Raw genomic sequence first — 115,343 nt, forward strand, 5'->3', positions numbered from 1 at the left:
ACGCTGTCGGCCAGTTCGGCGCTGACCACGATGTGGGCGATGGCGCTGTCGGCGAGCATGTAGGCGCGGCGCTCGGCCGGGTAGGTCGGGTCGACGGGGACGTAGGCGCCACCGGCTTTCAGGACGGCGAGCATGGCGACAATGGCGGCGTTGCCGCGGGCGAACAGGATGCCGACCGGCACCCCAGGGCCGATGCCGGCGGCGACCAGTCGATGGGCCAATTGCGTGGCGCAGGCGTCGAGGCGGCTGTAGCTGAGGTCACCGTGCTGGTCGCTCAGGGCGATGGCGTTCGGTTGCTGGCGAACCTGGCGGGCAATCAATTCCACCAGTGTCACCGGTTCGATGGACGGCACGTCCGCGCCGGTGCCGATCAACCGGGATTGCAGCGCACCACCGAGGGGCAACTGCGCCCAGGTCCGTTGCGGTTCGGCCAGTGCGCCTTGCAACAGTTGCAGCCATTGCTCGGCGAGGCAGCCGGCGGCTTCGGCGCTGAGGGCATGGCGGTCGTAGACCAGTTGCGCGTGCAGGCTATCGGGCAATTGGCGCACGTTCAGGCACGCTTTCAGCGGGTTCATCACCGCGCTGGCATGACGCTCCTGGGCATCGCCCGAGCGCCAGGCAAAGGCGTATCCGCCGTTGAGGGTGCCGGTGTAGTAGTCCTGCCAGCCAACCGCCCGTTCCAGGGTGGCGGCCACTTGCGTGCTTTGCTCCAACAAGGTCGCCTGGGCGTCCAGTTCGATGCTCACGGGCAGGCACTGCTCGAACAGGCCCAGGGTGTTTTCCAGTTCCGCACCGCGACTTTCGTGGATCAGGGTGAGTGGCACCTGTTGCTGGCCGGCCAATCGTCCCAGTACCGCGGCCCATGCCGCCAGCAGCAAATCCGGGGTCAGGGCTGGGTGGCGAGCGAGGTCGGTCGGCAGTGTCAGGTCCAATCGGGTCGGCGCGAAGCCGCCTTCGAGGGTCGTTTCGAGGGGCAGTTGCAAGGTGGCCTGTTCGGTTTCGCCCGAGGGTTGCCAGAAGCTCACGCCCGGATGGTCCGGCGCGTCTTCAACCAGGCTCCAGCGCCACTCGGCGTAGTCGGCGTACTGCAAGGTGTCGGCCAGGTCCGTGGCGGTGTCATGCAGCAATGCGGCGGCCAGCCATTTCAGGCTGGCGAGGTCGAAATGGGTGCTGGCCGCGGCCAGGTCCAGGACCGATTGTTCATCGTCCAGACGCACCAAGGTCACGCACAAAGGGCTTGTCCAGTCGCGAGGCTGGCTGGCGAATTGAGCCAGGGCGGCGTCCTGGTCGGCGCGGCTGTGTTGGCGCAGGTCCTGGACGCTCACCGCCAGCACAGCGGTTTCGTCGATCACCTGCACCGGATGGCGCAGGCCAGGCACGGGCATCAGGCGCGTGCGCAGGATTTCGCTGCCGTCCACCAGCGCCTGTAGGCGGTTGTTCAGCGTATCGACGTCCAGCGGTTGCGACAGCGACCATTGCAAATGGCAACTGAATGGGTGCTGCGTCGCGCCGTTGATGTGGGGGTAGACCGATGCCTGTTGCGGGGAAATACGAAAACCTTGAAGTCCGCTCATGTTCATCTCGACTGGAAAAGGGCTTGAGCCTGGATCACCGCACCGACGCCGGGGCTTGCTGGACATAGGTCGGGCAAGCCTCCTGCGAACGACGGGTGGACCCGTTGAATGTCAGACGGCAACGTCGCTCGACAGCAAGGCTTCAGCCATGCCGGTCATGATGGCGCGCTTGCCAGTGAAGGGTTCGCGACCGTGCACGGCGAGCATGTTGTCGATGAACAACACGTCCCCCTGTTGCCAACTGAACCGCACCAGCGAGTCGAGGTAGGCCGCGCGTAGCGACTCCAGGACCTGTGGCTCGATCGGTTCGCCATCGCCATAAAAAGTGTTGGTGGGCAGGTCGAGGTCGTTGAAGTTGCTTTGCAGCGAATCGCGGATTCGCCCGGGCAAGGTGCTGATGTGGAAGAACGTGGCGTGGTTGAACCAGACCTCTTCGCCGGTGCGCGGATGGCGCACCACGGCCGGTCCGCGTTGGCGGGTGCGCAGGCGATTGTTGTCTTTCCATTCCACTTCGATGCCGACGCTGGCGCAGTAGGCTTCCACTTCGCCGCGGTCTTCGGACTGGAACACGGTCTGCCATGGCAGGCCGAAACCGTCGCCATAGTTGCGCACGTACAGCACGCCTTTTTCCCGGAACCGCGCTTCGATCTGCGGGCTGATCCTGGCTTTCACGGCACGGGTCGAGCCGATGGGCGTTTCACCGCCGGTCTCGGACGGCAATTGGCAGTAGAAGAACAGCCGCAGCGGGAAGCGTGGAGAGTAGGAGTGTTCGTTGTGGGGGAAAATCATCTGGTCGGCCGGGTAGTCGGTCGAGGTGTAGATGTTGCCGCCAACCCGAGTCCGGGGCGAGGCGCGGAACATGTATTCCAGCGCCCCGGGGGAAAGGGCGGCGATCACTTGGTCGAACTGCTCGACGGACGCGACGTTGAAACCGCGGAACAGCAGGGCGCCGTACTCCAGCAGTTTCTTTTCCAGCGACTCGCGTTCCCGGGCGGCCCAAGCCACCAGGTCGACGCCACTGACCGCCGGCTCGATCACCAGGGGCAGGGCGTGATCCGGGCTGAGCAGGCGCTCGGTGACCAGTTGTTGTTCCGAGACGTTCATGGCTTTGCGACGCACGGCGCCAAGGGCGCGGGGCGATGGGGGCACGATAGACATAACAGCATCCGACTCGGTTAAAGGGACAAGGAGCGACGTTTGGCTTGCATCATCTGGCTGCGACCGGCCAGGGCCTGGGACTGTTGCCGCTCACGGGCAAAGGCCTGGTCCCAGCCGTCGATGCGCTCGGCCAGCGTCGGCAGCGGCTCGTCCAGCAGGCTGGGGAGTTGCTCCAGCAGGCACGTCCACAGGTGTTGCAGGCGCAGGGCACGGCCTTGGTCGAAGTATTCGCCGCGATACTTGAGCGTCGCGGCGAGGCCTTCGTGGCCGTGCACCAGGTCGAGCACCAGGTGGAAATCCCCCGGAGCCTGGGCCACGTCCAGTGCGGACAACTGCGCGCCGGCGATGGCGGTCGGGGTCACCCGTGACGGTTGATAGTTGAGCTTGACCTGGAACAGCGGCGAGTGACCGGACCGGCGTTGCGGCGCGAGGGCCGAGACCACCAGGTCGAAAGGCAGGCCCTGATGGGCATAGGCCAGGCGCGCTTCATCGCGCACCCGCCCGAGGAAACCGGCCAGGGTCGCTTCGCCACGTACATCGCAACGCAGGGTCAACTGGTTGACGAAGAAACCGATGACGTCGTTGTGCTCGGCCAGTGGCCGGCCGCTGACATCGGTGCCCAGCAAGAATTGCGCTTGGCCACCCAGTTGCTTGAGCACCAGTTGGTAACTGGCGATCAGCAGCATGAACAAGGTCATGCCTTGTTCTCGGGCCAGCGTTGCCAAATGCTCGCAGCGGGCCTGGGGCACGTTGAAGTCCAGGCTGTGTTCGCCAGGGGCCTGGCCGTTGCCGCCCAGTTCCAAGGTCTGGGGCATGCCGGCCAGGTGTCCGCGCCAGAAATCCTGCTCGCTGGCGATCCGCTGTTCGCTCCAGTGCCGGGCTTCCCACTGGGCGAAATCGAGGTATTGCCCCGGGAGCGCGGCGTCTGTCGAGCCTGCCAGTTCCGCCAGCAGCACTTGCGCTGAACGTCCGTCGAAGGCGATGTGGTGCAGGGTCAGCAGCAGGTCATGCTGTTGCTCATGTCGGCTGAGCAACTGTGCCCGCAGCAGCGGGCCGGCTTGCAGATCGACAGGGGTGGCGTGTTCATGGGCCAGGCGCTCGCTCAGCGTCTGTTGTTGCTGCGCTTCATTCTGTTCGCGTAAGTCGTGATGGACCAGCGCGACCGCCGTGGCCGGCAATACCTGTTGCTGCGGGCCCTCGACACCGTCGCGGTACACCGTGCGCAACACGCCGTGCCGCGCCACCAGCGCGTTCAAGCGCAGGGCCAGCGCCTCGATGTCCAGTGGACCTTGCAGGCGCAGGTGCAGTACCAGGTTGTGGCGGGTGTCGTCCGGGTTCAGTTGGCGCAGGAACCACAGTCGGCGCTGGGCGAACGATTGATGCCCCTGGCTGAGGTTAGCCCGCGCGGTCGAAGCCTCGGCCGTCGGCGCCGGTTCATTCAGAAAGTTTTGCAGGGCCAGCGCCCATTGCCCCAGGGTGGTTTGCCCAAACAAGTCCTGGGTGTCGAGGTTCCAGCCCAGGTCCTTGTGCAGGCGCGCGGCGAAGTCGGCCACGCCAATGGAGTCCAGGCCTTGGCCGATCAGGCTGAGGTCGAAGTCGGCGGAAAAATACGGATTGACCGCGTGCAGCGTCTGCTCCAGCCATCGGCGGCAGGCGGCCTGGGCCTGTTGCGGCGTTTCGCTCGCCAGGTGCTTGAGCTGGGCAAGGTCCAGGACCTCGCCATTCGAAGCCAGCGTTGCACCGCTCTGGGCGATGATGCTCAACGTGCCCGCGGCCAGTTGCTTGCGCGCGCCTTGACGGGCGATCTTGCCGCTGGTGGTCATCGGGATGGTGCCGGCTTGCACTAGCACGATTTGGTCGATGCCGCAGTCGGCGGCTTCACGCACGGCGTTTTGCATCGACGCGAACAGCGCCGGGTGATGCGCCGGGTCGACGAACTTGCGTTGCGGCTCGGCGACGATCACCAACTTCTCGCGGCCCAACGCCGGGTCCATTTCCGAGAAGGCGGCAATGCGTCCGGTGCGGATGCCCGGCTCGGCATCGGTAATGGCGAATTCGATGTCGTGTGGGTAGAGGTTGCGCCCATTGAGAATCAGCAGGTCCTTGAGCCGTCCGCAGATCACGACCTGGCCTTCGTGCATGAAACCCAGGTCGCCGGAGCGCAGGTAATGCTCCGACGAACCGACAATTTGGGCTTCAAAGGCTTCGCGAGTGGCCTCGGGATTCTTCCAGTAGGATTCGGCGTTGCTCGGCCCCCTGAGCCAGACTTCGCCGATGCGATCGGCGGCGCATTGCTCGAAGGTGTGCGGGTTGACGATGGCGATGCTGTGCAAGGCTTGCGGGTAACCGCAGGCGACGAATTCCACGGCGGCGGCATCGGCCGCCGCCAGTGCCACGCGACCGCTCTCCAGCACGGCTTTGTCCAGGCGCAGCACCACCGGCAGCGCGTCGGCCGGCGTGGCGCTGACGCACAGGGTGGCTTCGGCCTGGCCATAACCGGGGCTGATGGCCAACGGGTTGAGACCACAGGCGGCAAAACGTTGGGCGAAAGCCTCCAGGGTGCCGGGGTGGATCGGTTCGGCGCCGTTGATGGCGTGTTTCCAGGCGCTCAGGTCGAGTTGCGCGATCAGGTTGTCGCTGACCACGCGGTTGCACAGGGCATAGGCGAAGTTGGGGGCGAAACTGGCGGTGGCGCGGTAGCGACTCAACGCCTGCAGCCAGGTCGACGGTGCATTGACGAAGGTCTGGGACGCCATCAGGTAGCATGGCATGCCGCTGTAGAGCGGGGCCAGCATCCCGCCGATCAGACCCATGTCGTGGTACAGCGGCAGCCAGTTGACCATGGCGCCGTGTTCGTCGAAATCGTAGGCCTGGCGCATCAGCTCGACGTTGGCGATCAGGTTGCGCTGACGCACCTCGACGCCTTTCGGCGAGCCGGTGGAACCCGAGGTGTATTGCAGGAAGGCCACGGTCGAACCGTCGATGGTCGGACGTTGCCATTGGCTGGCCGGTGGTGTGCCCAGGTCCTGGACGGTCAGCACATCGACCCGGCCTTCCACCAGTTCCAGCAAGCCTTCGCAATACTCCGTCGGGGCGAGAATCAGCGCCGGCTCGGCATCCACCACCACGTTACGGACGCGGTCGAGGTGACGCGGTTTGCGCGACGGCGGTGGAAACAACGGCACGGCAATCAGCCCTGCATAGAGGCAGGCACAGAAGGCGCGGGCGTAGTCGAGGCTGCTGGGCAGCATCAACAGCACGCGATCACCCGGGGCATAACGCGCTTGCAGCGCGGCCGCCAGGGAACGGGATTGTTCGTGCAGTTGGGCAAAGGTCAGGGTTTCGCCGATCTCTACGCCGTCCGGCAGAAAATGCAGGGCGGCACGCTGAGGGAAGTGCTGGGCGTTGGTTTCCAGCACGTCGATCCAGTGTTCGAAAGAAAACATGTGCAATTCACGCCATGGCCACGATGACTTTGCGGTCACCGGTGAAAGGATTGCGACCGTGTGCCACCAGTCGGTTGTCGAGCATCAGGATATCGCCGGGCTGCCAGGGAAAACTGACGGCAGTCTCGCGGTAGACCTCGCGCACGGTGTCGAGCAGGTCGTCGGCAATCGGCGAGCCGTCGCCGAAATAGACATGGCGCGGCAGGTTCTCTTCACCCACCGCCGCCAGCAGGCTGGCGCGTACGCTCGGTTCGATGGCCGAGACATGGAACAGGTGCGCCTGGTTGAACCAGACCCATTCGCCGGTCTCGGGATGCTGTTGCACGGCGGCGCAACGCTGGCGGGTGCGCAGGTCGCCATCGGCTTTCCATTCCCACTCGATGTCGTTGTCCTGGCAGTAGCGTTCGACTTGGGCACGGTCCTGGGTGTTGAAGACTTTTTCCCAAGGCAGGTCCAGGGCGCCGCTGTAGTTGCGGACATAAAGCAGCTCGCGGCTGGCGAACAGCTCGCGGATCTCGGCAGGCATGCGCTGGTAGATCAGGCGGCTGTCGGCAATCGGGGTCTCGCCGCCGGTTTTACTGGCCTTGATGCAGTGGAACCAGATGCGTGAAGGCCAGGGGCGGGTGTAGGCCTGCTCGTTGTGCAAGGGGATGAATTGATGGGCCGGGTATTCGGTGGAGCTATAGACCCCGGCGAAGACTTTGCTGCGCGGTGTGGAACCGAATTCGTAACTGGCCAGCGGCGCGCCGAAGCTGGCGGCGAAGCGCTTGAAGTCGATGGGGGTGGCAACGGTGAAACCGCGAAACAACACGCCGCCAACGGTGGTCAGGACCTGGGCCACGCGGTCGCGAATCGAGGCGTCCAGGTCGTGGATCGACTGTCCCGGTACCCCTTGCACCAGCACGGGTAGCGATTGGGCGCTTGCATCCGTGGGCGCCATTGAAAAAAGCTCGGAACGCCCGTTCAGGTGTTCGATTGAGGTCATCCTTGTGCATCCTCTTATAGCGTCTTCGACCAGTCACAAGACCTTGAAAGCAGGGCAGCGGTCAGTGTTGTAGGACTCGTCTGTAATGTATGTAAGGCAATACAAGACGCCATACTAGGTACAAATGAGAGGGATTATCAATACTATTTATTTAATTTTTTTTTTGGATTAGACTCCGCTCCGCTGGCGCCAAACAGCCTTCGGCCAGCTCAAAAAAACCTAAAAATATCTGTCGCAGGGGAGCGGGGCGTGAATTTCAAAAAGAACACAATTGCGTTGGCTGTAGGGTCGGCCATCGGCCTGAGCAACGGCGCTTGGGCGGCTGAAGAAGCCGGCAAGATGGAGATCGCTCCAATCACCGTGACCGGTGAAAAGATCGACCGCACCCTCGAAAAGACCCAATCCAGCGTCGTGGTCGTCACCGACAAGAACCTGCGTGAGCACGGCGACAAGGACCTGGTGGATGTGTTTGCCCGTACGCCCGGCGTCTATACCCAGGCCGGCAACGAGAACTGGGGTATCCGTGGCGTGCCAGTATCTGGTTTTGACGACCAGGGCCCGGCGGCCCTCAACGGCGCGGTGTCGGTGTACGTCGACGGTGCCGTGCAGCCGAACCGCGCGCTGACCCTCAGCCCGGTCCCGCTCTGGGATGCCGAGCAGGTCGAGGTTTTCCTCGGCCCGCAATCCACCACCCAAGGTCGTAACTCCCTGGCCGGCGCGGTGGTGATCCGCACCAAGAACCCAACCTTCGAACCGAGCTTCTCGGCCCAGACCAACGTGGGTAACTACGGTGAGCACGGCGCCGCCGTGGCCGGTGGCGGGGCCATCGTCGATGATAAGATCGCCGGGCGTATCGCCGTGGACTATGGCGAAGGTGACGGCTACATCCGCAACACCACGCTCGATAAAGACGCCAACCCGCGTCGCACCAGCAACGTCCGCGGCAAATTGTTGATCCTGCCCAATGACGACACCGATGTCCTGTTGACCTACGCCCACAGCGAACATCGCCAGGGTGACCGCTCGACGATGCGCGGCGCCGATGGCAAGCCGAGCTATTACGACATCGCGTCCAATACCGAGGCCTTCGACAACCTCAAGCAAGACACTTTCAGCGCCAAGGTGGATTACCGCCTGAACGATACCTGGTCGTTGACGAGCATGACCGCCAATACCAGTACGGACTACAGCAACCGTCTGGACTTTGACCAGAATGCGGTGGACAACGAGGTCGTTCTGCGTAAGCAAGACGGCAACCTGTTCAGTCAGGAGCTGCGTCTGAATTACGACTCGGATACGGTGAAGAGTTTCGTCGGTGCCTACTATGGCCACAACACCAACAACTTCCACGACCGGTTGTTGTTCGATGACGTTCTGGTTCGTACCGTCAAAGGTGACACCAAGATTGAAAACAAGGCGGTGTTCGGTGAAGTCAACTGGACGTTCGCGCCGCGCTGGACGTTGATCACCGGCCTGCGTTACGACTATGAGACGAACGATACCGACATCGAGGAAGACGGCCGCTTCGTTCCCGAGAAAATCAAAAAATCGTTTGATGCCGTGCTGCCGAAACTCGGCATCGACTACGAATTGGCAACCGACCAGTACCTCGGTTTCATGGTGCAGAAAGGCTATCGCGGTGGCGGTGTCAACCTGCGCTCCGGTAGCGGCCACCAGGCCTACGACCCGGAATACACCACCAACTACGAGCTGTCCTATCGTGGTTCGTTCTTCGACAAGACCCTGCGTACCCGCGCCAACCTGTATTACACGGATTGGAAAGATCAGCAGGTCAGCGTGCGCCAAGCCGGTAGCAACGTCATTGATATTTACAACGCTGGTCGCAGTGACATCAAGGGCTTGGAAGTCTTCGTCGAAAAAGACATCACCGAACAGCTGACCCTGAATGTCGGTGGCGCTATTACCGATAGCAAATACAAGGATTTCGTTTCTGACAGTGGTCAGGACAGGAGTGGCGAGGCGTTCCTCTACGCGCCTAAATACAAGGCCTCGGTGGGTGGTGTCTATCGCTTCGACGATCGCCTGATCTTCGGCACGGACATTGTCTATCAGAGCACCGCGCCTTCGGAGTACGAGTTCGACGCAAACGGCAAAGTCACGGGTGAACGTAAGAGCGACGCCTATGTGCTGGTGAACTTCAACACCGAATACAAAGTCACCAAGAACGTCGCGGTGTCTGCCTACGTGAAGAACGCGTTCGACAAGGAATACGTCACCAACAACCGCAACGACGACATCATCGACGTTGGCGCACCGCGCACGGTGGGGATGATCCTGCGCTACGACATGTAAACCCATGGGCGCGGGGAGGCAATCTCCCCGCGCCTGTCCTGCAATCTATCGGATGTTTGTTTCCAGGCTGTTCGCTCCCTTCCAAACCCAGCCTCCATGGAGGAAATCATGAGTGCTTTTTCGAATGTCACAGCAGGTGGCGCGCAACAGCTACGCCTGTTGCACACCGGTCTGTCGAGCCCTTACTGCCTTGACTCGACGCCGCTGCTGGAGCGTCAGCAACAGCAGGAGTCCAACGCCCGCAGTTACCCGCGACGCATTCCCCTGGTGCTTGAAAGGGCCCATGGCATTTATGTGCAAGACAGCCGGGGGCAAGTGTTCGTCGATTGCCTGGCCGGTGCCGGAACCCTGGCGCTGGGGCACAACCACCCGGTGATCGTCGAAGCCATCACCCAGGTCATGGCGGCCGGTGTGCCGATGCACACCCTCGACCTCATGACGCCTGTGAAGGACGCATTCGTCCAAGAAATTTTCGCGTGCCTGCCCAGCGAGTTCGCTCGCCACGCACGCATTCAGTTCTGCGGCCCAAGTGGGGCCGATGCGGTCGAGGCCGCGCTCAAGTTGACCCGTACCGCCACCGGGCGACATTCGGTCCTGGCGTTTGAAGGGGCCTATCACGGGATGACCCTGGGGACGCTGGCCATCAGCGGCAACCTGTCGCCGAAAAATGCCCTCGGCGCATTGATGCCAGGGGTGCAGCGCCTGCCGTTCCCTCACGATTATCGTTGCCCGTTCGGGGTGGCCGGCGATCAAGCGGTCACGTTGAACGTTCGTTACCTCGAACATTTGCTCAATGACCCGGAAAGCGGGGTGACCGCACCCGCGGCGATGATCCTTGAGCCAATCCAGGGCGAGGGCGGGGTGATTGCCGCGCCGGACCGTTGGCTGCAGGAGCTGCGTCGGTTGACCCAGGCCCACGGCATTCCGCTGATCGTCGACGAGATCCAGTGCGGCATTGCCCGCAGCGGGCGGATGTTCGGCTTCGAGCAATCGGGGATCACGCCGGATGTCATCACCCTGTCCAAAGCCATCGGTGGCGGGCTGCCGCTGTCGGTGATGGTCTATCACGAGTCGCTGGACGTCTGGCAGCCGGGTGCCCACGCGGGCACGTTCCGTGGCAATCAGTTGGCAATGGCGGCGGGTACCGCGACCTTGCGTTTCATTCGTGATCAAGGCTTGGTCCAGCACGCTGAAACGATGGGCGCTCACCTGCAAAAACACTTGCAGGCACTGCAAAGTGAGTTCGCCTGGATCGGCGATGTGCGTGGGCGCGGCCTGATGCTCGGCATGGAAATCGTCGACCCGCAAGGTACTCCAGACGTACAGGGTCATCCGCCGGTGGACACGGTCCGGGCCAAGGCTTTCCAGCAGGCGTGCCTGAAGCACGGGTTGATCGTCGAGCTGGGCGGCCGTCACGGCGCGACCGTGCGCTTCCTGCCGCCGTTGATCATCACCGAGCAGGAAATCGATTTTGTGGCGCAAATCCTGTTCCAGGCTGCGAGCACGATCAACGAGCGTCCCGCCGGCTGATCATCCGGTTCGGGCCAGCGTCCGGTTTGGACGCTGGCCCGGCCCGACGTGTACTCAGTAGTCCCAGAAGGCCGCTACCCAGCGAAACGCGTCTCCGTTGACCGCCACGCGGCCAACGGAGGGGAACGGTAGGTGAGTAGCGACTAGCAGCTCGCCGGATGCCGCCGCTTCTTGCATGAGGCGGACCCGAACGCGAACCGATTCTTCAGGGTCATGTTCAAAACCGTTCTGCCAATCGGGATGGTCGAAGGCGACCGGGAACAAGGCATCGCCGGCGAACGTCAAGCGCTCCTCGCCGGACGTTACGTGGACCACACTGTGCCCTGGGGTATGGCCGCCGGTGCGCTTGACCACCACACCCGGGGCGACCTCGTAGATTTCCTCGAAGGTGTGCAGTTTGTCGTGGTAGTCGTGCATGAATTGCGTGGCGGTAGCGCGCAGTACGTCCGGTACCGGCGAGGGCATGGAGGTGAGGGAGAAATCCGGTTCGGCCCAGAACGCCACCTCGGTCGCGGCCACGTGGATCCGCAGGTCGGGACGCAGCCGGCTCTTCACCTCATCGACCAGCAGCCCGCCAATGTGGTCCATGTGCATGTGGGTAATCACCACGTCGGTCACCGACTCCAGGTCGATACCGGCGGCGGCCAGGCGCTTGGGAAACTGCCCGGCGCGCGGGAAGCCGGGGAATTGGCCGCCGAGCCCGGCATCGACGAGGATAGTCTGCTCGCCGCTGCGCACCACCAGCACGTTCAGCGCCCAATCGAAGGCGTCCGGGCCCAGGAACATGTCCTTGAACCAGGCCGCGCGGGCGGCTGGATCGGCATTGGTGGACATCGTCGAGGTCGGCAGCGGCAGTACCCCATCGCTGACCACCAGCACGTCGATCTCGCCAATCTTCAGGGCGTAGCGCGAAGGGACCAACTCCTCGTACGAGGTCACGTGCAAGCTCATGGTTGAATCCGGATGCATTCCATCCTGGGCGGCAGGGGCGTTCAAATGCGTGGTCATGGTCGTTCTCCGATGGCTTGGGTCAAGGCTTGGGCGAGCACCGCCTCTCTCGGCATGAGAAAGGGGTGTCGCTGGAGAATGAGTCTGCATCCCGTCGAACCGCGCTCGATACCATACGTGGGTATGTTGCGCAGGCGCTTTAGCGTGATTGACCCCAGCAAAAGGTATGGGCATCCAGTTTGCCGGGGTGAGGGCGGCACAGGCGCTATGGATGCAAACTGACCCGCCACCATCGCGAGCAGGCTCGCTCCCACATTCACTCTTCAGTGCATACAAATTTGATGTCCACCACAGATCCCCTGTGGGAGCGAGCTTATGCGGGGTCGTTCCAGCGCTTGAACCACCAGCGCAGCCGGGAGATGGGTTTGCCATCGGCGTCCAGTGGCCGGCCGTCGTCGGCGTAGGCCTGGGCCGGTTCCAGCAGTTGGCCGTTGAGGTAGCGGGCTTCGACCGCCAGATTGCCGTTGGGGTGCAGGCGGCGATAGCGGCCATCGCGCACGCCGTCGCGATAGACCTCCGCTTCAGCCAGTTGCCCGTCGGGGAAGTAGTTGTTCGCCTCACCGTGCAACAACCCACGGCGATACGTGGCCTGGCGTTGCAAGCCGCCTTCGGCTGCGTAAAAGCTCGCCACGCCTTGCAACTTTCCCTTTACGAACGGCAAGACCGCCGAGACCTTGCCATTCGGGTGATACAGGGTGCTGGTGCCTTGCAGTTCACCTTGGCTGTAGTTGAGCTTCGCTTGCGGGCGTTGGGCTTCTTCGATCTGCAGCGGGCCGTCGAGCCGGCCATCGACCAGTTGCCCGTCCAGCCGGCTGTCGCCGCGTTCCAGGTCCAGTCTTTTCGTGGTCATCGTTGCGTTCCCATCAGTTGACCTTCACCAGGCCACCCTTGATGGTCAGCATGCCGCCGCCGTCCACGGTCTGTTCGGCGGCCGCCTTGTTCACCAGGCTGATGCCGGCGTCGTTGGTGAGGGTGGTGCCAGCCTTGTTTTCCAATGACGTCCCGGCCTGGTTGCTCAGGGCCGTGCCGGCTTTCTGGCTGATGGAGGTGCTGGCCTCGGCCGCCAGGTCCGCGCCGCTCTTGATGGCGAAGCTGCCGCCGCTTTGCAAGGTCAGGGTGCCGCTGACCTTGATGGTCAGGTTGCCGTCCACGGTCAGGCTGTAGTTGCCGGTGACCTTCTGGTCGTAGTTGCCACCGGTGCTGTGGGTCTGGTCCGAGCCCACGGTGACGGTGCGGGTGTCCTTCACGTCGAGGCTGTCGCTGCCGGTCTGGATGGTCACGCTGCGCTTGCCCTTCTCCAGGGTGACGGTTTCGTCGCCGTCCTTCACCGTGCGGGTGCGGGCGTTCTGCACCGTGAGGGTCTCGTCGTGGCCGACGGTGGCAGTGGTGTCGTTGAGCACGTTGATGTTGAAGTCTTTCTGAGCCTGGAGAAACACCTCTTCGGCGTCCTTCTTGTCTTCGAAGCGCAGCTCGTTGAAACCGCCGCCGCCCTTGGACGAGTTGGTCTTGATCCCGGATTGGGTCTGGTTCGCCGGCAGCGCATAGGGCAGGGCATTGGCGCCGTTGTACACGCAACCGGTGACCAGGGGCCGATCCGGGTCGCCGTCGATGAAGGTCACGATGACTTCCTGGCCGATGCGCGGCACGAACTGCATGCCGAAGCCCTTGCCGCTCCAGGGCAAGACCACACGCACCCAGCAGGAGGAGGTCTCGTCGTTCTTGCCGGTGCGGTCCCAGGGGAACTGCAATTTGATCCGGCCGTATTCATCGGTCCAGATTTCTTCGCCGGCCTTGCCCACCACCACGGCCGTCTGGGTGTGCATGCGCGGTTTTGGCGTGATGCGGGCCGGTCGATAAGCCGTGGCCTTGGGGATCGCTTCGAAGCGGTTGCGATAGCTGTCGTGGCTGGCTTCATGGCTGACCGACGTCACCACCCAATCGATATTCAACGTCGTGTCTTCATGGCCGGCGAGGGTGAACCAATACCCCGGCACCAGCCAGCGGCAATCGCTTTCGCCAACGAAACGTTTTTCCTGGCTGCGCAGGCCGTCCACCCGCTGTTTGGTCAGCGCGTCGCCCTGGGCCTTGGCGGTGTAGCTGCCTGGGTGTTCGTACATTGAACTTGGCCCGGCCACGGCTTCGGCCTGGCTGAAGAGCGAGGTGGTCGGCGTGGTGAACTCATAATCGGTGGCCTGGTAAACCCCGGCCACCGCTTGCAGGCACACCTGCCCTGAACGGATGCCGTGCAGTTCCCGCTCGCCCAGTTTTTGCCCGAGATAATTCACCGTCGGCCCGTTGGGGATGGGCGTGAAGGCATCGTTGCTGTCGGCCAGTACCAGCGTGTGCTTGCCGGCTTCATGGCTGAAGAACCAGAAAATCCCGTCTTCTTCCAGCAGGCGCGAGACGAAGGCCAGGTCGGTTTCGCCGTATTGCACGCAGTACTCGCGAGGGGTGTAGCTACCGGTGAGCTTGAGTTGGAAGTCGGTGAAACCGTGGGCCTTGAAAATCGTCGTGACGATATCCGACGTGGCGAGGTTCTGGAACACGCGGTTGTTGCTGGCCAGGCTCAGCCACCAGAGCCAGGGGCGGAGCAAAAGTTGATAGCGCTCGGCGGTGGCATCGGCGGGAAGTTGGCGGATTTCGGCGACCAGCCAATCCAGGGGGCGCAGCAAGGCGTCCTTGTGCAGCGTCGTGGTGACATGGCTGGCGACGGCCGTGGTGAGGTCCAGCGAGGCGCCGTCGTTGATGCCGGTGAGGATATGCGAGCCCAAGGCATTGAGGCGTTCTTCGCCGGACAGTGCCTCAGGGTACAGCGCCGACAGCGAGCTGGCACTGAGGGAAAGGGTGGTGTTGCTGTCGGTGGAGCGGGGCATCAAGCGTCCTCGGCAGGGCGTGAAAAACGGCGACCGTTGTCGTTCAGCTCGTCACATCGAAAAGGATGGGGCGATGATCGGGGCCGGACATATCGAACACATGGGCAAGTCCGGAGATGTCGACCGGCACGACCTTCACGTCCACCGATGCCAGCACCCAGTCGAGAATGCCGCCCTTGCTCTGGGTCTGCTGGCCGTTCCAGCACTCATAGGCAAGCCCCGCCGTATCGAGCTGCCCTACGTTTTGATAATCCAGGTTCAGGTCACCTGTCGCGACCCATTTCCCGCCCAGGGCTGTGCAGGATTTCAGTTGGCTCTTGGTCACGCCGTTCTGGCCAGACTTGAAGTGCGCAAGGAACACGTAGCCGGTATAGCCCTTCACACCGTTGGCCTCCACCGCAATCAGGTCCCGGTTCAGGGTAAACAGACTGCCTTGGCTGATCACTTGCAATTGCTCAAAGCTTTTGACCATGACGATGTAGGCGTTCGAGTAGCCGCCCGTAAACGCATAGACACTGTAATTCTTATAGATGGCCGCCAGGTTCGAGCGGTAGTTGTCGATTTGTGCCGAATGTATTTCACACAAGAACACGATGTCCGCATCCCAGTAGTTACTGGAGCAGCAGTTGTAGAGAAAGATGTCTACTTGGGTTTGCTTTTCCAGGGTGGAAGACTTGCCGTTTTTTTCAACGTTGAAGCTACCGATTCGCATGAGCCTGCTCCTTACTCAAGTACCCACTCCGCCAACTTCCCCGTCACCTGCGTCATCAACACATTCTCGACATCCCGTGCCCCCGCCGCGCTGCACTTGGCCAACACAGCCTTGACGATTCCCGCATCGAATTCGAACTGCTTGCCCGTCGCCGCCTTATAGCGCCCGCGCAATTTCTCCAACTTCGCCAACACAATCCCTTCCAGCGTCGCTTCATCCAGCGGCCGGTACGCCACCACCGTCATGCGCGCCAAAAACGCCGGGCGAAACGCTTGCAGCAGCACCTTGTGCAAGGCTTCGTTGAAGGCGTCGCTGCCCAGTTGCGCCACTGGCGTGTCCAAAAGCAGTTCGGCGCCGACGTTGCTGGTGGCGAGCATCACGGTGTTCTTGAAATCCACCACCAGGCCGGTGCCGTCTTCCATCAGGCCTTTGTCGAAAACGTTGTAGAAAGCTTCGAGCACGTCCGGGTGGGCCTTCTCGATTTCATCCAGCAACACCACGGAATAGGGTTTGCGCCGCACCGCTTCGGTGAGCACGCCGCCGCTGCCGTAGCCGACGTAGCCGGGCGGGGCGCCTTTGAGTTGGCTGACGGTGTGGGCTTCCTGATACTCCGAGAGGTTGATGCTGATCAGGTTGCGCTCACCGCCGTACAAGGCATCGGCCAGGGCGTAGGCGGTTTCGGTCTTGCCCACGCCAGTGGGGCCCACCAGCAGGAACACGCCGACCGGTTTCTGCGGGTCGGTAAGGCCGGCGCGGTAGGCTTGCAGGCGTTGGGCGATGGTGTTCAGCGCCGTGCCCTGGCCCATGACTCGCTGGCCCATGCGCTGGCCGAGGGTGCGCACGGCATGGGCTTCATCGGCGAGCATCTTGCCCACCGGGATACCGGTCCATCCGGCGATCACGGCGGCGACGGTCTTGCTGTCCACCTGTTCGGGCACCAGCGGATCGTCCTGGCGAATGGCATCCAGGCCCGCCTCCAGGCGCAGCAGTTCGGCGGCCAGGTGATCAATGCGATTATCGATCTCGGTGTCGGCTTTTTCACTGTCGGCGCGTTCGCTCAGGGTGAGCAGTTCACGCCGGGTGTCGAGTAGTTCGCGCACGGCTTCGCGCTCTTCGCCCCAGCGGATTTCCAGCTCGCGGATGGCCTGCACGTTGCTGGTCGATTCGCTTTCCAGCAAGGTGATGCGCTCGCGATGATCCAGACCGGTGGCCTGTTCCCGGCGCAGGCGTTCGACTTCATCCTTGAGGCTGTTCTGCCGGTGGCGCAGGCTTTCCAGCGGCGGCGGCACGTCGTGCTGGCCGAGGGCAACCCGGGCGCAGGCGGTGTCGAGCACGCTGATGGCCTTGTCCGGCAACTGGCGCCCGGAGATGTAGCGGTGGGACAGCTTCACCGCCTCGTGGATGGCCGCGTCGAGCACTTGCACGCCGTGGTGCTGTTCCAGTTTGCTCGCTACGCCCCGGAGCATTTCCACGGCGGTGAGTTCGTCCGGCTCCTCGACTTGAACCAGTTGGAAGCGGCGGGCCAGGGCCGGGTCTTTCTCGAAGTATTTCTTGTATTCCAGCCAGGTGGTGGCGGCCAGGGTGCGCAGTTCGCCCCGGGCCAGGGCTGGCTTGAGCAGATTGGCCGCGTCGCTGCCGCCCTCCGCACCGCCGGCGCCGATCAGCGTGTGGGCTTCATCGATGAACAGGATAATCGGCTTTTCGGCGCTGCGTACCGCGTCGATCACGCCCTTGAGGCGCTGCTCGAACTCGCCCTTGACCCCGGCGCCGGCCTGCAACAGGCCCAGGTCGAGTACGCGCAGGGTGACTTCCTGCAACGACGGCGGCACATCCCCGGCGGCGATGCGCAGGGCCAGGCCTTCCACCACGGCGGTCTTGCCGACCCCCGGCGCGCCCACCAGGATCGGGTTGTTCTGCCGGCGCCTGAGGAGGATGTCGATGCACTGGCGGATTTCGCCGTCGCGGCCGACGATGGGGTCGATGCGGCCGTTGCGGGCGTCGGCGGTCAGGTCCTGGGTGTACTGGTCCAGCACCGGGTCCTGTTTCTGGGGGACCTCGCCGGGTTTGGCCGTGCGCACGCCACCGACATGTTCACGGGAGCTTTCGGTCCATTCCAATAGATGGGCGCGCAGGGCATCGCGGGGAATACGCAGCAACGACGAGGCGCTGTTGAGCAACAGGCTGCGGCGCTCGTCACGGTCCAGCAGGGCCAGCAGCAACAGCCCCGAGCGGATGCTGTCCAGGCCCAGCACACTGGCCTGGACCACGGCATCTTCCAGCAGGCCAATGGTTTGCGCCGACAGGGCGGGCGTACGGGTGCTGCCGGATTTGAACAGGTCCAGGGCCTTGTTGGTTTCGGCGGCCACCGCGTCACGTTCCAGGCCGAAGCGCGGCAGCAGGCAGGCGAAGTCACCGCCCTCGATGTCGAGCAACTCCAATAACAAGTGTTCGATTTCCACGTAATGGTGGCTGCGCTGCAGGCAGCGTTGTGCCGCCCGTTCCAGGGCGCGGCGGTTGTCCGGGTTGAGGCGTCCGATCAGGCTGGCCAGTTCCATTTCAGGCGATCTCCGGCTGGCGAAGGCGAGTTTCGATCCGTTGCACGGCGAGGGTTGGCTGGCGTTGCAGGCCACCGTTCCAGTTCAACCGTGGCGCGGCCTGACGGTCCAGTTGCAGTGGGCCGGCGCCGCGGATCAGCAGCGCCAGGGTGCAATCCAGGTCAGGGCCGAAATACAAGGCAAAAAGGCTGGCGAGCAACGGATGGGCTTCCCCGGTGGGCAGCAATCCACTGGCCTGGGCCGTGCTCAGCGGGCCGAGAGTCAGGCGCACGCCGGCATGTTCGTCCCAGACCCGAGTGCCGGCCACGGCGTTGCGACCCAGGCGCAGGTTGCGCCCACCCGGTTGCAAGCGGCTACGGCTGGCCGGCGGGATCTCACGCCAGCCACCTGCGTAGGCGCTCAGCTCCACGGGCAAGCCGAACTGTTCACGGACAATCGCCGCGAACCCCTCCAGGGAGCGCCGGCCATCGGCATACAGCGCGGTGCAGGCCAGGACCGCCGAGTCAGGTGCGGCCTGGCGTTCCTGCAAGGCCTTGGGCAACAGGCCGGTCAACGCGCGCAGTTGCGCGTGTACGGCGGACGCGCCGGGCGCCGTGAAACCGAGGGCGATGCGATGTTTGCGCATCACCTTGTACAGCAGGCTGAGCAGGCGATGCTGGAACAGGTCGAGGAATTCCGCCGGGGCATGGTCCTTCGCCCGCGCCCGTTGTTGCAGCCATTCCTGGTAGGCGTAGGGCAGCGGACCGTCCGGGCCACCGAGGCCGAAGATCGGTGTGGTCAACGTGGGCGGCAGGCCGGGTTCCTGGCCCAGGCTCTCCACTTCACTGGCGGCGAACAGCGGCGTCAACGGCCCACGCAGGCGCAAGGCTTCGGCATGCGGTGCGGTGCCGCTGCCCAGGGGTTCGGCCTGGGGATGTTCGCGTTCGAGCAACAGCAAGGCCTGGAGCCATTCGAAGCGTTGCGGGTCGCGCCGCAACCGTTCGCTCAGGTTCAGAGCACCAGGGGTTTGCCGGCTTGGGGTTGCCATGTCTTCACCTCCTTGTCGGACTGGACCAGCACGGTGCGCACGAAGCGATTGGCGGTGGCGTAAAGGGAAAAGAACTGCGCCAGCACCCCGGAGAACAGCACCGCGCTGCTGCCGACGAAGTGTTGCGGATCCAGTTGCAGGCGCACCTCCAGGCCGTTTCGCCAACCGCGCCAGGCGTCTTCGCCAACATGGGCGATGACCCGATCGCAGCCCAGTCCCGCAACCCCTCCGATCTGACGGTGAGCACTGGCCTCATCCCGCAGGTTGTGTAACTCGAGAATCTCGCGCAGTGCGTCGAGTGCCTGGGGGCCTTCGACCAGTGACAGATGGTTGAGGGTCAGTTGCGACACCAGCCGCCAGCGCGATTCACCGTCCAGGCGCGGCAGGCTTTGCGGGCTGGGTGGGTTGCGCAGGCGCGCCCAGGCCACCGGCCCCGGGCGCTCGAAACCCAGGGGCGTGCCGGCCGGCAGGCTTTGGGCCAGGTGGCGGTTGGTGCACAGCAGTTCGGCGGTGAGGCTGTAGTCGCGAGTGTCGGCCAGCGGGTCGAACTGGGTGTCCACCAGGCTGATCATCAAGTCGGTGCCCAGTCGGTTCGGGCTCATGCCGCTGACCCGGCGCGCATGCCAGTAGCAAGTTTGCTCGTTGCCATGCTGGCTGCCGTAATAGGCCGGCACTTTGCGCACACCCTGGCTGGAGATGGCGCGCATGCCCCGGATGCTGTGGATCTCGACGCTGTTTTCCCGATGACTGTCGGCCACCAGCCGGTACTCGCTACGGGTGCCGTCCGGGCGCAGCGGTTCGGACGTGCGGGGAAACAGGTTGATCACCGGCGTGCAGCCCAAGGCGATGTCGCTGGCCTGGAGCGGCAGGCGACTGCTGGGCGCGCGGTCGAATACGATGTACAGGTACAAGGACTGGCTGTCACTGGTGGCGCCGGCCAGGGGCAGGTCGAAGAAGCTGAATTTATCCGGAAAGGCAAAGTATTCGGCCAGCAGGCGCATGCCCGGGTGCACGCCGTCTTCGTCTGGCAGCAAGACCTGGTCGCTGGCGAAGCCGACGATCTGCGGCAGGCCAGCCAACGGTTCCGGCACGCTTCCCGGTGCGGCGGCCAAGACCTTGATGGCGTGAGCGCCCAGCAGATCGTACAGCCCGGCGTTGATCATCGGTGACGCCGCCAGGTGCACCCGCAGCGAGTCGATCCCCAGCGTTGACCACTGGCTTTCCCCCAGGCAACGCAATTCCAGGCGCAAGGCCGAGCGGGCCTGGACCACGCCGGTCAATGCCTGGGCTTCATCGCTGCCCAGCAGCAATGCTTCGCTGACCTGTACCGGCCACAAATGGACAGCGGCGGTGGTGCGAAAGTGAATGCTCTGGCCTTTGTCGGTGGTGACGAACAGCGGCGTATCGCGGGGCAGCGGATAGCCCTCGTTCAAGTTGCCTTTGCTCGGGTCGGGTTCGAACTGCACGATGGCGCACGACGGCAAGGGCCGCATGGCCAGCGGGTAAAGCTGTTCGAGCAGGGCATCGCTGAATTCGGCGTAGTCGTCGTCCAGCCGCCGTTGCAAGCGCGCGGCCAGCAGGGCGAACCCTTCCAGCAGGCGCTCGACATGGGGGTCGGGGCACTCGCCGGGGGAGAGCTCCAGGCGCCGGGCGACCTTGGGATAACGCTCGGCGAACAGGTTCCCGGCATGACGCAACCAGGTCAGTTCGCGTTGGTAATAGTCCAGCAGTTGCGGGTCAATCGAGTCGCTCATGGCGCACCTCAAGGCCGTCGCCGGCGTGCTCGATGACAAAGGCCACGGGCCAGGCATGCACGTCGCCGCGCAGCTCGCCCGACAGCCGTATGCACAGCTGCTGCGGATGGCCCGGCACCGGGCAGACCTCGATCTCGCCCAGGTGCAGGCGCGGTTCGAAGTGGGTGATGGCCTGGCGGATTTCCCGGGTCAGTTGCCGCCGGTCATCGCTGCGTTGCTGTTGCAGCGCGGTCCAGTCGGCGATGCCGTAGTCGAGGATGCTCGGGGGTTCGGTCAGCGCCCGTGGGCCGCGACGGGTATTGAACAGGCGCGACAGCTCGGCATGCACCGAGTCTTGCAGCGCCCGTCGGTCAAACGCCCGCCCGGTATCGCCCGCCAGGCTGGCCAGGCGTTCGAACAGGGGCGGGCGCAGCCCGAAGCCAGCCATGGGCACGGCTTCCTTACTTGGTCATTTTGTTGGCGGCCAAGTCCCAGGTCGTGCCGGCCGTGCCTTCCTTGGTGCCGTCGTCTTTCTGTGCGGTGAGCTCCCATTTGATCTTGGTGAAATTCAGCGACAGGGTTTCCACGGGTTTACCGCCGGTGCCGCCGCTGACACTGACGTTGGACAGCACGACATTGGTCAGGGTATAGACGATGAAGGGCATGATCTGGCCGCTGCCTTCGGCGGCGTTGCGGCCGATGGTGACGACGGCTTGCGGGATGGGCTTGCCGGCGCAGCAATATTCGTTGAGCGACGGGGTGGAGCTGTCGATGAATTTGGTCAGGGTGAATTCGCCGATGTGGGGCCGGCCGGAGGTGCGCTCCGAGTTGCTGACGTCGTTGGTGACCTGCATGGCCACGTTATGGCTGTAGGACATGACCTCGATCTTGTCCGTGAAACCCTCCAGCAGGCTGTCGCCCTTGATGTCGCCGCCGAGGTCGAGAATGATTGCATCCATTGTGTGGAACTCCTGAAGAAGACGAATGAGGCAGTGCCCGATACCGATGAATTAACCTGTGGCCAATGCGCTTGCTGTGGCTAGAAAGCTTTTTGTGGCCGGAGCGCTTTTTGTGGCAATGGAGCTTTTGTGGCTGGAGCGCTTTTTGTGGCAATGGAGCTTTTGTGGCGAGGGAGCTTGCTCCCGCTGGGGCGCGAAGCGGCCCTGTTTTTTGGGACTGCTGCGCCCGAAGCGTCGGACCGGTCCAGCGGGAGCAAGCTCCCTCGCCACAAAAAGCTCTCCAACCACATAGCCACACAGTCACACAGCCATACAGTCACGCCGTGGTCAGGCAGCTACCGGTGGTGGCAACGTCGCCACCAAACGGATCGAGGCGGTCAACTCCTCCAATTGGAAGTGCGGCCGCAGGAACACCGTGGCCTTGTAGGCGCCAGGCTTGCCGGCCACCTCGGTGACGTCCACCCGGGCTTCGCGCAACGGATACTGCGCCTTGATCTCTTGCGGCGCGTTGTCGTTGATCAGCACGTAGTCGGCGATCCAGTTGTTGAGGTAGGTCTGTACGTTGTCGCGGGTCATGAAGCTGCCGACCTTGTCGCGCATGATCACCTTCAGGTAATGGGCGAAACGCGAAGCCGCGAGCACATACGGCAACATCGCCGAGATCCGCGCGTTGGCGTTGGCCTCGTTGGTGTTGTAGACCTTGGCCTTGTTGGTGGTCTGGCCGCCAAAGAACACCGCCACGTCGCTGTTTTTCTTGTGGCACAGGGAGATGAATCCCAGGTCATTGAGTTCTTTTTCACGGCGGTCGGTGATCGCCACTTCGGTCGGGCATTTGAGCGACAGGTCGCCGGAACTGGTGCGGAAGGTATGGGCCGGCAAGCCTTCGACTGCGCCCCCGCCCTCGGCCCCGCGAATCGCCGCGCACCAGCCATATTTGGCGAAGGCTTCGGTGATGCGTTGCGCCAGCGTCCAGGCGGCGTTGCCCCACAAGTATTTGCTGTGGTCGGTGCCGTTGACGTCTTCGACGTAGTTGATGCCTTCCACCGGCAAGGTGTCCGGGCCGTAGGGCAGGCGCAGCAGGAAGTGCGGCAGCACCAGGGACACGTAGCGCGAGTCTTCGCTTTCGCGGAAGGCGCGCCACTTGATCAGTTCCTGGCTCTCGAAGATCTTCGACAGGTCCCGTGGGATCGCCAGTTCGGTGAAGCTGGTCATGTCGAACAACCGCGGACTGGCGGCGGCAATGAACGGGGCGTGCGCGGCGGCGGCGACGTTCGAGAGTTTTTCCAGCAGGCCGATGTCCTGCGGATGCCGGCCAAAGGTGTAGTCACCCACCAGCAGGCTGAACGGGTGGCCGCCGAAGGTGCCGTATTCTTCTTCGTAGATTTTCTTGAACAGCGCGCTCTGGTCGAATTCGACGGCTTTTTCCAGGTCGTTCTGCAGTTCTTTCTGGGTGACGTTGAGCAGGCGCAATTTCAGCCGGGTGCTGGTTTCGGTGTTCTGCACCAGCAGGTGCAGGCCGCGCCAGGAGGCTTCGAGTTTCTGCAGTTCGGGGTGGTGCAGCACTTCGTTGAGCTGGGCGCTGATCAACTGGTCGATCTGGCTGATGCGGTCGTTGATCATCGCCACGGTGTCCTTGTCGATGGCCATGCCTTCGTCGAGGACCTGGGTGGCGAATTCGGCCAGCATGTCGCGGGCGTAGTCTTGCTGGCTGTCGTCGTGGGCCATGCGGCCTTCGGCGATGATCTTGTCCAGCAGGGACAGGGTCTGGGTCGTGCTCTCGCTGGTTTGAGCGCTGGATGAAGCAGGCATGGCTTTATCTCCCTTGAATGAGGCGCGCGATCAGGCCTGTGGCTCGGCCGGGGCAGGGTCATCGTTGGCGGCGACGGTCGGCAGCTCTGGCGTCGTGTCCTGGGGCCGGGCCGATTTGATCTCCTGCAGGCCTTCGGTGTTGGCGATCACGTCACGCAGCAATTTGTCCAGGTCGTCGTTGCCGTCGAGCTTGGTCAGCAAGTCCCGCAGGCGTTGGCGCGCTTCGAACAAACGGCGCAACGGCGTGACCTGCTCCACGACCTTGACCGGGTCGAAGTCGTCGATGTGACGGAAGTTGAGCTCGATGTTGAGCTTGCTGTCGTCGCCGCTGAGGGTGTTGTTCACCTGCAGCGTGGCGCGGGGGGAGATGGAGGCGAGCACCTCGTTGAAATTGTCCCGATCGATTTCCGTGAAACGCCGCTCGTTGAGCTTGGGCAGCGGGTCCAACGGCTTGCCCGAGAGGTCGGCCAGAATGCCGACGACCAGTGGCAATTCTTTTTTCTCGATGGCGTTGCCAATTTCCACGTCGTAGGTGATCTGGACGCGGGGAGGGCGGACTCTGTCGAGCTTGTGCTGGGTACTTTCTGCCATGGCGGCCGACTCCGATGCATGTGTGGGAGCAATGCATCGGGAGTCCCGCTCATCGCATTCCCTTGCTGATCCGCAGGTTGCAAATGGGCGGCAGAAAACCTGTCATTCCCTTGACGAACCTGGTCCATTCAACCGTGTGGGTCGAACTATCCAAGACGCTAGAACAGGTCTATAAAAAAGCAAGCAAAAACAATTTTTGACCGCTGAGAAAAGGAAGATTCATTTTGCGTGGGTTTTTTTATGGATTTTTTTTGAGCCTGGCACTCTCCGGTTGCTCGCTCTTCGCCCCCAGTGTCGACCTCGACAGCTTGACCCTGGACGTCGCTTCCGGCGCCAACGACGACACGCCGATCGCGGTGGATTTCATCGCGGTGAACGACCCGGACCTGCTCAAGCAGCTGTCGGGCATCACCGCCAGCCAATGGTTCGCCGAGCGCGAACAGTTCCAGCGCGACTATCGTCAACTCATGTCGGTGTGGGGGCTGGAGTTGGTTCCGGGGCAGTTCATCGACCGTCAACCCTTCCCGTTGGAGGGCCGGCGCGCCGCTGGACTTTTGGTCTTCGCCAGCTATAACACTCCCGGAGCCCACCGGCTTCGGCTGGACGATCAGCGCAAGGCCTGGCTGAAGTTCGACAGTCGCGAGATGACCCTGGTCAACGATGGCCAGCGCGATGACAGCCAGCCTTGAGTGAACCGCGGGCCGCCTTGCGCGGCGACATTGGAATGTCGAAGGGAGTCGTATGAGTCTGGTACCTGACGCGGTGTGCTGGCATGAGGGCATGCAATTGCTGCCCCAGCATTTTCAATTGCAGGGGTTGCGCGCCGAGGCCTTGGCTGCGCATTTCGCCGGGGCTTGCAACCCTTGGTTCTGGGGCGTCAGCCAGTTGGAAGTCGACCCGTCGGCCCTCAGCGCCGGCCAGGTTCGACTGCTGCAATTGCAAGGCACCTTGCCGGACGGTTTGCCGGTCAATCTGCAGGCGGGCGTCGGGCCGACCTTGGAGCTGGATATCAGCGAGGCCATCGATAAGACCGACGACGCCACCGTGACCGTTTACCTGGCTGTCAGCCCGTTGTGGCGCGCCGGCCAACTGCTGCCGCTCAAGGGGCGCATGCAATCGGTGGTCGGCGAAGCGCTGCCAGACCTCACGAGCGGCGAATTTCCCGAGTCAATCACCGTCTGGCGACCGAACCCGAGGCTGTGCACGCAACTGAGCAAGGCCGATTCGATCTGCCTGCCGCTGCTGCGCATCCGCAAGGAGGGCGGCGGTTTCTGGCGCGTGCCGTACACGCCGCCGACGCCGGTCCTGTTGCCGGAGTCGGTCCTCGGTCGGCGGGTCGCCGGGGTGTGCGCCAGGGCTCGGGAAAAATGCATGTTCCTCGCCGGTCGCTTGCGCCAGGCCCAGGCGGCTGGCAACCAGGACGACGCCATGGAAATCCGCCGGCAATTGACCGCCTTGTGGGCGCGCTTGCCGGAAGTCGAAGGGGCGTTGACCACCCGGGTGGCGACGCCCCAGGCACTCTACGGGCTGCTGCTGGGGCTGGCCGGGAGCTGGTCGGCCCTCGATCCGCTGGCAGGCGTCCCGGCCTTCGCGCCGCTGGATTTTCTCGAGTTGCAGCGTGGTTACGAGCCGCTGCTCGACTGGCTGGAAACCACCCTGGAGCTGGTCCGCGCCGGCTATCGCAGCCTGGCCTTCGAGCGCAACGAGCAGGTCTTCTCGATCCAATTGCCGGACGACCAACCGGATCAACGCTTGGTGATCGGCCTGCGCATGCCCAACGGCGCCAGCGAGCAAGCGGCGGCCGACTGGTTGCGCGGGGCGATCATCGCGTCGGCACGGCACGTCCCGCTGCTGAGCCGGCAACGCATGAGCGGTTTGCCCCACCAGGCCATGAGCCGCAACGAACAGGTGGCCTACAGCGTCGGCGACGACACCCGTCTGTTCGTGGTGGCCGCCAGCGGGCAATGGTTCGACGGGCAATTGCCGCTGCACATTGTGGCCCCGGCATCGGCCCAGGCCAGCAGCCCGTGGCAGGTGGTGTTGTTCGTGGCGCAAGCCGGTGAAAGTGCCTGATCGCAGAGGGGAGTCGTATGCCAGACGGAAGTGGCGGGGCGGTTCGGAGTCTGCATGAGGCGCCGCTGAGCAGCGCTTTTCGCCAGGCCTGGCTGAAGTGGTCCCAGGAATGGCAGGACTTGCCCAAGGACAGCGACCCTGCGGTGTTGGTCAATCGGGTGGTGGAGTTTTCCGGGCGCAGTGCCCAGCGTCTGTGGCGGGTAGCGTTCGCCACTGTCGGCGATGCGGCCACCGAGCAGGTCAAGGCGCTGGTCTATGCCTTCGTGGCGTTGGTGGACGAAACCCTGCTGTTCAGCCCCTGGCCTGGGCAATTGGCTTGGCAGCAGCACCCCCTCGAATCGCGCATGTACGCCAGTCGCCAGGCCGGCGAGCGCTTGCCGGCGGCGATCAAGAAATTGCTGGATGAGCAGATGCCCGGCACCCGGGACCTGGCGAATGTCTACCTGCAATGCCTGATCCTCGGGTTCCAGGGGCGATTGCGTGGCGAACCCGGCCAGCTTCAGCAGGCCAAATGGCGCGGGGCGCTGTTCACCTTCGCCTGGCAACACGAGGCCGATTATGTCGATGTCAGCCAGCGCCTGGCGCTGTCTTCGGCGGTGCCGCCGGTGCGGATGCCGGTGCAGCAGTCGTTGCCGGACGGCTTGCGGCTGGGGTTGGCGATCCTGGCGATGGTGTTGTTGCTCACCGGCCTGGGGCAGGTGTTCTGGCGTGACATTCGCCTGGAGCTCGAACCCGTGCTGCAACTGGGCGAGTCGGTGGTCCAGGAGCAGGACTCATGAGCCTGTTCAGTCTCGTTGCCCTGGTGTTGCTCGCCGTTGTCGTGATGCTGTTGATTGCGGCCCTGGTCTGGTGGCTGCGGACCCAGGGCGGGGCGGCGATCCGCAGTTTCTATGGGGCGGTGCGCCACATGGAGCAGGAGCAGGGCACTCGCGACCGCTATCAGATGCCGTGGCTGATGATGCTCGGCAACGAGACCGACGGTGCCCAGTTATGCGCCCAGTGGCGCTTGCAACCGACCGAGAAGGCGGCCTGGTTCGGGCGCTGGTTTTGCGATGCCGACGGCGCGGCCTTGGTGGTGCCCCAGGCGCTGTTTCTGCCCGATGAGGGCATGAACCGGCAACGGGGCAATTGGTGGCGCCTGCTCGGGCTGATGTTGCGCTTGCGCAGCAAGCGGCCATTGGATGCGGTGATCTGGACCGTGCCGTTCAGCACCCTCGATGACATCGAACACACCACCGAGCTGAGCCTCAAGGTCCGGCGCTGTTTCATCGACCTGTTGCAACGCTTCGGCCTCAGCCTGCCAGTGTATGTCGTGATCACCGGGATGGAAGAACTGCCCGGGTTCCAGGAACTGGTCAGCGCGCTGCCCGCCGAGGCGCGCGAGTCGATGCTGGGCTGGTCGTCGCCGTATTTGCCGGACGCGGCGTGGCAGTCGCAGTGGAGTGACCAGGCCCTGGACCAGGTCAACGCCGCGCTGTCGCAGTCGATCATCGAGATCGGTGCGCTGTCGGGGCAACTGAGTACCGATCTTTATGGCTTGCCGGAGCGTTTCGAAGGCTTGCGGCGGGCTTTGCAGATCCTGCTGGAGCCGGTATTCCAGGGCAATGCCCAAGGCGAGGCGCCGCGTTTTCGTGGGGTGTATTTCACCGCCAGCCAGGCACCTTCCCTCAGCAGCGACGGGTTCACCGCCTCTGACAACGCCCAGCGGCAAACCGTGTTCGCCCGGCAGTTGTGGTCGCGGCGATTGGTGGCCGAACGGGGCCTGGCCCAGCCGGTGCCACGGCTGTTGCGCTTGCGCCAACGCGGGCATCGGTGGGTCGCGGTGGTGGCAATGGTGGTAGGGCTGGTATGGCTGGGGAGCATGGTCTGGGTCTGGCACGATTCAGTGGAGGAAGCCGAGGGGCTGTCGCGGTTGATCCTCAGCGCCCATAAGAACCACCTCGTGGTTGACGCTGACGAGCCGCAACTGGAGCCGACCCGGCACAACGTGCAGAACTATTGGAACGTGTTGGAAAAAGCCCCGCGCTGGCGCTTCGTCTCGGTGGTCTTTCCGACTTCGTGGTTCTCTTCCGTGGACACGCAACTGGAGAATGGCTTGCGCCTGACCGCCCGGCATCATTGGATATTGCCGCTGCGGGACCTGCTCAACTCAGACCTGGAACAACTCAAGTCCATCCGTAACACCGAGCGGCGGGGCAACGTCGAGAGCGAAGACCCGGCGCAATGGCAGAGCTACGTGAAAGCCAAGGCGCTGGTGGACCTGGCGGTACGCCTGGAACAGCACAACCAACTGTTCAGCCAGGTGGTGAACGATCCCAAGGCGCCTCTGGACGAACTGGTGCAACTGAGCAACACCGCCTTGTCCCTGGGCCTCAATACCGGCACCTTGAGCCGCGCACATTTCTACAACCGGGTGCTGTTCGACGCCCAGAACAGCGACTTGAAAGGGCTGGATCTGAACGCTGCTCGCCCAGTGATCTCCGATAATTTCACCGGCCTGATGCAGCGCTGGCTGGACCACTACTTCCTGGCGGACAACTTCGTGCGCCAGGCCGGTTACCTCAAGCTGCACCTGCAACGGCTGGAGGCCGGCAGTGGCAACTCCTTGAGTGAGCTTGAAGACCTGATGGCGCTGATCGACGATTTACAGACGTTGGTCAGCTTGACCAATTCCGCCTGGGGGCGAGGCAAGGGCCAGGACCTGGTGCCCGGTTACAGCCAGATGCTCGACAAGGTCAGCCACAGCGCTTTGCTGGGGCCGGATATCGAACAGGACCTGGAGAGCCAGGCGGCGAAGTTGCAGCAGAGTTTTCGTGATCAGTGGATTGTCCAGACCGGTTCCCGGGACAACCTGTTGGTGCAACAGGGCAGCGGCCTGTTGGTCTTGCAAGACCATGTCACGGCGCTGGACGGTGCGGTGCAGGCACTGTTCAAGCGCGATTTCGTGGCGTTGGCGATGCAGAAGGATCCGTCGGACAGCAACCCCGATGCGATGGGCCAGGGCGATGGCAGCGATGATTTCAGCGTCGCCCTGAACTACTTCGCCAGCTACAAGAGCTATGCCAGTGAGGAGCTGCCGCGCATTCCGCCGGATTACCGTGACGCGCTGATGCAGGCCGCCGAAGGTGCCGCGGCACGGGCCATGTGGCTGAGCCTGGACGAAAGCGACGCGTCATTGCCCGGCATGGGCTTCAATGTGCAGACGGCCCAGGCCGTGGCACTGCAAAAAGCCTTCATGGATGTGCACCGCGGCGACCTGGCGATCCGCTTCCAGCGTCTGCTCAATCGCCGGGCCTTGGCGCAGATCAAGAGTGGCCTGGACGAAATCGATGCCCAGCCGCTGTTCAGCCAGCGGGCCGATATCCAACGCTGGGACGGTTCGAAGAACTTCGGCTTGCAGCTCTACGGTGCCAGCGATCCACAAGACTTGAAGCTGAGCCTGAGCCAGCAATTCGGCGTGATGCTGCAGGCCGCCGAGCAGCGAATGCCGGCCCTGGAATGGCTGATCGTCCAGCAGGACAACCTGTCGGCCCTGGAGCACGACCAGGTGGCGCGCTTCATGGCCCTCAACGACGAATTGCTCAAGTACAAGAACCAGAACCCGGCCAGCTCGGCGGCCCAGCTGGAGCAATTGGTGAGCCGCGACTTTATCGCCATGGACACCGCGTCCTGCGCGCAGATCTTGCAGACCGCCAGCCTGCCCAGCGGGCGCGGTGACCTGGCCCAGCGCACGATTGCCTTGCAGCAGGGCGCCCTGCAGCGCTGCCTGTACTTGCAGCAGGACCAGGCGGCGACCGCCTGGAATGACCTGGCCAACTATTTCAATCAATACCTGGCCGGGCGCTTTCCGTTTGCCCAGGATGTGCGGGCCAGCGATGCCGACCCGGCGCGGGTCCAACACTTGCTGGCGTTGATCGACTCACGCCTGCCCCTGGCCCAGGCCGGGTTGGCGTTGAGTCAGACGCCGGAGCGGCTCGCGGCCGAGGATTTCCTCAACCGTTTGAAACAGGCCGGTACTTGGCTCGGACCGCTGTTCGTACGGGACAAGAGCGGCATTCTTGGCGTGGAGATGGACGTGCGCTGGCGGACCGATCGTGATGAGGAGCGCGGCGCCGACCAAGTGATCGCCTGGGGCCTGAACGCCGGCAACCAGCAGATCCGCTACCCCGGCGGTGGCCAGCAGAACCTGCGGTGGATGGTGGGTCAGCCCGTGAGCCTGACCTTGCGCTGGGCCCGTAACGGTTACCAGCGTCCGGCCAACGACCCCTTGCAACCGAACCTGGTGGTGCGCGACCTGGAGGCGGGCTGGGAATACCAAGGGCCTTGGTCGTTGCTGCGGTTGATGCGCAACCAGGCGTCAGCCCAGCGCCAGCCGAACGTCGACTACACCGATTTTCCCCTGGCCCTGCAATTGCCAGTCACCGCCCAGACCCAGGCGCGCACGGCGGAGCGGACACTGATGTTCGTGCGCCTGTCGTTGATGAGCCAGGGCTCCAAGCTGCCGTTGTCGATCCCGCCGCTGCCGACGCGGGCCCCCCGTTCACCCTTCATGGCGACCTCATCGAGCCCCGCCATCGCCACCCGTGAGGAGGGCCTGTGAGCTTGCCGATATCGCCTTTGCCGGAACGGGTCACTCAGTTGCTTGAGCCGATCAGCGCCGAATCGCCCTGTGGCCAGGACCTGCGCTACGAACCGGAATACGATCAGTTGCGCGAGTTGCGTCGGGAGGACGACACCAGCCTGCCCACCGGCGTGTGGCAGTCTTCGATCAAGCGAGCCCTGTGGCCGGACCTGGAGCGGCTCGCGACCACGCTGTTGCTGGAGCGCAGCAAGGACCTGATGATCAGCGCCTGGCTGGGGGAGGCCTGGCTGCACATGGCCGGGCTGGAGGGATTGCCGGGCAGCCTGGCGCTGGTGGCGGGGCTGTGCGAGCGCTATCCGGAGCAGTTGCACCCCCAAGCTGACGAAGGCGACCAGTCGTGGCGGGTGATTCCGCTGGAGTGGCTGGCCCGTCGCTACAGCGAAGTGCTACTGACGCGGGTGCCATTGCTCGATGGCCGGGACCCGACGTTCGCCAGTTTCTGCCTGGACGACTGGCAACGCTTGCAGCGCCAGCAGGTATTGGTCAACGACAGCAAGAACGCCAAGGCCTCGGCGGAAGCGGCGCGCAACGATCACAAGAAACTCAGCGAACTGATTCGCGGCACACCCTTGTCGTTCTGGTTGCATCGCCAGGGCAGCCTGATGTTGAGCCTGCAGCACCTGCAACGGCTCGAAGCCTGGAGCGACGCTTATCTGGGCAACCTGGCGCCGGGTTACAAATCCTTGCAGGACGTGATGCAGGCGTTGCTGACATTGGTAGAGGAGTTCATCGCGATGCACCCACAGCAACCCACCGTCGTGCCGGTGCAAACGGCCCCAGCGGCTACGACACCGACATCCCAGCCACCGGCGGCAGTGGCCCAGGTTTTCCAGGAACCGGCCAATCGTGAAGAGGCCTATCGACAGTTGCTGGTGATCGCCGGTTACCTGGCCCGCACCGAGCCCCACAGCCCGGTGCCCTACCTGATCCGGCGCGGGGTGGAGTGGGGCAACAAGCCGCTGAGCGAGCTACTGGGTGAACTGATCAGTGCCGATGCCGAGTCCCGGCGGTTGTGGACCCTGCTAGGGGTGCTTTAAGGCTGCGGGTCGGGTAGCGGCACCGGCGTCAGCACCGGTTTGCCGGAAAAGAATGCGTTCAGGTTCTGGCCCACCAGCTCCACCGTGCCCCGCGTCGCTTCCGGCGACAGGCCAGCCACATGGGGAGTAAGCACGACGTTGGGCAGGTGTTTCAGCGCGTCTGGCACTTCGGGCTCGTGGTCGAACACGTCCAGGGCGGCTCCGGCGATCCGTCGATGTTCCAGGGCGTGGATCAGGTCGGTGGTGGCGACCACGCTGGCGCGAGCGATGTTCACCAGGAAACCATGGGGGCCCAGGGCATCAAGGGCCTGTTTGTTGATCAATTGCCGGGTGTCCAGGCCGCCGGGCGTGGCGACGATCAGAAAGTCCGAGACCCGGGCCAGTTCCGTGGGCGTGGCGCAGAAGGTGTACGGCACGTCGTTGCGCATCCGCCGATTGTGGTAGCTGACGTTCATGTCGAAGCCGAGGGCGGCCCGCTTGGCGATCGCCATGCCCACCGCGCCCAGGCCCAGCACACCCAGGCGCTTGCCGGCCAGGGAGGGGCGCATGACCTTGGCCCACTCGCCCCGGCGCACACTCGCGTCGGCCCGGGGAATGTCACGCACCAGCGCCAGCAGCAGCGCCATGGCATGGTCGGCCACCGACGACGCGTTGACCCCGGCGCCGTTGGTCACCACGAGGCCCCGGTTGCGTGCGGCCTGCAGGTCTACCTGCTCGTAGCCGGCGCCGATCACGCAGATGATCTGCAGGTTGGGCAGGGCGGCGATTTCTTCCGCCGTCAAACCCAGGGGGCCACGGGTCAGCACTGCGCTGAAGCGTTCACCGTGTTCGAAGATCGCGGTCTTGCGTTCGGCCGGCGTGGGCGCCAATTCCAAGTGGTAACCCTGCCGTTCGAGAATCGGCAGGTATTCATTGACGGTTTCAACCAGTACCAGAACGGTTGCGGTCATGCTGGGCTCCTGTGGGCGCTTTGTCGAACATCAGGTATTCAACCTGATTGTAGGAGTCGGGGGCAGGGGGAGCCTGGGCTTTTTGGATTCATTTTTGGATCCTCTTGTCTGTGGGAGCAAAGCTTGCTCGCGAGGCGATGGCACATCCAGCATGAATGTCGGCGGATCCTCCGCTATCGCGAGCAGGCTCGCTCCCGCAGGGAAGACAGGAAGACAGGAAGACAGGGAAATACGGGGACCATTTTTATGACAGCCATCTGATCCGCATAACCGCTCCTCAGCTAAGTCTTTGCTTCTGCTCGCTAATCCCGGACAATCGCGCCCCTGTTTCGGCCAGGGCGCTGCCTGTCGGGGTTTTCCGACTCGTCCTGGCCGGGTGCATGTGACCGGAAAGCGGAGATCCGACCGGATGAATGATCAGGCCAATAGCGTCGAAGAGCGCTTTGAAACGACAGTCCCAGCCACCCTCAGCCAATGGAGTCGCCAGGACACCACCTGGATGTTGGGTCTGTTTGGCACCGCCATCGGTGCAGGCACTCTGTTCTTACCGATCAACGCGGGCCTGGGCGGTTTTTGGCCGCTGCTGATCCTGGCGTTGCTGGCGTTCCCCATGACGTTTTATGCCCACCGGGGCCTGACCCGTTTCGTGTTGTCCGGTCGTGATGGCGCGGACATCACTGAGGTGGTTGAGGAGCATTTCGGTCTCAAGACCGGCGCGCTGATCACGCTTTTATACTTCTTTGCCATTTTCCCGATCCTGCTGATCTACAGCGTGGCGCTGACCAACACGGTGGGCAGTTTCCTGGAGCATCAGTTGCACATCCAGCCGCCTCCTCGGGTCGTGCTGTCCCTGGTGCTGATCCTGGGCCTGCTGGCGGTGGTCCGCTGCGGCGAGCAGGCGATCGTCAAGGCCATGAGCCTGATGGTCTATCCGTTCATCGTGGCGCTACTATTTCTTGCGGTGTTCCTGATTCCCCACTGGAACGGCGGCATCCTGACCACGGCGTTGACGCCGCCTGCACCGTCGGCGTTGTTGCATACCTTGTGGCTGGCAATCCCGGTGATGGTGTTCTCGTTCAACCATTCGCCGATCATCTCGGCGTTTGCGGTGGACCAGAAACGTCGCTATGGCGATAACGCCGAGGAGCGCAGTTCGCAGATCCTGTCGCGCGCCCATGTGCTGATGGTGGTGATGGTGTTGTTCTTCGTGTTCAGCTGCGTGCTGACCCTGACCCCGGCGCAACTGGCCGAGGCCAAGGCGCAGAACCTGTCGATCCTGTCGTACCTGGCCAACCACTTCAGCAACCCGACCATCGCCTTTGCCGCGCCGCTGATTGCGTTTGTTGCTATCTCCAAATCGTTCCTGGGGCACTACATCGGCGCCAGCGAAGGCCTCAAGGGCCTGATCGTCAAGAGCGGCCGCCGCCCGGCCCCCAAGACCCTGGACCGCCTCACCGCAGCGTTCATGCTGGTGGTGTGCTGGATCGTCGCCACCCTCAACCCGAGCATCCTGGGCATGATCGAAACCCTGGGCGGCCCGGTTATCGCGGCCATCCTGTTCCTGATGCCGATGTATGCCATCCGCAAAGTCCCGGCCATGGCCCGCTATCGCGGTCAGGCTTCGAATGTCTTCGTTACGTTGGTGGGTTTGGTGGCGATTACAGCGTTGGTTTACTCCCTCTTGGCGTAGGCGTTTCTTGTGGGGGGGATTTTTGAGGTTGGTGTATATCCGTTGCTGCGGTAACGGCTGCTTAGGGTTCCGCCCTGACGGCGGGTCACTTTTGAAAAGCCCGGAAGCCGGCCCAGTCAAAAGTAACCAAAACGCTCCTGCCCCACCACTCGGTGCCTCGCTAGGGCTCGGCATGCCCTCACTCCGGCATTGCTCCGTGGGCCCGCCGCGAAGGGCCATCCATGGCCCAGCGCGGCTATCCCGGCATCCATGCCGGGATGCCCACTCCACAATGCCTGCGTTCGGCCAGCGTGGTTTAACGGGGCGCCGAGATCAACGTCCACCGCGAGGCGGCCTAACAGCCGACCTGGTTCTTGGTGGGACCACGTTTCTCCTGTGGGAGCGGGCTTGCTCGCGAAGGCGGTGCCTCAGTCGGCGAAAATGTTGGATGTGCTGGCCTCATCGCGAGCGCTCCCACAGGTGATCTTGGGTGTTCATGAGTCTTGTGTTCACCGCAGGACCATTGTGGGAGCGAGCCTGCTCGCGATGGCGGTGGGTCAGTTTGCGGTGATGTTGAATGTGCCGGCCTCTTCGCGAGCAAGCCCGCTCCCACAGGTTTTTGCGGTGTACATGGATTTTGTGTCCGCTGAAGATTCATTGTGGGAGCTTGCTCGCGATAGCGGAGGCTCAGACACATAGATGCTGGCATGTATCCCGCTCTTGCTCTTGCTCTTGCTTTGGATCTTGATCTTGATCTCGACGCCCCGTTAAACCACGCTGGCCGAACGCAGGCATTGCATAGTGGGCACCTCGGCATGGATGCCGAGGTAGCCGCGCTGGGCCATGGATGGCCCTTCGCGGCGGCCCACGGAGCAATGCCGGAGTGAGGGCATGCCGAGCCTAAGCGAGGCACCGAGTGGTGGGGCAGAGCGTTTTTGGTTACTTTTGGCTGGTCCGGCTCCCGGCTCTTCCAAAAGCGACCCGCTGTAAGAGCGGAACCGCCAGCAGCCGTTACCGCAGAAAAGGATATGCACCCCAAAAAAGGCATTTCCCCTGAAATAGACAAGCCATAAAAAAACGCCGCCCCTCGCAAGAAGGGCGGCGTTTTTCGTAGGGCGTTTTAAGCGTTAGGCTTGAACGACCGGGATGTTGGCGTTTGCCGCCGCTTCACGGAACTCGGCGATCTGATCGAAGCTCAGGTAGCGGTACACGTCCGCTGCCATGCTGTCGATCTTGCCGGCGTATTCCATGTACTCCTCGACGGTCGGCAGGCGACCCAGGATCGACGCAACGGACGCCAGTTCGGCCGAAGCCAGGTAGACGTTCGCGCCGTCACCCAGACGGTTCGGGAAGTTACGGGTCGATGTCGACACCACGGTGGAGTTCGGCTCGACGCGTGCCTGGTTACCCATGCACAGCGAGCAGCCTGGCATTTCCATCCGGGCACCGGCCTTGCCGTAGATGCCGTAGTAGCCTTCTTCGGTGAGCTGGTGAGCGTCCATCTTGGTCGGTGGCGACAGCCACAGACGGGTTGGCAGCTGGCCCTTGACCTGCTCCAGCAGCTTACCGGCAGCGCGGAAGTGACCGATGTTGGTCATGCACGAACCGATGAACACTTCGTCGATCTTCTCGCCAGCAACGCTGGACAGCAGACGGGCGTCGTCCGGATCGTTCGGCGCGCAGAGCACAGGCTCGCTGATGTCGGCCAGGTCGATTTCGATGACTTCGGCGTATTCGGCGTCGGCATCGGCTTCCATCAGTTGCGGGTTGGCGATCCAGGCTTCCATCGCTTGGGCGCGACGTTCCAGGGTACGTGCATCACCGTAGCCTTCGCCGATCATCCAGCGCAGCAGGGTGATGTTCGATTGCAGGTACTCGGTGATCGACTCTTTCGACAGCTTGATGGTGCAACCGGCAGCCGAACGTTCGGCCGAGGCGTCGGACAGTTCGAAAGCCTGTTCCAGGGTCAAGCCTTCCAGGCCTTCGATTTCCAGGATGCGGCCGGAGAAGGCGTTTTTCTTGCCTTTCTTCTCGACGGTCAGCAGACCGTTCTGGATGGCGAAGTACGGAATGGCATGAACCAGGTCACGCAGGGTGATGCCAGGTTTCATTTTGCCTTTGAAGCGCACCAGGATCGATTCCGGCATGTCCAGCGGCATGACGCCGGTGGCAGCGGCGAACGCGACCAGGCCGGAACCGGCCGGGAACGAGATGCCCATCGGGAAACGGGTGTGGGAGTCACCGCCGGTACCCACGGTGTCTGGCAGCAGCATGCGGTTCAGCCACGAGTGGATGATGCCGTCGCCCGGACGCAGGGAAACGCCGCCGCGGGTCATGATGAAGTCAGGCAGGGTGTGGTGGGTGGTCACGTCGATCGGCTTCGGATAGGCCGCGGTGTGGCAGAAGGACTGCATCACCAGGTCAGCCGAGAAGCCCAGGCACGCCAGGTCTTTCAGTTCGTCACGGGTCATTGGACCGGTGGTGTCCTGGGAACCCACGGTGGTCATTTTCGGTTCGCAGTAGGTACCAGGGCGTACGCCTTGGCCTTCTGCCAGGCCGCAGGCCTTGCCAACCATCTTCTGCGCCAGGGTGAAACCCTTGGTGCTTTCAGCCGGTGCTTCAGGCTTCTTGAACAGGTCGAACGCTGGCAGGCCCAGTTCGGCGCGAGCCTTCTCGGTCAGGCCACGGCCAATGATCAGTGGGATACGGCCGCCAGCGCGGACTTCATCCAACAGCACCGGGGTCTTCATTTCGAAGGTGGTGATGACTTCGTCGGTACCGTGCTTGCAGACCTTGCCGGCATGGGGGTACAGGTCGATCACGTCGCCCATGTTCATGTTCGACACGTCGAACTCGATGGGCAGTGCGCCGGCATCTTCCATGGTGTTGTAGAAGATCGGAGCGATCTTGCTGCCGAAGCAGAAACCGCCAGCGCGCTTGTTCGGCACGTAAGGAATGTCGTCGCCGAAGAACCACAGCACCGAGTTGGTGGCCGATTTACGCGAGGAGCCGGTACCGACCACGTCGCCGACGTAGGCGATCGGGAAGCCTTGGCCGCGCATTTCTTCGATCTGCTTCATCGGGCCGGTCTTGCCTTGCTCGTCCGGAACGATGCCGTCACGGGCCATTTTCAGCATGGCCAGGGCGTGCAGCGGGATGTCCGGGCGGGACCAGGCGTCCGGGGCAGGGGACAGGTCGTCGGTGTTGGTTTCGCCGGTGACCTTGAACACGCGCAGGCTGATCTTGTCGGCCAGCACCGGGCGCTTCTTGAACCACTCGCCGTCAGCCCAGGATTGCAGCACGGCCTTGGCGTGGACGTTACCGTTCTTGGCTTTTTCAGCCACGTCGTGGAAGGCATCGAACATCAGCAGGGTGTGCTTGAGTTCTTCGGCGGCGACTGGCGCCAGCTCGGCGTCGTCCAGCAGCTCCACCAGGGTCACGATGTTGTAGCCGCCCTGCATGGTGCCGAGCAGTTCAACGGCACGCTTCTTGTCCAGCAGAGGGGATTGGGCCTGGCCCTTGGCCAGGGCGGACAGGAAACCGGCCTTGACGTAGGCGGCTTCGTCGACTCCAGGCGGAACGCGATTGGTGATCAGGTCAACGAGGAAAGCTTCTTCGCCAGCCGGAGGATTTTTCAGCAGCTCGATCAGGCCTGCGGTTTGTTCGGCGTTAAGCGGCTGGGGAACGATACCCAGGGCTGCACGCTCTTCGATATGTTTGCGGTAGGCTTCAAGCACAGTTATTACCCTCATCAGTGGTCCCAAATGGGTGTCCGGGACGCTCATCCAGAAACTCACGGCACTCATGCGCGTCAGGGGGCTTTTTGGGCCTCCACGCCAGAGTTGCCGGAGTTCCTCACAGAAGCTGCTTTCAAAGTTTTACGCCTGCAGAACGGGAGCTGATGAGGGTTGGCGTTGGGCTTTCCCCGCTGGAAAGACCCTTCGCCAACACCGCTCTGAAGGAACGACTGTGCTCGTGACGCTTTGAAAACAGCTTCTAACGGACATTGGCGCCTTAAAAGGCTGGCTGATTCTACGGGAAAAAAAAAATTAAAGGTAAGTTGGACCGGGAAGTTTGAGGGGTGATCAATCTTAGACAAAGGGCTAACATGCCGGCCTGTCCTGTTTTTGCGTGTGCGTTTCCTTATGCCCAACCAGCTCATCAAGACCCCTTGCGTCGGCCTTTGCTCCACTGTCTACGGTGACCTGGTGTGCCGTGGCTGCAAGCGGTTCCATCATGAAGTGATCCACTGGAACGGCTACAACGAGGAGGAAAAACGCGCGGTGTGGATGCGGCTCGAACAGCTGTTGGTGCAGGTGATGGTGGCCAAGTTGGAGGTTTTCGACCCCGGATTGCTGCGCCAGCAACTGGAATCACGCAAGATCCGCTTCGTGCCGCACCAGTCGCAATACTGCTGGGCCTATCAGTTGATCGCCCGGGGCGCGCGGGTGATCAATAACCTGGAAGCCTACGGCATGGTGTTGATGCCGGAATTTCGCGATTGGGAACTGCCGGACCTGCGCGATGCCATTGATCGGGAGTTTTTCCTTCTGTCCGAAGCCCATTACCAGCGTTACATCGCGCCGGGGTTCCTGAAGGATGCGATTGGCGGCTGACCACCAGCCATTTGTGCATAGGAGCTTTTGTGCCAGGGCGCTTTTGTGGCGAGGGAGCTTGCTCCCGCTGGGACGGTCCGACGCCTCGGGCGAAGCGGCCCTCGCTCTTGACCTGGAAAATTTCCTGGCCATGACAAATCCAGGCGTCTGCTGCGCAGCCGAGCGGGAGCAAGCTCCCTCGCCACAAAAGCAGGCTGGATCAGCCACAGCGTTCATGTCATTCCTTGACCGCCAACTCCACCAGATGATCCTCCACCTCCTGGGGCTTGAGCACCAGTACATCGCTTTCCAGCGTGTCGAGCACAGCCTCGGCGGTGTTGCCGATCAGCACCCCGGACAATCCCGAGCGGGCCACGGTGCCGATGACCGTCACCGCCGCCTGCAGCTTGCGCGCCATGTACGGAATCAAGACGTCCGCCGGGCCTTCTTCGATGTGCAGGTGCTGATCGTCGATGTCGAATTCGGCCTGGAACGCCCGGCATTGCTCGCGGTAGCGGGCCTCGATGGTTTCCTTGAGTTGGAACGTCGGGTCGGCGGACGAGAGCATCGGCGAGGGGTGGGCGCTGATGACATGCAGGTGCGCCTTGGCGAGGAGGGCGATGTCGTAGCCATGGTCGATGATGGTGGAATGCAGGTGGCGATGCTCGCCGTCGGCATTGCCCACATCGACGGCGGCGAGGATCACCTTGTCTTTCCAGGAACCGGCGGTTTTCACCAGCAGCACGGGGGTCGGGCAATGGCGTAGCAGTTTCCAGTCCGCCGGGGTCAGCAGGGCCTTTTTCAATGGGCTGTCGGGGAAATGCTGTTTGATCACCAACCCGCAACCTTCAGCCTGTTGCACGTCGATGATGGTTTCGTAGAGGCTTTCGTTCCAGGCCTGTTCGGTGGTGACGCTGTAGCCGTCGGCCAGCAATGCGCTCTTGAGCACGCCGAGCAGGCCGGCATGGTCATGTTTTCTGTCGCACACCAACAAGTGCAGGTGGGCCTGAGTCACCCCGGCGATCAGTTTGGCGCGCTTGAGCGCCAGGCTTTCCGCATGTTCGGGTTCGATGACCACCAGGATGCTGCGAATGGCTTGCATGATCGGCGTTCTCCTGAAATGAAAAGGCTGGCGTTGCTCAACTATAGTTCTTGTGGGGCAGTCTAGTGGTTGTGGGTGTGCCGTCGACTTGATGCATATCAACGGTGGTGGCTGGTGGTCTGGGGGCAGGCCGGTATAATCGGCGCCCTTCGCTCGACTACCTTTGCCCGTGAGCCCCATGAATCTTCCCGAAATCCACGAATTCCTTGGTTGCCGCACCCCCGATGCCTGGGTTCAGGCCGCGCTGGCCGACCAGGAAACGTTGCTGATCGACCACAAGAACTGCGAATTCAAGGCGGCCAGCACCGCCCTGAGCCTGATCGCCAAATACCATTCCCACGTCGACCTGATCAACCTGATGTCGCGCCTGGCCCGGGAAGAGCTGGTGCACCACGAGCAAGTCATGCGCCTGATGAAAAAGCGCAAGATCGGCTTGCGCCAGCTCTCCGCCGGCCGTTATGCCTCGGGGCTGCGCAAGGTGGTACGCAGCCACGAGCCGGTCAAGCTGGTAGACACCCTCGTCGTCGGCGCCTTCATCGAAGCCCGCAGTTGCGAGCGTTTCGAGGCCCTGGTGCCGCACCTGGACGAGGAGTTGGGCAAGTTCTACTTCGGTTTGCTGAAAAGCGAAGCGCGGCATTTCCAGGGGTACCTGAAACTGGCTTACCAGTATGGCGATGCCAAGGACATTGCCCAGGTGATCGACAAGGTCCGTGAGGCCGAGCGGGAACTGATCGAATCGCCGGATGTGGAATTTCGCTTCCACAGTGGTGTGCCTGCGCTTTAATGCGCAGGTGTTTCTACTGACCCCATCGTCGGAACGCCGCCCGGAGCAAGCTCGCTCCCACAGGGGAATTTGGGTAAGGCACCAATATATTTGCAACGCCACAGAACAGTGTGGGAGCGGGCTCGCTCGCGAATGCGTCAGGTCAGTTGAATGAATGCTGGCTGACCCACCGCCATCGCGAGCAAGCCCGCTCCCACAGGGGGTGGGTTTCCCAAATCCAGTGGGAGCGAGCTTGCTCCGGGCGGCGTTCCGACGATGAGGCCTTCTGCAGCGCTGCCTCTCAACCAGTCAAACCCAGGCGTTCATGCCATTGGGCAATGGACTCTTCGGGGTAGACCTCGAACTGCTGGTCGCCCTTATGCGCCTCGACCTCTACCCACGGAGCCCTGGACCCGAGCATCAAGTGGGTATGCTCCGGCGGTACCGGCAGCGGCGTGTCGATGGCTGAAGCGAACGGGTGCACCAGCTCCGGCCATTCGGGGCTGAACAGCCACAGCCCCGATCCACACAGGGAACAGAAATGCCGCTCGGCACTGCTGCGGTGGGCGCGCTTATCGCCGTCGTCCTTTAGCCGCGCATGGTAGATCGAGATGTGCTTGCGACCATGCACCTTCAGGCTTTGGGCATCGCCCCCCAGGTTGATCGCATAACCGCCGCCGCCCTGGGTCTTGCGGCAGATCGAGCAGTAGCAACGTTGGTATGGGTAGGGGTGGGCACAGGCGAGGCTGAACGACACGGCGCCGCAGTGGCAGGATCCTTCTAGCTGCATGGGAACCTCCAGTGGATTGGAAATGGCTCAGTACAGCCTAGACGGTTTGTGTCTTGACAGTTGAATTGAGGGGGCCATGCGACCGCCTTCGCGAGCAAGCCCGCTCCCACAGGGGATCTGTGTCGGTCATAGATTTTTGTCCGCTCTCGGTCAATGTGGGAGCGGGCTTGCTCGCGAAGGCGTCGGTACAGCCAACATCACTTTGGCACCCGCCACAAATACCACGCGGCCGCCGTCCGGTAAGGGCGCCAGGCCAGGCCTATCTCGATCATCTGCTTGCGGCTGGGCTGTTGCGCCAACCCCTTGAGCCGTCGATACCCCTCGCGCACGCCAAAGTCATCGGCCGGCAGGATGTCGGGCCGCTCCAGGCTGTAGATCAGCAGCATTTCCACGGTCCAGCGCCCGACGCCGCGCAGGCTGACCAGGCGTTCGATCAACCCTTCGTCTTCCATTGCCCGCGCCGTGGCGTAATCCGGTACCACCCCATCCAGGGCTGCTTGGGCGATACCCTGGATGGTTGCGATCTTGCTGGCGGAAAATCCACAACTGCGCAGTTGCGCAACGTCTGTCGCCAGGATCTGCGTGGGGGAGGGGAAGGTCTGCGCCGGGAACAACGCCAGCAGTCGACCCAGGATCGCATCGCCTGCCTTGGCGTGCAGTTGCTGGTAGGCAATCGCCCGGACCAAGGCTTCATAGGGATCCCGGGCCGGCTTGGGTTGCAGCAGGCAAGGACCGATCGTCTCGACGTGCCGTCGCCAGTCTTTGTCGAGATTGGCCAGGAAGGCGCTGGCGTCGTGGTAGGGCACGGGCATCAGGTATTCATTCTCCGGGGCGCTCAAAACGCCAGGGGCAGCGAAACCTGCACCGCGGCTTTTTCCAGCCGCAGCAGAAACGCCTTGCGCGGCTGGCCGCCACCATAGCCGGTCAACGAGCCATCCGCACCGATCACCCGGTGGCAGGGAATGACGATGGCCAGGCGATTCTGCCCGTTGGCCAAGCCCACGGCGCGGCTGGCACCCGGGCTGCCCAGGGCCGTGGCGATGCCGCCGTAGCTGCGGGTTTCGCCATAGGGAATTTTTTGCAGTTCGGTCCAGACTCGTATGGCGAATGCACTGCCGGGCATGTGCAGCGGGACGGTGAACGTCGTGAGTTTGCCGGCGAAATACTCGGCCAGTTCGGTTTCGATCTGTTGCAGGTGAGCGTTGTGCCCTGGCGCGACCGTGTAGCCGTAGCGTTGCTGCAGTTCTTCCAATTCCTTGGTCAGGGCCGGACGGTCGAGGAACTCCAGCAGCACCAGGCCCCGTCGTTCGGCCATGGCCAGCATCGGCCCCAATGGCGTGGTCAGGCGGGTGAACAACAAGGGTTCGCTGAGGGCCGCGCGGCCCGGCGTGATGTGGAAGGATTTGACGAAGGCGTCGCGAAACCCGCTCAACGATTCATAGCCGGAATCGAACGCTGCATTGTCGATGGAAGTGCCGTCCTTGATACCGCCCAAGGCAATGCCCAGGCGACGGGTGCGCAGGTAGGCGTGAAAAGTCATGCCGAAATGTTGTTTGAACCAGCGGCGCAGTTTCAGCGGTTCGACGCCTTGCTCCAGCAGCACTGCGTCGGTCCAGCGCAGGTCGGGTTCGGCGTCCACCGCCTTGAGCAGGGCTTGGATCCAGTCCGGCGCAATGGCCGCAGCGTCCAGCGGCTTGCAGCGCAGGCAGGCGCGGTAGCCGGCCGACATCGCTTCGTCGGCGTGGGCGAAGAACTCCACGTTCTCCGGTTTCGGCTTGCGCGCGGTGCAACTGGGGCGACAGAAGATGCCAGTGGTCTTGACCGCAGTGAAGAACACCCCCTCGTAGGCGGTGTCTCGTTCGAGCATGGCGCGGACCATCTCGGCATGGGGCGGGAGCAGCGAGTCGTGTAGGTTCATGGAGCAGAGCATAGAACCGTGTCCGGAACGACTCCACCGAAAAATCGACAGTGAATTTTCCGGTTGTTTGTCGGGTGGTCGCGAACAAAAATTGAACCTTCGAGTCTTAAAGGTTCACCCGCTGTTTTTGTCTTTCGGAGACATCATGTCCAAACATAAGAAATCCCTCATCGCCGTTGCTGTCTGTGCCTTGGCGTTCGGTGCCTCGGCCTTGTTGCCTGCCGACCTGTCGCCGATCGGTTCGAGCTACGCCGCGGGCAATGGCGGCGGCGGTGGCGGTGGCGGCGGCAATGGCGGTGGTGGCGGTCACGGCGGAGGAAACGGTGGTGGTAATGGCGGTGGCCACGCTGCTGGTATTGGCGGTGGCCAGGGCCATGACAAGTCGGGCGACGCCCGCGGCCTCGGCAAAGGATTGGCCAGCGACCACACCGGCACTCGTACCCGCACCCGGGACCATGGCGTGAGCGGCAAGCACACCGGTGCCACCCGCACCGACCGTACCAGCAAGGCGTCGTTGACGTCGACCATCGCCAAGGACCGTGATACGCGCGGCCTGACCAAGGCGTCGGCGATTTCCACTGCCACGCCAGGCACCCACAACACCAAGGGCCTGACCAACGCGACCAGCTCTTCGATCAAGAACGATCGCTGATCGCCCGAACAAGCCGCGATACCTGCAAGGTGTCGCGGCTTTTTTTCGTCTGTCAGTTACGCATGACCATCGCGTTCAATATTTCCAGAACACCGGGGTGAACAACACCAGCACCGTCAGGATCTCCAATCGCCCCAGCAGCATGCCGATGGTCAACAGCCATTTTGCTGCATCGGGCAGGGTCGAGAAGTTGCCGGCTGGTCCGATGATGTTGCCCAAGCCCGGGCCTACGTTGCACACCGCGGTGGCGGCGCCGGTCAGGGCGGTTGTCCAATCCAGGCCGATCAGCGCCAGGCCCAGGGCAATGGCGCCAATCGTGATGGTGAAGAAAAACGAAAAGGTCAGCAGCGAGCGGACGATTTCTTCGTCGATGGGATGGTTGTTGTATTTTTTCCGGATCACCGCCCGGGGGTGGATCAATTGCTTCAGGCTGCCCATCAGCAGTGCCCCGGCTACTTGAAAACGAAAGATTTTCAACCCGCCGGCCGTGGACCCCGAGCAACCACCCACGAACGTCAAGTAGAAGAACAGCAACAGGGCGAAACTGCCCCACAGCGTGTAGTCACCCAACGCCACGCCTGTGGTGGTGACGACAGAGGTGACATTGACGGCCACGATGCGAACCGCGTCCCACCAACCATGATCACTGTTCAGGCTCAGCCAGGTACCGACCACGAGCCAGGTAACAACCAAAAATCCAATGAAGCCCCGAACCTGCTGATCCTTGAGCAATGCGCGCCTGTTGCCCCGCAGTGTCGCGACATACAGCGTAAAGGGCAGCGATCCCGCCATCATGACAACGACTGATACCCAGTGAATGGCCGGTTGCGTCCAGTGCGCCAGGGAAGCGTCGGATGTAGAGAAACCGCCAGTGGAGATCAAGGACATCGCATGGTTGATCGCCTCGAAGGGGGTCATCCCGGCCAGCCACAGCGCCAGGGTCGAGAAGGCGGTCAACCCGACATAGATCCAAAGAATGTAGTTGGCCGCGACGTGAGAGCGCGGCGTGACTTTTTCCGACCAGTCCGATGATTCGGTCTGGAACAGCCGCATGCCGCCGACCCGCAGCAGCGGCAGGATTGCCACGGCCATGCCGATAAAGCCGATGCCGCCGAGCCAATGCAGCATTGAGCGCCAGATCAACAGGCCGGGAGACGAGGTATCCAACCCGGTGAGGATGGTCGAGCCGGTGGTCGTGATGCCCGACATCGTCTCGAAAAATGCATCGGTGTAACTGATGTGCTGGATGAATACCATCGGCAGGGCGGCGAAGGCGCAGACCACCACCCAACTGGCGGTGGTCAACAGGTACATTTCCCTGGGGCGCATGTGGACATGTTCCGGTCGTCCACGGGCGACCAGGGCGATACCACACACGAAGGTAATCAGGCTCGACCAAAGAAACGCCGACAAGTCATCGTTGCGCTCGTAAAACATCAGCGTGAACAGCGGGATCGCCATGCTGATCGCCAGGGTAATCAGGAAAATTCCGAGGATGAAACCGATGAGACGCAGAACCGCAATCGACATGAGAAACGCCTGCTCCATTGAGCCGCACAGTATCGATTTGGTTAATCGGCTACCGCGTAAAGTTTGCGTAAAAAAATAGACGGTGACGCTCGATGACAAGGCAGTTTTCTTCAATACCCCCGAAGCGGGCCCCTTTACCTTGGGGACTCGTTCCTGAACTGAAGAAGATATGTGATGAGCTTGATATTTTCCATGGCGACCTTTGCGCTGGTGGCTTCCATTACCCCGGGCCCGGTCAATATCGTCGCCCTCAGCTCCGGGGCCCGCTACGGGTTTCGGGCCACGTTGCGGCACGTGGCCGGCGCTACCCTCGGGTTTGTCCTGCTGCTGGTCTTGATGGGGTTGGGGTTGCATGAAGTGTTGCAGCGTTGGCCGGGGCTTACGCGCGTGGTGCAACTGGCGGGTGTGGCCTTCCTGCTGTTCATGGCCTGGAAACTGGCGATGGACAATGGCGAGCTGGGAGGGCGGGACGAGGGGCGTGCGCCGTCGATGCTCTACGGCGCGCTGATGCAGTGGCTCAACCCCAAGGCCTGGCTGGCCTGTGTGGCGGGAATGGGCGCATTCGTCGCCGATGGCGAGGTGCGGCTGGTGTGGCAGTTTGCGACGATCTACCTGGTGATCTGCTACCTCTCGGTGGGCTGCTGGGCCTACGCCGGGAGTTTCCTGCGCTCATGGCTGGGGAATCCGGCGACCATGCGCCTGTTCAACCGGGCCATGGCGGTGTTGTTGGTGGTGAGTGCGGTGTATCTGTTGTTGCCGTGAGCTGAAGTGGGCGGCAACCCTGGTTTTTAAGAAGCAAGTGCTGTTGTGGCTGCAATCCGCGCTTTAGAGGTGGGAACGCTGTTGTGGCGAGGGAGCTTGCTCCCGCTCGACTGCGCAGCAGTCGCCCGGAATCGAGGGCTACTGCGTAGCCCAGCGGGAGCAAGCTCCCTCGCCACAGAGATCCATTGGGCCCTCGGTCCAAACAAGCTGTTGATGGTGGTATCAGCCGCGATATTGCCCGGGCGTCGCCGCCAGGTGTTGCTTGAAGGCGCGCTGGAAATGCGCCTGGTCGGCAAACCCACAGTCCAGCGCTACGTCGGCGATCGGCTTGCCTTCGCGCAATTGGCGCCGGGCAAACTGGATCCGGCGGTTGACCAGGAAGGCGTGGGGCGTCATCCCGTAATGGCGCTTGAAGGCTCGGCTCAGGTAGGACGGCGACAGCTGCGCGGCGGTGCAGATGTCTTCGAGCTTCAAGGCTTCGCTGCAATGGTCATGGATAAATTGCGCCGCACGCATCAGCCCTGGATGACTGCCCCGGTCCGGACGGCCAGCAGGGTTGAGCCGTTGTTGCAGGTCCATGAAAAAAGCCTCGGCGGCGGCGTGCTTGCCGGCCGTGTCGAGTTGCTCGTCCACCAATTGCCCATACAACCGTCCCAACGCGGCAAACAGCTCTGCGTCGCGGCTGTGGGTAGTGGCGAACCCTTGGAAATCGAGGTTTTCGTCAAAGCCGATACGGCGCTGCAGATCCCTGAGCCACTGGGTGTCGACGTACAACATCACGTAGGACCAGGGCTGATCGTCGATTGGGTTGCAGGCATGGACGTCGCCGGGGTTCATCAGCACCACTGTGCCGCTTTCCACCTGGAAACTCGAGCGTTCGTGGAAATAGGTACTGCGCCCGGCGGTGATCGCGCCGATGGAGAAGTGATCATGGGAGTGACGCGAATAGCAGACCTTGCGCCCATCGTCGATGGCGCGGGCTTCGATGAAGGGCAGGGCCGCGTCGCGCCAGAAGCGTGGGGCGGCGTCAGGGTTGGCGTGCTTCATCGGTCAGCATCCTCGTCGTGAACCTGAGTGGCAGTGTATTAGCCCTGGCCGGCAAATGCCCGTTGGATTTGGCTGTTCGGCTTCAAGGGCCATGGTCCTGGACTAGACTCCAAGCAATCCCGCCAATGGAGTTTCCGATGCTTGCGCCAGGTAAACCGGACAACGAAGCCGTTCGCCTCAAGAATCTGCACTCGCTCAAACTGCTCGATACCGCACCCGAAGAGCGCTTTGATCGCCTGACCCGCCTTGCCCGACGCCTGTTTGACGTGCCCATCGCCCTGGTGTCGCTGGTGGACGCCAACCGGCAGTGGTTCAAGTCCAGCGCTGGCCTGGAGGCCAGCGAAACCTCGCGGGAAGTTTCGTTTTGCGGGCATGCGATTTTGCAGGATCAGATCCTGGAGATCTGCGATGCGGAACAGGACGAGCGCTTCCACGACAACCCACTGGTCACGGACGCGCCTGGGATTCGCTTCTACGCAGGGCATCCGCTGGGGTTGGAGGATGGCAGCAAGCTGGGCACGTTGTGCCTGCTCGACACCAAGCCGCGCCGGCTCAATGACGAGGAACGCGAACTGCTGCGTGACCTGGCGCGCATGGCCGAGCAGGAAATGGTCGCGGTGCAGATGGCGAGCATGGACGAGCTGACGCTGTTGTCCAATCGCCGCGGCTTCAGGACGCTGGCCCAGCATGCGTTGAGTGTGTGTGATCGCTTGTCGCGACCGGCGACGCTGCTGTTTTTCGACCTCAACGACTTCAAGCCGATCAATGATCGCTATGGACACGCCGAGGGTGACAGCGCGCTGAAAACCTTCGCCGACGTGCTGCGCATCGCCTTTCGCGAAAGTGATGTGATCGGTCGCTTGGGCGGTGATGAATTCGTGGCGCTGCTCACGGGTTCTTCCCATGTCGAGACAACGACGATCATGGCACGGCTCCAGGAAATCCTTCACGAGCGCAATGCGATGTTGCAGCGCGGCTATGACATTCGGTTCAGCGTCGGCCAGATCGAGTACGACGCCCAGCGCCATCGGTCGATCGATAACCTGCTGGCTGACGCGGATGCGGCGATGTATGCGCAGAAGCAGGCGCTGCGCAGCTAGCACAGGCTAATCCCTGTGGGAGCGGGCTTGCTCGCGAAGGCGTCGGTACATTCAATATCAATGCAAGCTGACCCACCGCTTTCGCGAGCAAGCCCGCTCCCACAGGTAACGCTGTTTACTTAAGGTCGTCGACAATCCGTGGCGAGGGAGCTTGCTCCCGCTGGGGCGCGAAGCGGCCCCAAAACCTGCCGAATGCGGAGCGTCAGACACACCGCACCCGCCGGTTCACGACTGCTTCGCAGCCGAGCGGGAGCAAGCTCCCTCGCCACGGGGCCATATCACCGACATACCGCCATCGCGAGCAAGCTCGTTCCCACAGGGAATGGCGGTGCAATCAGGCAATCGAATAAAAAACGCCGCTTGCCCTTTCCAGGACGAGCGGCGTTTTGTTAAGCGTGATGCGCGTGAAGATTACTCTTCGATATTACCCATGGCGGTGGTGTTGAAGCCGCCGTCCACGTACATGATTTCGCCGCTGATGCCCGACGCCAGGTCCGAGCACAGGAAGGCGCCGGCGTTGCCGACTTCTTCGATGGTGACGTTGCGACGCAGCGGGGTTTGCGCTTCGTTGGCGGCCAGCATCTTGCGGAAGTTCTTGATGCCGGAAGCGGCGAGGGTGCGGATCGGGCCTGCCGATACGCAGTTGACGCGGGTGCCGTCCGGGCCCAGGGAACCGGCCAGGTAGCGCACGCCAGCTTCCAGGGAAGCCTTGGCCATGCCCATGACGTTGTAGTTCGGCATGGTGCGCTCGGCCCCCAGGTACGAGAGGGTCAGCAGGCTGCCGTTGCGGCCTTTCATCATTTCGCGACCGGCCTTGGCCAGGGCCACGAAGCTGTAGGCGCTGATGTCGTGGGCGATGCGGAAACCTTCACGGGTGGTGGCTTCGGTGAAGTCGCCGTCCAGTTGGTCGCCCGGTGCGAAGCCCACGGAGTGCACGATGCAGTCCAGGCCGTCCCACTTCTTGCTCAGCTCTTGGAAGACCTTGGCGATTTCTTCATCGCTGGCCACGTCGCACGGGAAGCACAGCTCAGGGCTCGAGCCCCAGCCCTGTGCGAACTCTTCGACACGACCCTTGAGTTTGTCGTTCTGATAAGTGAAGGCAAGCTCAGCGCCCTCGCGATGCATGGCGGCGGCGATGCCGGATGCGATGGACAGCTTGCTGGCGACACCGACGATCAGTACGCGCTTACCGGCGAGAAAACCCATGTGTTGCTCCTCTTTTCAGGTTATTCGGCAGTTGTTGGGGCCAGGAAGGCGGCCTCCAGCAACTGCTGTGTATAGGGGTGCTGCGGCGCGGCGAATATGCTGCGGGCATCACCTTGTTCGACCACTTGGCCATGCTTGACCACCATCAGCTGGTGGCTCAGCGCTTTGACGACAGCCAGGTCATGGCTGATAAACAGGTACGTCAGGTTGTACTTGGTTTGCAACGACCGCAACAGCTCCACCACTTGGCGTTGCACGGTACGGTCCAGCGCCGACGTTGGTTCATCCAGCAGGATCAACGCCGGCTTGAGCACCAGGGCCCGGGCAATGGCGATACGCTGCCGTTGCCCTCCGGAAAATTCATGGGGGTAGCGGTTCCGGGTTTCCGGGTCCAGGCCTACCTCCTTCAATGCCGCGATTATCGCTTGTTCCTGTTCGGCTTCGGTGCCGATCTTGTGGATCCGCAGGCCTTCGCCGACGATCTGGCTGACGCACATCCGTGGGCTCAGGCTACCGAAGGGGTCCTGAAACACCACTTGCATCTCCCGGCGCAGCGGTCGGACTTGCTGCTGCGTCAGGTTGTCCAACGACTTGCCTTCGAAGCGGATCCCACCCTGGCTGCCGATCAACCGCAGGATTGCCAGCCCCAGGGTGGACTTGCCGGAGCCGCTTTCGCCGACGATGCCCAGGGTCTGGCCCTGGGGCAGGCTGAAGCGGATTCCGTCCACGGCCTTGATGTAGTCCACCGTGCGTTTGAACAGGCCTTTCTTGATCGGGAACCAGACTTTCAGGTCCTCTACCTGCAACAGCGGCGGGCCGACGACATTGTTCGCCGGGGTGCCGCTGGGTTCAGCGCCCAGCAGTTCCCGAGTGTACGGATGCTGCGGCGCGCGGAACAACTCTTCGCACGATGCCTGTTCGACGATGCAACCGCGCTGCATGACACATACGCGATGCGCAATTCTTCGCACCAGGTTCAAATCGTGGCTGATCAACAGCAGCGACATGCCCAAGCGCGCCTGCAATTCCTTGAGCAATTGGAGGATTTTCAGCTGGACGGTGACGTCCAGGGCGGTGGTCGGCTCGTCGGCGATCAGCAGTTCCGGCTCGTTGGCCAGGGCCATGGCGATCATCACCCGCTGGCGCTGGCCGCCGGACAACTCGTGGGGCAGGGCCTTGAGGCGCTTGTGGGGCTCGGGAATGCCGACCAGCTCCAGCAACTCAAGGGTCCGGCGGGTCGCGACCTTGCCGCTCAGGCCCTTGTGGATGCCGAGCACTTCATTGATCTGTTTTTCGATGGAGTGCAGCGGGTTGAGGGAGGTCATCGGCTCCTGGAAGATCATCGCGATCCGGTTGCCGCGGATATGGCGAATGGTTTTTTCCTTCAGCCCCAGTAAATCCTGGCCGGCGTACTGGATGGTCCCGGTGGGGTGATGGGCCAGGGGGTAGGGCAGCAAGCGCAGGATCGAGTGGGCGGTGACCGACTTGCCCGAGCCGCTTTCACCCACCAGGGCCAGGGTTTCGCCGCGCTGGATATCGAAACTCACGCCCTCGACCACGCGCTGGCGGCGTTCGCCGACAACGAACTCCACCGCCAGGTCGCGCACTTCGATCAGATTGTCCTGGTTCATATCACTTCCTCGGATCGAAGGCATCGCGAGCGGACTCGCCGATGAACACCAACAGGCTCAGCATCAGGGCCAGCACGGCGAACGCGCTGATGCCCAGCCATGGCGCCTGGAGGTTGGACTTGCCCTGGGCCACCAGTTCGCCCAGGGACGGCGCGCCCGGCGGCAGGCCAAAGCCGAGGAAATCCAGGGCGGTGAGGGTGCCGATGGCGCCGGTGAGGATGAACGGCATGAAGGTCATGGTCGAGACCATGGCGTTGGGCAAGATGTGGCGGAACATGATCGCGCCGTTCTGCATGCCCAGGGCCCGGGCGGCGCGCACGTATTCGAGGTTGCGCCCGCGCAGGAACTCGGCGCGGACCACGTCCACCAGGCTCATCCAGGAAAACAGCAGCATGATCCCCAGTAGCCACCAGAAATTGGGCTGCACGAAGCTGGCCAGGATGATCAACAGGTACAACACTGGCAGCCCGGACCAGATTTCCAGGAAGCGCTGGCCGGCCAGGTCCACCCAGCCGCCATAGAAGCCCTGCAGGGCGCCGGCGATCACGCCGATGATCGAGCTGAGCAGCGTCAGCGTCAGGGCGAACAGTACCGAAATGCGGAAGCCGTAGATGATCCGGGCGAGGACATCGCGGCCCTGGTCGTCGGTACCCAGCCAATTCATGGCAGAAGGGGGGGCCGGGGCCGGGACCTTCAGGTCGTAGTTGATGCTCTGGTAGCTGAACGGGATCGGCGCCCACAGCACCCAGGCGTCCTTGGCGGCCAGCAGTTCGCGGATATAGGGGCTCTTGTAGTTTGCTTCCAGGGGGAACTCGCCGCCGAACGTGGTTTCCGGGTAGCGCTTGAGGGCCGGGAAGTACCAGCCGTCGTCGTAATACACCACCAACGGCTTGTCGTTGGCGATCAGCTCGGCGCCCAGGCTCAGCCCGAACAGGACCAGGAACAGCCACAGCGACCACCAGCCACGCTTGTTGGCCTTGAACAATTCGAAGCGACGGCGATTGAGAGGGGACAGGTTCATCTCAATGCTCCCGGCTTTCGAAGTCGATGCGCGGATCGACAAAGGTGTAGGTCAGGTCGCCGATCAGTTTCACCACCAGCCCCAGCAAGGTGAAGATGAACAGGGTGCCGAACACCACCGGGTAGTCGCGGTTGATGGCCGCTTCGAAACTCATCAGGCCGAGGCCGTCGAGGGAGAAGATCACTTCCACCAGCAGCGAGCCGGTGAAAAAGATCCCGATGAATGCCGAAGGGAAACCGGCGATCACCAGCAGCATGGCGTTGCGGAAGACATGGCCGTAGAGCACTCGATGGCGGGTCAGGCCCTTGGCCTTGGCGGTGACCACGTATTGCTTGTTGATTTCGTCGAGGAAGCTGTTCTTGGTCAGCAGGGTCATGGTGGCGAAGTTGCCGATCACCAGGGCGGTCACGGGCAAGGCCAGGTGCCAGAAGTAATCGAGAATCTTGCCGCCCATGCTCAATTCGTCGAAGTTGTTTGAAGTCAGTCCGCGCAACGGGAACCAGTCGAAATAACTGCCGCCGGCAAATACCACGATCAGCAGGATGGCGAACAGGAACGACGGGATCGCGTAGCCGACGATGATTGCCGAGCTGGTCCACACGTCGAAATGGCTGCCATGGCGCGTGGCCTTGGCGATCCCCAGCGGGATCGACACCAGGTACATGATCAGCGTGCTCCACAGGCCGAGGGAGATGGACACTGGCATCTTTTCCTTGATCAAGTCGATGACCTTGGCGTCGCGGAAAAAACTGTCGCCGAAGTCCAGGCGGGCGTAATTCTTGATCATGATCCACAGGCGTTCGGGCGCCGGCTTGTCGAAGCCGTACATGCGTTCGATTTCCTTGACCAGCGCCGGGTCCAGGCCCTGGGCGCCGCGGTAGGAAGAACCGGCCACCGATACTTCGGCACCGCCGCCGGCGATGCGGCTGGTGGCGCCCTCGAAGCCCTCGAGCTTGGCGATCATCTGTTCAACCGGCCCGCCGGGCGCGGCTTGGATGATGACGAAGTTGATCAACAGAATGCCGAACAGGGTGGGAATGATCAGCAGCAGTCGCCGAAAAATATAAGCCAGCATCTTGTTACTCCACGCTCGCAGGGGCGGCGACTTGCTGCTCGATAACCTGCTTTTCTACTTCATCGGCCGGTTTGACCTCCGGCTTGACCCACCAGGTGGTGGTACCGATGTCGTAGGTCGGCGTGACTTTCGGGTGGCCGATGTGGTTCCAATAGGCCACGCGCCAGGTCTTGATGTGCCAGTTGGGGATCACGTAGTAGCCCCATTGCAGGACGCGGTCCAATGCCCGGGCATGGGCCACCAGGCTCTTGCGCGAATCGGCGTTGATCAATTGCTCCACCAACTGGTCAACGGCCGGGTCCTTCAAGCCCATGGTGTTGCGGCTGCCGGGCTTGTCGGCGGCGGCGGACATCCAGAACTCGCGCTGTTCATTACCTGGCGAGCTGGATTGCGGGAAGCTGCCCACCACCAGGTCGAAGTCCCGGGAGCGCACACGGTTGATGTACTGGGACACGTCCACGCGGCGAATCACCAGTTCGATGCCCAGGTCACTCAGGTTGCGCTTGAATGGCAACAAGACTCGCTCGAACTCGGTCTGGGCCAGCAGAAACTCCAGCACCACGGGCTTGCCTTGGGCATCGACCATCTTGTCGTCGACGATGCGCCATCCGGCCTCCTGCAGCAGGTGATAGGCCTTGCGTTGCTGGTCACGGATCATGCCGCTGCCGTCACACATCGAAGGCTGGAAGGCTTCGGTGAAGACCTGCTCGGGAATCTTGCCACGCAAGGGTTCGAGGATTTTCAGTTCGTCTTCGCCAGGCAGCCCGGTCGCCGCCATCTCCGAATTCTCGAAATAGCTGCGGGTGCGGGCGTAGGCGCCATGGAACAGCTGTTTGTTGGTCCACTCGAAGTCCAGCAGCAGGCTTAGGGCCTTGCGTACCCGTACGTCTTGGAAAACCGGGCGACGCAGGTTGTAGATAAAGCCCTGCATGCCGGTAGGGTTGCCGTTGGGGATCTGTTCCTTGACCAACCGACCTTCGGTCACCGCCGGAATGTTGTAGGCGTTGGCCCAGTTCTTGGCGGCCATTTCCAGCCAGTAATCGAACTGCCCCGCTTTCAACGCCTCCACGGCCACGGTGTTGTCGCGGTAATAGTCGGTGGTCAGCACGTCGAAATTGTAGAAGCCACGGTTGACTGGCAGGTCCTTGCCCCAATAGTCCTTCACGCGCTCATAGCGGATCGAGCGTCCGGCCTTCACTTCGGCGACCTTGTAGGGACCGCTGCCCAGAGGGATCTCAAGGTTGCCCTTGTTGAAATCTCGACTGGCCCACCAATGCTTGGGCAGGACGGGTAACTGTCCGAGGATCAATGGCAGCTCGCGATTATTGGTGTGCTTGAACTTGAAGAGGACCTTGAGCGGATCTTCGGCGATGACTTCGGCGACGTCGTTGTAATAGCCGCGGAACATCGGGGCGCCGTCCTTGGTCAGGGTCTGGAAGCTGAAGACGACGTCTTCTGCGCGTACCGGGTGGCCATCGTTGAAACGGGCTTCGGGGCGCAGGTAGAAGCGCACCCAGCCATTGTCCGGGGCTTTCTCGATTTTTTCGGCGATCAACCCGTATTCGGTGAACGGTTCGTCCAGGCCCTGCTTGGCCAAGGTGTCGTAGATCAGGCCGATGTCGTCGGCCGGTACGCCTTTGCTGATGAACGGGTTGAGGCTGTCGAAGCTGCCAAACCCGCCTTGGCGGAATATTCCACCCTTGGGCGCATCGGGGTTCACGTAGTCGAAATGCTTGAAATCCGCCGGGTACTTCGGCGGCTCGTTGTACAGCGTCAAGGCGTGCTGCGGCGCAGCGCAGGCCAGCCCGGCGAATAACAGGCAACTGGCCTGCAGGAGCAGGGCACGTAGAGGCTTCATTGATCTTTCTCCGAAGATTTCAGCCACCAGGCGCTCAGGCCCAGGGTGTAGGGCGGCGTGGTGACGAAGGCGAACCGGTTGCGGTACGCCAGGCGATGATAATTGAGATACCAGTTGGGAATGCAGTAATGCTGCCACAACAGCACGCGATCCAGGGCCTTGCCGGCGGCGACCTGTTCGTCGCGGGTCTGGGCGGCGAGCAGTTTTTCCAACAGGTGGTCGACCACCGGGTTGGCGATCCCGGCGTAGTTCTTGCTGCCCTTGACCCCGACCTGGCTGGAATGGAAGTACTGCCACTGCTCCAGCCCCGGGCTGAGGGTCTGGCCCAAGGTCAGCAGGATCATGTCGAAGTCGAACTGGTCCAGGCGCTGCTTGTACTGGGCTCGGTCCACCGTGCGCAGCCGTGCCTGGATGCCGATGCTGGCGAGGTTTTCGACGTAGGGCTGCAGGATGCGCTCCAGGTTCGGGTTCACCAGCAGGATTTCGAAGCTCAGGGGCTGGCTATCGGCGTTCAGCAGGCGCTGGCCGTTTAGGCTCCAACCGGCCTCCTTCAGGAGTCCCAATGCTTTGCGCAAGGTTTCCCGAGGGATGCCGCGCCCGTCGGTCTTGGGCAAGCTGAAGGGTTCGGTGAGCAGTTCAGGTGGCAGTTGTTCGCGGTACGGCTTGAGCAGTAGCCATTCATGACCCACCGGCAGGCCGGTGACGGAGAATTCGCTGTTGGGGTAGTAGCTGAGGGTGCGTTTGTAGGCGCCGCTGAACAGGGTGCGGTTGGTCCACTCGAAATCGAACATCAGCCCCAGGGCTTCACGTACCTTGATCTCGGCGAACGTGCCGCGCCGGGTGTTCATGAACAGGCCTTGGGTCTGGGTCGGGATCTGGTGGGGAATCTGCGCCTTGATCACGTTGCCGCGGTTGACCGCCGGGAATTGATAGCCGTTGGCCCAGTTCTTGGCCTGGTGCTCGATGTAGATGTCGAATTCACCGGCCTTGAAGGCTTCGAAGGCAACTTCGCTGTCACGGTAGAACTCCACATCCATGCGGTCGTAGTTGTACTTGCCGCGATTGACCGGCAGGTCCTTGCCCCAGTAGCTCTTGACCCGTTCGAACACCAGTTGGCGACCGGGTTGCACTTTGGTGATGCGATACGGCCCGCTGCCCAGGGGCGGCTCGAAGGTCGTCGCCTTGAAATCGCGGCCTTTCCAGTAATGCTGGGGCAACACCGGCAGCTCACCCAGGCGCAGGATCAGCAGCGGATTGCCCGCGCGCTTGAATACGAAGCGGATTTTCAGCGGATTGAGAATGTCGACCCGTAGCACTTCCTGCAGGTTGGTGCGGTATTGCGGGTGGCCGTCCTTGAGCAGCGTGCGGTAGGAGAACGCCACGTCATAAGCGGTGATGGGGGCGCCATCGTGGAACCGCGCCTCGGGGCGCAGGTTGAACACCACCCAACTGCGATCTTCGCTGTATTCCACCGACTGGGCGATCAGGCCATAGCTCGACGTCGGTTCATCACCGGACGGTGCGTACTGGCCGGTGCCGACCATCAGCGGTTCGTTCAGCTCATTGATGCCGTATTGCAGGAAATTGGGGGTGGAAACCGGGCTGCTGCCCTTGAATGTGTAGGGATTGAGCGTATCGAAGGTGCCGAATGCCATGACCCGCAAGACTCCGCCCTTGGGCGCTTGCGGGTTGACCCAGTCGAAGTGGGTGAACCTGGCCGGGTACTTGAGCGTGCCGAACTGTGCATAACCATGGCTTTCGCTGATGGTTGCGCTGGCGGGAGAGCTCAAGGCCAGGCTGATCAGGAGCAGGAGGAGGGGACGTATCAAGTCTGAGATCCGATCCAGGCGGCTTGGGCTTTTATGGCCTGTACAGTAACAGCTTGTATCGGCAGGAAAAAGGCGGGGTGCCAAAGCGTCTCGGATTACTCGAAACCGGCGCGAGAACGCTTTGTGGCGAGGGAGCTTGCTCCCGCTGGGTTGCGCAGCAACCCCAAAAGCCGTGACCCAATCCATCTGTCACACCGAGGTGCCAGATTCGGGTCTGCTGCGCAGCCCTGCGGGAGCAAGCTCCCTCGCCACAAAAGCTTCTCGGGCACAAACAGCCCCTTCAACCATCGATGGCTTAGTGCGGCGAGTAAACCGTCAGCATCTGCCCAGGCTTGAGCGCCTTGCCCATTCGCGGGTTCCAGCGCTTGAGGTGCTGCATTTCCACGTTGAAGCGCTTGGCGACCACGTACAGGGAATCGCCTTGCTTGACCTTGTACTGGGTTTGCTTCTTCTGGTTCTTGCTGTTGGCGGCCACCACGGTGCTGATGCGCTTGCCGGTGGTCTTGCTGGCCCTGGTGTCCTGCATCACCAAGGTCTGGCCGACCTTGAGCTTGTTGCCGCTGAGTTTGTTCCAGCGTTGCAGATCCTTGGTCTGGACCTTGTTGGCCTTGGCGATCTGGGCCAGGTTGTCGCCGCGCTTGACGCGGTAGGTGCGCCTGGCACCTTCCACTTCGCTGTCGTCGGCGGATTCGAAAACCGGCTTGAGCGAGCGCTGGCTGATCAACTCTTCCGGGCGCATGGTCGACAGGCTGGCAGTCAGCAACTGGGCCTTGGACGTCGGCACCAGCAAATGCTGGGGACCGTCGATGGTGGTGCGCTGCTTGAAGGCCGGGTTGAGCTGGAACAGCTCGTCTTCGTCGATGTTGGCCACCGCCGCGACCTTGGACAGGTCCATGCGCTGGTTGATCTCGACGACTTGGAAATAAGGTTCGTTGGCGATCGGGTTGAGGTTCACGCCGTAGGCGTCGGGCGAGAGCACCACCTGGGACAGCGCCAGCAACTTCGGCACATAGGCCTGGGTCTCGCTGGGCAGCGGCAGGTTCCAGTAATCGGTGGGCAAGCCCAGTTTCTCGTTGCGCTCGATGGCGCGGCTGACCGTGCCTTCCCCGGCGTTGTAGGCCGCCAGCGCCAGCAACCAGTCGCCGTTGAACATGTCATGCAGGCGAGTCAGGTAGTCCAGGGCGGCCGTGGTGGAGGCGGTGATGTCGCGACGTCCGTCGTAGAAGCGGGTCTGGCGCAGGTTGAAGTACCGCCCCGTGGAAGGGATGAACTGCCACAGGCCCACTGCGTGCGCCCGGGAATAGGCCATGGGGTTGTAGGCGCTCTCGATCACCGGCAGCAAGGCCAGCTCCAGCGGCATGTTGCGCTCTTCGAGGCGTTCGACGATGTAATGGATGTACAGGCTGCCGCGCTCACCGGCGTTTTCCATGACGGAAGGGTTGCTGGCGAACCACAGGCGCTGTTGCTCGATACGTGGGTTGACGCCGGCCGTCTCTTGCAGTTGGAAGCCCTGGCGCATGCGCTCCCAGACGTCCTGGGGCACTTGGGGAGTGGGTTTCTCGGTGAGCCATACCGGCTTCTGTTTAGCGCGAGCGGCGATCTTCGGGGTGTGCGCCGCATCGCTCTGCGGCAGCTGGCTCGTGCTCTGGCAGCCCGCCAAGGTGGCGGACACAGCCACCGCGATGGCTTGAGCCAAGCGGGTCAATGTGTCTGACTGGACGGACCTGCGTATAGATGACGACATTGGCTGGAAGTAAGTTCCGGGCAAAAATGTCGGCCGATTCTAGGAAGCGCACCCCAGCAGGTCAACCTTTCAGAATTTTTGTATCAATCGATAGCTGCCTTAGAACGTATCTTTCCAAGCCCTCAAGGCCGCAAAAACCTCACTCGGCGTCTGGTTTCGCTGGCCGTTCCGTTCGTCCGCTTTTTGTTTAACGGATGTTTCAGCGGTGCGCAGGAATGGATTGGTGAGTTTCTCCAGGGCCAGGGTCGAAGGCAGGGTGATGACGCCTTCGTCGCGCTGTCGTCTGACTTTTTCCAGGCGGGCGGCGATGTCCGGGTTGCCGGGTTCCACGGCAGCGGCGAACTTCAGGTTGCTGAGGGTATATTCATGGGTGCAGTAGACCAGCGTATCTTCAGGCAGGGCGGCGAGGCGACTGAGGGAGTGGTGCATTTGCGCAGGCGTGCCTTCGAAAAGTCGGCCGCAACCGGCGGCGAACAGGGTGTCGCCGCAGAAAAGCAGGCCATGGTGGTAGTAGGCAATGTGCCCCAGCGTGTGGCCAGGCACGGCATGGACATCGAAGTCCCAGCCCAGCACGTGGACCTTGTCGTTATCATTCAACGCATGGTCCCGCGCCGGGATGTTTTCGCTGGCCGGGCCGTAGACGGTGGCGTTCGTTGCCTTTTTCAGCGCCTGGACGCCGCCGACGTGATCATGGTGATGGTGGGTGATGAGGATGTCGCTCAGGACCCAACCCGGATGGCTGTCGAGCCAGGCCTGTACGGGCGCGGCATCCCCCGGGTCGACCACGACGCAGCGCTGGGTGGAGTGATCCTGTAACAACCAGATGTAGTTATCGGTGAACGCGGGCAGGGCACTGATCTGTATCATCGTGGAATTCGCCAAGCGGAAAACAAAGGCGCATCTTAGAACTTCCTGACGCGTTGGAGAATGCAATGACCGATGAAGCGTTCGCTCAGGCTGATCCTGACTGGCTGGCGTTGATCAGCGCCGCCCGTGAATGGCTGTCCGGCCCTGTGGGGCAATTTTTGCTGGATGAAGAACGGCGCATGCTCGAAGACGAGTTGGGCCGGTTCTTCGGCGGCTATCTGGTGCATTACGGGCCGTCGGCGCAAACGCCGCCGTCGGCGCCGCAGGTCCAGCGCAACGTTCGCCTGGGGGCACCGTTGCCCGGGGTGGAAATCGTCTGCGAAGAGCAGGCCTGGCCGCTGAGCGAGCATGCCGCCGACGTGGTGGTCATGCAGCACGGCCTGGATTTCTGCCTGTCACCCCACGGCTTGCTCCGCGAGGCCGCCAGCAGCGTCCGCCCCGGCGGACATCTACTGATCATCGGCATCAACCCCTGGAGCACCTGGGGGCTTCGTCACGTCTTTGCCCATGACGCCTTGCGCCAGGCCCGCTGCATCTCGGCGTCGAGGGTCGGCGACTGGCTCAACCTGCTGGGCTTCGCGCTGGAGAAACGCCGCTTCGGGTGCTATCGTCCGCCGCTTGCGTCACCCAAGTGGCAGGCACGCCTGGCCGGCTGGGAGCGCAAGGCTGGCGACTGGCAGCTGTCCGGCGGCGGTTTCTACCTGCTGGTGGCGCGCAAGATCGCGGTCGGGTTGCGCCCGGTACGTCAGGCGCGACGCGAGCCGATGGGCAAGCTGATTCCCTTGCCAATGGCCAAGGTCAATCGTCGCCACATCGAGCCGTAACCTTTTTCTGATGGTTCTTGCCGGCATTGGGCTGCGGGTTTTGTCGGGCCCGATGGGCGGGCCTTTGCATTTTTTCTGGATAGATTGGCATGAGCGATAGCGTAGAACTCTTCACTGATGGCGCCTGCAAGGGCAACCCCGGGCCGGGTGGCTGGGGCGCGTTGCTGGTGTGCAAGGGCGTGGAGAAGGAACTCTGGGGCGGCGAAGCCAATACCACCAACAATCGCATGGAGCTGATGGGCGCCATCCGTGGCCTGGAAGAGCTCAAGCGGCCTTGTGATGTGCTGCTGGTGACCGACTCGCAGTACGTTATGAAAGGCATCAACGAGTGGATGGCCAACTGGAAGAAACGCGGCTGGAAGACGGCGGCGAAGGAACCGGTGAAAAACGCCGACCTGTGGAAGTTGCTGGACGAGCAGGTAAACCGCCACAACGTCACCTGGAAATGGGTGCGTGGCCACATCGGCCACCACGGCAACGAACGGGCCGATCAGTTGGCCAATCGTGGGGTGGATGAGGTGCGGGGCTATAAGCAGGCTTGATAGAGGCGTTATCAGGATCTGGCAGCATGACACCTGTGGCGAGGGAGCTTGCTCCCGCTGGACCGGTCCGACGCCTCGGGCGAAGCAGGCCCCAGGGGCGGTCGCTGCGCAACCGAGCGGGAGCAAGCTCCCTCGCCACAAAAAGCGGTCCCGGGCTAATCCCACCTAATAGCGTGTTAAGATCCGCGCTTTTGCAAGACTGCCCGTTGAGAGCTGAACACTGATGGCCAACAGATCTGTAGTACTGGATACCGAAACCACCGGCATGCCGGTGACCGATGGTCACCGGATTATTGAAATCGGTTGTGTCGAGCTGATCGGCCGGCGCCTGACCGGTCGCCATTTCCACGTTTACCTGCAACCGGACCGCGAAAGTGACGAGGGCGCCATCGGCGTCCACGGCATCACCAACGAATTCCTGGTGGGCAAGCCGCGTTTCGCCGAAGTGGCCGATGAGTTCTTCGAATTCATCCAGGGCGCGCAGTTGATCATCCACAACGCGGCGTTCGACGTCGGGTTCATCAACAACGAATTCGCCCTGATGGGCCAGCACGACCGGGCCGACATTACCCAGCATTGCACTATCCTCGACACCCTGATGATGGCCCGGGAACGCCACCCTGGCCAGCGCAACAGCCTCGATGCCTTGTGCAAGCGCTACGGCGTCGACAACTCCGGCCGTGAACTGCACGGCGCCTTGCTCGACTCCGAGATCCTGGCCGACGTCTACCTGACCATGACCGGCGGCCAGACCAGCCTGTCCCTGGCCGGCAACGCCTCGGACGGCAATGGTACGGGCGAAGGCTCCGGCAACCAGGCCACGGAAATCCGTCGCTTGCCCGCCGACCGCCAGCCCTCGCGGATCATCCGCGCCAGCGAAAGCGACCTGGCCGAGCATGCCGCGCGTCTGGAAGCCATCGCCAAGTCCGCAGGTGCTCCGGCATTGTGGACACAATTGGTCGAGTCGCAGGCCGCCACGCACTGATGAAACCCTGTGAGTGCCATGCTGTTCATTCAAGGTAAGTAAAGAACCTGTGGCGAGGGAGCTTGCTCCCGCTGGGCTGCATAGCAGCCCCTTTTTGTGAGCGCTTCGCACTCAAGCGGGAGCAGCCTCCTTCGCCACATTGATTCAGCCAGCCTTAAATGAGCTACTGCATCCATCGTTCATTTCTCGCCACAATCGCCACGACCTTCTACCCTGAGGGAACGGGCAGGCTACGGATCCCGCTTGATGTGTGAAGATTTGAAAGACAAGGGCAATGGATGGCACCACGCCGTTGGTTGTCTCAAGGAATGAGGACCTTCCCCAGTATGCAACCGGTCATGAATCCCAAGCACCCCGGGTTGTCGGTGCGAGTCGTCGATGACGGCTTTGCCGCCTATATCTGGGGCAGTGACTTCAGTTTTGAAGTCAACGACTACGCGACGGCGCAGATCGGTCGTCCTGTCAGCCAATGGCCGGTGACGCCCATTGTTCCCTATCGCAAGTGCTATGGCATCGATCCCGAAGAGTTCAGCAGTTTCCGCAACGCTCCGGACAGCGAGATCTTCATGGCCTACCTCGATGACCAGCCGGTAGGGCACCTGGTGATCAGTACCAATTGGAACGGCTATGCCCACATCGACGAGTTGGCGGTGCACGCCCCGGCCCGTCGCCATGGGGTGGCCAAGGCGTTGCTCGACGTTGCCCAGTTCTGGAGCCGCAAGAAAAAACTGCCGGGCATCATGCTCGAGACCCAGAACAACAATCTGGGCGCCTGCCGGCTCTATGAACGATGCGGTTACGTGCTCGGTGGCATCGACCACCTGCGCTATCGCGGCATTGACCGGCATACCGCCGAAGTGGCGTTGTTCTGGTACCGGTTGTTCGACGACCCGCTGGGCATGTCGATCAGTGGCTCAGCAACGCCTCGGCTTGTTCCGTAACCCGCTCCAGCAGCGATTGCAGGGCGGGTGAAGAGGGTGCGCCGTTGAGGCTCAGGGCATAGAGGCCAATCGCGACGGCGGGCGATAGCGGGCAGACATCGAGACCGCCGCCCTTGGCGCCCGAGGCGGTGAACGGGTCGACGATGGCAAGGCCTTCGCCGGCCTCGACCATGGCGCGCATCATCTGATGGGTCTGGACGCGGATCTGGATCATCGGCGCCGGACGCAGCGCCGCCAACTTGTGCTCGAACGCAGGGCTCAGTGGGTCATGGCCATCCAGGCCCACCAACGGTTGGCCCGCCAGGTCCTGGATCGAAATGTATTTTTGCCGGGGTTGCAGCCAGCCGTGGGGCGCGAGCAATTGCAGTTTGCCCTGGGCGATCATCTGGCAACGGATGTCGGGATGTTCAGGGTCGTGCAGGCTCAGGCCCAGGTCGCTTTCACGCAACAGCAGACTGTGGACGATGTCACGGGTCGGTTGGCTGAGCAGGGTGCACGGCGCATCCGGATGGCGGCGGCGCAAGGCGGCGATGCTCTGGGGCAACAACTGCTGGGCCAGCGGCGGAGTGCAGATAATGCGCAAGGGCGGTGCCTGATGGTGTTTCAGGCTGCTGGCCAGGCGTTGCACCGGTTCGAGCGTGTCGTACACGCGCGTGATGCCGTCGCGCAGTTCGAGGGTTTCACGGGTGGCTTGCAAGCGCCCGCGCACGCTGGCAAACAGCATGAAGCCCAATTGGGCCTCGGCATCGCGCAGGATCGCCTCGACCTCCGCCACCGGCAGTTGCAGCCATTCGGCCGCCGTGCCGAGATGGCCGGTCTGCAACAGCGCCTGGATTACTTCGATGTGGCGTAAACGCATGCAAGAAATCCATGTTCGGCGGGTGAGCCATTGAGTGGCTGAATCCTAACCCAAGTCCGGGCATGACTTCTGCTCTAACGGTTATAGCGCTATCTGCGCTTCAGGTTCGCTGGTGAACGTTGCGGCTTCGCGTTTCAGTTCGATGCCTGACTGAACCAGGAGGAATCGGTCTTCGTCGAGTTTGCTGACGCGATCACCGATAGCCAGTTTATAAGTGACGACATCCTTGCCGCTACCGTCCGCAGACGGCTCCGATTCCTGGAACTCATGCACCGAATAGACGCGACCTTCGGCGTCCCGCGCATGAAATTGTCCGACAAGTACTGCTGCCATTGCTTAGAACCTCTGGAAATAGATCACTCGATTTGCGGTTCTGTAGACCTTGCCCAAGCGTGGTAAGTTTTCCTACATGAAAAAAATAGTCGAACCGGCCGGTTTTCGTCGCTCCACTGGTCCAATTGTCACGCCGATCATCTATAACTACAGGCTCCTTTGAGCCGACAGTCGAGAAGCCTCTCATGAGTAATGTCTACACCGTGGCCGTTTTGGTGGGCAGCCTGCGCAAGGCATCGATCAACCGCAAAGTCGCGCTGGCACTGGCTGACCTGGCGCCCGCCAACCTCAAGCTGAACATCGTCGAGATCGGCGAGTTGCCACTTTATAACGAAGACATTGATGTAACACCGCCGGCAGCCTACACCACATTCCGTCAGCAGGTGGGTGCGGCGGATGCTTTGTTGTTCGTCACGCCTGAATACAACCGCTCGGTGCCGGCGCCGTTGAAAAACGCCATCGACGTCGGCTCGCGTCCCTACGGCCAGAGTTGCCTGAGCGGCAAACCGGGCGCAGTGATCAGCGCTTCACCGGGCGCCATCGGTGGTTTCGGTGCAAACCATCATCTGCGCCAGTCGCTGGTGTTCCTTGACGTGCCCTGCATGCAGCAACCGGAAGCCTACCTGAGCGGCGCCGGAACAGCGTTTGACGAGGCGGGCAACCTGTCGGAGTCGGTACGGCCGTTCCTGCAGAAGTTCATCGATGCCTACGGCAAGTGGGTCGAGCAGCATAAGAAGGCTTGATACCCCGAGATTCCAGGTAAACCCTGTGGCGAGGGAGCTTGCTCCCGCTGGACTGCGAAGCAGGCCCCTTTCGGCGGTCGCTGCGCAACCGAGCGGGAGCAAGCTCCCTCGCCACAAATGTATCTGCATCGGCAATTCAATCCGCGCTTTACGGGCTATTCGAATTTTCCATATATTCGCCCCTCCGCACCTTCAGATCATCCTTCGTCATGTCCAATTCCCACAATCGCGTCGATGGCTTCAGTTCGAACGCCATGGCTGATTGTCCGCTGACACGTCGCTGCCGATGTTCTCCTTTCAATCCTCCTTCCAAGGCTGTTGTACATGCTGATCGCGTCGTTGATTTTCCTGCTGACCATTACGTTGGTGATCTGGCAGCCCAAGGGGCTTGGCGTCGGCTGGAGCGCGACGCTGGGCGCGCTGCTGGCCTTGTTGAGCGGGGTGGTGCAGGTCAGTGACATTCCCTTGGTCTGGCAGATCATCTGGAACGCCACCGGTACGTTTGTCGCGCTTATCATCATCAGCCTGCTGCTGGACGAGGCCGGGTTCTTCGCCTGGGCGGCCCTGCATGTGGCCCGTTGGGGAAAGGGCAGTGGGCGCAAGCTGTTTGCCTTCATGGTGCTGCTGGGGGCGCTGGTGTCGGCCTTGTTTGCCAATGACGGGGCGGCGCTGATCCTGACGCCCATCGTGATCTCGATGCTGCTGGCGTTGCGTTTCTCCCCGGCGGCGACGCTTGCATTCGTGATGGGGGCTGGTTTCATTGCCGACACCGCGAGCTTGCCACTGGTGGTATCGAACCTGGTGAACATCGTCTCGGCGGATTTCTTCGGCATTGGTTTCAACCGCTATGCGGCGGTCATGGTGCCGGTGAACCTGGTCAGCGTGGCGGCCAGCCTGGCGATTCTTATGTGGGTCTTTCGCCGCGACATCCCGCGGGACTACGACCCCGATCAACTGGACGACCCGGCGACGGCGATCCACGACAAGGCAACGTTCTACGCCGGTTGGGTGGTGTTGGTGATCCTGCTGCTGGGCTGTTTTGCGCTGGAGCCACTGGGGATGCCCATCAGTGCGATCTCGGCAGTCTGTGCTGCGTTGCTGCTGGGGGTCGCGGCCTATGGCCACAAGATTTCCACCCGCAAGGCGATGAAGGAAGCGCCCTGGCAGATCGTGATCTTCTCCCTCGGCATGTACCTGGTGGTCTATGGCTTGCGCAACGCCGGGCTGACCGGTTACCTGGCCCAGTGGCTCGACGGATTCGCCGAATATGGCGTGTGGGGCGCGGCGATGGGCACCGGCGTGCTGACGGCATTGCTGTCGTCGGTCATGAATAACTTGCCGACGGTGCTGATCGGTGCCTTGTCCATCGATGCCAGCCAGGCCACTGGGGTGGTGAAGGAAGCGATGATCTACGCCAACGTCATCGGCAGCGACCTGGGCCCGAAAATCACCCCGATCGGCAGCCTGGCGACGTTGCTGTGGCTGCATGTGCTGGCGCGCAAGAACATCCTGATCGGCTGGGGGTATTACTTCAAGGTCGGGATCGTGCTGACGGTGCCGGTGTTGCTGGTGACGTTGGCGGCTTTGGCTGTGCGGTTGTCCATCTAGACCGTAGCCCCTTCGCGAGCAGGCTCGCTCCCACAGGATTATGTGTAGATCATCCATTCCGTACACAACACAAATCCACTGTGGGAGCGAGCCTGCTCGCGAAGGGGCCCTGAAGGGCACTTCAAAACTCAGCCACTACCCGGCACATTCGGCCAAAGATCGGCCACCAGGAACACCCGCTCGGCTTCTTCCCATTCGCCCTCTGCGTTTTCGTTCAGGCGTACCATCAACTGCGCCGGCGCCATGGGATCCAGGGCCAATCGCCAGGCGTCCAATTGCGCGGTGCTCCAGGTCTGCTCGGCCGGATAATGCGCCGGGGCCAGCCAGGCGGCGCGGGGCAGGGGCTGCCAGCGGCCTGGCGGACGCTGGGCGATGAATCCGGCCCAATCCCGCTGGTGCAGCCAACGGCCACGCAAGTGCCTGGGGTGGGCGCCGCTCGGCGGTTCGGCCTCGCCCGGCCAGGGATAGAGCAGGTAGCCGCCGAGCCACAAGTGTGAGCGAAACGACTCGATCCCCAGCGTCGCCAGGGCCTCGCGGCTTTCCGGGCGGGCGGATATCGGCAGCTGGTGTTCGCGCAAGTGCGCCAGCTTGCGGTCGAGCCGGTCATGGCAGCCCGGGCCCAGCCATTGCGCGGCGTCCAGGCCGTTACCGTGCTGTGGGCCGAGGTACAACTTGATGGCCAGCTCCAGGTGGTGGATGCCGTCGCGATCGCGCAGCAGCAGGTCCAGTTCGCCCAGGGTATGGCCTTCGCGCCGGATCGGCAGGTTCGCGGCGATCAGTTCGATGCCCGGGGCATGTTGCGCGGCAAACTGCCACAGCCTCTCGTAGTACAGGCCCAGGCGCCGCGTCCGCCCTTGGGACAGGCAATGCAGCAGCGGGTAGCTGTCACGGTCCAGTTGCCGCAACCAGTGTTCGAGTCGCCCAGGCTCCTGTACCCAGTCGCTGCCAGCCAGCGGATGGCGCTGGGGCCAGGGCGTGTCGATGAGCATCGGCGGGGCGATGATCGCCCACGCGAGGTCACGCACTTCGGGATGGCGCAGGCGACGGGGCAGGTCCAGCAATTCAGGGAACAGGATCATCTTGCGAGCATAGCCGTTGCGCTGAAGGCTTAAAGGATTTTGTCTACGGCGCGCTTTCGCCCATAATCGTGTTTTCGCCCGCCGCAGACCTTCGCAGGAGCCTCATGGAGCAATTTCGTAATATCGGCATCATCGGTCGCCTGGGCAGTTCGCAGGTGTTGGACACCGTTCGCCGGCTCAAGCGTTTCCTCCTGGAGCGGCACCTGCACGTGATCCTCGAAGATACCATCGCCGAAGTGCTGCCGGGCCATGGCCTGCAGACCTCGTCGCGCAAGATGCTCGGCGAGGTGTGTGACATGGTGATCGTGGTGGGCGGCGACGGCAGCCTGCTGGGCGCCGCCCGGGCCCTGGCGCGACACAATATCCCGGTGCTGGGGATCAACCGCGGCAGCCTGGGGTTCCTCACCGATATCCGCCCTGACGAGCTGGAGATCAAGGTCGCCGAGGTGCTTGACGGCCACTACCTGGTGGAAAACCGCTTCCTGCTGCAAGCCGAAGTCCGTCGTCACGCCGAGGCCATCGGCCAGGGCGACGCCCTCAACGACGTGGTGCTGCACCCCGGCAAGTCCACTCGGATGATCGAATTCGAGCTGTACATCGACGGCCAGTTCGTCTGCAGCCAGAAGGCCGACGGCCTGATCGTCGCCACCCCCACCGGTTCCACCGCCTATGCGCTGTCGGCCGGCGGACCGATCATGCACCCCAAGCTCGACGCTATTGTGATTGTGCCCATGTACCCCCATACCTTGTCTGGGCGACCCATCGTGGTCGATGGCAACAGTGAGCTGAAAATCGTCGTGTCCAAGGATATGCAGATCTACCCACAAGTGTCCTGTGACGGCCAGAACCATTTCACCTGCGCGCCGGGTGACACCATCACCGTCAGCAAAAAAGCGCAGAAGCTGCGCCTGATCCATCCGCTGGATCACAATTACTACGAAGTCTGCCGGACCAAGCTCGGCTGGGGCAGTCGGTTGGGGGGTGGAGGCGACTGATGCTCGATCCTGCGCGCAGTTACGATTTGATCGGTGACGTGCACGGATGCGCCCTGACCCTGGAACACCTGCTGGACCGACTCGGTTACCAGAAGCAGGGCGGGGTCTGGCGGCATCCGTCGCGCATGGCCGTGTTCCTGGGGGATATCATCGACCGTGGCCCGCGGATTCGCGAGGCGCTGCACATCGTCCATGACATGGTCGTGGCCGGCCAGGCGCTGTGCATCATGGGCAACCACGAGTTCAACGCCCTGGGCTGGAGCACACCGGCATTGCCGGGCAGCGGCCAGCGCTACGTGCGCGAACACACCCCGCGCCATGCCCGCCTGCTCAACGAGACCCTGACCCAGTTCGAGCAGCATCCCGGCGACTGGCATGACTTTCTCAAATGGTTCTATGAGCTACCGTTGTTTGTCGACGCCGGTCGTTTCCGGGTCGTGCATGCCTGTTGGGATGCGGGCCTGATCGAACCGCTGCGGGGTTTGTTCCCGGACGGTTGTATCGACGAGCATTTTCTCCAGGCCTCGGCCGAGTCGGGCAGTTTCGCCTGCACGGTGTTCGATCGCTTGCTGCGCGGCACTGACATGCGCCTGCCCCACGGCCTGACACTGACCGGTGGCGATGGCCTGACCCGTTCGTTTTTCCGTACCAAGTTCTGGGAAGACAACCCGCAGACCTACGGCGACATCGTGTTCCAGCCCGACGCCTTGCCGGAGCCGGTCGCCCGCACGCCGCTGTCGCCGGACGAAAAAAACAACCTGCTGCGTTATGGCGTCGATGAGCCGCTGCTGTTCGTCGGCCACTATTGGCGCAGCGGCAAACCCGCGCCAATCCGCCCGAACCTGGCCTGCCTGGACTACAGTGCGGTGCTCTACGGCAAGCTGGTCGCTTATCGCCTCGACCAGGAAACCCGCCTGGATCCGCACAAGTTCGTCTGGGTCGATGTCGAACGGCCGGAGGTGGTGCAATGAGTGCTGTCGCGGTTTTGCGTCTGCCCCTGGCAGTGGACCTGAGCGGCTTCGTCAAGCTGCTGCAACGCATGCAGGTGCCCCATCGCGTCAGCGAAGAGGCGGGCGAGCAGGTGCTCTGGGTGCCGGACGAGATCAGTGAGGACGTGCGTTCGTTGTACGCGCGTTTTCCTGCTGGCGATCCCGATCAGCAACTGGAACTGCCGGACACCGCCAGCACGTCCCGGCGCGCGGGGTTCGTCCAGCAACTGGTTCGCAGCCCAGTGACGGCCGTGGTGCTGTTGCTGAGCCTGATCGTCAGCGCGGTCACCCTGCTGGGAGACAATCTAGAGACCCTGCGCTGGCTGACCTTCCTCGAGTTCCGCGTCGTTGGCGACTATATCCAGTTCACGCCATTGGCCGACAGCCTGGCGGCGGGGCAGTGGTGGCGCCTGGTGACGCCGATGCTGATCCACTTCGGTTTCCTGCACATCGCCATGAACGGCATGTGGTATTGGGAGCTGGGGCGGCGGATCGAAGCGCGCCAGGGTGGTATCAACTTATTAGGGCTGACATTGCTGTTCAGCCTTGTCTCCAATTTCGCCCAGTACTTTTTCAGCGGTGCGACTCTGTTCGGCGGATTGTCCGGGGTGTTGTACGGCCTGCTGGGCCATTGCTGGATCTACCAACTGCTCGCACCGAACCCGGCCTATCACTTGCCCCGCGGGGTGCTGGTGATGATGCTGGTGTGGTTGCTGCTGTGCCTGTCCGGGCTGGTTTCGCTGATCGGTTTTGGTGAGATCGCCAACGCGGCTCACGTCGGCGGGCTGCTCGTCGGCTGCTTCACTGGGTTATTGGGCGGGCTGTTCGCTCGCCGTAAAATGGCCCTTTGACCGGCGCCTGTGTCTTTTGAGAATGCGCGATTGCGCGGAGAACCCATGTCTTCCTTCAACGAAATGATCCAGAACATCACCCCCGACATCTACCGCAGCCTGAAGCTTGCCGTGGAAATCGGTAAATGGGCCGATGGCAACAAGCTCACCGCCGAGCAGCGCGAACTGTCCTTGCAGGCGATGATCGCCTGGGAAATCCAGAACCTGCCCGAAGAAGAGCGCACCGGCTACATGGGGCCGCAGGAGTGCCAGTCGAAAGCCACCGAAGTGCCGAATATCCTGTTCAAGTCGGACGCCATCCATTGATCGAGATTGGCCGCGGTGCAATCAGCAAGATGTCGGCGCGCCTTGACGGGCCGACTGTTCAATACGCCTTTCGCCTGGGCGAGGTCGAGGTGCCGGTCAATCCATTGATCGGCAGCACGATCCGCCTGGAATACCTCGGTGCGATCCACTGCACCCATTGCGGGCGCCGGACCAAGACCAGCTTCAGCCAGGGTTATTGCTACCCGTGCATGACCAAGCTGGCCCAGTGCGACCTGTGCATCATGAGCCCCGAGCGTTGCCATTTCGACGCCGGCACGTGCCGTGATCCGGCCTGGGGCGAGCAGTTCTGCATGACCGATCATGTGGTCTACCTGGCCAACTCCTCGGGCGTGAAAGTCGGCATCACCCGTGCCACCCAGTTGCCGACCCGCTGGCTCGACCAGGGCGCGAGCCAGGCGCTGCCGATCCTGCGCGTCGCCACCCGCCAGCAGTCGGGCTTCGTCGAAGACCTGTTTCGCAGCCAGGTAGCGGACAAGACCAACTGGCGCGCCTTGCTCAAGGGCGACGCGGCGGCGGTGGATTTGCCGGCGATCCGCGACGCGCTGTTCGACAGCTGCGCCCAGGGATTGCAGGGCTTGCAGGAACGATTCGGCCTGCAAGCGATCCAGACCATAGCGGACGTCGAACCCATCGAGATCCGTTATCCGGTGGAGCAATACCCGACCAAGATCGTCAGCTTCAACCTGGACAAGAACCCGATCGCCGAGGGCACGCTGCTGGGGATCAAGGGCCAGTACCTGATTTTCGACACCGGCGTGATCAACATTCGTAAATACACGGCCTACCAGCTCGCCGTGCATCAGTAGAAGGATTCGACCCATGCGCACCGAACAACCGAAGATGATTTACCTCAAGGATTATCAGGCCCCCGAGTACCTGATCGACGAAACACACCTGACCTTCGAGTTGTTCGAGGACCACAGCCTGGTCCATGCGCAACTGGTGATGCGCCGCAACCCCGAGCGCGGCGCCGGGCTGCCGCCGCTGGTGCTCGATGGCCAGCACCTGGAACTGGTCTCGCTCAAGCTCGACGATGCCGACCTGGGGCAGGGCGACTATCAGGTGGACGACAGTCACCTGACGTTGCAGCCCAAGGCCCAGGCCTTTACGCTCGACACCACCGTGCGGATCCACCCGGAAACCAACACCGCCCTGGAAGGCCTGTACAAGTCCGGCAGCATGTTCTGCACCCAGTGCGAGGCCGAAGGGTTCCGCAAGATCACTTATTACCTCGACCGCCCGGACGTGATGAGCAAGTTCACCACCACCGTGGTGGCCGAGCAGCACAGCTATCCGGTGCTGCTGTCCAACGGCAACCCGATTGCCAGCGGCCCCGGCGAAGACGGCCGGCACTGGGCGACCTGGGAAGACCCGTTCAAGAAACCGGCCTACCTGTTTGCCCTGGTGGCCGGTGACTTGTGGTGCGTCGAAGACACTTTCACCACCCTGAGCGAGCGCACCGTGGCGCTACGCATCTATGTCGAGCCGGAAAACATCGACAAGTGCCAGCACGCCATGACCAGCCTGAAGAAGTCGATGCGCTGGGACGAAGAGGTGTACGGGCGCGAGTACGACCTGGACATCTTCATGATCGTCGCGGTCAACGATTTCAACATGGGCGCCATGGAGAACAAGGGCCTCAACATCTTCAACTCCAGCGCCGTGCTGGCCCGCGCCGAAACCGCCACCGATGCCGCGCACCAACGGGTCGAAGCGATCGTTGCCCACGAGTATTTCCACAACTGGTCGGGCAACCGCGTGACCTGCCGCGACTGGTTCCAACTGTCGCTCAAGGAAGGCTTCACGGTGTTCCGCGACGCCGGGTTCTCGGCGGACATGAACTCGGCCACCGTCAAGCGTATCCAGGACGCGGCCTACCTGCGCACCCATCAGTTTGCCGAAGACGCCGGCCCGATGGCCCACCCGGTTCGCCCGGACAGCTTCATCGAGATCTCCAACTTCTACACCTTGACCGTGTACGAAAAGGGCTCGGAAGTGGTTGGCATGATCCACACGTTGCTGGGGCCTGAGGGCTTTCGCAAGGGCAGCGACCTGTACTTCGAGCGCCACGACGGCCAGGCCGTGACCTGTGACGATTTCATCAAGGCCATGGAAGATGCCAATGGCGTCGACCTGACCCAGTTCAAGCGCTGGTACAGCCAGGCCGGCACACCACGCCTGGCGGTGAGCGAGTCCTACGACGCCGCCGCCAAGACCTACAGCCTGACCTTCCGCCAGAGCTGTCCGCCGACCCCGGACAAGATGGAAAAACTGCCGTTCGTGATTCCCGTGGAGCTTGGCCTGCTGGACAGCCAGGGCGCCGAGATCCCGTTGCGCCTGGCCGGTGAAGCGGCGGCAAACGGTACGTCCCGGGTCATCTCGGTGACCGAGGCCGAGCAGACCTTCACCTTCGTCGATATCCCTGAACAACCGCTGCCTTCGTTGCTGCGTGGGTTCTCGGCGCCGGTGAAACTGAGCTTCCCGTACAACCGCGACCAGTTGATGTTCCTGATGCAACACGACAGCGACGGCTTCAACCGGTGGGATGCCGGCCAGCAGTTGTCGGTGCAGGTGTTGCAGGAACTGATCGCCCAGCATCAGCAGGGCGCCAGCCTGACGCTGGATCCGCGCCTGGTCAGTGCGCTGCGCAGCGTACTGTCGGACGAATCCCTGGACCAGGCCATGGTCGCGGAAATGCTCTCGCTGCCAAGCGAAGCCTACCTGACGGAAATCAGCGAAGTGGCCGACGTCGAGGCGATCCACGTCGCCCGTGAGTTCGCCCGCCAGCAGTTGGCCGAGAACCTGTTTGAAGGCCTGTGGCTGCGTTATGAAGCCAATCGCGACCTGTCGAAACGCACGCCATACATGGCCGAGGCCGAGCATTTCGCCCGCCGCGCGCTGCAAAATATTGCGTTGTCGTATCTGATGCTGACCGACAAGCCGGAAGTGCTGAGTGCGACCTTGGATCAATTCGACACCGCCGACAACATGACCGAGCGCCTGACTGCGCTGGCGGTGCTGGTCAACTCGCCATTCGAGACCGAGAAGGCCAAGGCACTGGAAGTGTTCGCGGAAAACTTCAAGGGCAATCCGTTGGTCATGGACCAGTGGTTCAGCGTCCAGGCCGGCAGCCCATTGCCGGGTGGGCTGGCGCGGGTCAAGGCGCTCATGGAGCACCCGGCGTTCAACATCAAGAACCCGAACAAGGTGCGGGCCCTGATCGGTGCGTTTGCCGGGCAGAACCTGATCAACTTCCACGCCGCTGACGGCTCGGGTTATCGCTTCCTGGCGGACCTGGTCATCCAGCTCAATGGCTTCAACCCGCAGATCGCCTCGCGACAACTGGCCCCGCTGACCCGCTGGCGCAAATACGACAGCGCCCGCCAGGCGCTAATGAAAGCCGAGCTGGAACGCATCCTCGCGTCCGGCGGGCTTTCCGCCGATGTGTTCGAGGTGGTGAGCAAGAGCTTGGCATAAACAGGTTTGGCGCTGCCTTTTGTGGCGAGGGAGCTTGCTCCCGCTGGCCTGCGAAGCAGGCCCGATCTTGATTCATTTCGCCAGAGAAGGCGTGCGAACCAAGATCAGGGAGTCCTTCGGCCTCCAGCGGGAGCAAGCTCCCTCGCCACATCCATCACCCTCACGAATGTCTTCTGATTCACCCTTGATCGATATCCCCCCGGTTAACAAAAGATAACGCGGCGTCGATTGTCAGACCTTTCGAAAGCCCGATAGGATAACGCCAGCTTCCGAAGTGGCTCTAGATTGCAGGTTTCAGGACTATGCTCCAAGACCGGCAACGTACCAAGCCATAACAATAATAATGGGGGAAAGGTCTATGAATGAGCCTGTCATGGCTGTGGGCCGCTGCCGGCCGCCGCTGCTGCGCAGAGTCGCGCTGCTGGCTTCGGCGCTGTCGCTGCTGGGCTCTGCGCTGTTGTCGGCGCCGGTGATGGCCGTTGCGGCGTCGACGTCCGATGTCATCTATTCCGTCGAATCGGCCAAGGCCAGCAAAACCCTGATGCTTGATGTGGCCCATGCCGGGCAGCGCCTGGTGGCGGTCGGTGATCGGGGGCACATTGTCTATTCCGATGACCAGGGCACTTCCTGGACTCAGGCCAAGGTGCCGACCCGCCAACTGCTCACCGCAGTCTTTTTCGTTGACGACAAGCACGGCTGGGCGGTGGGGCACGACGCGCAGATCCTCGCCAGTGTTGACGGCGGCAGCACCTGGACCAAGCAATTCGAAGACCTCACCCGTGAAGCGCCGCTGTTGGATGTCTGGTTCAAGGACGCCGGCAATGGTTTTGCCGTGGGTGCGTATGGCGCGTTGTACGAGACCACCGACGGCGGCAAGCACTGGGAAGACGCCAGCGACCGCCTCGAAAACGAAGACCAGTTCCACCTCAATGCGATCGCGGCCGTGAAAGACGCCGGGCTGTTCATTGTCGGCGAGGCCGGCAGCATGTTCCGCTCCGCCGACTGGGGCCAGACCTGGGAAAAGGTCGAAGGCCCGTACGAAGGCTCGCTGTTCGGTGTCATCGGTACCGCCCAACCTTCGACGCTGCTGGCCTACGGTTTGCGCGGCAACCTGTACCGTTCCACCGATTTTGGCGGCACCTGGGAGCAAGTCGAGCTCAAGGCCGCCCGTGGAACGCTGGAGTTCGGCCTGTCCGGCGCCACGTTGCTGGCGGACGGTTCCATCGTGATTGTCGGCAACGGCGGCAGCGTGGTGCGCAGCACCGATGATGGCGAGACCTTCAGCGTGTTCAACCGCCCGGACCGAATCTCCGTGGCGGCCGTCACGGCGGCAGGCAATGGCAACCTGATCCTGGCAGGGCAAGGCGGCGTGCGCGCCACCACGTCCACCGGCGCCGAACTGAGCAAATGAGTCAGGCCTGCGAGACGGGCATAAAAACAAGAAGGCGGACCCCATGAGCAGTCATCACCAAGACAAGGCAACGTTTCTCGAGCGCCTGATTTTCAACAACCGCCCGGCAGTAATCGTCATTTGCCTGCTGGTCAGCGTTTTCCTGTTCTGGCAGGCCACGCTGATCCGTCCCTCCACCAGTTTCGAAAAAATGATTCCCCTCGAGCATCCTTTTATCGAGAAGATGCTTGAGCACCGCAACGACCTGGCGAACCTGGGCAACACGGTGCGTATTTCCGTGGAAGCCACCAACGGCGATATTTTCTCCAAGGACTACATGGAGACCCTGCGCCAGATCCATGACGAGGTGTTCTACATCTCCGGTGTCGATCGTTCCGGGCTCAAGTCGTTGTGGAGCCCCAGCGTGCGTTGGACCGAAGTGACGGAGGAGGGCTTCGCCGGCGGCGAGGTGATCCCCCAGAGCTATAACGGCTCGGCCGACAGCCTCGACCTGTTGCGCAACAACGTGCTCAAGTCCGGCCAGGTCGGGCGCCTGGTGGCCAACGACTTCAAGTCGAGCATCATCGATATCCCATTGCTGGAGTCCTATCCCGACCCGCAGGACCAGGGCAAGTTGCTCGCCCTCGACTACCGCAAGTTCTCCCATGAGCTTGAAGAAAAGATTCGAAACAAGTTCGAAGCCCAGAACCCGAATGTGCAGATCCATATCGTCGGCTTCGCCAAGAAAGTCGGCGACTTGATCGACGGCCTGGTCATGGTGGTGCTGTTCTTCGGCGTGGCCTTCGTCATCACCTTGGTCCTGCTGTACTGGTTTACCAACTGCATGCGCAGCACCGTTGCGGTGCTGAGCACCACCCTGGTGGCGGTAGTCTGGCAGTTGGGGCTGATGCATGCGGCCGGCTTTGGCCTTGACCCGTACTCGATGCTGGTGCCGTTCCTGATCTTCGCTATCGGCATTTCCCATGGCGTGCAGAAGATCAACGGCATCGCCTTGCAGTCCAGCGAGGCGGACAATGCCCTGACGGCGGCGCGGCGTACCTTCCGCCAGTTGTTCCTGCCGGGGATGATCGCGATCCTGGCGGATGCCGTGGGCTTCATCACCTTGCTGATCATCGACATCGGCGTGATCCGTGAGCTGGCCATCGGCGCCTCCATCGGCGTGGCGGTGATCGTGTTCACCAACCTGATCCTGCTGCCGGTGGCGATCTCTTACGTCGGCATCAGTAAGCGGGCGGTCGAGCGCAGCAAGAAAGACGCGACCCGTGAACACCCGTTCTGGCGCCTGCTGTCGAGTTTCGCCAGCGCCAAGGTTGCGCCGGTGTCCATTGCCCTGGCGGTGATCGCCTTTGGCGGTGGCCTCTGGTACAGCCAGAACCTGAAGATCGGCGACCTGGACCAGGGCGCGCCGGAACTGCGTCCGGATTCGCGCTACAACCAGGACAACAATTTCATCATCAGCAACTATTCCACCAGTTCCGATGTGCTGGTGGTGATGGTCAAGACCAAGGCCGAAGGCTGCTCGCGCTATGAGGCCATGGCACCGATCGACGAGCTGATGTGGAAGATGCAGAACACCGAGGGGGTGCAGTCGGCGATTTCCCTGGTGACCGTGTCCAAGCAAATGATCAAGGGCATGAACGAGGGCAACCTGAAATGGGAAACCCTGTCGCGCAACCCTGACGTGCTGAACAACTCCATCGCCCGGGCCGATGGCCTGTACAACAACAGTTGCTCCCTGGCGCCGGTGCTGGTGTTCCTCAACGATCACAAGGCCGAGACCCTGGACCGCGCGGTGAAGGCGGTGCAGGATTTTGCCAAGGACAACAACCGCGAGGGCCTGGAGTTCATCCTGGCTGCCGGTAACGCCGGCATCGAGGCGGCCACCAACGAGGTGATCAAGGAGTCGGAACTGACCATCCTGATCCTGGTGTACATCTGCGTGGCGACCATGTGCATGATCACCTTCCGTTCCTGGGCGGCGACGCTGTGCATCGTGTTGCCGCTGGTGCTGACCTCGGTGCTGGGCAACGCATTGATGGCGTTCATGGGCATTGGCGTGAAGGTCGCGACCTTGCCAGTGGTGGCCCTGGGCGTGGGCATAGGCGTGGACTACGGCATCTACATCTACAGCCGCCTGGAAAGTTTCCTGCGGGCCGGCTTGCCGTTGCAGGAGGCTTACTACCAGACGCTGAAATCCACCGGTAAAGCCGTGTTGTTCACCGGCCTGTGCCTGGCGATTGGCGTGTGCACCTGGATCTTCTCGGCGATCAAGTTCCAGGCCGACATGGGGCTGATGTTGACGTTCATGTTGCTGTGGAACATGTTCGGCGCGCTGTGGCTGCTGCCGGCACTGGCGCGGTTCCTGATCAAGCCCGAGAAGCTGGCGGGGCAGAAGGGCAATTCATTGTTTGCCCATTGATGGATGGGCAGGACCTGCCCGGCACAGCCCTGGTGGCGACCCCATGTGGGAGCGAGGTTGCTCGCGATAGCGGTGTGACAGTCAATGAAGGTGTTGAATGTCCGTCCGCCATCGCGAGCAAGCTCGCTCCCACAGGCTTTTTGTCGCTCAGGTACTGATCATTCCTGCCTAAACACACCCTCTGTGGCGAGGGAGCTTGCTCCCGCTGGACTGCGAAGCAGGCCCCTCGGGCGGTCGCTGCGCAACCGAGCGGGAGCAAGCTCCCTCGCCACGATCACACCCGCTTGAAGTGAACCATCAGGGCGCCAACGGCAGAAACTTGTCGCGGGCCAAGGATTTGCCAATCTGCCCGCGATGCACGTTCACCACCGCATAGGGGCTGTCCGCCTTGGCGAGCAGCGAATGATAGTGCTCCCGACGCTGCTCCTTGGTCTTGAGATGGGCGACGCTGTAATCGGCTTTCAGTGTCCCGGCGGTTTCGTAGTGAAAGTGCGCGTACCAGAGGGGGAAGCCGTTACGGTCGTTGATCGCGTATTCCTGCAGGAAGTCCTTGCGAGTTCCTTTCAAGGCTTTGCGTTCGCCCAGTCGCGCAACTTGTATCAGGTTCTTTTCGAACAGGTAGCGAAGGTTGCCATCGGTGGGAGGCAGTTGCAGGCTCAGCTCGGTGCGCAGGGCGCTGCCCTTGGCCTTCAGGTGGGTGATGGCATCTGCCAGCTGTTTGACCAGCGCCTGTTCAGCGGCAGTCGCCGGTGTTTTCGACAACATCAGGGCGCGATCCAACTCCTCTGCCAGTTTTGCGAATCTACTCGCCTCGTTGTTCATGATCTCCTCGATTTCCTGAGGATGACGGCAACGTTTTTTGTAGCCTTCAGCCCGGCGCAAGCGTTCATCCAATTCATCGAGCAGTTTTTGCGCGTCAGCCTTGATTGCCTTGACCGGTCGAGTGCTTGGGGAGGGCGCTGGGCGGCGTACTTCGATGACATCCCAGACATCGTCATGACGCGAATAGGACGCCAGCACGGTGTCCTCGACCTGGGAGCGCAGCTCGACGACGTCGATCGGCATGCTCTCGTCGGCTGGTTTCAGATCACCGATCAGCACACCGTTTTTGCGGGTATTGATCACTTTTTTTCGAAGGCGCCCGGTAGCCGTTCCGGTGTGCTGGGGCGGTCGCTTGCGTGGGTTGGGCTCAGGCTTGACGGCGGCGGCCAGTTGGCGGGAAGCGTCCTGGTAGAGACTGTCGAGCACCTTCAGCAGCCGGTCGAAATGAAATTCGTCAATGTCGTCCGCGTAAAGCGTCTTTATGCCGTGCAAGGCGTCCAACGTCTTGCCGTATTGTTCGCTCAGGCTTTCCAGGACCTCCAACTGTTCCGACGGGGAGAGTTCATACAGGCCCAGGTCGGCGTGCGAGCGTACCTGTACGGCCACGGAACCAAGGATGCGCCGCAGGCTATCGGGCAAATCGCCGTTGGGGTTTTTGATCGCCAGCATAGGCAGTGTCGACAATTGCATGGCTTTTGATGCTAACGAATTCCTCTCATCCAACGGTCGGTCGCGGGTGAGGCGTTCGTATGCGCGAGCGCCTGCGGAATCCAGATTCAGTAGTTTTTCCAGGTATTCGTCTTTGAGGTCCAGCCAGTGAATCGAACGATCAAGGAGCTCACTCGAGCTATCGAGGAACTTCAGATAACCAGGCAAATTCGCGACCACAAGCTCTGTGGCAGCCTCAGCCGAGAATTGACGATTCGCAATGATCAAGGCTCTATGCTCGGCGTCAACGATCAGGAAGGCCTTGCGGGCGTTGTTGATCACATTCTCCATCAGCCCGCGGATGCTTGGGATGGGTAGGTCGATTCCCAACCGGGCGCGTTCCGGCGCGCTGTCCAGCAGTTTGAGGTAACCGTCAGTCTGCGCGTTGAGCAGGTCGTAAAACACCTTGCGTCTTGGCGCGCGCTGCTCCTCGGTATACGTGCTGTCTTGCTCGAGCCGGACCATGACCTGTTGGGCTACGTCCAGGGCCTTTTGCCGTTCGGCCTCCTGGGCCATGTGCGTCTTCAGTTCATTAACCAATTCGATTGTTCTTTCTACGTTGAGGCGCCGCTGTTCGGCCATTCGTCTGGGAGGCATTCCGCCGCGCAAGCGCAAACCCAAATCCAGCGACCAATGGCCCTGATTGTCCGATTGCAGCTGTGGTCCCCCTCCTGACGGGGCCCGGGGATCGACGATCGTTACACTGCCGTCCGATTCCGTGCTGACGCTATACAGGTTGCGGTCCACCAGGGCGTGCCATTTGTTGTCGATGACGTACAAGCCGGTAAACGGGCCATTTTCAATCGGTTCGGGCAGTGATGCGGGGCGTGGTACCTGCATGCGTCGCAACTGGGCCGACTGCTCCGGTGTCAGTCGATGACGGGCGCTGGCAAAGCTGAGGTCGAGCGTGCGGCTGGCGGCCACGGATTGTTCGCCGGGCAAGGCAATGGGGCCTTCCTGAATGTTCGGCAGTTCCGGCGCGGGCCATTGCTCGGCAAGGAGGCGCGGCGCGGGGGCACGCATTGCCTGGTCCCTGACTCGTACGGGCACGGCGGGGCGAGAGGGCACTGCGGCCGAGGGAAGCTGAGCCACGAGCATCACCAGGTTGACCAACAGGTCGACAGCGGCGAGTTCACGGGTCGCCGAGTCTTCACTGAGCAGCGCCGGGATGTCTTGGCTGGCGCTGGCCATCAGGCTCCATAGCCAGGCACTGGCCATGGCTGGGCCACGCAGTAACGGAAACAACAGGGTGTTGAACAGCAGGCTGCCGCCCTTGAGGTACACGGCCCAGCGGCTTTCGCTGTTGGACACTGCGGATCGGTCGGCCTGGGTCACCAGGGCCCGGGCATTGCAGCCGTAGAGGTACTGCATCAACTCGCCTTTATGCAGGTATTGCAGCAACTCATCATTGGCGCCGTCCATAGCCAGTGTCGCCGGAGCGGGTTTTTCAGGAGCACTGAATTCGTCGCCCTGGAAAAAACGCACGATGTGCGGTTCCAGGAAGCCACCATTGGCATAGACCGGGCGAGCGTCGTCGGACAGCCAGGTCAAGATGCTGTCCTGCAAATCCCCACCGCTGACGACAGCCTGCAACAGTGCTTCTCGGGTAGTGAACTCCGTCAACGCGGGCGCATACAAGGGGCGATACAAAAGGTGCGGCCCCGTGTTGATGTCTTGTGCTTCGACGATGAACATGTTGGTCACAAGGTCGGGGCGAGCCTGGGGCTTGCGCAGGAAAGCCAGGTGCCGAATGACCACGGGGCGGCCGTCCACCTGCCGACCCTCGGCGTCGGGCTGCAGCAGCGCCTCGATCAGTCGCAGCCCTTGGCGGGTCATGCCATTTTTTTGGTTGAGCATGTCCAGCAGCGCCTCAAGGGGCAACTGCGCCGGGATCTGCTCGGCAAACATACGTTGATATTCCTGCGCCTGGAGCGAATCGCCCAACAACTCCTGTTGCAGGTAGCGAGGGTATGTGGTGCCGATATCGACTTGCTCGATCAGCCCGTCCTTGCGAGTAATGAAGTCCAGCGTCAGCCATACAGGCAACGCCAGGCCCTGGCGATGGCTGAGCTGCACATGTCCACTGGGGCGTGCGACGAGATTGTCGATGGCCAGCCGAGTGAGGCTCATCGTTCGTTTCTCGCTGATGCCGGCCGTTCCGGGGAACCCTGCAGAGACGGTAAAAGTCAGTTCCACATCGTCGGGTTGGAAGTAGCTGGGGGGTGTCTTGGCCGGGCTGCTGTCGTTGGCCTTGTGCATCTGGGTGAGTAAAGCGTCGGTCGTGAATGCCTTGATGTCACTCAGATGGGTTCGGCCCTGATCGCGCTTCTTGACGCTGGCCAGCGCCAGACTGTAGCGCTGGAACCGGGTCTGGTCGACGAGGGAGGCCTTTTTCAACCAGTCGGGGAGCAGTGGCTTGAGTCGTGTCGAGGTTTCAGGCGTGAGGCGCGGTGCGTCGTCCAGATAACGGGCCGGGCCACTCAGCTCGTCATAGAGTGCGTCGAGGCTTTGCAGGCCAATACGCGAGGGCAATTGCACCGCCTTCAAGTCGGCCAGCTGCTGCTCCAGGATACTGGCGGCTTGGGTGTCGAACACATTGCCGCTGATCTCGTAGCGCCTGCAGGTGAGGGTATCGACCACGTAGCGGCTGGCGATCTGTTCACGCCAATGGTGATGGAAGGCTTCCATGGAAGCGAAGGACTGCACGGGGCTGCCAGGGTTGCAAAGCAGGATGATGAGCCCGTTAGGGGTGTAATGAAGCAAGAGGATATCGTTGCTCGGCAGGATCGTGCTGCTGGCGCCTTGGGTGAGCGTGCTTTCCAGGCTGTAGGCGTAGACGGGAGAGGTATTGCGGCTGAAACGTGCGGCACGGTCGGGCCAGCGGGCGATTTGATCCAGGGTTTCACGGGCCGGCTCAGTGAGGCCTGGCTGTTGCAGCGCGCGGATCTGCAACAGGTTATGGAGGGTGTCGCTGAGCCATTGCCAACGGCTGGCGGGCGTGGCGTGGGTGCTGATATCGGCGTTCCAATAACGGGTCAATGCGTCTTCCAGCACGATCGGTATACGCCAGGGCAACTCTAGCAATAGCTTTTCGAGGACCTTCATGTCCGGTTTCTGAGTGCCTGACCACAGACGCTGTGGAGGGACGTCGGAAAGATAACAGTCAAGGTTGCCCCGTGGACTGAGATCCAAGGGCGTACCGAAGGCCAGGTAATCGAGCACCAGCGGCATGAAGGGCTGAAAACTCCAGCTGCGGGCAGTTGCATCCGGTATGGCGAGGCGTGTCTTGGAGAGGTCGATAATCAGCGACGGGTACTGGGCCTTGATGGCCTGCTCAAGTGTTCGCTGCGCGATCCGCGCGAACGTTGGACGATCGGCGAATTGCCGACTGACATTTTGTGCAAGCGCAGAGAGGCTGTCGACTGGGGTGGGTGAGGTCATGAGAAATCCTTTTCCTGAACGCGTGGCCGTCGGAATGACGACCAGCGTCGAGTGTCAGGATTTCCGTCTTCTGTGGGCGGTATATAGATACCACCCGTTGAGCGAGGATGGTGTCAGGCCTGAACGGGATCGCTGCCCAGCACTACATTCAACGCGCTGCGGGCATCGTCCAGTTGCACCAGCGTGGCATGGCGGGCGCCGAGGGCGTCGCGGTTCTCGATAGCAGTGAGGATCGCCTTGTGCCGTGGCATCGCCAGTTCATGCAGGTTGGGCCGCTGGTTGGAATGCTTCAGGGCTTCGGCGATGGCCACCGACAACATGTTGCAGAGGTTGGCGAGCAGGTCGTTGTGGGTGGCTTCGGCGATGCGGCTGTGGAAGTCCAGGTCCGGTTGCAGCAGGGCTTCAGGTGTCGGGGCCGCCTCCATGCGCTGGTAGGCTTCGTTGATGGCAGCGATGTCCTCGTCGGTGGCGAACTGGGCGGCGAGGGCGGCGGCGGCCGGTTCGATGATGCTGCGCACGCTGGTCAGCAGGCTGAAGAATTCGTTCTGCGGACTGCTCTGCATCAACCAGTGCAGGACGTCCGGATCGAGCATGTGCCATTCACGGCGGGCCTTGACCACCGTCCCCACGCGCGGACGCGAATACACCAGGCCCTTGGCGACCAGCACTCGCGTGGCTTCGCGCAGCACCGGGCGGCTGACCGCATACTCTTCGCACAACAAGGCTTCGGCGGGCAGTTTATCGTCCGGTTTGAAACGCCCGGAGACGATCTGCATGCCCAGTTCCTGGACGATGCGCGCGTGCATGCTTTTGCGGTCGGAGGGTTTGCGGTAATCCATGGGGCGCTGCGCGATCCTGTGGGAGGGGAGTGTTGCGCATGATAGCAGGCGCGGCGATGGCGGGTCGCTAATGCGATTTTTGATTTGGATACAGACCCATTGTGGGAGTGAGCTTTTTGTGGGAGCTGAGCTTGCTCGCGATGAGGCACTTCCAGTCAACATCTCTGCTGTCTGTTACACCGCTATCGCGAGCAAGCTCTGCTCCCACAAAAGCTCAGCTCCCACAAAGCTTGCTCCCATAAGGGAGATTTGGGTCAGTGAGAGTGACGCGGCACCTCGGCGCCGCGACAGCCCACCAGGAAGTCGAAGTCGCAGCCCTGGTCCGCTTGCAGCACATGGTCGATGTACAGCTGGCGGTAGCCACCCACCAACAGCTGCTGCGGTGGCGCGAGGTCGGCCAGGCGCGCGGCGAGTTCGGCGTCGGGGATGTCCAGGTGCAGGCGGCCGCTGGCGCAGTCGAGCTCGATCCAGTCGCCTTCTTTTACCGCTGCCAACGGTCCGCCGGCGGCGGCTTCCGGCGCCACGTGCAGCACTACGGTGCCGTAGGCGGTGCCGCTCATGCGTGCGTCGGAAATCCGCACCATGTCCGTCACACCCTGGGCCAGCAGCTTGGCCGGCAAGCCCATGTTGCCCACCTCGGCCATGCCCGGATAACCCTTCGGCCCACAGTTTTTCATCACCAGGATCGAGTTGGCGTCCACGTCCAGTTCCGGGTCGTTGATCCGGGCCTTGTACTCGTCGAAGTTTTCGAACACCACGGCACGGCCGCGATGCTGCATCAGCTCAGGCGTGGCGGCGGAAGGCTTGAGCACCGCGCCCAATGGCGCCAGGTTACCCCGCAGTACGCAGATACCACCGTCGGCGCGGATCGGGTTGTCCAGGGTGCGGATGACTTCATCCTGGCCGTAGATCGGCGCGTCCTTGGTGTTGTCGCCGAGGCTCTTGCCGTTGACGGTCAGCGCGTTCGGGTGAGGGATCAGGTTGGCTTCACCCAGGCGGCGCAGCACGGCGGGCAAACCGCCGGCGTAATAGAACTCTTCCATCAGGAAACGCCCGGACGGCTGCAGGTCGACAATGGTCGGCATGCCACGGCCGATGCGGGTCCAGTCGTCCAGGTCCAGTTGCACGCCGATGCGTCCGGCAATGGCCTTGAGGTGGATCACCGCGTTGGTCGAGCCGCCAATGGCCGCGTTGACGCGGATCGCGTTTTCGAAGGCTTCCTTGGTCAGGATCTTCGACAGTTTCAGGTCTTCACGGACCATTTCCACCGCACGCATGCCGGACATATGGGCCAATACATAACGACGGGCGTCCACGGCCGGAATCGCGGCGTTGTGGGGCAGGGAAGTGCCGAGGGCTTCGGCCATGCACGCCATGGTCGAGGCCGTGCCCATGGTGTTGCAGGTACCGGCCGAGCGGGACATGCCGCCCTCGGCCGCGAGGAAATCATCGATGGTGATGGTGCCGGCCTTGACCTGCTCGCTCAATTGCCAGACCACGGTGCCGGAGCCGATGTCCTGGCCTTTGTGCTTGCCGTTGAGCATCGGCCCGCCGGTCACGACGATGGCCGGTACATCACAGCTGGCGGCGCCCATCAGCAGCGCCGGGGTGGTCTTGTCGCAACCGGTGAGCAGCACCACGCCGTCGATGGGGTTGCCGCGAATCGCCTCTTCCACGTCCATGCTCGCCAGGTTGCGGGTCAACATGGCGGTGGGCCGCAGGTTCGATTCGCCGTTGGAGAACACCGGGAATTCCACGGGGAAGCCCCCGGCCTCGATCACGCCGCGCTTGACGTGCTCGGCGATCTGCCGGAAGTGCGCGTTGCATGGCGTCAGCTCCGACCAGGTGTTGCAGATACCGATGATCGGCTTGCCGTGGAACTGATGGTCGGCGATGCCCTGATTTTTCATCCAGCTGCGGTACATGAAGCCGTTTTTGTCGGCGGTGCCAAACCATTGGGCCGAGCGCAGGGAGGGTTTCTTATCAGACATGATCGATTCTCTTATTGTATGACTATATTGTTCTAGCTGAAGCGTAACATAAGCGCAATTTGTGCGGTTTGGAAGTGTTGTTGGGTAAATAGTATTACTATATAGTCCGATTCAACGGAGGGATTGTCCTGGCGGTCATTCGCGAGAGAAATCCCCCGAGGTTCTATAACAACAACAATCGGAGACCGGTCCCATGAGCCAGGAACTGCGGCTTATTCGTCGCATCACCCTCAAACTGATTCCCTTCCTGATCCTGCTGTACCTGATCGCCTACGTGGACCGCTCTGCGGTGGGCTTTGCCAAGCTGCACATGGGCGCCGACATCGGCATCGGCGACGCGGCCTACGGCCTGGGCGCCGGGCTGTTTTTCATCGGTTATTTCCTGCTGGAAATCCCCAGCAACCTGATGCTGGAACGCTTCGGTGCCCGGCGCTGGTTCGCCCGGATCATGATTACCTGGGGCGCCATCACCATCGGCATGGCGTTCGTGCAAGGGCCCCATAGCTTCTATGTGATGCGCTTTTTGCTGGGCGCGGCCGAAGCCGGGTTCTTCCCGGGCGTGCTGTACTACATCACCCAATGGTTCCCGGTGCGCCATCGCGGCAAGATCCTGGGGCTGTTCATTCTCTCCCAACCCATCGCGATGATGATCACCGGCCCGGTGTCCGGCGGCTTGCTGGGCATGGACGGGATCCTTGGCCTGCATGGCTGGCAATGGCTGTTCATTGTCATCGGTCTGCCGGCAGTGCTGTTGACCTGGCCGGTGCTGCGCTACCTGCCGGATGGCCCGCAACAAGTGAAATGGATGGACCAGGCCGAGAAGGACTGGTTGACCGGTGAGCTGAAAAAAGATTTGCAGGAATACGGCCAGACCCGCCATGGCAATCCGCTGCATGCCCTCAAGGACAAGCGTGTGTTGCTGCTGGCGCTGTTCTACCTGCCGGTGACCTTGAGCATTTATGGTCTGGGCCTGTGGTTGCCGACGCTGATCAAGCAGTTCGGCGGCAGCGATCTGGTGACCGGTTTCGTGTCATCGGTGCCTTACATTTTCGGCATCGTCGGCCTGCTGATCATTCCCCGCAGTTCCGACCGCTTGAACGACCGCTACGGTCACCTGGCCGTGTTGTACGTGCTGGGTGCCATCGGCCTGTTCCTCAGCGCCTGGTTGTCGGTGCCGGTGTTGCAATTGGCGGCGCTGTGCCTGGTGGCGTTCGCGCTGTTTTCCTGCACGGCGGTGTTCTGGACCTTGCCGGGACGGTTCTTTGCCGGCGCCAGTGCGGCGGCGGGCATCGCGCTGATCAACTCGGTGGGCAACCTGGGTGGCTACATCGGTCCGTTCGTGATCGGTGCGCTGAAGGAGTACACCGGCAACCTGGCTTCAGGGCTGTATTTCCTGTCTTGTGTGATGGTGTTTGGCTTGGTGTTGACGGGCGTGGTCTACCGCCTGCTGGAGCGCAAGCATGTGTTGCCGCCGGATCAGTTTGCCGCCAGCGCCCGGGGAGCGACACGTACCTGAACTTATTGCAATTGTGGACGAGAGCTTTTGTGGCGAGGGAGCTTGCTCCCGCTCGACTGCGCAGCAGTCGCAAAACACGCGCTGTGTTTTGCCTGAATGAACGCGGCGCCTGGAGTTGGGGGTGCTTCGCCCCCCTAGCGGGAGCAAGCTCCCTCGCCACAAAAGCCTGCTACGCCTATTCAAGTTTTGCTTACAAGGAGAAAGATATGCGTTTAGTTCAGTTCGAATTGAGTAACGGCGAACGCCGCGTCGGTGTGGTCGAGGGCGATCAGGTGCGCGAAGTGCAGGGCGCCGGCACCGTGCGCGAGCTGGCGCTGGCGGCCATCGAGGCGGGTGTGAAGCTTGAGCAGCAGGTCAACGGCCTGGGCCTGGGGGCGAGCCATGACTACGCGCAGTTGCTCGGTGAGCTGCGCATCCTGCCGCCGCTGGATCACCCGGACCCGGCGCACCTGTTGGTCAGTGGCACCGGCCTGACCCACCTGGGCAGTGCCTCGGCCCGGGACAAGATGCACCAACAGGCCGGTGACGAAGCGACCATGACCGACACCATGCGCATCTTCAAGTGGGGCGTGGAGGGCGGTAAACCCCAGCCCGGGCAGGCCGGTGTGCAACCGGAATGGTTCTACAAGGGCGACGGCAGCATTGTCGTCCGTCCGGGCCAGCCGTTTCCGTTGCCGCCGTTCGCCGAAGACGCCGGCGAAGAGCCGGAAATCAGCGGCCTGTATGTCATCGGTCACGATGGCAAGCCGTATCGCCTGGGCTTTGCCGTGGGCAACGAGTTTTCCGACCACGTGATGGAACGCAAGAATTACCTGTACCTGGCCCATTCGAAATTGCGCAGTTGCAGTTTTGGCCCGGAACTTCGCGTGGGTGAACTGCCTCAACATCTGTCCGGGACCAGTCGTATCCTGCGCAACGGCGAAGTGTTGTGGCAGAACGAATTCCTCAGCGGCGAGGCGAACATGTGCCACAGCCTCGAAAACCTGGAATTCCACCACTTCAAATACAGTCAGTTCCTGCGCCCGGGGGACGTCCACGTACACTTCTTCGGCACCGCGACGCTGTCGTTCGCCGATGGCATCCGCACCCAGCCGGGGGATGTGTTCGAAATCAGCCAGGCGGAGTTCGGCGCGCCGCTGGTCAACGGTATTGCCCCGGTGGACGCGGTGTTCAATCCGGGTACTATCGGCACACTTTAAAGGAGACTTGCGATGAACCAGATCCTTGGCCACAACTACATCGGCGGGGCGCGCAGCGCGGCCGGCCAGACCCGCCTGCAGAGCGTCGACGCCAGCACCGGCGAGGCCTTGCCCCATGCATTCGTCCAGGCCACGGCCGAAGAAGTCGATGCCGCCGCCAAGGCCGCTGCCACGGCATACCCGACCTATCGCAGCCTGAGTGCGGCGCGTCGGGCCGAGTTCCTCGAAGCCATTGCCGATGAACTGGACGCCTTGGGCGATGACTTCGTCGCCGTGGTCTGCCGTGAAACCGCGCTGCCAGCGGCGCGGATCCAGGGCGAGCGTGGGCGTACCAGCGGCCAGATGCGTTTGTTCGCCAAGGTCCTGCGTCGTGGTGATTTCTACGGCGCGCGCATTGACCGCGCCTTGCCGGAGCGCACGCCGCTGCCGCGTCCGGACCTGCGCCAGTACCGCATCGGCCTCGGCCCGGTGGCGGTGTTCGGCGCCAGTAACTTCCCCCTGGCATTCTCCACCGCCGGTGGTGATACCGCAGCGGCGCTGGCCGCCGGTTGCCCGGTGGTGTTCAAGGCCCACAGCGGCCACATGGCCACGGCAGAACACGTCGCCGACGCGATCATTCGCGCCGCCGAGAAAACCGCGATGCCGGCCGGTGTGTTCAACATGATCTATGGCGGTGGCGTCGGCGAATGGCTGGTCAAGCATCCGGCGATCCAGGCCGTGGGTTTCACCGGTTCCCTCAAGGGCGGGCGTGCCCTGTGCGACATGGCGGCCGCGCGGCCCCAGCCGATCCCGGTGTTCGCCGAAATGTCGAGCATCAACCCGGTGATCGTATTGCCCCAGGCGCTGGAAACCCGCGCCGAAAGCATCGCTCGCGACCTGACCGCCTCGGTGGTGCAGGGCTGCGGCCAATTCTGTACCAACCCGGGCCTGGTGATCGGCATTCGCTCGCCGCAGTTCACCGCCTTCACCCAACAGGTGGCCGCGCTGATCGGCGACCAGTCTGCCCAGACCATGCTCAACGCCGGCACGCTGCAAAGCTACGGCAAGGGCCTGCAAAAGCTGCTGGCGCACCCGGGCATCGAACACTTGGCCGGGCGCGAGCAACAGGGCAACCAGGCCCAGCCGCAGTTGTTCAAGGCCGACGCCAGCCTGTTGATCAACGGTGACGAGGCGCTGCAAGAAGAGGTCTTTGGCCCGACCACGGTGTTTGTCGAAGTCGCCGACCAGGCGCAACTGACCGCCGCGCTGAACGGCCTGCACGGCCAACTCACCGCGACGATGATTGGCGAGCCGGCAGATTTCGAACAGTTCGGCGAACTGACGCCGTTGCTGGAGCAGAAGGTCGGCCGCATCTTGCTCAACGGTTATCCAACCGGCGTCGAGGTGTGTGATTCGATGGTGCACGGCGGGCCTTACCCGGCGACGTCCGATGCCCGTGGCACCTCGGTGGGTACATTGGCGATCGATCGCTTCCTGCGTCCGGTGTGCTTCCAGAACTACCCGGACAGCCTGTTGCCGGAACCACTGAAGAACGCCAACCCGTTGGGGATCCAGCGGTTGGTGGATGGGGTGCCGGGGCGCGAGGCGCTCTGACGATCGCGGTGACGCCGTTACATTCAAGTTGAATGTGCCGGCCTCATCGCGAGCAGGCTCGCTCCCACAGGAGATTGGTGATGATCCCCTGTGGGAGCGAGCCTGCTCGCGAAAGCGATATGTCAGGCAACACCGCTTTCGAACCTTATGGCCCAAGGCCCACTCCCACATTGAGTTATCATGGCACTTTCCCAATGACCGACTGATCACCATGACTGCCGTAACCGACACCCTGCTGCACGCCCTCGAACATTGCGACATGCTGATTATCGATGGGCTGCATGCATTCGATTTCTCCCTCGACGAGCAAGATCAGTTGCACGTCGAGTGCATGAACGGCCGCACCCTCGAACATTGGCGTTTCACACCGGCGCAGATGCAGGCCGCGACCTTCGACAAAGCCCTGAAGCGTTGGATCATCACCAGCGATTCGGGCGATCACCACCTGGAATGCGTGGAAGCCACCAGCGGCCACGACGATGAGGACTCCGATCATGAAGATGCGTAGTTTCTGGCCCTTGTTGATGGCCGGCAGCGTGGGCGCCATGGGCGTCCAGGCCGACACCAGCGAGCACCACCAGTTGTTGGTGGGTTCCTACACGGCGGGCCAGAGCCAAGGCATCTACCGGTTGCAGTTCGACAGCCGCACCGGCCAGATCGACGCCAACCCGTTGCAAGTGATCAAGACAGACAACCCTTCATGGCTGACCCTGTCCAAGGACATGACCCGGCTGTTCGTGGTCAACGAAAACGGGCCGGGCCAAGAAGACCCGGTGGGCAAGGTCAGCAGCTACGCCATCGACCCGAAGACCCATGCCATCAGCCTGATCAACCAAATGCAATCCCTGGGCAACGAACCGACCCATTCGAGCTTGAGCCACGACGGCCAGCATTTGTTGGTCAGTAACTATTCCGTGCTGGAAAACCCGGGCGGCACTTTGGTGGTGCTGCCGGTGGGGGCGGACGGCAAGCTGGCGCCAGTGGTCCAATCGGGCAGCCATCAGCCGAGCCGGGTCAATCCCGAGCGGCAGAAATCCGCTCATGTACATTCCGCGGTGCCGTCACCAGACGGCAACTATGTGTTCGCCAATGACTTGGGGGCGGACAAAGTGTTTGTCTACCGCTACAACCCCAAGGCCAACCCCGAACTGCCGTTGACGCCTGCCGATCCGCCCTTCGTGCAGTTGCCGCCGGGCAGCGGGCCGCGCCATCTGTTGTTCAGTGGCGATGGCAAGCACGCCTGGCTGACGATGGAAATGAGCGCCCAGGTCGCGGTATTCGATTACCGGGACGGCCGCCTGACCCAGCGCCAGCTAGTCGATCTGGCCGACGGCAAACCCCAGCCGGGTAAGGCAGCGGCAGCGTTGCATGCGTCCAAGGACGGCAAGTTCCTGTACGTCAGCAATCGTGGCACCACCAACGAAATGCTGGTGTTCGCTGTCGACCCGGCTTCTGGCACCTTGAAAGAAGTGCAACGACGCTCCGTCGAGGGTGATCACCCCCGGGAGTTCAGTCTCGATCCAAGCGAAAAATTCGTCCTGGTCGCCAATCAGAAAAGCAACCAGATCGTGGTTATCGAGCGCGACCCAAAGACCGGCCTGCTGGGCAAAACCGTTCAGAAACTGCCCATGGATGCGCCAAGCGATGTGAAATTCCTGGTGCGTCAATAACGCTCAGGCCCCGATTCCAGGGGCCTTCGCCGTTGTATCAACAAGACTGATAGTCGCTAGTATTACAAAGCATTTCAAGGCGAGACGCCTCGGCGCGTAAGTTTGCTTCACGGCCCCACCGGGCAAATCAGCCAACTGAATCCGAGGATTACCGCCATGAACCTGAATCTTTTTTCCGTGATCGCCGCTTCCGCCATCTCCGCCACCGTGGCATTGCCAGCCAGTGCCAGCATCGAGATCAGCGACAAGAAAAACCGCACCCAGAGCTACACCGAGAAGTACCTGCAACAAAGCGCCAACTTCTATGCGGCGCTGGACCACAAGACCCAACACTGAATAACGCTGACCCTTGAAGCCTGCGATCTTTTCGTTTCCTACCTGGATCCCGAGGGAGAGAAAAGATCGCAGGCTTCGTGCGTAGGGTTGAAAATCACCGTTGTGATATCACATGGCCATGTGTTTAAATTTGACGCTCGTTAATTGACTCCTTACCAATAAGGATCGACACCATGGCGATGCGTCTGGCAGTGATGCTGCTGTTCCTCTATTCCACCCCGATTGTCTCGGCGGCCCAGCCCGTTCCCGGTGAGCTGGAAGTTGCGCGTGAGCGATTGTTGAGTTTGTTGGGCGACTGATTGGATCAGACAGCAATGGGTTGCATGATTGCCTTTGTGGCGAGGGAGCTTGCTCCCGCTCGATTGCGTAGCAATCGCTAAAAGGGTGGCTGCTGCGCAGCCCAGCGGGAGCAAGCTCCCTCGCCACGAAAGCCCCCTTAGCCACAAAAGCCCCTCTTAGCCATAGAAGCTCATTACCCAAAAAAAAGCGCTAACTGGGCAAATGGTTACTTGGCCATGATCGCCACGAACAGCTCGGAATCCAGAAGCCCCTGCAGCCAATCCTGTAGCCGAGGGTAGGGCGCCTGGGCAAACCAGTCGCGGTCGACATGGGCGAACTGCCGTATGAAGGGCAGCACGGCCACGTCGGCCAGGCTCGGGTGCTCCGCCGCCAGGAATGGCCGGGTTGCCAGCAGCGCCTCCAGGCGGCGCAGAAAATCTTCGCCCTCGCTACGGTAATGTTCCTTCGAGTACTCGGGATGGCGTTCGGGGTATTTGTAGCGATTCAAGTGAAGCTTGAACACCCGGTCGTTTTCCTCGACCAACGCCGCTGTCAGCGCTTGACCTTCGGGGTCGTCCCGTAGCCTCCAGTCTTGCGGATCATGCAGGTCCAAAGCCCAGTTCATGATCTCCAGGCTTTCATCGATCACCCGGCCATCGACTTGCAGCACAGGCACCGTGCCTTTGCTGGAGAGGGCGAGCATCTCGGCGGGCTTGGCCTTCAGGCTGACTTCGACAATCGTCACCTCGACCGCGCTGTAGCGCAAGGCCATGCGCGCCCGCATCGCGTAGGGGCAGCGGCGGAAGGAGTAGAGCGTGGCGCGACTCATTTCACCTCCACCGTGCTCAACCCGTTACCCTGGCGCCGCACCTGGATCTGCACCGGGATCCGCTCGTGCATTTCCTGCACGTGGGAGATCACCGCGACCTTGCGACCTTGGGCCTGCAAACCGTCGAGGGCGTCCATCGCCAGTTGCAGCGATTCGGGGTCGAGACTGCCGAAGCCTTCGTCGATGAACAGCGATTCGATCTTCAAGGTGCTGGACGCCATCGAGGCCAGGCCCAAGGCCAGGGCGAGGGAGACCAGGAAGGTTTCGCCGCCGGACAACGAATGCACCGAGCGCAGTTCGTCGCCCATTTCCGTGTCCATCACCAGCAGCCCGAGCATGCTGCCGCCGCGCTTGAGCCGGTAGCGGCGCACCAGTTGCCGCAGTTGGGCATTGGCGTGGTGCACCAGCAGGTCGAGGTTGTACGCCTGGGCCAGCTTGCGGAAGCGATCACCGGTGGCCGAGCCGATCAGGGCATCGAGGCGTGCCCAGCGCTGGTATTCGGCGTAGGCCTGGTCGATCTGCTGGGCCAGGGCCTGGTTGGCGTTCTGCCGACGCTGGTCCTCGGCCTGTTCGGCGCGCAGTTCGGCGCAACGCTGTTCACTGGCGGAGAATTGCGCTTGCAGCTCGGTGAGGGCTTCGGCGAGTTGCTCGGCGGCCAGGTTGCCGTTGTGCTGGGCCTGGTGATTGTGCAGGCGTTGCTCGCGTTCGGTGAGCAGGACGCGGGCCTGTTCGATGGCTTTTTCGCTGTTGAGCAAGCGCTGGCGCAACTGGCTGACCTGTTGTTCGTCCAGGCTGAGCAGGGTTTGAAGGGCGGCATCGTCCAGTTCAGGATGGCCGTTGCGCCACTGCGCGATACCCGTATCCAGGGCCTGAAGTTCATGGTCCAGGGATTGTGCCTGTTCCTGGCGGGCCTTGAGTTCGGCGGCCAGTTGCACGAGGTTGTTGCGCAATTGCTGCAACTGCTGATTGGCCGTTGCCTCGGCCTCCCGGGTCTGTTCGAGGCTCTGGTCGAGTTGTTGCTGCCAGTGTTCGGCGCTGATGTGCCCACCGAGCAGTTGCGCGAGTTTTGCCTGGCCGGCCTGCTGTTGCTCGCTCAAGGTGCTGAATTGCACGCGGGCCGCTTCCAGTTGCTGGACGCGAGTCTGCTGGCGGTCCTGTTCTTTTTCCAGGGTCTGCTGGCGCTGGAGCTGTTCGCCCAGTTCGTCGCGTTGCTGGTCCAGTTGCGCCAGGCGCTGGGCGATCTGTTGGTCGAGCTGCAAGAAGGTCGCGGCGGGATCGCTGCGCAACGCCTGCAAGGTGTCCGCCGGCAGCAGCGTGCTGAAGTGGCTCAATTCCTCGTCCAGGCGCTGGCGGTCGCGGGCCAGTGCTTGCTGCTGGTTGTCCAGGTGCTGTGAGGCCTGTTGGCTGGCGACTTCGGCCTCGCGCAGGCGCTGGCCCATCCGGGCGGCGTCTTGCTGCAGGGTCAGCAGGACGGCTTGCCGTTGTTCGTCCTGGCTGATGTGCTGGTGCAGTTGGCTGTTCTGCTGGGCCAGCCAGGCGTCGCGCTTGCTCGAGTCCTGGGCCAGCAGTTGCGCCGACAGCGGGTGGGCTTCCAGGCTGGGCGCCAAGCCCTGTTGCTGGCTGGCGAGCTGCTCCTGCTGCTGTTTGAGCTCCTTGAGCTGGGCCATGACGCCGCTGTACTGCGCCCGTAGCTCGATGACTTTTTCATTGAGCAGTTCGACGGCTTTGCGGGCGTTGGCCTCTTCGGATTCATCGAAGCGCCCGAGGTTTTCCAGCAGGGCTTCGGGTTGATGATAAGGATGCTCGACGCTGCCGCACACCGGGCAGGGTTGCTTGTCCTGCAACTGGGCGCGCAGTTGCTCGACGCTTTCGCTGCGGGCCAGGCGCTGGCGTGCCAGCAGTTCGCGGGTCACGGTCAGGGCCTGCTCGGCGATGGTCAGCTCGGCCTTGGCTTCGCCGCCCTCACGCACCAAGCGGTCACGTTCCTGCAACGCTTGTTGCTGGCGTTGTTCGAGCTCGGCGCCGCGCTTGTCCAACTCTTGCTGGCTGACCCATAGCCGGGTCAGTTCTTCGAACGCGCGCAGTTGCTTGCGGTTGTCTTGCAGCAGGTTGCCGAGCAATTGGATCTGTTCGGCCACCGCGTCGGGCTCGGCGCCCGCTTCCTTGTACAGTACCTCGAGGTCTTGCTGGCGGCTGGCCAGTTCTTCGGCGGCGCGGGCGGCGCTGTGTTCCAAGGTGGCGAGTTCGGCCTGGCCCTGGTTCAGGCGATTGCCGATCAGCATCAGTTGTTGGAGGCGATCGCGATAGGCGTTCCAGGCGTCGCTCAGCGGCGCCAGGTGGGTGCTTTGCTCAAGTTCGCCGGCGATGCGCTGCAAGCGCTCGGCCACCTGTTTTTGCTGATCGAGCAAGGTGTCGATGGTGCGCTGGCCTTCGGTGCACGCCTGTTGTGCCTGTTCCTGGCGCTCGGCGGCCTGGCTGGTGTCCTTGGCGAGGCGGGCCAGGCTGCTTTGCTCTTCAAAGGCCTGGCGCAGCAACGGCGCGCAGTCGCTGCTTTGTTGCCGGGCTGCGGCCTGTGCCAGTTGCGCGGCGTCCAGGCTTTTTTCCAGTTCGGCCTGCTGGTGATGCAAATCGATTTGCTGTTGGGTGAGCTGCTGAATCTGCGCGGCCAACGGGTCGAGCTGTCGGCGCAGTTCTGCCTGGCGGATGAATTGATGGCGCTGGGGTGCCAGTTGTTCCAGGCGGGTCAGTTTCAGGCGTTTGTCGGCCAGGGCGTCCCAATCGACCTGGGCCTGTTGCAACTGCTCGGCGGCGCTGGCGTGTTCGTCCTGCAACTGGCGCAGGTCCCGCAGCCAGGTGTGTTGCTGTTCCAGTTGCTTGAGCTGCGCCTGCTGGGTCTTGAGCTGCTGCTGGGCGTCGTTGAAGCGCTGGTCCAGCTCGGCCCGGGCTTCGGGAGCCAGCGGTGTGACGCCGCTGGCCTGGTCTTGCAATTGCCGGTGGCTGTCCTTGGCTTGTTTGGCCTTGTCGAAGGCGCGGCGGCCTAGGCGGGTATACAGGGCGGTGTCGGTGAGTTTTTCCAGCAGTTCGCTGCGGTCGTTGTCATCGGCCTTGAGGAACGCGCTGAACTCGCTCTGGGCCAGCAACACGGCGCGGGTGAACTGCTCGAAGTTCAGGCCCAGGGCGGCTTCGAGCTGGGTCTTGTATTCGCCTTTCTGGCTCGCCAGCAGTTGATCGTTGTCCAGGTCCCGCAGGCTCTGGCGGCTGGCTTGCAACTTGCCGCCGGCCTTTTCCCGGGCGCGATTGGCTTCCCAGCGGGCCCGATAGCGGCGCCCATCGATGCCACGAAAATCCACTTCGGCAAAGCCGTCGCCGGTGCCACGGCGCAACAGCGTGCGCGGGTCACCCGTGGCGATATCGCCATCGACGTCCGGCACCTTGGCGTCGCGCCCGGTGTTGTTGAGGCGCGGCACGGCGCCGAACAGCGCCAGGCACAAGGCGTCGAGCAGCGTGCTCTTGCCGGCGCCCGTGGGGCCGGTAATGGCGAACAGGCCGGCGCTGGCCAAGGGCTCGGCGGTGAAATCGATTTCAAAAGGCCCGGCCAGGGACGCCAGGTTCTTGAGGCGGATCGCGAGAATCTTCATGGCTGCTCGCTCTCCATCTGCACGTCTTGCAACAGCACGGCAAAGTCCTTGAGGGTTTGTTCATCCACTTCGTTGCCGTAGGTGTCCTGCCAGGCGCGGCTGAACAGTTCCTGCGGGCTGAGCTGATCCAGCTCCACCAACGCACCGTCGTCATCGGCGCCGCCAGTGCCACCGTTGCCGGCGTACTCGGCGCCAATCCGTACCAGGCGCACGGCCTTGCCTTGCAACGCGGTTTCAACCTGGTGGCGCAGGTCTGGCTGTGGTTCGTCGAGGCGCACCCGTACCTCCAGCCAGGGTTGGCGCTGGATGTCGGCCAGCAGGTCGATGTCAGGCAATTCCTTGAGTTGCCCGAGTATATCGGCCAAGGGCGCCGGACCCAGGCGTTGCAGGTTGACGGCCCGAGGAATCAGGCGTGGTTCGACCTTGACCAGCGTCTCGCCGTCCAGCGTGACGTCGAGAATCTGGTGCTGGTAGCCAATCTCCGAGAACGACAGTGGGATTGGCGAGCCGCTGTAGCGGATACGTTCTTCACCGTTGACCTTCTGCGGCTTGTGCAAATGGCCGAGGGCGACGTAGCTGATGCTCGGGCCGAACAGGCTGGCGGGCAGGGCCTCGGCGTTGCCGATGATCAGGCTGCGTTCGGAATCCTCGGACACCGAACCGCCGGCCATGTGCGCATGGCTGACGGCGATCAGCGCCTGGCCTTTCTTGCGCTTGCTGTTGGCGGCAGCGATCAGCCACTCGTGCACCTGGCCGATGCCCCGCAGGTAGTCATCGCCCAGTTGCGCGCCGGTGACTTCCGCGGGGCGCAGGAACGGCAGGGCCAGGCACCACGCCTTGACCTTGCCCTTGGCATCGGGCAGCGGCAATAACAGCCGCTCGACGTCCAATTGGCCGTCGTCCAGCCACAGCACCCGGCCCAAGGCGTGGGTGCGCAAGCGGCGCATCAGCGGCGCGGGCAATTCGATGCGCGAGCCGGAGTCATGGTTGCCGGCGATCATCACGATGGTCAGGTTGGCGTTTTGTTCATGGGCGCTGACGATGAAATCGTACAGGCGTTCCTGGGCTTTGACCGGCGGGTTGACGGTGTCGAAGATGTCACCGGCGATCAGCAGCACGTCGGGCTTTTCCTGGCTCAGCTGACGCAGCAGCCAGTCGAGGAAGCAGGCGTGTTCGAAATCGCGTTCCTGGCCGTGCAGGTTTTGCCCCAGGTGCCAGTCGGAGGTGTGAAACAGACGCAAGGTGAACTCCAGGAAACAGATGATGGCCGCGGTGAAGAGGAGGGCGGCTAAAAGAGGGAGAGTTTACTGGGAAACGGGGGGGAGGACTTGTTCAACTTCGTTGGATGTACGACCGGATGGATTGGCAACTGAATTGTGGCGAGGGGATAAATCCCCCTAAGCGCTAGCCAACCCCTTGCCCCACAACTCGTCTGACTGATATCCCTGTGTGTTTCGCGGGGCTTCACGTAGGACATCACTAAAACAGTCCTATTGTTCAAGGCTCTCCAATAGCGACATTTTTTGCGCCGTGTGGGCAGTTTCCTAAGAAATTGCGCCCCACCCTATAGGACTCTTCCCAAACGTCGCCGAACCCGACGCGAAAAGATGGAACCATCCTTTGAGCTGGTTCACGCTGATCTCCCTTGAAACTAATTCCTGCACAACAACGCAGGCAGCAAGGGAAGTCATGCCAGCAAACCGCTCTGAAAGACGCAAAGTCGATTTCAATCAAAACAACGCCGACAAGGTTTTGTCCCCATTACCTCCCCACCTTAGACAAGCGGCGGGAAACACCCGGGGAGATCGGCAACATGTCTAGCCAACACCCCATCTTCTTCGACCACAGCCGCCACACCCTGAGCGTCTACAACCTCCAGGCCCGCCTCGACGTCCTGGCCTTCGCCGGCGAAGAACACCTGAGCCGCCCCTACCATTACCGCATCGAGTTCACCTGCACCGAGCGCGACCTGGCCCCCACCGACCTGCTCAACCAGGACGCCCATTTCAGCCTGTACCCGATGCCGCCACCGCCGACGCCCAAGGGTTTCAAGCCCCCGGTGATCAAGCCATTGCGCTCCTTCCACGGTGCGGTCACCGAGTTCAAGCGCCTGTCCGGTTCCCACGACGAAGCCCGCTACGAAATCACCCTGCAACCACGTTTCGCGCTGCTGGACCGGGGCAAACAGTTCCGCATCTACCAGTACCAATCGGTACCGGAGATCGTCGAGCACATCCTGCGCACGCGCCACGATTTCCTCGGCCAGCACTTTTATTTCAACGTGGTGCGCAAATACCCCCGCCGCGAACAGGTCATGCAATACGACGAAAGCGACCTGGCGTTCATCGAGCGCCTGCTGGCCGAGGTCGGCATCTGGTATCGCATCGTCAGTGACGATCGACTGAGCATCGACGTGGTGGAGTTTCACGACGACCAACGCCACTACCAGCGCGGCGTCGAGTTGCCGTGTCGCCCGTTGTCAGGCTTGACCAGCAATGGACAGGACGCGGTCTGGCAGCTGCAAACCGCCCATCAGGTGGTGGAAAAACACATCAACTTTCGCGCCTATAACCACCGCGAGATCTACGCCTACCTTGACGGTGAAGTCGACCACACCCGACGCGCCAAGGGCACCTACGGCGAGGCCTATCACTACGGCGAACCCTACACGGTGCTGGGCGACCGCTACGCCCTGGACGAAGACCTGCAAAGCGAAAGTGGGTTTTTCTACGCACGCCTGCGCCACGAACGCTACCTCAACGACCAGGTCCGCCTCAGCGGCACCACCACCAGCGCCACCCTGGCGCCGGCGCAACTGCTCAAGATCACCGGCGGCGCACCCCAGGCCTTTGATCCCGGCGCGGTGATCGTCGGCCTGCGCACCGAAGCTGCCCGCGACCGCAGTTTCATCGCCACTTTCCAGGCCATTCCCTATTCGGAAACCGTGTGCTTTCGCCCGGCGCTACTGCCCAAGCCACGCATCAGCGGCACCATCCCCGCCCGTATCAACCACCCGGAAACCAACCCGCCGTACGCCGACCTCGACTTCGAAGGCCGTTACAAGGTGCGCTTTCTGTTCGACCGCGACACCTGGGAATCCGCCCGCTCAAGCGCCTGGCTGCGCCTGGCCCGGCCCTACGGCGGCGACACCCACGGCCTGCACTTTCCGCTGCAGGCCGGCACCGAAGTGGCGGTCGCCTTCGAACAAGGCGACCCCGACCGCCCCTACATCGCCCACGCCCTGCACGACAACGAACATCCCGACCTGGTCACGGCGCGCAATGAAAGACGCAACGTGTTGCGCACCCCGACCAACAACAAGTTGCGCATGGACGATACGCGGGGGCAGGAGCACGTCAAGCTCAGTACCGAGCACAGCGGCAAGAGCCAGTTGAACCTGGGGCATCTGGTGGATGCCGAGCGTAAGAAACGAGGGGAAGGGTTTGAGTTGCGCACGGATGGCTGGGGGGCGATTCGGGGTGGCAAGGGTGTGTTTATCAGTGCGGATGAGCAGGTCAAGGCCAAGGGCGACGTCCTGAGCATGGACCCGGCCAGCGCCCAAGTCGAAGGCGCCAAACAACAGATGGCCGACTGGCAAGACATCGCCCAGGCCCATCACAGCCGCAAGCCCGACCTGGGCGGCTTGCAGCAATTTCAGGCCGATGCCAAGGACCTCAAGGCCGCCGCCATCCTGCTCAGCGCCCCCAAGGGTATCGGCGCCGTCACCCCGGCCAGCTTGCTGCTCAAAAGCGGCGACGCGCTCTATCTACAAAGCCAGGACCAAATCAACCTCGCCGCCGGCAAACGCCTGTCGGTCCATGCCAACCAGGGCATCTCGCTGCTCGCCCAGCAGGAAGGCATGCGGCTGGTCTCCGGCAAGGGGCCGCTGGAGATCGAATCCCATGGCGATGTGCTGGATATGAAAGCCCAGCAGGACATCAGCGTGCAGTCGGTGCAGGGGCATGTGCAGGTGACGGCGAAGAATGGCATCACGTTGGCTTGTGGGGGCGGGTTTATACGGATTAACCCAAGCGGCGCCATCGACATCCATAGCCCCGGCAAGCTGAACCTCAAGGGGCAACACGTTTGGGAGTTGCCTGCCGGGCAAAGCTTTGCGTTGGCGGATTTGCCGCAGTCGGTGTGTAAGGAATGTCTGGAGAAGGCTCGTAAAAACGCCGTCGGACTCTTGCCGCGCGAAGGTTAAAAACAAGGAAAACATGTACATGGCAACGCCAAGCGAATGGCAAGAACAGATTGAACACGTTTGCATCACCGCGGACATACAGCGCGTCGACCTGCTGCTGGACCAGGGCGCCTGGGACAGCTGCGCCGTACCGGCATTGAAGCAACTGAGGCCGGAGGTTCCATGGCATTCACTGTTCGCCGGTACACCGGAGGAAAACCTGCTGGAACAGGCACCGCTGTTGATGCGGCTGGATCTGGGCCATTGGCAGCATCGCGCCTGGCTGGAACAACTCATGACTCACTGTGCAGCCGACGCCCGGCTGTTGGTCGCGATCTCACCGTTGTCCTTCGACATCCTCAGTCAGGCCCTGCAAGCCCTGTCCCAGATGAAATGGGGCGGGCAGCCCGGCTTGTTGCGGTATTACGACCCGCGCATCTTTCCGTTGTTGGTGTCGTCCATCTTGAACGACGAACAGCGAATCCAATACCTGCTACCGGTCAGTTACTGGAGCTGGCTGGATCGGGACGGCCAGCCGCAATGGCGACGGGGCGCAAGCCAAGCGCGGAACAGCATCGACATTCAACCCCTCGTCGAACTGAGCGATGAGCAATGCGACCTGATCGGCTGCATCTCCGATGCGCAGCAGCTGTTGAATAGTGGGCGATTTGACCAGCTTGAGGAAAGTAAAGAGCAGCGGTTCGCTTTGTTGTATCGGTTGGTCGTGCGGGCAAGTAAAGAGAATTACTTTGGAAAACTCAGTGAGTACGTGGAGCGATGTGTGCTTCCTGACTCTTAATGAGCCGAATTGGCATTGTTCGAGATAGAACTTTGCCAAAAGATCGTATGAAAAATGTTCGAACGATGCAGGTTTTCCTGCGGTTTGAATAAACAAAAGGACTTTGCCATGAGGCGATTGATGTTAAGGAAGATGATGGTGCGAGGCCTTTATGCCTTGCTTGGAGTGATGTTGTATGGGTGTTCTTCTGCCGATAACGAGATGGCAGGAGGGAACATTGAGGCCGTCAACCATACGCGAAATGCCATTAATTGGTTGTCCGTCAATGGTTATAGGGCTGATGGAGGGGGAGGCAGTTCTTGTTGCGTCATCATGCCGACGAAGTGGCGTCCCGGTTTGAAAGCTCATATTGAGTGGGAGGTTGATACAGATCCTTACGCATATTCGAAGTGGCCTCCATTGGGGACTGATGGTTATCGAGCGGCTCAAGTAAAACATAAAGCCAACTATCAGCATCACAGTGCCACGATAGAAATTCCGGAGTGGCCGGGAACGGACTCCTGTGGTTTGAAAGTCCATTTCCTAGTTTGCAATCAAATCAAAGTCACTACTTCCTGCTGGGGGTACGGCTCACCCCATAATCCTATTAAAGAGCCTCTGGAAATGAAGGAGCCCGCTGTATGCCCGAAATAGAAAACAACTTGAAGGCGGACAAAGGGCCGAGGCGATCGACGCTCAGGAAGGTGGCGCTGCGTGGGCTATATGCCTTGTTGGGATTGATGTTGTATGGGTGTTCTTCTGCCGATAACGAGATGGCGGGAGGGAACATACAAGCTGTTAACCATACGTTAAATGCCATTAACTGGTTGTCCGTCAACGGTTACAGGGCTCACGGAGGGGGGGGCAGTTCCTGTTGTGTCATCATGCCGACGAAGTGGCGTCCTGACTTGAAGGCTCATATTGAATGGGAGGTTGATCCAAATCGACATGCAAAATTGCCTTCGGTTACTTCAATTGAGTTTCGAGAGGCATATGCTAAACATTCAGCGAACTATCAGCGCCACAGCACCACGGTAGAAATTCCGGAGTGGCTGGGAACCGAGCGCTGTGGTTTAAGTGTGCATTTTTTGGTTTGCAATCAAATTAAAGTCACGAGCTCTTGTTGGTCGTACTATTCACCCAATTATCCTATTAAAGAACCCTTGGAAATGAAGGAGCCCGCTGTATGTCCGAAGTAAAAAATAATAATTCGAAGGCTAAGGCCTGGGCGCCGCCAGTCTTTCCTGTTGGTGGACGCCTGCCCGCAGAGATTCGAAATGTGAGCGATAACCACGATAAGCAAACCACAGAGGAAAATCGTTTCCGCCAGAAGACCAACGCCAGGGGACAGAAACAGCACTCGGCGTGCTGCCATAGTTTGCACATCAGCCTGTTTTTTGATGGTACCAACAATAACGAGGACAACGATACCAAGAAGGGACATCCCAGTAATATTGCCAAGTTGTTTCATGCCTCGCTCCAAGGTCCAAAGGCTATGCAAAACGGCTATTTCTCCTACTACATGCCCGGCGTCGGCACCCCCTTTCCGAAAATCGGCGAGCTGGACTACAGCGAGGATGGGCTGAAATACGCCACCGGTGGAGAAGACCGCATCAACTGGGCCTTGGTGCAGGTCGCGAGTGCGTTGTCTTTTGCATTGACCAGAAACGGAGTCGATGACGTCGTTGCCAAAACCAAGGTTGAGTCGATGAGCACCTCCAAAGGCCCGATGATGAGCATCTTCGGCGCCGGTCGGCGGCGCCAAGTCATGAAAGGTCTACTGGAATCGCTGAGGCCTCATGTCCCCAGAGCTAGACCTGAAGTGCTTGGCGTCAAGCTCTTCGTTTACGGCTTCTCTCGCGGGGCAGCGGAAGCACGCACCTTCGTAACCTGGCTGAGCCAACTGTTCGACACGCCGGACGGGGCCGAAAATCCGGAACAGACATTACTCGGCCTGCCGGTGAGCATCGAGTTCCTCGGTCTGCTCGATACCGTGGCCTCGGTGGGCATCGCCCATGTCACGCCATTTTTCGCCGGGCACATGGACTGGGCCGACGACACCCAGTTGTTGCCGGACGCGAAGACGTTCCCGGAATTCGTCAAATGCTGCCGGCACTTCGTCGCGGCCTTCGAACAGCGCGCCTGCTTCCCGTTGGACTCGGTCCGCAACGAGGACGGCAACTACCCGCGCAACACCTATGAAGTGGTGTATCCCGGCGTGCACTCCGACGTCGGCGGTGGTTATCCGCAAAATGATCAGGGCAAGGCGCGCGGTGGTACGGACGAATTGGTGTCGCAGATCGTCCTGCACGATCTGTATGCCGCCGCCTTCGCCGCCGGTGCGCCGTTGCAGGTACCGGAAGCGGTACTGCCTCGAAGTTTAGTGCCGGAAAAATCATGGCGTGAAATGGGGCCACAGACGTTGGGAGAATTTGTGGTCAATCAGCAAGTCATCGAACGCTTCAACGCCTGGCACCACCAAACCCTGCAAACAGTCCCGCCCGAGGATCAAGACAGCATCCCCACCGATGGCTACCACCCGCAGCTACTCACCACCACCGTCGAAGACACCCTGGCCGATCAACTGGGCTGGATCACCGGCTGGCGCATCGGCCGCTATGCCAATGACCTTGAGAAAGTTGACGACGGTTATCGATACAACGACAGCTACAAGCACCAACCTTTCTTCAAGGAGGCCATTGAAGTCACCGCCTATGACACGGACGAGCAGCGCAGCGCTTATGAAGAAGCGAAACGGATCGCGCTGAAAAACCGCCAGAAGGAACCCGCAGCGGCGATGAATCATCCCGGCCCGCCGATCTATGAGCCGCAGATTGACCAGACCCAGCTCAGCCAGGCCGCCACCGAGTTCAAGCACGACTACCTGGATATCGGTCGCAAGCAGACCAGTTGGTCGGGCAAATTCCTGGATGTGGTGGTGCGCGATTCGGTTTACCTGCTCAACGAGAACGACGAGGTGCGGGATCACGCCAGCATCAAGGCGGCGGGCGAGCAGCGCTACAAACAGCTATTCCATGACAAATTCGGTAGGCCCAGCCGGGACCCGGGCTTGGCACTGTTGGTGGCGTTGTTCGACGACCATATCCACGACTCGCGGGCCTGGTTCATGCACGACAAGCTGGCGTCCCGCGAGCTATGGGCCGGCTACTTCTTCTATCGCATGACCTATTTCGGCAACGAGAACAGCCGAGACTTGTCCCCGGTAGTCGTGGCCGGACGGATGCTGGGCGTGGCGGTGCTGGCGGGCGCCACGGTGTATGGCATCAAGCGCGGCGGTGCATTGGACGCCTTGGGTGGGCTGACGGCCGGCATGGGAGCGGCGACCATCGGTTACCGGGTGGTCGATAAGGTCACTGGCGCCGTGGTGCCGTTCTTGCCGGGTGCGGAAGAGATCTTGCAGCCGACGCGCCATATCGGTCAGGTGGTCATTGAGCAGAAGAAACAGATCGCCCTGGACGATTATCTGCAGCGTATGGAACGGACCGACGAAATGCTGCGTCTGGCCGGAAGCCTGGTGGAGCCGGATGGCGAGGTGATCTCATGATGCCTTTGATACGTGTAGGCGACCCGCTGCATCCCTTCGGTGGCGAAGTGCTGGAAGGCTGCTTTCTAGCACTCGGGCAACCGATGGCATCCGTTGGGGATAAGGTTCGCTGCGATTTGCATGGCGAGAACCGCATCGCCCAAGGCGCGGCGGGGTACAGCATCAACGGCACGCTGTTGGTCCTGCACGGGTATCGCTGTGAATGTGGTTGTACGTTGGTCAGCACGTTGGCGCTGTCGATGATGTCGGTGACGCCATGAACCGTGCGCCGTGCTACCCGCCGCTCGCCGAACCAGGGGAGCCGCGCTGGCGCCGTTGGTGGCTGGCGCTGCCGCTGCTGTGGTGTGTGCAGTTGGCGGTTTTGTTGACGCTTTGGCCCGAGGATCAACCTCGCTTGGAGCTGTGGTTGTGGAGCGCCGTGTTGCCGCTGGGTTGGGCGCTGGCCTTGGCGCTGCGTGTATTGCCGTGGCAGATCGGCTTGTTCAATCGTGATGTATTTCGTCGCACCCAGCATGACAACACCCAACGCTGGTGGCGCTGGCGAAGCCTGGGGTTGCCGGTGGAGCAGGTGCTGTTGTTGGGGCCGGCTGGGGATGATCAAGAACATTACCAACGCCTGATGGAAAACACGTCCTCGCCTCCGTCGCTGGCAGCCCCCGATGCGTCAGCGCCCGCTCGACGTTGCCCCGTGATACTGGGTAAGACCGTCGAACGCGCTCCAGCGCTGGCGCAACACTTGGCCCGGTTGGTCCTGGGGCTTGACGCGGTAGCGGAGCGCTGGCCGAGGTTGCGGGCGATTGCCTGGGTGGGCGACGAAAGCGCCCGAACTGCCTTCGAGAAGATGCTGGAAGACAACGGCACCGTGCCGCCCAAGGTGCGTTTGCCCTTGCAGGACCTGGCTGACCTGGACGAACTGATCGACATCTTCAATCACGAATGCCGTAAGCCGGACGATTGGCTGCTGTGCGCTGGAGTGATGTCGATGCAGAGCGCCGAAGAAGCAGTGCCGCCCGGCGAAGGCGGCTTCGTCTGGCTGGTGAGTCGGCAGGGGCAACAGCTGTTGCATCGAGGCGAATACCTGTTGCGTGAAATCAACGAGCCGCCCGCTGACCTCTGCGCACAGATGCAGCGGTATGCCGGGCTGCAAACACCGCCGCCGACGTGTCTGGCCATGGATCAGGCCAGTCAGGAGGCTTTCGTGGGTGGTTGGTCGGCGGTAGAGCATCAATTGGCCGGGCATTGGGGCGCCTTGGCGCAGCTGGCGCCGTTCATCGGCATGTCGTTGGCGTTGTTGCAGGCAAAGGAGGCTGGGCAGCCCTGTGGCTGGCTGAGCCAGGATGCGGAAAAACGATTGGCTATAGGAGTGGCAAAGCCTTATGGAAATGAATAACGGCGAGCCCAAGGGCTCATTGATCGGGTTGGGATCGGGCTACCTCCTGGTCATGACGTTCATGGTCATACTCGGTTGCCTACTGTATCGCCTGGCTGGCCACCACTTGGGTTGGCCGCCAGTACCGCTCCAGCAATTGACGTTGTGGGGACTGGGCGCATGGTTGGCGCTCGTTTTGTTCTGCCCGACGATTCTGTTGGCCTGGGATCGTTTGGCGGTACGCCAGGCGCAGCGGACCACGCAGGGCAGCCATGGCGGCACTTCCAGCTCCCGATTGAATCCGCAACCTGATTCGAAAGACGACGAAGAAAAGTTGATCAGGCTCCGCGAACACCTGCGCTTCCAATACGGCCCCCTCTGGCGCCACAAAGTCCGCCTCCTGCTCATCGTCGGCGAACCCGCCCAGATCACCGCCATCGCCCCCGAACTGGAAAAAAAGAAATGGCTTGAAGGCGAACGCACCGTGCTCCTATGGGGCGGCGGCCTTCAAGAAAAATTGGAAACCCCGCTGCTGAACCAATGGCTCACCCTGCGCCGTGGCCGGGCGTTCGATGGGGTGGTCTGGGCGTTGGACAAACCTCAAAGCACCGACGACGCGGCGATGGCCAAGGCCTTGCGGCACTTGCACGACTTGGCGCGGCGGGTGCGGCGGCAGTTGCCCTTGCACCTGTGGCAGGTCTGCGAAAGCGCCTGGCCGCAGGACGGGCGCGAGACCCAACCGGTGGGCTGTTTGTTGCGCTCGCCGGTCACGGCGCCGATGTTGGAGACGAACCTGCACAACCTGCTGGGCCCCTTGCGCCATGAGGGGTTGGAGCAGATGCAGGTCAACAAGCAGATGCACCACGATTTCCTGCTGCGCCTGTCCCGGGATCTGAAGGTCGAGGGCATTGCCCATTGGCGTCAGGCGTTGGCGCCGTTGTGGGGTGGGATGAACCCGGGCGTGCTGCTGCGCGGGCTGTGGTTCAGCTTGCCGCTGCCCGTGGCGCACAGCAGTGAAAACCTGCACTTCTGGTGGCCGGATCCGGCCTGGCATGGCGTGCAGCGCGACAAGGCGGTCGGCGCTCGCCTGGGCTGGGGCGTACCGCGAGTCGCTTATGCGCTGTTCATGGGCCTGGCATTGGTGGGCATCGCGGGGACGGTGCTGTCCTTCGTGAGCAATCGGGCGCAGATCGTCCAGGTGCAGTCGGTGTTGGCGACGTTGCGGCAATCGTCCCAGGGCGATGAACACCTGTTGGCACTCAATGAACTGGTGCACCAGTTGGCGCGGCTGGATCACCGTGTCGTGCACGGTGCGCCGTGGTACCAGCGCTTTGGTTTGAACCGCAATGAAACATTGCTCGAAGCGCTGTGGCCCCGTTACGTCGAAGCCAATAACCGCCTGGTCCGCGACCCGGCGGCGGCCCGTTTGCGCGAGCAATTGAGCGCGTTGGTCCAGCTCGCGCCAGGCAGCCCCGAACGCATCGAGCGCACCCGTGACGCCTACGATCAGCTCAAGGCGTACCTGATGATGGCGCGCCCGGAAAAAGCCGAGGTGGACCTGTTGGTCAAGACCCTGGGCCACGTCGATCCCACGCGTGACGGCATCTCTCCTGGTTTTTGGCAAACTTTCGCACCGAACCTGTGGCAGTTCTATGCCGAGCAATTGCCCGCGCACCCGGACTGGCGCATCGAGGCCGACCCACGTTTGGTGGCGCAGGTGCGCCAGGTGTTGCTCGACCAGATGGGCCAACGCAACGCCGAGGCCAGCCTGTACAAACGCGTGCTCGACGAGGCCGCCCAGCATTATCCGGCCCTGGGCCTGCAACAGATGGTCGGCGACACCGAGGCTGCCGCGCTGTTTTCCAGCAAGGCCAGCGTGCCTGGCGTGTTCACCCGCCAGGCCTGGGAGGGCCAGGTGCGCCGGGCCATTGATGAAATCGCCCAGGCGCGCCGTGAAGAAATCGACTGGGTGCTCAGCGACAAACCTGGCGATGTCGATGGCCGCTTGACCCCCGAGGTGCTCAAGGCACGCCTGACCGAGCGTTATTTTCAGGATTACGCCAGCGCCTGGCTGAACTTCCTCAACAACCTGCGCGCGCGTCAACCCAAAAACCTGGACCAGGCGATCGATCAATTGGCGCTGATGAGCGACACCCGCCAATCACCGCTGATTGCGCTGATCAATACTCTGGCCTACCAAGGGCAGGCCGGCACTCGCGGTCAGGCCTTGAGCGATTCGCTGATGAAGTCGGCGCAAAAGCTGATCGGACCGGACAAGGCGCCGGTGATCGATCAACTGGCGGATTTGTCGAGCGGCCCCCTGGACGCGACGTTCGGGCCGTTGTTGGCGCTGCTGGGCAAGGGCGTCGAAGGTCGTAACGCCAGCGATGGCCTGAGCCTGCAGTCCTACCTCACCCAAGTGACCCGCGTGCGCCTCAAATTGCAACAGGTCAGCACCGCCACCGACCCGCTGGAGATGACCCAGGCCTTGGCGCAAACGGTGTTCCAAGGCCGCGGCATCGACCTGACCGACACCCAATCCTATGGCCGGCTGATGGCCGCCAGCCTCGGCGCGCAATGGGCCGGCATCGGCGAGACGCTGTTCGTGCAACCGCTGGAACAGGCCTGGCAGCGCGTCTTGCAACCGTCAGCGGCGGGCCTCAACAGCCAGTGGCAACGCTCGATCGTCGCGCATTGGAACACCGCCTTCACCGGCCGTTATCCGTTCGCAGCGACCGCCAGCGACGCGTCGTTGCCGATGCTGGGGCAAATGATCCGCGCCGACACGGGGCGCATCGAACGCTTCCTGCACAGCCAGTTGAGCGGCGTGCTGCGCAAGGAAGGCAATCGCTGGGTGGCCGATCCGCGCCATGGTCGAGGCTTGCGGGTCAACCCGCAGTTCCTCGCGGCAATCAACCAACTCGGCGACTTGGCCGACGTGCTTTTCACCGATGGCAACCTGGGCCTGAGTTTTGAACTGAGCGGCAAAGGCGTGCGCGATGTGGTGCAGACCACCTTCATCCTCAACGGCGAAAAACACGAGTACTTCAACCAGAAGGAACGCTGGCAGCGCTTCGGCTGGCCGGGGCGCAGCGATTACCCCGGCGTGAGCCTGACCTGGACCAGCGTCCACACTGGCGAGCGATTGTTCGCGGATTACGCCGGCACTTGGGGGCTGATCCGCTTGCTCGAGCAGGCCACATTCACCGCACTGGACGACGGCGACAGCCGCTACCGCATGGTGCTCAAGGCCCCCGATGGCCTGGGTTTGACCTGGCACCTGCGCACCGAGCTGGACGCCGGGCCGATGGCGTTGCTCAGGTTGCGGGGGTTTACGTTGCCGGGGCAGGTGTTTCTGGAGGGGCGCGGGGCTGCGGGGGGATAGCCGGGCAACCTGAACCGCCTGACTAACGGTGGATCTGGGCACGGATTGTTCGATGCACGAAACGACGGTGCGGGCGATGTAGAGCTGTCGGGCGTGAGTTTGCTCAAGTTATGTCGGGCAATTGGCTGCTTTGTGGTGGAATCTGTCCGTGTTTGTCGCTATTGGAGTGCCAAAAATGAGGCCCGTCTTGCCTACCCGCACGGTTTGGCGGCCCGTGCCGTAGTTCAAGCATGGTGAACCTTACTGGCACCGCAAACATCAGGGAACGATTCAGGGCCCATCGGGCCGATTGTCCAAGGAGGCTTCATGACCCAACGATTACTCCAACTTGACCAAGTGTCGTTCAATCTGCCCGACGGGCGCGTTCTGTTCGATCACTTGAACCATGCCTTCAGCGCCAGAGCCACAGGCATCGTGGGAGCCAATGGCTGTGGCAAGTCGTTGCTGGGTCGGCTGCTGACGGGGGAACAACGGCCCTCCAGCGGCACCGTCCGTCGAGAAGGACGGGTTTACGCCGTGGCGCAATTACTGGAACCCGAGCGCTATCCCAGCGTCGCCGCGCTGGCCGGGGTCGACCACATTCTGGCGGCACTGGATCGCATTGCTCAAGGTAGCGTCGACGATGACGACCATTCGCTGGTGGTCGACCAATGGGATTGCGCAGCACGCCTTGAGGCGCAACTGCAGCAGATCGGCCTGGGTCACCTGAATGCCCATGCATGCACCGATGCACTCAGTGGCGGCGAACGGCAACGGGTGGCGCTGCTGGGGGCGTGGTTATCCAGGGCTGACTGGCTCATTCTGGATGAGCCCAGCAACCACCTGGATATGGATCAGCAACACAAGCTTGCGCAGCAGATCGATCGCTGGCCCAACGGCCTGGTGCTGATCAGCCACGACCGCGAACTCCTGGAGCACGTGAACGAAATTGTCGAGCTTTCACCGTTGGGGGTGGGGGTTTATGGCGGCAGCTACAGTCAGTATGCGGCGGCGCGCGAGCAGGAGCAGCAGTCGTTCCAGTCGGCGTTGCAAGGGGAGCGGGCGCAGGCCAAGCGTGAGCAACGTGAGATAATCATGCAGATGGAGCGGCAGCAACGGCGCAATGCCCGAGGCGATCGCCAAGCCCGTGACGGTAATCAGACCAAGCTGATTACCAACGCCCAGAAAGAGCGCAGCGAAAACAGCCAGGGGAAATTGCGCCTCAATCAACAGGTAGCCCGTGAGCAGCAGCAACGACGAATTGCCGAGGCTCGTGCGCGGTGTGCGCCGGAGATTCAGCGCATGATGCTGTCCCCGGAAAGCACGGTGCCCAACGGCAAGCTGATATTGCAGCTCAATGACATCGTATTGCCGTTCGGTTCCGTTGCGCCCGTCAATCTGACGTTGACGGGGCCTATGCGCCTGGCGGTTCTGGGCGCCAACGGTAGCGGGAAATCTACCCTGCTGCGGGTCATCGCCGGTCAACTGCCGGCGCAGGAAGGTGAGCTGATACGCAGTTGCCTTATCGGGTGGTTGGATCAACATGCTGGATTGCAGTATCCCGACCGCACGCCAGTGCAATGGCTCCACGAGAGCAATCCCCAGTTGCCCGAAGCCGAGGCGCGAACCCGGTTGGCGCAGTTGGGCATTGATGCGGATCGGGCGATGCTCAAAACCTGTCAATTGAGTGGTGGCGAGCGCTTGAAAATAGCCCTCGCGGCACAGCTGTATTCCCAGTGGCCGCCACAACTGCTGTTGCTGGACGAACCGGACAACCATCTGGACTTGCCCAGTCGAATCGCGCTTGAGCAAATGCTCAACCAGTACCAAGGTTCATTGATCGTGGTTTCTCACGACAGTACTTTTCTACAGGCCATTCATCTGGATGCCGAGCTCGATCTCAACCTCTAGACGCGTTTTGATTCATTGTCTGACCTTATTGAAATCACTTCGGATAAAGCGGCGGCAACTCACTGTCGCCCAGTGGGTCCTGGGAGCGGTCTGCGGTGGGAATGGTACGAATGGCCCGCCACAAGTCTTCGCCTTGCCAATGCTGGCCGGTCTCGCTGTAGAGCGCGCCGTTGAGACCGTCCAGGGCGTCGGACAGCGGCACGAAACGCGCCGCCATGTCGGCCAGGGTTTCCGGCTGTTGGCGGGCCCAGGCGTCCAGGGCTTGGCGGGTGGCGTGGGAGTCGTTGGCCAGGCAGGCACGCTTGAGGTCGTCCAGCAGGGTGCGCGGGCTCGGTCCGGCTTGGGTCGAGCGCAGGATCGCCGGCTGCCAACGGGCGCGCCACCACAAGCCGAAGCCGAGCAGTGTCGTGCAGGCCAGGATCAGGCTGCTCAGTTGCCAATACCACAGGGTCTCACTGTCCACCGTGGTCACGATCTGTGTCGTGCTGGCCGGCGTATCCACCATCAGGCTCGGATTGTTCGCCACTTGCAGGGTCCGCGCCGGGAGGCTGGTGCGGTCCAGGTGATCCTCCAGGGTGTTCCACCAGACCACTTCCACCGGTGGCAGCTCGATGGTGCCGCTGCGGTTGGGCACCAGTGCCTCGCGGTCCTCGCGGCTGCCCACCAGCCCGCGTTCACTGCTGCGGCTGCTGAGGACCGGTTGGTCTGGATAACGCCGCAGGCCATTGATCTCGGTGGCCGGCAACGGTGGCAACTGGGCGCTGGCCAGGCCTTCGGCTTCCAGGGTCAGGCTGCGGGTCAGGGAATCGCCGACCTGGCTGTGGGTCGGCTCCGGACTCCAGCTTTCACTCAACGACAGGCTGCGTGCCGGCAGCCAGGGCACGTCGGCCGGGTAGCTGGCCGGCTTGGGTTTGACGCTCAGCAGCAGTTGCTCGGAGCTGACCCGCATCAATTGGCCGGGCTTGGGGCCTGAAGGGGCGGCGTCCTGGGTCACCGGTTCGACCAGGGTGGCACTGAAGGTCTGGGCCGGAATCGTCAGCTCGCCGCTGCGCTGCGGGTAGATGCCATAACGCAGTTCGATGACGCCGTGGCGTACATCGTTGATGACTTTTTCGTAGGTGCGCGATTCACCCAGTTGTTCGGTGCGCGCATCGGGGATGTGCAGCGGCGTCAGGCTGCTGTCGTCATACAGCGACACCGAATGGTAGATGCGCAGGGTCAGGATCGCTTGGGCCTGCACATACACGTCGCGCTGGTCGAGGCTGGCCTCGATGAACACTGGCGCCAGGGTTCCCGAGGCGTTGCGGGTTTCGCTTTCGATGACTTGCAGGGTGATCGGCTGGGTGCTCACTTCGCCCAGTTGCAGCGGCGGAATGACCACGGTGCCGCTTCGACGTGGCAGCAAGGTGATGATCCAGCGGGTGGTGGCGCGGTTCTCGCCGTCGAGGGTCGTCAACTGATTGACCTGGCGGGTGCCGCGCACATCGAACAAGGCCTGGAGCGGGCCCAGGTCGGGTTTGCCGAACAACGTGGCGTCATTGGATTCCAGGGTCAGTTCCACCGTTTCCCCGGAGTTCAGGCGGCTGCGGTCCACACTGGCCGTCAGCTGTGCAGCCTGGGTTCCAGAGGCCCAGAGCAGCAACACGAGGAGGTAGGCGGTGAAGCGGGTCATGGGGTTTTTCCCTGGGCCTGATGGCTTTGCTGTTCATACCAGAATTTACGCCTGAGCAGCTCGCCGGGGTTATCCGGGATCTGGCGCAACCATTGTTCCATGGCCTGGCGTTGTTCTTCTTCATTGCGCTGGCCGCCGGCGGGACGCAGCGGCGGCGTGGTGGTCTGTTCGTCAGGCAGCTCGCTGCCCGGCACATCCTGGGCGGTGGGCGGCTGTGCGGCCCGTGGGGGCTGGGATTCGTCCGGCGTCGCGGTGGTCTCGGTGGATGGCTGTCCCGGTTCGGAAGACTGGCTCGTCGAAGTGCTATCCGACGCTTGCTCGGAGGGGGCTGGTTCCTCGTTTTCCGCGGGCTTGGGCTCTGGCGCCGGTGGTGCCTGCTCCTTCAACAGGCTCTGCACCAGCGCCTTGTTGGTCTGGGCCGGGCGCAGGTCGGGTTGCAATTCCAAGGCTTGTTCGTAGGCATCCAGTGCGGCCTCCAGCTCACCGCTCTTGGCCAGGGCGTTGCCACGATTGTAGTGGGCACGGGCGTCGTTGCCTTCGGCGAAGCGCCGGGCGGCTTCGCTGTATTGACCGGCTTCGTACAGGGCGACGCCTTGCCATTGGCTGTCCTCGAAGCGGGCGGCGGCTTCGGCGGGGCGCTTTTGCTTGAGCAAGTGCTGGCCCTGTTGATCGGCGCGCAACCACAGGTCCTGGAATTCGAAGGCGTGGCCGGTTTGCGGCAACACGAACAGCAGCGGCAGGCAGAACAGCCAGCCGCGACGTCCGGCGCAGGCGGCCAGCAGCAATAATGGCAGGAGCAGCCAATAACCCTGGTCGGCCCAGGTGTCCAGGCGCAACGTCTGGCCGTCACTGCGCAGATGGCGAGGACCGTCCAGCAGGCCCAGGCCGCGCAGGTCGCTGTCGTCAAGCCGCGCCGGTCGGTAGCGGCCATCCAGTTCGTTGGCGAAGGCCTTGAGGCCCGGGCTGTCCAGGCGCGGCACCAGGATCGAACCCTGGGCATCCTTGAGGTAACTGCCATCTTCCTGGGCCACCGGTGCGCCTTCCCGGGTGCCGATGCCCAGCATCAACCATTGCGTGGCGGAACCGTCCAGGACTTGGCGGATGCCTTCACGTTCCTGTTCGT

General features: G+C 62.2%; 85 protein-coding genes (2 of these 85 cut by a window edge). 43 read left to right on the forward strand and 42 right to left on the reverse strand.

From position 1 onward, the window contains the following. The 4 genes from M1D99_RS13720 to M1D99_RS13735 all read right to left on the reverse strand — a co-directional run. Positions 1 to 1,574, reverse strand: the 5' portion of a protein-coding gene (locus M1D99_RS13720; protein ID WP_434575905.1) for a non-ribosomal peptide synthetase. 1,489 nt of this gene lie to the left of the window's left edge; 1,574 of the gene's 3,063 nt are visible here — the first part of the coding sequence; the start codon lies at positions 1,572 to 1,574; the stop codon falls past the left edge of the window. 111 nt (positions 1,575 to 1,685) lie between these two features. Then, positions 1,686 to 2,732: a TauD/TfdA family dioxygenase gene (locus M1D99_RS13725; protein WP_434575907.1), complete on the reverse strand. Its 1,047-nt coding sequence runs from the start codon at positions 2,730 to 2,732 to the stop codon at positions 1,686 to 1,688. Between the two features lie 17 nt (positions 2,733 to 2,749). Further along, positions 2,750 to 6,178, reverse strand: coding sequence for a condensation domain-containing protein (locus M1D99_RS13730; protein WP_458132033.1), 3,429 nt, complete (start codon positions 6,176 to 6,178; stop codon positions 2,750 to 2,752). Positions 6,179 to 6,185: 7 nt separating this feature from the next. Next, positions 6,186 to 7,163, reverse strand: coding sequence for a TauD/TfdA family dioxygenase (locus tag M1D99_RS13735; RefSeq protein WP_434575911.1), 978 nt, complete (start codon positions 7,161 to 7,163; stop codon positions 6,186 to 6,188). Between the two features lie 249 nt (positions 7,164 to 7,412). Here M1D99_RS13735 and M1D99_RS13740 point away from each other — a divergent pair, with 249 nt between their 5' ends. Next, entirely contained in the window at positions 7,413 to 9,476 is a 2,064-nt protein-coding gene (locus tag M1D99_RS13740) for a TonB-dependent receptor (RefSeq protein ID WP_434575913.1), read from the forward strand. Positions 9,477 to 9,584: 108 nt separating this feature from the next. Then, positions 9,585 to 11,006 carry a diaminobutyrate--2-oxoglutarate transaminase gene (locus M1D99_RS13745; protein ID WP_434575915.1) on the forward strand — a complete coding sequence of 474 codons (1,422 nt, stop codon included), beginning with the start codon at positions 9,585 to 9,587 and terminating at the stop codon, positions 11,004 to 11,006. Between the two features lie 54 nt (positions 11,007 to 11,060). Here M1D99_RS13745 and M1D99_RS13750 read toward each other — a convergent pair whose 3' ends face one another. From M1D99_RS13750 to tssB, 11 genes are all read right to left on the reverse strand, one after another. Beyond that, on the reverse strand, positions 11,061 to 12,014 hold the full coding sequence (locus M1D99_RS13750; RefSeq protein WP_434575917.1) for an MBL fold metallo-hydrolase: 954 nt from the start codon (positions 12,012 to 12,014) through the stop codon (positions 11,061 to 11,063). Positions 12,015 to 12,327: 313 nt separating this feature from the next. After that, positions 12,328 to 12,864: a toxin-antitoxin system YwqK family antitoxin gene (locus tag M1D99_RS13755; protein ID WP_434575919.1), complete on the reverse strand. Its 537-nt coding sequence runs from the start codon at positions 12,862 to 12,864 to the stop codon at positions 12,328 to 12,330. A 13-nt stretch (positions 12,865 to 12,877) separates the two neighbouring features. Next, complete coding sequence (gene tssI, locus M1D99_RS13760) at positions 12,878 to 14,887, reverse strand: type VI secretion system Vgr family protein (RefSeq protein WP_434575921.1); 2,010 nt, start codon at positions 14,885 to 14,887, stop codon at positions 12,878 to 12,880. Between the two features lie 43 nt (positions 14,888 to 14,930). Further along, positions 14,931 to 15,599 (reverse strand): endonuclease/exonuclease/phosphatase family protein, encoded by a 669-nt coding sequence (locus tag M1D99_RS13765; RefSeq protein WP_186704834.1) that lies wholly within the window; start codon positions 15,597 to 15,599, stop codon positions 14,931 to 14,933. 11 nt (positions 15,600 to 15,610) lie between these two features. After that, positions 15,611 to 18,154, reverse strand: coding sequence for a type VI secretion system ATPase TssH (gene tssH, locus M1D99_RS13770; RefSeq protein ID WP_434575923.1), 2,544 nt, complete (start codon positions 18,152 to 18,154; stop codon positions 15,611 to 15,613). A gap of 1 nt (position 18,155) precedes the next feature. Further along, positions 18,156 to 19,181, reverse strand: a complete 1,026-nt coding sequence (gene tssG, locus M1D99_RS13775; RefSeq protein ID WP_186704836.1) for a type VI secretion system baseplate subunit TssG — start codon at positions 19,179 to 19,181, stop codon at positions 18,156 to 18,158. Continuing rightward, complete coding sequence (gene tssF / locus M1D99_RS13780; protein ID WP_434575926.1) at positions 19,145 to 20,935, reverse strand: type VI secretion system baseplate subunit TssF; 1,791 nt, start codon at positions 20,933 to 20,935, stop codon at positions 19,145 to 19,147. Before tssF ends, tssG begins: the two co-directional genes overlap by 37 nt. Continuing rightward, a complete protein-coding gene (gene tssE, locus M1D99_RS13785) occupies positions 20,919 to 21,362 on the reverse strand; it encodes a type VI secretion system baseplate subunit TssE (protein ID WP_434575928.1) in 444 nt (147 codons plus the stop codon). The genes tssF and tssE overlap by 17 nt, the downstream gene beginning before the upstream one ends. A gap of 13 nt (positions 21,363 to 21,375) precedes the next feature. Beyond that, positions 21,376 to 21,873 carry an Hcp family type VI secretion system effector gene (locus M1D99_RS13790; RefSeq protein ID WP_186704839.1) on the reverse strand — a complete coding sequence of 166 codons (498 nt, stop codon included), beginning with the start codon at positions 21,871 to 21,873 and terminating at the stop codon, positions 21,376 to 21,378. A gap of 327 nt (positions 21,874 to 22,200) precedes the next feature. Further along, entirely contained in the window at positions 22,201 to 23,682 is a 1,482-nt protein-coding gene (gene tssC / locus M1D99_RS13795) for a type VI secretion system contractile sheath large subunit (protein WP_186704840.1), read from the reverse strand. A gap of 30 nt (positions 23,683 to 23,712) precedes the next feature. After that, positions 23,713 to 24,273 (reverse strand): type VI secretion system contractile sheath small subunit, encoded by a 561-nt coding sequence (gene tssB / locus M1D99_RS13800; RefSeq protein WP_207967163.1) that lies wholly within the window; start codon positions 24,271 to 24,273, stop codon positions 23,713 to 23,715. Positions 24,274 to 24,497: 224 nt separating this feature from the next. On the opposite strand from tssB, the gene M1D99_RS13805 reads away from it, so the two are divergent. Genes M1D99_RS13805 through tssA form a run of 5 tightly spaced genes read left to right on the forward strand, consistent with a single transcriptional unit; the run spans position 24,498 to position 32,025 of the window. Beyond that, a complete protein-coding gene (locus M1D99_RS13805) occupies positions 24,498 to 24,962 on the forward strand; it encodes a type VI secretion protein (RefSeq protein ID WP_186704842.1) in 465 nt (154 codons plus the stop codon). 52 nt (positions 24,963 to 25,014) lie between these two features. Continuing rightward, on the forward strand, positions 25,015 to 26,346 hold the full coding sequence (gene tssK, locus M1D99_RS13810) for a type VI secretion system baseplate subunit TssK (protein ID WP_434575931.1): 1,332 nt from the start codon (positions 25,015 to 25,017) through the stop codon (positions 26,344 to 26,346). Positions 26,347 to 26,363: 17 nt separating this feature from the next. Further along, complete coding sequence (locus M1D99_RS13815; protein WP_186704844.1) at positions 26,364 to 27,125, forward strand: DotU family type IV/VI secretion system protein; 762 nt, start codon at positions 26,364 to 26,366, stop codon at positions 27,123 to 27,125. After that, on the forward strand, positions 27,122 to 30,946 hold the full coding sequence (locus tag M1D99_RS13820; protein WP_434575933.1) for a type VI secretion system protein: 3,825 nt from the start codon (positions 27,122 to 27,124) through the stop codon (positions 30,944 to 30,946). The genes M1D99_RS13815 and M1D99_RS13820 overlap by 4 nt, the downstream gene beginning before the upstream one ends. Beyond that, positions 30,943 to 32,025 carry a type VI secretion system protein TssA gene (gene tssA, locus M1D99_RS13825; RefSeq protein ID WP_434575935.1) on the forward strand — a complete coding sequence of 361 codons (1,083 nt, stop codon included), beginning with the start codon at positions 30,943 to 30,945 and terminating at the stop codon, positions 32,023 to 32,025. Before M1D99_RS13820 ends, tssA begins: the two co-directional genes overlap by 4 nt. Here the strand turns inward: tssA and M1D99_RS13830 are convergent. Beyond that, on the reverse strand, positions 32,022 to 32,975 hold the full coding sequence (locus M1D99_RS13830) for a 2-hydroxyacid dehydrogenase (protein ID WP_186704847.1): 954 nt from the start codon (positions 32,973 to 32,975) through the stop codon (positions 32,022 to 32,024). The genes tssA and M1D99_RS13830 overlap by 4 nt on opposite strands. Positions 32,976 to 33,384: 409 nt before the next feature. Between M1D99_RS13830 and M1D99_RS13835 the strand changes: the two genes are divergently transcribed. Further along, positions 33,385 to 34,665, forward strand: coding sequence for a serine/threonine transporter (locus M1D99_RS13835; RefSeq protein WP_458132034.1), 1,281 nt, complete (start codon positions 33,385 to 33,387; stop codon positions 34,663 to 34,665). 1,106 nt (positions 34,666 to 35,771) lie between these two features. Here M1D99_RS13835 and acnB read toward each other — a convergent pair. Then, positions 35,772 to 38,381: a bifunctional aconitate hydratase 2/2-methylisocitrate dehydratase gene (gene acnB / locus M1D99_RS13840; RefSeq protein WP_092348756.1), complete on the reverse strand. Its 2,610-nt coding sequence runs from the start codon at positions 38,379 to 38,381 to the stop codon at positions 35,772 to 35,774. A gap of 408 nt (positions 38,382 to 38,789) precedes the next feature. Here acnB and M1D99_RS13845 point away from each other — a divergent pair, with 408 nt between their 5' ends. After that, on the forward strand, positions 38,790 to 39,260 hold the full coding sequence (locus M1D99_RS13845) for a DUF1289 domain-containing protein (protein WP_186704849.1): 471 nt from the start codon (positions 38,790 to 38,792) through the stop codon (positions 39,258 to 39,260). A 217-nt stretch (positions 39,261 to 39,477) separates the two neighbouring features. Here M1D99_RS13845 and M1D99_RS13850 read toward each other — a convergent pair whose 3' ends face one another. Beyond that, positions 39,478 to 40,341 (reverse strand): universal stress protein, encoded by an 864-nt coding sequence (locus tag M1D99_RS13850; protein ID WP_186728522.1) that lies wholly within the window; start codon positions 40,339 to 40,341, stop codon positions 39,478 to 39,480. Between the two features lie 178 nt (positions 40,342 to 40,519). Here M1D99_RS13850 and M1D99_RS13855 point away from each other — a divergent pair, with 178 nt between their 5' ends. Beyond that, the gene (locus M1D99_RS13855) at positions 40,520 to 41,125 is read left to right on the forward strand and encodes a tRNA-(ms[2]io[6]A)-hydroxylase (protein WP_434575941.1); all 606 of its coding nucleotides are present in this window, start codon (positions 40,520 to 40,522) and stop codon (positions 41,123 to 41,125) included. 280 nt (positions 41,126 to 41,405) lie between these two features. Here M1D99_RS13855 and M1D99_RS13860 read toward each other — a convergent pair whose 3' ends face one another. The 3 genes from M1D99_RS13860 to M1D99_RS13870 all read right to left on the reverse strand — a co-directional run bounded on the left by M1D99_RS13860 (position 41,406) and on the right by M1D99_RS13870 (position 43,812). After that, positions 41,406 to 41,894 carry a GFA family protein gene (locus M1D99_RS13860; RefSeq protein ID WP_458132035.1) on the reverse strand — a complete coding sequence of 163 codons (489 nt, stop codon included), beginning with the start codon at positions 41,892 to 41,894 and terminating at the stop codon, positions 41,406 to 41,408. Positions 41,895 to 42,091: 197 nt separating this feature from the next. Then, positions 42,092 to 42,706 carry a DNA-3-methyladenine glycosylase family protein gene (locus M1D99_RS13865; RefSeq protein WP_458132036.1) on the reverse strand — a complete coding sequence of 205 codons (615 nt, stop codon included), beginning with the start codon at positions 42,704 to 42,706 and terminating at the stop codon, positions 42,092 to 42,094. 23 nt (positions 42,707 to 42,729) lie between these two features. After that, positions 42,730 to 43,812, reverse strand: a complete 1,083-nt coding sequence (locus M1D99_RS13870) for a bifunctional transcriptional activator/DNA repair enzyme AdaA (protein WP_458132037.1) — start codon at positions 43,810 to 43,812, stop codon at positions 42,730 to 42,732. 145 nt (positions 43,813 to 43,957) lie between these two features. On the opposite strand from M1D99_RS13870, the gene M1D99_RS13875 reads away from it, so the two are divergent. After that, positions 43,958 to 44,464: a hypothetical protein gene (locus M1D99_RS13875; RefSeq protein WP_458132038.1), complete on the forward strand. Its 507-nt coding sequence runs from the start codon at positions 43,958 to 43,960 to the stop codon at positions 44,462 to 44,464. A gap of 75 nt (positions 44,465 to 44,539) precedes the next feature. Here M1D99_RS13875 and M1D99_RS13880 read toward each other — a convergent pair whose 3' ends face one another. Then, entirely contained in the window at positions 44,540 to 45,994 is a 1,455-nt protein-coding gene (locus tag M1D99_RS13880) for a TrkH family potassium uptake protein (protein ID WP_458132039.1), read from the reverse strand. A gap of 174 nt (positions 45,995 to 46,168) precedes the next feature. Here M1D99_RS13880 and M1D99_RS13885 point away from each other — a divergent pair, with 174 nt between their 5' ends. Then, positions 46,169 to 46,756 (forward strand): LysE family translocator, encoded by a 588-nt coding sequence (locus tag M1D99_RS13885; protein WP_458132040.1) that lies wholly within the window; start codon positions 46,169 to 46,171, stop codon positions 46,754 to 46,756. 222 nt (positions 46,757 to 46,978) lie between these two features. On the opposite strand, the gene M1D99_RS13890 is transcribed toward M1D99_RS13885, so the two are convergent. Beyond that, positions 46,979 to 47,803 (reverse strand): AraC family transcriptional regulator, encoded by an 825-nt coding sequence (locus M1D99_RS13890; protein ID WP_458132041.1) that lies wholly within the window; start codon positions 47,801 to 47,803, stop codon positions 46,979 to 46,981. Between the two features lie 137 nt (positions 47,804 to 47,940). Here M1D99_RS13890 and M1D99_RS13895 point away from each other — a divergent pair, with 137 nt between their 5' ends. Continuing rightward, a complete protein-coding gene (locus tag M1D99_RS13895) occupies positions 47,941 to 48,903 on the forward strand; it encodes a diguanylate cyclase (protein WP_458132042.1) in 963 nt (320 codons plus the stop codon). A gap of 411 nt (positions 48,904 to 49,314) precedes the next feature. On the opposite strand, the gene fabI is transcribed toward M1D99_RS13895, so the two are convergent. The 8 genes from fabI to gloB form a co-directional block, all read right to left on the reverse strand. Continuing rightward, positions 49,315 to 50,109 (reverse strand): enoyl-ACP reductase FabI, encoded by a 795-nt coding sequence (gene fabI / locus M1D99_RS13900; RefSeq protein WP_186704859.1) that lies wholly within the window; start codon positions 50,107 to 50,109, stop codon positions 49,315 to 49,317. 20 nt (positions 50,110 to 50,129) lie between these two features. After that, positions 50,130 to 51,740 carry an ABC transporter ATP-binding protein gene (locus M1D99_RS13905; protein WP_434702275.1) on the reverse strand — a complete coding sequence of 537 codons (1,611 nt, stop codon included), beginning with the start codon at positions 51,738 to 51,740 and terminating at the stop codon, positions 50,130 to 50,132. 1 nt (position 51,741) lies between these two features. Continuing rightward, positions 51,742 to 52,761, reverse strand: coding sequence for an ABC transporter permease (locus tag M1D99_RS13910; protein ID WP_458132043.1), 1,020 nt, complete (start codon positions 52,759 to 52,761; stop codon positions 51,742 to 51,744). A gap of 1 nt (position 52,762) precedes the next feature. Next, positions 52,763 to 53,836, reverse strand: a complete 1,074-nt coding sequence (locus M1D99_RS13915) for a microcin C ABC transporter permease YejB (protein WP_434575957.1) — start codon at positions 53,834 to 53,836, stop codon at positions 52,763 to 52,765. Between the two features lie 4 nt (positions 53,837 to 53,840). Further along, complete coding sequence (locus M1D99_RS13920; RefSeq protein WP_458132044.1) at positions 53,841 to 55,694, reverse strand: extracellular solute-binding protein; 1,854 nt, start codon at positions 55,692 to 55,694, stop codon at positions 53,841 to 53,843. Next, positions 55,691 to 57,523 (reverse strand): extracellular solute-binding protein, encoded by a 1,833-nt coding sequence (locus M1D99_RS13925; protein WP_458132045.1) that lies wholly within the window; start codon positions 57,521 to 57,523, stop codon positions 55,691 to 55,693. The genes M1D99_RS13920 and M1D99_RS13925 overlap by 4 nt, the downstream gene beginning before the upstream one ends. Before the next feature lie 295 nt (positions 57,524 to 57,818). Continuing rightward, entirely contained in the window at positions 57,819 to 59,267 is a 1,449-nt protein-coding gene (locus tag M1D99_RS13930; RefSeq protein ID WP_458132046.1) for a transglycosylase SLT domain-containing protein, read from the reverse strand. Between the two features lie 99 nt (positions 59,268 to 59,366). After that, positions 59,367 to 60,134, reverse strand: coding sequence for a hydroxyacylglutathione hydrolase (gloB, locus tag M1D99_RS13935; RefSeq protein ID WP_186704865.1), 768 nt, complete (start codon positions 60,132 to 60,134; stop codon positions 59,367 to 59,369). A 65-nt stretch (positions 60,135 to 60,199) separates the two neighbouring features. On the opposite strand from gloB, the gene M1D99_RS13940 reads away from it, so the two are divergent. The 4 genes from M1D99_RS13940 to M1D99_RS13955 all read left to right on the forward strand — a co-directional run bounded on the left by M1D99_RS13940 (position 60,200) and on the right by M1D99_RS13955 (position 63,426). Next, complete coding sequence (locus M1D99_RS13940; protein ID WP_046062777.1) at positions 60,200 to 60,958, forward strand: class I SAM-dependent methyltransferase; 759 nt, start codon at positions 60,200 to 60,202, stop codon at positions 60,956 to 60,958. Between the two features lie 89 nt (positions 60,959 to 61,047). Further along, positions 61,048 to 61,500 carry a ribonuclease HI gene (rnhA, locus tag M1D99_RS13945; protein WP_030142629.1) on the forward strand — a complete coding sequence of 151 codons (453 nt, stop codon included), beginning with the start codon at positions 61,048 to 61,050 and terminating at the stop codon, positions 61,498 to 61,500. A gap of 223 nt (positions 61,501 to 61,723) precedes the next feature. Continuing rightward, a complete protein-coding gene (dnaQ, locus tag M1D99_RS13950) occupies positions 61,724 to 62,485 on the forward strand; it encodes a DNA polymerase III subunit epsilon (protein ID WP_434575964.1) in 762 nt (253 codons plus the stop codon). Between the two features lie 326 nt (positions 62,486 to 62,811). After that, the gene (locus M1D99_RS13955) at positions 62,812 to 63,426 is read left to right on the forward strand and encodes a GNAT family N-acetyltransferase (protein ID WP_186704868.1); all 615 of its coding nucleotides are present in this window, start codon (positions 62,812 to 62,814) and stop codon (positions 63,424 to 63,426) included. On the opposite strand, the gene M1D99_RS13960 is transcribed toward M1D99_RS13955, so the two are convergent. Both M1D99_RS13960 and M1D99_RS13965 read right to left on the reverse strand, forming a co-directional pair. Beyond that, the gene (locus M1D99_RS13960) at positions 63,392 to 64,285 is read right to left on the reverse strand and encodes a LysR substrate-binding domain-containing protein (RefSeq protein WP_458132047.1); all 894 of its coding nucleotides are present in this window, start codon (positions 64,283 to 64,285) and stop codon (positions 63,392 to 63,394) included. The genes M1D99_RS13955 and M1D99_RS13960 overlap by 35 nt on opposite strands. A gap of 81 nt (positions 64,286 to 64,366) precedes the next feature. After that, a complete protein-coding gene (locus M1D99_RS13965; RefSeq protein WP_186704870.1) occupies positions 64,367 to 64,618 on the reverse strand; it encodes a hypothetical protein in 252 nt (83 codons plus the stop codon). A 185-nt stretch (positions 64,619 to 64,803) separates the two neighbouring features. Between M1D99_RS13965 and M1D99_RS13970 the strand changes: the two genes are divergently transcribed. Together M1D99_RS13970 and M1D99_RS13975 are read left to right on the forward strand one after the other, a co-directional pair. Continuing rightward, the gene (locus M1D99_RS13970) at positions 64,804 to 65,361 is read left to right on the forward strand and encodes an NADPH-dependent FMN reductase (protein WP_041476018.1); all 558 of its coding nucleotides are present in this window, start codon (positions 64,804 to 64,806) and stop codon (positions 65,359 to 65,361) included. Between the two features lie 324 nt (positions 65,362 to 65,685). Beyond that, on the forward strand, positions 65,686 to 66,969 hold the full coding sequence (locus tag M1D99_RS13975) for an arsenic transporter (RefSeq protein WP_458132048.1): 1,284 nt from the start codon (positions 65,686 to 65,688) through the stop codon (positions 66,967 to 66,969). A gap of 128 nt (positions 66,970 to 67,097) precedes the next feature. On the opposite strand, the gene M1D99_RS13980 is transcribed toward M1D99_RS13975, so the two are convergent. Continuing rightward, entirely contained in the window at positions 67,098 to 68,048 is a 951-nt protein-coding gene (locus M1D99_RS13980; protein WP_458132049.1) for a DUF1853 family protein, read from the reverse strand. Between the two features lie 104 nt (positions 68,049 to 68,152). On the opposite strand from M1D99_RS13980, the gene M1D99_RS13985 reads away from it, so the two are divergent. From M1D99_RS13985 to M1D99_RS14020, 8 genes are all read left to right on the forward strand, one after another. Next, entirely contained in the window at positions 68,153 to 69,043 is an 891-nt protein-coding gene (locus M1D99_RS13985) for an NAD(+) kinase (protein ID WP_003180647.1), read from the forward strand. Continuing rightward, complete coding sequence (locus tag M1D99_RS13990; RefSeq protein WP_434576454.1) at positions 69,040 to 70,014, forward strand: metallophosphoesterase; 975 nt, start codon at positions 69,040 to 69,042, stop codon at positions 70,012 to 70,014. The genes M1D99_RS13985 and M1D99_RS13990 overlap by 4 nt, the downstream gene beginning before the upstream one ends. Further along, positions 70,011 to 70,883 carry a rhomboid family intramembrane serine protease gene (locus tag M1D99_RS13995; RefSeq protein WP_186704873.1) on the forward strand — a complete coding sequence of 291 codons (873 nt, stop codon included), beginning with the start codon at positions 70,011 to 70,013 and terminating at the stop codon, positions 70,881 to 70,883. Before M1D99_RS13990 ends, M1D99_RS13995 begins: the two co-directional genes overlap by 4 nt. Positions 70,884 to 70,928: 45 nt before the next feature. Continuing rightward, positions 70,929 to 71,189: a YeaC family protein gene (locus tag M1D99_RS14000; protein WP_030142618.1), complete on the forward strand. Its 261-nt coding sequence runs from the start codon at positions 70,929 to 70,931 to the stop codon at positions 71,187 to 71,189. Continuing rightward, on the forward strand, positions 71,186 to 72,016 hold the full coding sequence (locus M1D99_RS14005) for a DUF2797 domain-containing protein (protein ID WP_186704875.1): 831 nt from the start codon (positions 71,186 to 71,188) through the stop codon (positions 72,014 to 72,016). The genes M1D99_RS14000 and M1D99_RS14005 overlap by 4 nt, the downstream gene beginning before the upstream one ends. 13 nt (positions 72,017 to 72,029) lie before the next feature. Then, positions 72,030 to 74,687: an aminopeptidase N gene (gene pepN / locus M1D99_RS14010; protein WP_458132050.1), complete on the forward strand. Its 2,658-nt coding sequence runs from the start codon at positions 72,030 to 72,032 to the stop codon at positions 74,685 to 74,687. Between the two features lie 358 nt (positions 74,688 to 75,045). Next, complete coding sequence (locus M1D99_RS14015) at positions 75,046 to 76,098, forward strand: WD40/YVTN/BNR-like repeat-containing protein (RefSeq protein ID WP_434575973.1); 1,053 nt, start codon at positions 75,046 to 75,048, stop codon at positions 76,096 to 76,098. A 43-nt stretch (positions 76,099 to 76,141) separates the two neighbouring features. Further along, positions 76,142 to 78,517, forward strand: coding sequence for an efflux RND transporter permease subunit (locus M1D99_RS14020; RefSeq protein ID WP_458132051.1), 2,376 nt, complete (start codon positions 76,142 to 76,144; stop codon positions 78,515 to 78,517). 297 nt (positions 78,518 to 78,814) lie between these two features. Here the strand turns inward: M1D99_RS14020 and M1D99_RS14025 are convergent, their stop codons facing one another. The 3 genes from M1D99_RS14025 to M1D99_RS14035 all read right to left on the reverse strand — a co-directional run bounded on the left by M1D99_RS14025 (position 78,815) and on the right by M1D99_RS14035 (position 86,318). After that, complete coding sequence (locus M1D99_RS14025; RefSeq protein WP_458132052.1) at positions 78,815 to 83,488, reverse strand: dermonecrotic toxin domain-containing protein; 4,674 nt, start codon at positions 83,486 to 83,488, stop codon at positions 78,815 to 78,817. Between the two features lie 113 nt (positions 83,489 to 83,601). After that, a complete protein-coding gene (locus tag M1D99_RS14030) occupies positions 83,602 to 84,327 on the reverse strand; it encodes a FadR/GntR family transcriptional regulator (protein ID WP_186704880.1) in 726 nt (241 codons plus the stop codon). Between the two features lie 254 nt (positions 84,328 to 84,581). Then, complete coding sequence (locus M1D99_RS14035) at positions 84,582 to 86,318, reverse strand: IlvD/Edd family dehydratase (protein WP_434575979.1); 1,737 nt, start codon at positions 86,316 to 86,318, stop codon at positions 84,582 to 84,584. Between the two features lie 193 nt (positions 86,319 to 86,511). On the opposite strand from M1D99_RS14035, the gene M1D99_RS14040 reads away from it, so the two are divergent. The 7 genes from M1D99_RS14040 (at position 86,512) to M1D99_RS14070 (ending at position 92,931) form a co-directional block, all read left to right on the forward strand. Beyond that, entirely contained in the window at positions 86,512 to 87,834 is a 1,323-nt protein-coding gene (locus M1D99_RS14040) for an MFS transporter (protein ID WP_458132053.1), read from the forward strand. Between the two features lie 206 nt (positions 87,835 to 88,040). Next, positions 88,041 to 89,033, forward strand: coding sequence for an AraD1 family protein (gene araD1, locus M1D99_RS14045; RefSeq protein ID WP_434575983.1), 993 nt, complete (start codon positions 88,041 to 88,043; stop codon positions 89,031 to 89,033). Between the two features lie 12 nt (positions 89,034 to 89,045). Next, positions 89,046 to 90,626: an aldehyde dehydrogenase (NADP(+)) gene (locus tag M1D99_RS14050; RefSeq protein WP_186728537.1), complete on the forward strand. Its 1,581-nt coding sequence runs from the start codon at positions 89,046 to 89,048 to the stop codon at positions 90,624 to 90,626. A 211-nt stretch (positions 90,627 to 90,837) separates the two neighbouring features. Next, a complete protein-coding gene (locus tag M1D99_RS14055) occupies positions 90,838 to 91,134 on the forward strand; it encodes a DUF5629 family protein (RefSeq protein WP_186704884.1) in 297 nt (98 codons plus the stop codon). Beyond that, the gene (locus M1D99_RS14060; RefSeq protein WP_458132054.1) at positions 91,121 to 92,296 is read left to right on the forward strand and encodes a lactonase family protein; all 1,176 of its coding nucleotides are present in this window, start codon (positions 91,121 to 91,123) and stop codon (positions 92,294 to 92,296) included. The genes M1D99_RS14055 and M1D99_RS14060 overlap by 14 nt, the downstream gene beginning before the upstream one ends. A gap of 156 nt (positions 92,297 to 92,452) precedes the next feature. Then, positions 92,453 to 92,632 carry a hypothetical protein gene (locus M1D99_RS14065; RefSeq protein WP_018611529.1) on the forward strand — a complete coding sequence of 60 codons (180 nt, stop codon included), beginning with the start codon at positions 92,453 to 92,455 and terminating at the stop codon, positions 92,630 to 92,632. A 173-nt stretch (positions 92,633 to 92,805) separates the two neighbouring features. Then, positions 92,806 to 92,931 carry a hypothetical protein gene (locus M1D99_RS14070; RefSeq protein WP_272971873.1) on the forward strand — a complete coding sequence of 42 codons (126 nt, stop codon included), beginning with the start codon at positions 92,806 to 92,808 and terminating at the stop codon, positions 92,929 to 92,931. A 206-nt stretch (positions 92,932 to 93,137) separates the two neighbouring features. Here M1D99_RS14070 and M1D99_RS14075 read toward each other — a convergent pair whose 3' ends face one another. From M1D99_RS14075 to M1D99_RS14085, 3 genes are read right to left on the reverse strand one after another with little or no spacing between them, the layout of a single operon-like run. Then, positions 93,138 to 93,740, reverse strand: a complete 603-nt coding sequence (locus M1D99_RS14075) for a glutathione S-transferase (protein WP_458132055.1) — start codon at positions 93,738 to 93,740, stop codon at positions 93,138 to 93,140. Then, positions 93,737 to 97,378, reverse strand: a complete 3,642-nt coding sequence (locus M1D99_RS14080) for an AAA family ATPase (RefSeq protein ID WP_458132056.1) — start codon at positions 97,376 to 97,378, stop codon at positions 93,737 to 93,739. Before M1D99_RS14080 ends, M1D99_RS14075 begins: the two co-directional genes overlap by 4 nt. After that, positions 97,375 to 98,619 (reverse strand): exonuclease SbcCD subunit D C-terminal domain-containing protein, encoded by a 1,245-nt coding sequence (locus M1D99_RS14085; protein WP_186704889.1) that lies wholly within the window; start codon positions 98,617 to 98,619, stop codon positions 97,375 to 97,377. Before M1D99_RS14085 ends, M1D99_RS14080 begins: the two co-directional genes overlap by 4 nt. A 572-nt stretch (positions 98,620 to 99,191) precedes the next feature. Here M1D99_RS14085 and M1D99_RS14090 point away from each other — a divergent pair. The 9 genes from M1D99_RS14090 to M1D99_RS14130 all read left to right on the forward strand — a co-directional run bounded on the left by M1D99_RS14090 (position 99,192) and on the right by M1D99_RS14130 (position 112,548). Then, the gene (locus M1D99_RS14090) at positions 99,192 to 101,582 is read left to right on the forward strand and encodes a type VI secretion system Vgr family protein (RefSeq protein ID WP_434575992.1); all 2,391 of its coding nucleotides are present in this window, start codon (positions 99,192 to 99,194) and stop codon (positions 101,580 to 101,582) included. Positions 101,583 to 101,595: 13 nt separating this feature from the next. Beyond that, positions 101,596 to 102,360, forward strand: coding sequence for a DUF4123 domain-containing protein (locus M1D99_RS14095; protein ID WP_434575994.1), 765 nt, complete (start codon positions 101,596 to 101,598; stop codon positions 102,358 to 102,360). A gap of 120 nt (positions 102,361 to 102,480) precedes the next feature. Continuing rightward, positions 102,481 to 102,993, forward strand: a complete 513-nt coding sequence (locus M1D99_RS14100; protein WP_434576456.1) for a DUF3304 domain-containing protein — start codon at positions 102,481 to 102,483, stop codon at positions 102,991 to 102,993. 86 nt (positions 102,994 to 103,079) lie between these two features. Next, complete coding sequence (locus M1D99_RS14105; protein ID WP_434576458.1) at positions 103,080 to 103,538, forward strand: DUF3304 domain-containing protein; 459 nt, start codon at positions 103,080 to 103,082, stop codon at positions 103,536 to 103,538. Then, on the forward strand, positions 103,526 to 105,904 hold the full coding sequence (locus tag M1D99_RS14110) for a T6SS phospholipase effector Tle1-like catalytic domain-containing protein (RefSeq protein ID WP_434575996.1): 2,379 nt from the start codon (positions 103,526 to 103,528) through the stop codon (positions 105,902 to 105,904). Before M1D99_RS14105 ends, M1D99_RS14110 begins: the two co-directional genes overlap by 13 nt. After that, a complete protein-coding gene (locus M1D99_RS14115; protein ID WP_458132057.1) occupies positions 105,901 to 106,164 on the forward strand; it encodes a PAAR domain-containing protein in 264 nt (87 codons plus the stop codon). Before M1D99_RS14110 ends, M1D99_RS14115 begins: the two co-directional genes overlap by 4 nt. 140 nt (positions 106,165 to 106,304) lie before the next feature. Then, positions 106,305 to 107,294: a hypothetical protein gene (locus M1D99_RS14120; protein ID WP_434576461.1), complete on the forward strand. Its 990-nt coding sequence runs from the start codon at positions 106,305 to 106,307 to the stop codon at positions 107,292 to 107,294. Then, complete coding sequence (locus M1D99_RS14125; RefSeq protein WP_434576000.1) at positions 107,281 to 110,658, forward strand: ImcF-related family protein; 3,378 nt, start codon at positions 107,281 to 107,283, stop codon at positions 110,656 to 110,658. Before M1D99_RS14120 ends, M1D99_RS14125 begins: the two co-directional genes overlap by 14 nt. A 306-nt stretch (positions 110,659 to 110,964) precedes the next feature. Further along, positions 110,965 to 112,548: an ABC-F family ATP-binding cassette domain-containing protein gene (locus M1D99_RS14130; protein ID WP_434576002.1), complete on the forward strand. Its 1,584-nt coding sequence runs from the start codon at positions 110,965 to 110,967 to the stop codon at positions 112,546 to 112,548. Positions 112,549 to 112,582: 34 nt separating this feature from the next. On the opposite strand, the gene M1D99_RS14135 is transcribed toward M1D99_RS14130, so the two are convergent. After that, complete coding sequence (locus M1D99_RS14135; protein ID WP_434576004.1) at positions 112,583 to 114,220, reverse strand: BatD family protein; 1,638 nt, start codon at positions 114,218 to 114,220, stop codon at positions 112,583 to 112,585. Next, positions 114,217 to 115,343: the 3' portion of a VWA domain-containing protein gene (locus M1D99_RS14140; protein WP_434576005.1), read on the reverse strand. It continues 610 nt past the right edge of the window; only the last 1,127 of its 1,737 coding nucleotides appear in the window; its start codon lies off the right edge, out of view — the gene reads right to left on this strand; the stop codon is at positions 114,217 to 114,219. The genes M1D99_RS14135 and M1D99_RS14140 overlap by 4 nt, the downstream gene beginning before the upstream one ends.

The organism is Pseudomonas sp. R3-41 (genome assembly GCF_054161485.1).

Coding starts and splice junctions, on each gene's coding strand:
- M1D99_RS13725 (WP_434575907.1), bottom strand. CDS start 2,732: ATGTCTATCGTGCCCCCATCGCCCCGCGCCCTTGGCGCCGTGCGTCGC.
- M1D99_RS13730 (WP_458132033.1), bottom strand. CDS start 6,178: ATGTTTTCTTTCGAACACTGGATCGACGTGCTGGAAACCAACGCCCAG.
- M1D99_RS13735 (WP_434575911.1), bottom strand. CDS start 7,163: ATGACCTCAATCGAACACCTGAACGGGCGTTCCGAGCTTTTTTCAATG.
- M1D99_RS13745 (WP_434575915.1), top strand. CDS start 9,585: ATGAGTGCTTTTTCGAATGTCACAGCAGGTGGCGCGCAACAGCTACGC.
- M1D99_RS13750 (WP_434575917.1), bottom strand. CDS start 12,014: ATGACCACGCATTTGAACGCCCCTGCCGCCCAGGATGGAATGCATCCG.
- M1D99_RS13755 (WP_434575919.1), bottom strand. CDS start 12,864: ATGACCACGAAAAGACTGGACCTGGAACGCGGCGACAGCCGGCTGGAC.
- tssI (WP_434575921.1), bottom strand. CDS start 14,887: ATGCCCCGCTCCACCGACAGCAACACCACCCTTTCCCTCAGTGCCAGC.
- M1D99_RS13765 (WP_186704834.1), bottom strand. CDS start 15,599: ATGCGAATCGGTAGCTTCAACGTTGAAAAAAACGGCAAGTCTTCCACC.
- tssH (WP_434575923.1), bottom strand. CDS start 18,154: ATGGAACTGGCCAGCCTGATCGGACGCCTCAACCCGGACAACCGCCGC.
- tssG (WP_186704836.1), bottom strand. CDS start 19,181: ATGGCAACCCCAAGCCGGCAAACCCCTGGTGCTCTGAACCTGAGCGAA.
- tssF (WP_434575926.1), bottom strand. CDS start 20,935: ATGAGCGACTCGATTGACCCGCAACTGCTGGACTATTACCAACGCGAA.
- tssE (WP_434575928.1), bottom strand. CDS start 21,362: ATGGCTGGCTTCGGGCTGCGCCCGCCCCTGTTCGAACGCCTGGCCAGC.
- M1D99_RS13790 (WP_186704839.1), bottom strand. CDS start 21,873: ATGGATGCAATCATTCTCGACCTCGGCGGCGACATCAAGGGCGACAGC.
- tssC (WP_186704840.1), bottom strand. CDS start 23,682: ATGCCTGCTTCATCCAGCGCTCAAACCAGCGAGAGCACGACCCAGACC.
- tssB (WP_207967163.1), bottom strand. CDS start 24,273: ATGGCAGAAAGTACCCAGCACAAGCTCGACAGAGTCCGCCCTCCCCGC.
- tssK (WP_434575931.1), top strand. CDS start 25,015: ATGAGTCTGGTACCTGACGCGGTGTGCTGGCATGAGGGCATGCAATTG.
- M1D99_RS13815 (WP_186704844.1), top strand. CDS start 26,364: ATGCCAGACGGAAGTGGCGGGGCGGTTCGGAGTCTGCATGAGGCGCCG.
- M1D99_RS13820 (WP_434575933.1), top strand. CDS start 27,122: ATGAGCCTGTTCAGTCTCGTTGCCCTGGTGTTGCTCGCCGTTGTCGTG.
- M1D99_RS13830 (WP_186704847.1), bottom strand. CDS start 32,975: ATGACCGCAACCGTTCTGGTACTGGTTGAAACCGTCAATGAATACCTG.
- M1D99_RS13835 (WP_458132034.1), top strand. CDS start 33,385: ATGAATGATCAGGCCAATAGCGTCGAAGAGCGCTTTGAAACGACAGTC.
- M1D99_RS13845 (WP_186704849.1), top strand. CDS start 38,790: ATGCCCAACCAGCTCATCAAGACCCCTTGCGTCGGCCTTTGCTCCACT.
- M1D99_RS13850 (WP_186728522.1), bottom strand. CDS start 40,341: ATGCAAGCCATTCGCAGCATCCTGGTGGTCATCGAACCCGAACATGCG.
- M1D99_RS13855 (WP_434575941.1), top strand. CDS start 40,520: ATGAATCTTCCCGAAATCCACGAATTCCTTGGTTGCCGCACCCCCGAT.
- M1D99_RS13860 (WP_458132035.1), bottom strand. CDS start 41,894: ATGCAGCTAGAAGGATCCTGCCACTGCGGCGCCGTGTCGTTCAGCCTC.
- M1D99_RS13865 (WP_458132036.1), bottom strand. CDS start 42,706: ATGCCCGTGCCCTACCACGACGCCAGCGCCTTCCTGGCCAATCTCGAC.
- M1D99_RS13870 (WP_458132037.1), bottom strand. CDS start 43,812: ATGAACCTACACGACTCGCTGCTCCCGCCCCATGCCGAGATGGTCCGC.
- M1D99_RS13875 (WP_458132038.1), top strand. CDS start 43,958: ATGTCCAAACATAAGAAATCCCTCATCGCCGTTGCTGTCTGTGCCTTG.
- M1D99_RS13880 (WP_458132039.1), bottom strand. CDS start 45,994: ATGTCGATTGCGGTTCTGCGTCTCATCGGTTTCATCCTCGGAATTTTC.
- M1D99_RS13885 (WP_458132040.1), top strand. CDS start 46,169: ATGAGCTTGATATTTTCCATGGCGACCTTTGCGCTGGTGGCTTCCATT.
- M1D99_RS13890 (WP_458132041.1), bottom strand. CDS start 47,803: ATGAAGCACGCCAACCCTGACGCCGCCCCACGCTTCTGGCGCGACGCG.
- M1D99_RS13895 (WP_458132042.1), top strand. CDS start 47,941: ATGCTTGCGCCAGGTAAACCGGACAACGAAGCCGTTCGCCTCAAGAAT.
- fabI (WP_186704859.1), bottom strand. CDS start 50,109: ATGGGTTTTCTCGCCGGTAAGCGCGTACTGATCGTCGGTGTCGCCAGC.
- M1D99_RS13905 (WP_434702275.1), bottom strand. CDS start 51,740: ATGAACCAGGACAATCTGATCGAAGTGCGCGACCTGGCGGTGGAGTTC.
- M1D99_RS13910 (WP_458132043.1), bottom strand. CDS start 52,761: ATGAACCTGTCCCCTCTCAATCGCCGTCGCTTCGAATTGTTCAAGGCC.
- M1D99_RS13915 (WP_434575957.1), bottom strand. CDS start 53,836: ATGCTGGCTTATATTTTTCGGCGACTGCTGCTGATCATTCCCACCCTG.
- M1D99_RS13920 (WP_458132044.1), bottom strand. CDS start 55,694: ATGAAGCCTCTACGTGCCCTGCTCCTGCAGGCCAGTTGCCTGTTATTC.
- M1D99_RS13930 (WP_458132046.1), bottom strand. CDS start 59,267: ATGTCGTCATCTATACGCAGGTCCGTCCAGTCAGACACATTGACCCGC.
- gloB (WP_186704865.1), bottom strand. CDS start 60,134: ATGATACAGATCAGTGCCCTGCCCGCGTTCACCGATAACTACATCTGG.
- M1D99_RS13940 (WP_046062777.1), top strand. CDS start 60,200: ATGACCGATGAAGCGTTCGCTCAGGCTGATCCTGACTGGCTGGCGTTG.
- rnhA (WP_030142629.1), top strand. CDS start 61,048: ATGAGCGATAGCGTAGAACTCTTCACTGATGGCGCCTGCAAGGGCAAC.
- dnaQ (WP_434575964.1), top strand. CDS start 61,724: ATGGCCAACAGATCTGTAGTACTGGATACCGAAACCACCGGCATGCCG.
- M1D99_RS13955 (WP_186704868.1), top strand. CDS start 62,812: ATGCAACCGGTCATGAATCCCAAGCACCCCGGGTTGTCGGTGCGAGTC.
- M1D99_RS13960 (WP_458132047.1), bottom strand. CDS start 64,285: ATGCGTTTACGCCACATCGAAGTAATCCAGGCGCTGTTGCAGACCGGC.
- M1D99_RS13965 (WP_186704870.1), bottom strand. CDS start 64,618: ATGGCAGCAGTACTTGTCGGACAATTTCATGCGCGGGACGCCGAAGGT.
- M1D99_RS13970 (WP_041476018.1), top strand. CDS start 64,804: ATGAGTAATGTCTACACCGTGGCCGTTTTGGTGGGCAGCCTGCGCAAG.
- M1D99_RS13975 (WP_458132048.1), top strand. CDS start 65,686: ATGCTGATCGCGTCGTTGATTTTCCTGCTGACCATTACGTTGGTGATC.
- M1D99_RS13980 (WP_458132049.1), bottom strand. CDS start 68,048: ATGATCCTGTTCCCTGAATTGCTGGACCTGCCCCGTCGCCTGCGCCAT.
- M1D99_RS13985 (WP_003180647.1), top strand. CDS start 68,153: ATGGAGCAATTTCGTAATATCGGCATCATCGGTCGCCTGGGCAGTTCG.
- M1D99_RS13995 (WP_186704873.1), top strand. CDS start 70,011: ATGAGTGCTGTCGCGGTTTTGCGTCTGCCCCTGGCAGTGGACCTGAGC.
- M1D99_RS14000 (WP_030142618.1), top strand. CDS start 70,929: ATGTCTTCCTTCAACGAAATGATCCAGAACATCACCCCCGACATCTAC.
- pepN (WP_458132050.1), top strand. CDS start 72,030: ATGCGCACCGAACAACCGAAGATGATTTACCTCAAGGATTATCAGGCC.
- M1D99_RS14015 (WP_434575973.1), top strand. CDS start 75,046: ATGAATGAGCCTGTCATGGCTGTGGGCCGCTGCCGGCCGCCGCTGCTG.
- M1D99_RS14020 (WP_458132051.1), top strand. CDS start 76,142: ATGAGCAGTCATCACCAAGACAAGGCAACGTTTCTCGAGCGCCTGATT.
- M1D99_RS14025 (WP_458132052.1), bottom strand. CDS start 83,488: ATGACCTCACCCACCCCAGTCGACAGCCTCTCTGCGCTTGCACAAAAT.
- M1D99_RS14030 (WP_186704880.1), bottom strand. CDS start 84,327: ATGGATTACCGCAAACCCTCCGACCGCAAAAGCATGCACGCGCGCATC.
- M1D99_RS14035 (WP_434575979.1), bottom strand. CDS start 86,318: ATGTCTGATAAGAAACCCTCCCTGCGCTCGGCCCAATGGTTTGGCACC.
- M1D99_RS14040 (WP_458132053.1), top strand. CDS start 86,512: ATGAGCCAGGAACTGCGGCTTATTCGTCGCATCACCCTCAAACTGATT.
- araD1 (WP_434575983.1), top strand. CDS start 88,041: ATGCGTTTAGTTCAGTTCGAATTGAGTAACGGCGAACGCCGCGTCGGT.
- M1D99_RS14050 (WP_186728537.1), top strand. CDS start 89,046: ATGAACCAGATCCTTGGCCACAACTACATCGGCGGGGCGCGCAGCGCG.
- M1D99_RS14055 (WP_186704884.1), top strand. CDS start 90,838: ATGACTGCCGTAACCGACACCCTGCTGCACGCCCTCGAACATTGCGAC.
- M1D99_RS14060 (WP_458132054.1), top strand. CDS start 91,121: ATGAAGATGCGTAGTTTCTGGCCCTTGTTGATGGCCGGCAGCGTGGGC.
- M1D99_RS14065 (WP_018611529.1), top strand. CDS start 92,453: ATGAACCTGAATCTTTTTTCCGTGATCGCCGCTTCCGCCATCTCCGCC.
- M1D99_RS14070 (WP_272971873.1), top strand. CDS start 92,806: ATGGCGATGCGTCTGGCAGTGATGCTGCTGTTCCTCTATTCCACCCCG.
- M1D99_RS14075 (WP_458132055.1), bottom strand. CDS start 93,740: ATGAGTCGCGCCACGCTCTACTCCTTCCGCCGCTGCCCCTACGCGATG.
- M1D99_RS14080 (WP_458132056.1), bottom strand. CDS start 97,378: ATGAAGATTCTCGCGATCCGCCTCAAGAACCTGGCGTCCCTGGCCGGG.
- M1D99_RS14090 (WP_434575992.1), top strand. CDS start 99,192: ATGTCTAGCCAACACCCCATCTTCTTCGACCACAGCCGCCACACCCTG.
- M1D99_RS14095 (WP_434575994.1), top strand. CDS start 101,596: ATGTACATGGCAACGCCAAGCGAATGGCAAGAACAGATTGAACACGTT.
- M1D99_RS14100 (WP_434576456.1), top strand. CDS start 102,481: ATGTTAAGGAAGATGATGGTGCGAGGCCTTTATGCCTTGCTTGGAGTG.
- M1D99_RS14105 (WP_434576458.1), top strand. CDS start 103,080: ATGTTGTATGGGTGTTCTTCTGCCGATAACGAGATGGCGGGAGGGAAC.
- M1D99_RS14110 (WP_434575996.1), top strand. CDS start 103,526: ATGTCCGAAGTAAAAAATAATAATTCGAAGGCTAAGGCCTGGGCGCCG.
- M1D99_RS14115 (WP_458132057.1), top strand. CDS start 105,901: ATGATGCCTTTGATACGTGTAGGCGACCCGCTGCATCCCTTCGGTGGC.
- M1D99_RS14125 (WP_434576000.1), top strand. CDS start 107,281: ATGGAAATGAATAACGGCGAGCCCAAGGGCTCATTGATCGGGTTGGGA.
- M1D99_RS14130 (WP_434576002.1), top strand. CDS start 110,965: ATGACCCAACGATTACTCCAACTTGACCAAGTGTCGTTCAATCTGCCC.
- M1D99_RS14135 (WP_434576004.1), bottom strand. CDS start 114,220: ATGACCCGCTTCACCGCCTACCTCCTCGTGTTGCTGCTCTGGGCCTCT.